The sequence below is a fragment of the Daejeonella sp. genome (assembly GCF_030684675.1).
Lineage (GTDB): Bacteria > Bacteroidota > Bacteroidia > Sphingobacteriales > Sphingobacteriaceae > Daejeonella.
On the sequence record NZ_JAUXXZ010000028.1, the window covers coordinates 1 to 115,343 of the forward strand.

General features: G+C 39.8%; 106 protein-coding genes, 2 tRNA genes and 1 pseudogene (1 of these 109 running past the window's edge). 50 read left to right on the plus strand and 59 right to left on the minus strand.

Translation table 11 applies throughout. The features are described 5' to 3' along the window. Nucleotides 1-657: 657 nt before the first annotated feature. Nucleotides 658-3,372 (minus strand): M14 metallopeptidase family protein, encoded by a 2,715-nt coding sequence (locus tag Q8M41_RS05085; protein WP_305364168.1) that lies wholly within the window; start codon nt 3,370-3,372, stop codon nt 658-660. Nucleotides 3,373-3,700: 328 nt separating this feature from the next. On the opposite strand from Q8M41_RS05085, the gene Q8M41_RS05090 reads away from it, so the two are divergent. Next, a complete protein-coding gene (locus Q8M41_RS05090) occupies nt 3,701-4,465 on the plus strand; it encodes an EcsC family protein (RefSeq protein ID WP_305364169.1) in 765 nt (254 codons plus the stop codon). Here Q8M41_RS05090 and Q8M41_RS05095 read toward each other — a convergent pair. Further along, nucleotides 4,457-5,002, minus strand: a complete 546-nt coding sequence (locus Q8M41_RS05095; protein WP_305364170.1) for a DinB family protein — start codon at nt 5,000-5,002, stop codon at nt 4,457-4,459. The two genes, Q8M41_RS05090 and Q8M41_RS05095, sit on opposite strands and share 9 nt — an antisense overlap. 25 nt (nt 5,003-5,027) lie before the next feature. Beyond that, nucleotides 5,028-6,284: a hypothetical protein gene (locus Q8M41_RS05100; RefSeq protein ID WP_305364171.1), complete on the minus strand. Its 1,257-nt coding sequence runs from the start codon at nt 6,282-6,284 to the stop codon at nt 5,028-5,030. 72 nt (nt 6,285-6,356) lie between these two features. Between Q8M41_RS05100 and Q8M41_RS05105 the strand changes: the two genes are divergently transcribed. The 4 genes from Q8M41_RS05105 to Q8M41_RS05120 all read left to right on the plus strand — a co-directional run bounded on the left by Q8M41_RS05105 (nt 6,357) and on the right by Q8M41_RS05120 (nt 11,464). Next, entirely contained in the window at nt 6,357-8,030 is a 1,674-nt protein-coding gene (locus Q8M41_RS05105) for an amidase (RefSeq protein ID WP_305364172.1), read from the plus strand. Between the two features lie 33 nt (nt 8,031-8,063). Then, nucleotides 8,064-9,461 carry an aldehyde dehydrogenase family protein gene (locus Q8M41_RS05110; RefSeq protein WP_305364173.1) on the plus strand — a complete coding sequence of 466 codons (1,398 nt, stop codon included), beginning with the start codon at nt 8,064-8,066 and terminating at the stop codon, nt 9,459-9,461. Then, nucleotides 9,461-10,276 (plus strand): maleylpyruvate isomerase N-terminal domain-containing protein, encoded by an 816-nt coding sequence (locus tag Q8M41_RS05115; protein WP_305364174.1) that lies wholly within the window; start codon nt 9,461-9,463, stop codon nt 10,274-10,276. The genes Q8M41_RS05110 and Q8M41_RS05115 overlap by 1 nt, the downstream gene beginning before the upstream one ends. A 648-nt stretch (nt 10,277-10,924) precedes the next feature. Further along, nucleotides 10,925-11,464 carry a YfiT family bacillithiol transferase gene (locus tag Q8M41_RS05120; RefSeq protein ID WP_305364175.1) on the plus strand — a complete coding sequence of 180 codons (540 nt, stop codon included), beginning with the start codon at nt 10,925-10,927 and terminating at the stop codon, nt 11,462-11,464. A gap of 50 nt (nt 11,465-11,514) precedes the next feature. Here Q8M41_RS05120 and Q8M41_RS05125 read toward each other — a convergent pair whose 3' ends face one another. Next, nucleotides 11,515-12,195, minus strand: a complete 681-nt coding sequence (locus tag Q8M41_RS05125) for an OmpA family protein (protein ID WP_305364176.1) — start codon at nt 12,193-12,195, stop codon at nt 11,515-11,517. A gap of 91 nt (nt 12,196-12,286) precedes the next feature. Between Q8M41_RS05125 and Q8M41_RS05130 the strand changes: the two genes are divergently transcribed. Both Q8M41_RS05130 and Q8M41_RS05135 read left to right on the plus strand, forming a co-directional pair. Beyond that, nucleotides 12,287-13,114, plus strand: a complete 828-nt coding sequence (locus tag Q8M41_RS05130; RefSeq protein ID WP_305364177.1) for an SDR family NAD(P)-dependent oxidoreductase — start codon at nt 12,287-12,289, stop codon at nt 13,112-13,114. Nucleotides 13,115-13,402: 288 nt separating this feature from the next. After that, the gene (locus Q8M41_RS05135) at nt 13,403-13,645 is read left to right on the plus strand and encodes a hypothetical protein (protein ID WP_305364178.1); all 243 of its coding nucleotides are present in this window, start codon (nt 13,403-13,405) and stop codon (nt 13,643-13,645) included. Between the two features lie 303 nt (nt 13,646-13,948). On the opposite strand, the gene Q8M41_RS05140 is transcribed toward Q8M41_RS05135, so the two are convergent. Together Q8M41_RS05140 and Q8M41_RS05145 are read right to left on the minus strand one after the other, a co-directional pair. After that, the gene (locus Q8M41_RS05140) at nt 13,949-14,269 is read right to left on the minus strand and encodes a hypothetical protein (protein WP_305364179.1); all 321 of its coding nucleotides are present in this window, start codon (nt 14,267-14,269) and stop codon (nt 13,949-13,951) included. A gap of 14 nt (nt 14,270-14,283) precedes the next feature. Next, a complete protein-coding gene (locus tag Q8M41_RS05145) occupies nt 14,284-14,700 on the minus strand; it encodes a hypothetical protein (RefSeq protein WP_305364180.1) in 417 nt (138 codons plus the stop codon). Between the two features lie 116 nt (nt 14,701-14,816). Between Q8M41_RS05145 and Q8M41_RS05150 the strand changes: the two genes are divergently transcribed. After that, nucleotides 14,817-15,230, plus strand: coding sequence for a hypothetical protein (locus Q8M41_RS05150; RefSeq protein WP_305364181.1), 414 nt, complete (start codon nt 14,817-14,819; stop codon nt 15,228-15,230). Between the two features lie 3 nt (nt 15,231-15,233). On the opposite strand, the gene Q8M41_RS05155 is transcribed toward Q8M41_RS05150, so the two are convergent. From Q8M41_RS05155 to Q8M41_RS05175, 5 genes are all read right to left on the minus strand, one after another. Beyond that, on the minus strand, nt 15,234-15,644 hold the full coding sequence (locus tag Q8M41_RS05155; RefSeq protein WP_305364182.1) for a putative toxin-antitoxin system toxin component, PIN family: 411 nt from the start codon (nt 15,642-15,644) through the stop codon (nt 15,234-15,236). Further along, nucleotides 15,637-15,864 (minus strand): hypothetical protein, encoded by a 228-nt coding sequence (locus tag Q8M41_RS05160; RefSeq protein ID WP_305364183.1) that lies wholly within the window; start codon nt 15,862-15,864, stop codon nt 15,637-15,639. Before Q8M41_RS05160 ends, Q8M41_RS05155 begins: the two co-directional genes overlap by 8 nt. 55 nt (nt 15,865-15,919) lie before the next feature. Continuing rightward, the gene (locus tag Q8M41_RS05165; protein ID WP_305364184.1) at nt 15,920-16,093 is read right to left on the minus strand and encodes a hypothetical protein; all 174 of its coding nucleotides are present in this window, start codon (nt 16,091-16,093) and stop codon (nt 15,920-15,922) included. 335 nt (nt 16,094-16,428) lie between these two features. Continuing rightward, nucleotides 16,429-16,911: a hypothetical protein gene (locus Q8M41_RS05170; RefSeq protein WP_305364185.1), complete on the minus strand. Its 483-nt coding sequence runs from the start codon at nt 16,909-16,911 to the stop codon at nt 16,429-16,431. Beyond that, nucleotides 16,904-17,683 (minus strand): hypothetical protein, encoded by a 780-nt coding sequence (locus Q8M41_RS05175; RefSeq protein WP_305364186.1) that lies wholly within the window; start codon nt 17,681-17,683, stop codon nt 16,904-16,906. The genes Q8M41_RS05170 and Q8M41_RS05175 overlap by 8 nt, the downstream gene beginning before the upstream one ends. A gap of 402 nt (nt 17,684-18,085) precedes the next feature. Here Q8M41_RS05175 and Q8M41_RS05180 point away from each other — a divergent pair, with 402 nt between their 5' ends. From Q8M41_RS05180 to Q8M41_RS05190, 3 genes are all read left to right on the plus strand, one after another. Then, nucleotides 18,086-19,309, plus strand: coding sequence for a C40 family peptidase (locus tag Q8M41_RS05180; RefSeq protein ID WP_305364187.1), 1,224 nt, complete (start codon nt 18,086-18,088; stop codon nt 19,307-19,309). Between the two features lie 25 nt (nt 19,310-19,334). After that, nucleotides 19,335-19,595: an RNA-binding protein gene (locus tag Q8M41_RS05185; protein ID WP_305364188.1), complete on the plus strand. Its 261-nt coding sequence runs from the start codon at nt 19,335-19,337 to the stop codon at nt 19,593-19,595. Between the two features lie 280 nt (nt 19,596-19,875). Beyond that, the gene (locus Q8M41_RS05190; RefSeq protein WP_305364189.1) at nt 19,876-20,268 is read left to right on the plus strand and encodes a DUF1573 domain-containing protein; all 393 of its coding nucleotides are present in this window, start codon (nt 19,876-19,878) and stop codon (nt 20,266-20,268) included. A gap of 59 nt (nt 20,269-20,327) precedes the next feature. Here the strand turns inward: Q8M41_RS05190 and Q8M41_RS05195 are convergent, their stop codons facing one another. Genes Q8M41_RS05195 through cphA form a run of 6 tightly spaced genes read right to left on the minus strand, consistent with a single transcriptional unit; the run spans nt 20,328 to nt 28,213 of the window. Further along, entirely contained in the window at nt 20,328-21,236 is a 909-nt protein-coding gene (locus Q8M41_RS05195; protein WP_305364190.1) for an SMP-30/gluconolactonase/LRE family protein, read from the minus strand. Between the two features lie 19 nt (nt 21,237-21,255). Then, on the minus strand, nt 21,256-22,041 hold the full coding sequence (locus tag Q8M41_RS05200; protein ID WP_305364191.1) for an SDR family oxidoreductase: 786 nt from the start codon (nt 22,039-22,041) through the stop codon (nt 21,256-21,258). 27 nt (nt 22,042-22,068) lie between these two features. Further along, complete coding sequence (locus Q8M41_RS05205) at nt 22,069-22,770, minus strand: ABC transporter ATP-binding protein (RefSeq protein ID WP_305364192.1); 702 nt, start codon at nt 22,768-22,770, stop codon at nt 22,069-22,071. Nucleotide 22,771: 1 nt separating this feature from the next. After that, nucleotides 22,772-24,247, minus strand: a complete 1,476-nt coding sequence (locus Q8M41_RS05210) for a DUF5687 family protein (RefSeq protein ID WP_305364193.1) — start codon at nt 24,245-24,247, stop codon at nt 22,772-22,774. A 28-nt stretch (nt 24,248-24,275) separates the two neighbouring features. After that, nucleotides 24,276-25,556 carry a replication-associated recombination protein A gene (locus tag Q8M41_RS05215; protein ID WP_305364194.1) on the minus strand — a complete coding sequence of 427 codons (1,281 nt, stop codon included), beginning with the start codon at nt 25,554-25,556 and terminating at the stop codon, nt 24,276-24,278. Nucleotides 25,557-25,597: 41 nt separating this feature from the next. Then, entirely contained in the window at nt 25,598-28,213 is a 2,616-nt protein-coding gene (gene cphA, locus Q8M41_RS05220) for a cyanophycin synthetase (protein ID WP_305364195.1), read from the minus strand. A 19-nt stretch (nt 28,214-28,232) separates the two neighbouring features. On the opposite strand from cphA, the gene Q8M41_RS05225 reads away from it, so the two are divergent. The 5 genes from Q8M41_RS05225 to Q8M41_RS05245 all read left to right on the plus strand — a co-directional run bounded on the left by Q8M41_RS05225 (nt 28,233) and on the right by Q8M41_RS05245 (nt 33,937). Further along, entirely contained in the window at nt 28,233-28,424 is a 192-nt protein-coding gene (locus tag Q8M41_RS05225) for a hypothetical protein (protein WP_305364196.1), read from the plus strand. A 253-nt stretch (nt 28,425-28,677) separates the two neighbouring features. Next, entirely contained in the window at nt 28,678-29,589 is a 912-nt protein-coding gene (locus Q8M41_RS05230) for a cyanophycinase (RefSeq protein WP_305364197.1), read from the plus strand. After that, complete coding sequence (locus Q8M41_RS05235; protein ID WP_305364198.1) at nt 29,589-30,437, plus strand: isoaspartyl peptidase/L-asparaginase; 849 nt, start codon at nt 29,589-29,591, stop codon at nt 30,435-30,437. The genes Q8M41_RS05230 and Q8M41_RS05235 overlap by 1 nt, the downstream gene beginning before the upstream one ends. A gap of 107 nt (nt 30,438-30,544) precedes the next feature. After that, complete coding sequence (locus Q8M41_RS05240; protein ID WP_305364199.1) at nt 30,545-31,639, plus strand: lipopolysaccharide assembly protein LapB; 1,095 nt, start codon at nt 30,545-30,547, stop codon at nt 31,637-31,639. A 159-nt stretch (nt 31,640-31,798) separates the two neighbouring features. Beyond that, nucleotides 31,799-33,937, plus strand: coding sequence for a carboxy terminal-processing peptidase (locus Q8M41_RS05245; RefSeq protein ID WP_305364200.1), 2,139 nt, complete (start codon nt 31,799-31,801; stop codon nt 33,935-33,937). A 534-nt stretch (nt 33,938-34,471) separates the two neighbouring features. On the opposite strand, the gene Q8M41_RS05250 is transcribed toward Q8M41_RS05245, so the two are convergent. The 15 genes from Q8M41_RS05250 to Q8M41_RS05320 all read right to left on the minus strand — a co-directional run bounded on the left by Q8M41_RS05250 (nt 34,472) and on the right by Q8M41_RS05320 (nt 50,651). After that, nucleotides 34,472-35,404, minus strand: a complete 933-nt coding sequence (locus Q8M41_RS05250) for an SPFH domain-containing protein (protein WP_305364201.1) — start codon at nt 35,402-35,404, stop codon at nt 34,472-34,474. 89 nt (nt 35,405-35,493) lie between these two features. Next, on the minus strand, nt 35,494-36,930 hold the full coding sequence (locus tag Q8M41_RS05255) for an NADH-quinone oxidoreductase subunit N (protein WP_305364202.1): 1,437 nt from the start codon (nt 36,928-36,930) through the stop codon (nt 35,494-35,496). Continuing rightward, the gene (gene nuoM / locus Q8M41_RS05260) at nt 36,917-38,479 is read right to left on the minus strand and encodes an NADH-quinone oxidoreductase subunit M (RefSeq protein ID WP_305364203.1); all 1,563 of its coding nucleotides are present in this window, start codon (nt 38,477-38,479) and stop codon (nt 36,917-36,919) included. Before nuoM ends, Q8M41_RS05255 begins: the two co-directional genes overlap by 14 nt. Beyond that, entirely contained in the window at nt 38,476-40,365 is a 1,890-nt protein-coding gene (nuoL, locus tag Q8M41_RS05265) for an NADH-quinone oxidoreductase subunit L (RefSeq protein ID WP_305364204.1), read from the minus strand. The genes nuoM and nuoL overlap by 4 nt, the downstream gene beginning before the upstream one ends. A 21-nt stretch (nt 40,366-40,386) precedes the next feature. Further along, a complete protein-coding gene (gene nuoK, locus Q8M41_RS05270; protein WP_305364205.1) occupies nt 40,387-40,698 on the minus strand; it encodes an NADH-quinone oxidoreductase subunit NuoK in 312 nt (103 codons plus the stop codon). Beyond that, on the minus strand, nt 40,695-41,228 hold the full coding sequence (gene nuoJ, locus Q8M41_RS05275) for an NADH-quinone oxidoreductase subunit J (RefSeq protein ID WP_305364206.1): 534 nt from the start codon (nt 41,226-41,228) through the stop codon (nt 40,695-40,697). The genes nuoK and nuoJ overlap by 4 nt, the downstream gene beginning before the upstream one ends. A gap of 3 nt (nt 41,229-41,231) precedes the next feature. After that, the gene (nuoI, locus tag Q8M41_RS05280) at nt 41,232-41,747 is read right to left on the minus strand and encodes an NADH-quinone oxidoreductase subunit NuoI (RefSeq protein ID WP_305364207.1); all 516 of its coding nucleotides are present in this window, start codon (nt 41,745-41,747) and stop codon (nt 41,232-41,234) included. Between the two features lie 18 nt (nt 41,748-41,765). Beyond that, nucleotides 41,766-42,722, minus strand: coding sequence for an NADH-quinone oxidoreductase subunit NuoH (gene nuoH / locus Q8M41_RS05285; RefSeq protein ID WP_305364208.1), 957 nt, complete (start codon nt 42,720-42,722; stop codon nt 41,766-41,768). Continuing rightward, entirely contained in the window at nt 42,715-45,429 is a 2,715-nt protein-coding gene (gene nuoG, locus Q8M41_RS05290) for an NADH-quinone oxidoreductase subunit NuoG (RefSeq protein WP_305364209.1), read from the minus strand. Before nuoG ends, nuoH begins: the two co-directional genes overlap by 8 nt. 3 nt (nt 45,430-45,432) lie before the next feature. After that, nucleotides 45,433-46,704 carry an NADH-quinone oxidoreductase subunit NuoF gene (nuoF, locus tag Q8M41_RS05295; protein WP_305364210.1) on the minus strand — a complete coding sequence of 424 codons (1,272 nt, stop codon included), beginning with the start codon at nt 46,702-46,704 and terminating at the stop codon, nt 45,433-45,435. 3 nt (nt 46,705-46,707) lie between these two features. Continuing rightward, entirely contained in the window at nt 46,708-47,172 is a 465-nt protein-coding gene (gene nuoE, locus Q8M41_RS05300) for an NADH-quinone oxidoreductase subunit NuoE (RefSeq protein WP_305364211.1), read from the minus strand. A 43-nt stretch (nt 47,173-47,215) separates the two neighbouring features. Beyond that, a complete protein-coding gene (gene nuoC / locus Q8M41_RS05305; RefSeq protein ID WP_305364212.1) occupies nt 47,216-48,967 on the minus strand; it encodes an NADH-quinone oxidoreductase subunit C/D in 1,752 nt (583 codons plus the stop codon). A gap of 52 nt (nt 48,968-49,019) precedes the next feature. Beyond that, entirely contained in the window at nt 49,020-49,616 is a 597-nt protein-coding gene (gene nuoB, locus Q8M41_RS05310) for an NADH-quinone oxidoreductase subunit NuoB (protein ID WP_370870443.1), read from the minus strand. Nucleotides 49,617-49,697: 81 nt separating this feature from the next. Continuing rightward, complete coding sequence (locus Q8M41_RS05315) at nt 49,698-50,126, minus strand: NADH-quinone oxidoreductase subunit A (protein WP_305364213.1); 429 nt, start codon at nt 50,124-50,126, stop codon at nt 49,698-49,700. A gap of 93 nt (nt 50,127-50,219) precedes the next feature. Next, nucleotides 50,220-50,651, minus strand: coding sequence for a CBS domain-containing protein (locus Q8M41_RS05320; protein WP_305364214.1), 432 nt, complete (start codon nt 50,649-50,651; stop codon nt 50,220-50,222). Between the two features lie 296 nt (nt 50,652-50,947). On the opposite strand from Q8M41_RS05320, the gene Q8M41_RS05325 reads away from it, so the two are divergent. After that, entirely contained in the window at nt 50,948-51,091 is a 144-nt protein-coding gene (locus tag Q8M41_RS05325) for a hypothetical protein (protein WP_305364215.1), read from the plus strand. A 39-nt stretch (nt 51,092-51,130) separates the two neighbouring features. Here the strand turns inward: Q8M41_RS05325 and Q8M41_RS05330 are convergent, their stop codons facing one another. Both Q8M41_RS05330 and Q8M41_RS05335 read right to left on the minus strand, forming a co-directional pair. Then, nucleotides 51,131-51,490, minus strand: coding sequence for an endonuclease/exonuclease/phosphatase family protein (locus Q8M41_RS05330; protein ID WP_305364216.1), 360 nt, complete (start codon nt 51,488-51,490; stop codon nt 51,131-51,133). A gap of 32 nt (nt 51,491-51,522) precedes the next feature. Further along, nucleotides 51,523-51,840, minus strand: a complete 318-nt coding sequence (locus tag Q8M41_RS05335) for a hypothetical protein (protein WP_305364217.1) — start codon at nt 51,838-51,840, stop codon at nt 51,523-51,525. A 163-nt stretch (nt 51,841-52,003) separates the two neighbouring features. Between Q8M41_RS05335 and Q8M41_RS05340 the strand changes: the two genes are divergently transcribed. Then, a complete protein-coding gene (locus Q8M41_RS05340; protein WP_305364218.1) occupies nt 52,004-52,192 on the plus strand; it encodes a hypothetical protein in 189 nt (62 codons plus the stop codon). Between the two features lie 78 nt (nt 52,193-52,270). Here Q8M41_RS05340 and Q8M41_RS05345 read toward each other — a convergent pair whose 3' ends face one another. Then, nucleotides 52,271-52,816, minus strand: coding sequence for a C40 family peptidase (locus Q8M41_RS05345; protein WP_305364275.1), 546 nt, complete (start codon nt 52,814-52,816; stop codon nt 52,271-52,273). Nucleotides 52,817-53,071: 255 nt separating this feature from the next. Between Q8M41_RS05345 and pdhA the strand changes: the two genes are divergently transcribed. Then, entirely contained in the window at nt 53,072-54,067 is a 996-nt protein-coding gene (gene pdhA, locus Q8M41_RS05350) for a pyruvate dehydrogenase (acetyl-transferring) E1 component subunit alpha (RefSeq protein ID WP_305364219.1), read from the plus strand. A 33-nt stretch (nt 54,068-54,100) separates the two neighbouring features. Continuing rightward, a complete protein-coding gene (locus Q8M41_RS05355) occupies nt 54,101-55,810 on the plus strand; it encodes a pyruvate dehydrogenase complex dihydrolipoamide acetyltransferase (RefSeq protein ID WP_305364220.1) in 1,710 nt (569 codons plus the stop codon). Nucleotides 55,811-55,982: 172 nt separating this feature from the next. Here the strand turns inward: Q8M41_RS05355 and Q8M41_RS05360 are convergent, their stop codons facing one another. Next, nucleotides 55,983-56,738 carry a DUF4197 domain-containing protein gene (locus tag Q8M41_RS05360; protein ID WP_305364221.1) on the minus strand — a complete coding sequence of 252 codons (756 nt, stop codon included), beginning with the start codon at nt 56,736-56,738 and terminating at the stop codon, nt 55,983-55,985. Between the two features lie 103 nt (nt 56,739-56,841). After that, entirely contained in the window at nt 56,842-57,573 is a 732-nt protein-coding gene (locus Q8M41_RS05365; protein WP_305364222.1) for a DUF4197 domain-containing protein, read from the minus strand. A gap of 154 nt (nt 57,574-57,727) precedes the next feature. Here Q8M41_RS05365 and Q8M41_RS05370 point away from each other — a divergent pair, with 154 nt between their 5' ends. The 3 genes from Q8M41_RS05370 to Q8M41_RS05380 all read left to right on the plus strand — a co-directional run bounded on the left by Q8M41_RS05370 (nt 57,728) and on the right by Q8M41_RS05380 (nt 60,001). Next, nucleotides 57,728-58,306, plus strand: coding sequence for an RNA polymerase sigma factor (locus Q8M41_RS05370; protein WP_305364223.1), 579 nt, complete (start codon nt 57,728-57,730; stop codon nt 58,304-58,306). Between the two features lie 16 nt (nt 58,307-58,322). Next, nucleotides 58,323-59,198 carry an energy transducer TonB gene (locus tag Q8M41_RS05375; protein ID WP_305364224.1) on the plus strand — a complete coding sequence of 292 codons (876 nt, stop codon included), beginning with the start codon at nt 58,323-58,325 and terminating at the stop codon, nt 59,196-59,198. A gap of 83 nt (nt 59,199-59,281) precedes the next feature. Then, nucleotides 59,282-60,001 (plus strand): DUF6503 family protein, encoded by a 720-nt coding sequence (locus Q8M41_RS05380; protein WP_305364225.1) that lies wholly within the window; start codon nt 59,282-59,284, stop codon nt 59,999-60,001. Between the two features lie 33 nt (nt 60,002-60,034). Here the strand turns inward: Q8M41_RS05380 and Q8M41_RS05385 are convergent, their stop codons facing one another. From Q8M41_RS05385 to Q8M41_RS05410, 6 genes are all read right to left on the minus strand, one after another. Beyond that, nucleotides 60,035-61,090, minus strand: a complete 1,056-nt coding sequence (locus tag Q8M41_RS05385) for an inorganic phosphate transporter (RefSeq protein WP_305364226.1) — start codon at nt 61,088-61,090, stop codon at nt 60,035-60,037. 30 nt (nt 61,091-61,120) lie between these two features. Next, the gene (locus Q8M41_RS05390; protein ID WP_305364227.1) at nt 61,121-61,768 is read right to left on the minus strand and encodes a DUF47 domain-containing protein; all 648 of its coding nucleotides are present in this window, start codon (nt 61,766-61,768) and stop codon (nt 61,121-61,123) included. Between the two features lie 70 nt (nt 61,769-61,838). Then, entirely contained in the window at nt 61,839-62,864 is a 1,026-nt protein-coding gene (locus Q8M41_RS05395) for a cell wall metabolism sensor histidine kinase WalK (protein ID WP_305364228.1), read from the minus strand. Nucleotides 62,865-62,872: 8 nt separating this feature from the next. Next, nucleotides 62,873-63,994 (minus strand): NAD(P)/FAD-dependent oxidoreductase, encoded by a 1,122-nt coding sequence (locus tag Q8M41_RS05400; RefSeq protein ID WP_305364229.1) that lies wholly within the window; start codon nt 63,992-63,994, stop codon nt 62,873-62,875. Nucleotides 63,995-64,008: 14 nt separating this feature from the next. Then, complete coding sequence (locus tag Q8M41_RS05405) at nt 64,009-64,731, minus strand: methyltransferase domain-containing protein (RefSeq protein ID WP_305364230.1); 723 nt, start codon at nt 64,729-64,731, stop codon at nt 64,009-64,011. Further along, nucleotides 64,724-65,845 (minus strand): type III polyketide synthase, encoded by a 1,122-nt coding sequence (locus Q8M41_RS05410; protein ID WP_305364231.1) that lies wholly within the window; start codon nt 65,843-65,845, stop codon nt 64,724-64,726. Before Q8M41_RS05410 ends, Q8M41_RS05405 begins: the two co-directional genes overlap by 8 nt. A gap of 132 nt (nt 65,846-65,977) precedes the next feature. Between Q8M41_RS05410 and Q8M41_RS05415 the strand changes: the two genes are divergently transcribed. Beyond that, on the plus strand, nt 65,978-66,862 hold the full coding sequence (locus Q8M41_RS05415) for a UbiA family prenyltransferase (RefSeq protein WP_305364232.1): 885 nt from the start codon (nt 65,978-65,980) through the stop codon (nt 66,860-66,862). Between the two features lie 78 nt (nt 66,863-66,940). On the opposite strand, the gene Q8M41_RS05420 is transcribed toward Q8M41_RS05415, so the two are convergent. Both Q8M41_RS05420 and Q8M41_RS05425 read right to left on the minus strand, forming a co-directional pair. Next, the gene (locus Q8M41_RS05420) at nt 66,941-67,618 is read right to left on the minus strand and encodes an HD domain-containing protein (protein WP_305364233.1); all 678 of its coding nucleotides are present in this window, start codon (nt 67,616-67,618) and stop codon (nt 66,941-66,943) included. Continuing rightward, the gene (locus Q8M41_RS05425) at nt 67,581-68,756 is read right to left on the minus strand and encodes a class I SAM-dependent RNA methyltransferase (RefSeq protein WP_305364234.1); all 1,176 of its coding nucleotides are present in this window, start codon (nt 68,754-68,756) and stop codon (nt 67,581-67,583) included. The genes Q8M41_RS05420 and Q8M41_RS05425 overlap by 38 nt, the downstream gene beginning before the upstream one ends. A gap of 138 nt (nt 68,757-68,894) precedes the next feature. On the opposite strand from Q8M41_RS05425, the gene Q8M41_RS05430 reads away from it, so the two are divergent. Then, nucleotides 68,895-69,260, plus strand: a complete 366-nt coding sequence (locus Q8M41_RS05430; RefSeq protein ID WP_305364235.1) for a DUF3127 domain-containing protein — start codon at nt 68,895-68,897, stop codon at nt 69,258-69,260. A 78-nt stretch (nt 69,261-69,338) separates the two neighbouring features. On the opposite strand, the gene Q8M41_RS05435 is transcribed toward Q8M41_RS05430, so the two are convergent. Further along, nucleotides 69,339-70,373: a hypothetical protein gene (locus Q8M41_RS05435; protein WP_305364236.1), complete on the minus strand. Its 1,035-nt coding sequence runs from the start codon at nt 70,371-70,373 to the stop codon at nt 69,339-69,341. Nucleotides 70,374-70,585: 212 nt separating this feature from the next. Between Q8M41_RS05435 and Q8M41_RS05440 the strand changes: the two genes are divergently transcribed. Genes Q8M41_RS05440 through Q8M41_RS05450 form a run of 3 tightly spaced genes read left to right on the plus strand, consistent with a single transcriptional unit; the run spans nt 70,586 to nt 75,093 of the window. Continuing rightward, on the plus strand, nt 70,586-72,445 hold the full coding sequence (locus Q8M41_RS05440) for a sensor histidine kinase KdpD (RefSeq protein WP_305364237.1): 1,860 nt from the start codon (nt 70,586-70,588) through the stop codon (nt 72,443-72,445). A 48-nt stretch (nt 72,446-72,493) separates the two neighbouring features. Then, the gene (locus tag Q8M41_RS05445; protein WP_305364238.1) at nt 72,494-73,189 is read left to right on the plus strand and encodes a response regulator transcription factor; all 696 of its coding nucleotides are present in this window, start codon (nt 72,494-72,496) and stop codon (nt 73,187-73,189) included. Between the two features lie 53 nt (nt 73,190-73,242). Continuing rightward, nucleotides 73,243-75,093: a DUF4153 domain-containing protein gene (locus Q8M41_RS05450; RefSeq protein ID WP_305364239.1), complete on the plus strand. Its 1,851-nt coding sequence runs from the start codon at nt 73,243-73,245 to the stop codon at nt 75,091-75,093. A gap of 169 nt (nt 75,094-75,262) precedes the next feature. On the opposite strand, the gene Q8M41_RS05455 is transcribed toward Q8M41_RS05450, so the two are convergent. Next, complete coding sequence (locus tag Q8M41_RS05455) at nt 75,263-76,804, minus strand: aldehyde dehydrogenase family protein (protein WP_305364240.1); 1,542 nt, start codon at nt 76,802-76,804, stop codon at nt 75,263-75,265. Between the two features lie 243 nt (nt 76,805-77,047). Here Q8M41_RS05455 and Q8M41_RS05460 point away from each other — a divergent pair, with 243 nt between their 5' ends. From Q8M41_RS05460 to Q8M41_RS05490, 7 genes are all read left to right on the plus strand, one after another. Next, on the plus strand, nt 77,048-78,451 hold the full coding sequence (locus tag Q8M41_RS05460; protein ID WP_305364241.1) for a lipopolysaccharide assembly protein LapB: 1,404 nt from the start codon (nt 77,048-77,050) through the stop codon (nt 78,449-78,451). A 124-nt stretch (nt 78,452-78,575) separates the two neighbouring features. Then, entirely contained in the window at nt 78,576-79,346 is a 771-nt protein-coding gene (locus Q8M41_RS05465; protein ID WP_305364242.1) for a phosphosulfolactate synthase, read from the plus strand. Nucleotides 79,347-79,395: 49 nt separating this feature from the next. Continuing rightward, nucleotides 79,396-80,175, plus strand: a complete 780-nt coding sequence (locus Q8M41_RS05470) for a shikimate dehydrogenase (protein WP_305364243.1) — start codon at nt 79,396-79,398, stop codon at nt 80,173-80,175. Nucleotides 80,176-80,204: 29 nt separating this feature from the next. Continuing rightward, nucleotides 80,205-80,756 carry a gliding motility lipoprotein GldD gene (gldD, locus tag Q8M41_RS05475; protein ID WP_305364244.1) on the plus strand — a complete coding sequence of 184 codons (552 nt, stop codon included), beginning with the start codon at nt 80,205-80,207 and terminating at the stop codon, nt 80,754-80,756. A 643-nt stretch (nt 80,757-81,399) separates the two neighbouring features. Beyond that, a complete protein-coding gene (locus tag Q8M41_RS05480) occupies nt 81,400-82,701 on the plus strand; it encodes a M20/M25/M40 family metallo-hydrolase (protein WP_305364245.1) in 1,302 nt (433 codons plus the stop codon). A 53-nt stretch (nt 82,702-82,754) separates the two neighbouring features. Continuing rightward, nucleotides 82,755-83,393, plus strand: coding sequence for an MBL fold metallo-hydrolase (locus tag Q8M41_RS05485; RefSeq protein ID WP_305364246.1), 639 nt, complete (start codon nt 82,755-82,757; stop codon nt 83,391-83,393). Between the two features lie 17 nt (nt 83,394-83,410). Then, on the plus strand, nt 83,411-84,640 hold the full coding sequence (locus Q8M41_RS05490; RefSeq protein ID WP_305364247.1) for an FtsX-like permease family protein: 1,230 nt from the start codon (nt 83,411-83,413) through the stop codon (nt 84,638-84,640). A gap of 179 nt (nt 84,641-84,819) precedes the next feature. Here the strand turns inward: Q8M41_RS05490 and rfaD are convergent, their stop codons facing one another. Genes rfaD through mqnB form a run of 3 tightly spaced genes read right to left on the minus strand, consistent with a single transcriptional unit; the run spans nt 84,820 to nt 87,370 of the window. Next, nucleotides 84,820-85,785, minus strand: coding sequence for an ADP-glyceromanno-heptose 6-epimerase (rfaD, locus tag Q8M41_RS05495; protein ID WP_305364248.1), 966 nt, complete (start codon nt 85,783-85,785; stop codon nt 84,820-84,822). A 26-nt stretch (nt 85,786-85,811) separates the two neighbouring features. Further along, the gene (locus Q8M41_RS05500; protein ID WP_305364249.1) at nt 85,812-86,729 is read right to left on the minus strand and encodes a 1,4-dihydroxy-6-naphthoate synthase; all 918 of its coding nucleotides are present in this window, start codon (nt 86,727-86,729) and stop codon (nt 85,812-85,814) included. Further along, the gene (gene mqnB, locus Q8M41_RS05505) at nt 86,726-87,370 is read right to left on the minus strand and encodes a futalosine hydrolase (RefSeq protein ID WP_305364250.1); all 645 of its coding nucleotides are present in this window, start codon (nt 87,368-87,370) and stop codon (nt 86,726-86,728) included. Before mqnB ends, Q8M41_RS05500 begins: the two co-directional genes overlap by 4 nt. A gap of 80 nt (nt 87,371-87,450) precedes the next feature. On the opposite strand from mqnB, the gene Q8M41_RS05510 reads away from it, so the two are divergent. From Q8M41_RS05510 to Q8M41_RS05525, 4 genes are all read left to right on the plus strand, one after another. Next, a complete protein-coding gene (locus Q8M41_RS05510) occupies nt 87,451-87,861 on the plus strand; it encodes a 6-carboxytetrahydropterin synthase (protein ID WP_305364251.1) in 411 nt (136 codons plus the stop codon). Between the two features lie 25 nt (nt 87,862-87,886). Further along, nucleotides 87,887-88,522 carry a GTP cyclohydrolase I FolE gene (gene folE / locus Q8M41_RS05515; protein WP_305364252.1) on the plus strand — a complete coding sequence of 212 codons (636 nt, stop codon included), beginning with the start codon at nt 87,887-87,889 and terminating at the stop codon, nt 88,520-88,522. 61 nt (nt 88,523-88,583) lie between these two features. Further along, nucleotides 88,584-89,465, plus strand: a complete 882-nt coding sequence (fabD, locus tag Q8M41_RS05520; RefSeq protein ID WP_305364253.1) for an ACP S-malonyltransferase — start codon at nt 88,584-88,586, stop codon at nt 89,463-89,465. Between the two features lie 80 nt (nt 89,466-89,545). Beyond that, on the plus strand, nt 89,546-93,271 hold the full coding sequence (locus Q8M41_RS05525; protein ID WP_305364254.1) for an ATP-binding protein: 3,726 nt from the start codon (nt 89,546-89,548) through the stop codon (nt 93,269-93,271). A gap of 45 nt (nt 93,272-93,316) precedes the next feature. Here Q8M41_RS05525 and Q8M41_RS05530 read toward each other — a convergent pair whose 3' ends face one another. After that, a complete protein-coding gene (locus Q8M41_RS05530) occupies nt 93,317-94,231 on the minus strand; it encodes a hypothetical protein (protein ID WP_305364255.1) in 915 nt (304 codons plus the stop codon). A gap of 258 nt (nt 94,232-94,489) precedes the next feature. On the opposite strand from Q8M41_RS05530, the gene Q8M41_RS05535 reads away from it, so the two are divergent. Beyond that, a complete protein-coding gene (locus Q8M41_RS05535) occupies nt 94,490-96,019 on the plus strand; it encodes a glycoside hydrolase family 10 protein (RefSeq protein WP_305364256.1) in 1,530 nt (509 codons plus the stop codon). A 67-nt stretch (nt 96,020-96,086) separates the two neighbouring features. On the opposite strand, the gene Q8M41_RS05540 is transcribed toward Q8M41_RS05535, so the two are convergent. The 4 genes from Q8M41_RS05540 to nagB all read right to left on the minus strand — a co-directional run bounded on the left by Q8M41_RS05540 (nt 96,087) and on the right by nagB (nt 103,725). Next, nucleotides 96,087-98,933: a pitrilysin family protein gene (locus Q8M41_RS05540; RefSeq protein ID WP_305364257.1), complete on the minus strand. Its 2,847-nt coding sequence runs from the start codon at nt 98,931-98,933 to the stop codon at nt 96,087-96,089. Between the two features lie 40 nt (nt 98,934-98,973). Further along, complete coding sequence (locus tag Q8M41_RS05545; protein ID WP_305364258.1) at nt 98,974-100,131, minus strand: acyltransferase family protein; 1,158 nt, start codon at nt 100,129-100,131, stop codon at nt 98,974-98,976. A gap of 128 nt (nt 100,132-100,259) precedes the next feature. Then, nucleotides 100,260-101,789 (minus strand): sulfatase, encoded by a 1,530-nt coding sequence (locus tag Q8M41_RS05550; RefSeq protein ID WP_305364259.1) that lies wholly within the window; start codon nt 101,787-101,789, stop codon nt 100,260-100,262. Nucleotides 101,790-101,808: 19 nt separating this feature from the next. Beyond that, nucleotides 101,809-103,725, minus strand: coding sequence for a glucosamine-6-phosphate deaminase (gene nagB, locus Q8M41_RS05555; protein WP_305364260.1), 1,917 nt, complete (start codon nt 103,723-103,725; stop codon nt 101,809-101,811). Nucleotides 103,726-103,858: 133 nt separating this feature from the next. On the opposite strand from nagB, the gene Q8M41_RS05560 reads away from it, so the two are divergent. After that, a complete protein-coding gene (locus Q8M41_RS05560; protein ID WP_305364261.1) occupies nt 103,859-104,083 on the plus strand; it encodes a hypothetical protein in 225 nt (74 codons plus the stop codon). After that, nucleotides 104,080-104,535, plus strand: coding sequence for an endonuclease/exonuclease/phosphatase family protein (locus tag Q8M41_RS05565; protein ID WP_305364262.1), 456 nt, complete (start codon nt 104,080-104,082; stop codon nt 104,533-104,535). Before Q8M41_RS05560 ends, Q8M41_RS05565 begins: the two co-directional genes overlap by 4 nt. A 154-nt stretch (nt 104,536-104,689) precedes the next feature. On the opposite strand, the gene Q8M41_RS05570 is transcribed toward Q8M41_RS05565, so the two are convergent. Beyond that, nucleotides 104,690-105,304: a porin family protein gene (locus tag Q8M41_RS05570; RefSeq protein WP_305364263.1), complete on the minus strand. Its 615-nt coding sequence runs from the start codon at nt 105,302-105,304 to the stop codon at nt 104,690-104,692. Nucleotides 105,305-105,429: 125 nt separating this feature from the next. On the opposite strand from Q8M41_RS05570, the gene Q8M41_RS05575 reads away from it, so the two are divergent. Both Q8M41_RS05575 and Q8M41_RS05580 read left to right on the plus strand, forming a co-directional pair. Continuing rightward, nucleotides 105,430-105,645 (plus strand): hypothetical protein, encoded by a 216-nt coding sequence (locus tag Q8M41_RS05575; protein ID WP_305364264.1) that lies wholly within the window; start codon nt 105,430-105,432, stop codon nt 105,643-105,645. 87 nt (nt 105,646-105,732) lie between these two features. Next, complete coding sequence (locus Q8M41_RS05580; RefSeq protein WP_305364265.1) at nt 105,733-107,463, plus strand: S41 family peptidase; 1,731 nt, start codon at nt 105,733-105,735, stop codon at nt 107,461-107,463. Between the two features lie 59 nt (nt 107,464-107,522). Here the strand turns inward: Q8M41_RS05580 and Q8M41_RS05585 are convergent, their stop codons facing one another. Continuing rightward, on the minus strand, nt 107,523-109,568 hold the full coding sequence (locus Q8M41_RS05585) for a prolyl oligopeptidase family protein (protein WP_305364276.1): 2,046 nt from the start codon (nt 109,566-109,568) through the stop codon (nt 107,523-107,525). 223 nt (nt 109,569-109,791) lie between these two features. Between Q8M41_RS05585 and Q8M41_RS05590 the strand changes: the two genes are divergently transcribed. The 5 genes and pseudogenes from Q8M41_RS05590 to Q8M41_RS18190 form a co-directional block, all read left to right on the plus strand. Continuing rightward, nucleotides 109,792-110,544, plus strand: coding sequence for a UDP-2,3-diacylglucosamine diphosphatase (locus tag Q8M41_RS05590; protein ID WP_305364266.1), 753 nt, complete (start codon nt 109,792-109,794; stop codon nt 110,542-110,544). A gap of 119 nt (nt 110,545-110,663) precedes the next feature. Next, nucleotides 110,664-111,737 carry a peptide chain release factor 1 gene (prfA, locus tag Q8M41_RS05595; RefSeq protein WP_305364267.1) on the plus strand — a complete coding sequence of 358 codons (1,074 nt, stop codon included), beginning with the start codon at nt 110,664-110,666 and terminating at the stop codon, nt 111,735-111,737. Nucleotides 111,738-111,912: 175 nt separating this feature from the next. Then, a tRNA-Lys gene (locus Q8M41_RS05600) sits at nt 111,913-111,985 on the plus strand. 176 nt (nt 111,986-112,161) lie between these two features. Further along, nucleotides 112,162-112,235: transfer RNA gene (locus Q8M41_RS05605), tRNA-Asp, on the plus strand. Nucleotides 112,236-112,545: 310 nt separating this feature from the next. Further along, nucleotides 112,546-112,671, plus strand: a pseudogene (locus tag Q8M41_RS18190) (Arm DNA-binding domain-containing protein); the annotation flags it as partial. A gap of 53 nt (nt 112,672-112,724) precedes the next feature. On the opposite strand, the gene Q8M41_RS05610 reads toward Q8M41_RS18190, so the two are convergent. Together Q8M41_RS05610 and Q8M41_RS05615 are read right to left on the minus strand one after the other, a co-directional pair. Then, nucleotides 112,725-113,039, minus strand: a complete 315-nt coding sequence (locus Q8M41_RS05610) for a hypothetical protein (protein WP_305364268.1) — start codon at nt 113,037-113,039, stop codon at nt 112,725-112,727. 176 nt (nt 113,040-113,215) lie between these two features. Then, entirely contained in the window at nt 113,216-114,652 is a 1,437-nt protein-coding gene (locus Q8M41_RS05615) for an ATP-binding protein (RefSeq protein ID WP_305364269.1), read from the minus strand. Nucleotides 114,653-114,972: 320 nt separating this feature from the next. Between Q8M41_RS05615 and Q8M41_RS05620 the strand changes: the two genes are divergently transcribed. Beyond that, a protein-coding gene (locus tag Q8M41_RS05620) for a hypothetical protein (protein ID WP_305364270.1) crosses the window boundary here: on the plus strand, nt 114,973-115,343 show its start. The gene runs 2,461 nt beyond the window's last position; the window shows 371 of its 2,832 coding nt (coding positions 1-371); its start codon is at nt 114,973-114,975; its stop codon lies off the right edge, out of view.

Genomic DNA, 115,343 nt, shown 5'->3' on the forward strand with positions numbered 1-115,343 from the left:
AATACCGTCGTATCATGGCAGGATAAAAACAAAATTAAGGTGATGGATCTCAAAAAAGACAAGATCACTGAGGTAGGAAATGGCATTTCTCCACGTGTTTATACTTTGGCTAATGGCAAAGTGATTTGTGTTTGGGAAGATGATAAAGTAGTCAGATATAAATTGATCTAATAGGGGCTTTGAAGTTTAATAAAAAAGAAGTTAGGATTCGCCTCCACCACTCTTACAATACCAGCTCAACGCATTTATCGCTCTTGGGTGCCTTCAAAAATAATTTTTTTCCTTAATAATTTTCTCTATTAAGCCATTATAAACCCTGGATCATTTTTTAAGTAAAGCTTACTCTAGTTTGATATATTGATTCGTTATTGTAGAGAATATTACTACTTCCTGATGGTATTCACATAGACCAAAACTCAAACTACTGAGTGGTTGCCGATAAAACAATAGGCTTATGATATTTTAGATAAGCAGGGCAATGATGAAAAACGCAGGAAAATACTGGAAACCAAGGGAAAGAAGTCAAAAACAAATGAAATCCTTATTAATCTATTAAAAACAAGGATCTTAGTATAAAAAGAAATAGATTTAGTTTCTGCCGATGAAAATACATAAATAATTTAATTCCGGGCTTTTTTGAGATTTTAGCCGGATATGCTATTCAGAATGCCCATATAGCTGATTGAAAAGCAATTTAAAGGTCCCATGGGTTTGAGCCCTGAAGGTAATTTCTGGACCAAAGGCATAGAATTTGCCCTTACCAACCTCCGCCTCGAATGCCGTTACTCCATCGCGTAAATAGGCCTGACCCCATGCCCAACCACTTCGTAATGTTGTTGGATTTGAAAACCATAGAATGGGCTTAATTTTTCCACTGGCAATTGCTTCTGTTGAAATTTTGAACACCGGACTTCTATCAAAATAGATATCCGATTTTTCAGACATGCCCCAGGCAGCTGGAATTTTATTGTCAGTATCTGCATTCAGAATACTTCCAGGAATATAATATTTTTCGGCAGGCAGGCTTCGTTCTATACCGTTTGCACCCAGTTCAACCATTGCATTCCTTACCGGAAGACTCAAGTGATAGGCCAGATTCGTACTGCTTCCAATGCTTACCACTTTGCCGCCCAGTTCTATGAATTTTTTTAATTCAGGAATTGATTTATCGTCACTAATCCTGCCTAATTGTCCCCTAAATTCTGACGGTATTGTCTCAGGATCAGGGCCGGTGTTTAAAGAATTACCCCTTCCTGCTCTTACCGATAGTGCAGGTATTGCCCCGGGGACAAATATGATCACATCGTGTTTTTCATTCAGATTTCCTGCTTCAATATCTTTGGCATAAACCAATGAAGCTTTAAAATTGAATTGCTCCATTAACAAGCGTATCCATCCTGAGGACATTGAGCCGCCATAGGTATCCCAAAGTCCAATCCGTAATTCTGAAAGTCTTATCAGATTTTCAGGAGTTTTTGAACTTTCTCTTATTTCCAATCCAGAATCACTTTTTACTTTGTTCAGTAAATTTCTTGTTTTTGGATTCCCTGGAATATAAAAATCCCCGCGCTCATCCCCTGACTTTATCCTGTAAACTTTTTCTCCGGCCTTTAATACTTCATTTACAGCAATAAATGCATTGTTCGATTCTGCATTAATCAGGTAGGCTTTAGCAGAAGAGAGTGTTCCGGATTGATGTTTTTGAAGTTCGCCATATGGAATTCGTTCAAATGGACCGTTGAAATGATCCTGAAGGCGGTCAAATTGCACATGCATCATATAAGCGAGAGTCCAGCCTGCAGCGTCATAAGGAGCAATGGGAGGCCCTCCCTCGTATTTAAAATCATTGGGATGATCCTGTGGCTCAAACATATCCAGTATATGTGGCCTGAAAGCTTGATCAGTTTTAATAATAAAGGAACCTTTCGGATAGTTTTTTCCTGCCACAATGAAACTATCCGTGGCTTTATGTACCAAAATGCCTGAACGGATCAGTGCATTTACAAATTTTACAGCAGTCTGAAAATCAGCCTGATCTGAGGGAATAATATATCCCCTGGCATCCCGGTTTGCAGGGTTATTCATCACCGTATCAAAGTACTTTTTCGGCAGGATTTGCTGACTAGCAATTTTTGCTCCTGGCTGATCTTTAAGATAAGCCTGGTTGATCGCTTCTACTTTATTTGGGGAAAGCCCCCAGGTATCTTTACTTCCGCGCTCAATGGAATTTTTACCCATCTGGTAAATATTAAACAATAATTCATCACGATAACGAACTGCATAATTCAGAACTGCATAGTTTAACGAAACCGAGTAATCTATAGACTGTCGGAAATGCCATTTCTGAGGGGTGACCGGAAAAGTTGTCCCACCATTTGGAATCAGTCGTTGTGGAACGAGGGATATTTCTGAAGGTGTTGGTCCGCCGATGGTTTCTGTAAGCAATCCGATAATATTATGAAAATAGGTGGTAGTGCGCAGGCCTCCATTATACCAGGTTGAAAATACGGAACCATATTTTTGGGTATAACCTGGTTTATTTTCAACATTAAGTCTTGAATTCATGGCTGCACCAAGCGCATCCAAACTGGTCATCAGGATCGGATCAAAAACATAATTGAAGGGATCGCGATAGGGCGCGCCCGCAACAACAGAGCCCTCAGGGCCTCGCTGATGGTGGTTATACATGATTTGAGGCAACCACTCAACAAATAATTGCCTGCTCATATTCTGGGTTTCCTTCAGATTCATCATGAAGAAGTCGCGGTTATTATCATGACCGGCATATTTCTCATATAATCGCGGCAAATTTTGCAGGGAACGGTTCTCGGGCTTTTCATCACGCATATACCAGTTGCTAACCAGTTCGTGGCCATCGGGATTGGCATGTGTCATTAAAATAATTGTGTTATCAAGTATCCGCATGGTCTCTGCATCTTTTCGGCTTACCAGATTCCATAAGGTTTCGATGAGCTGATGGATACCCAGAGTTTCAGTTGAATGCAATCCTCCATCAATCCAAACAATTGCTTTCCCTTTTTCTGCAAGTATTCGTGCCTGTGATTCAGATAAATCTTCAGCCCTGGCGAGCTTTTGGGATATTTCTCTGTATTGCTCCAGATTTTTTAGGTTTTCGGGGGAAGAAACGATCATCATGGGTTGTATTCTGCCTTCTTCGGTCATACCAATACCCAGGAGTTTCACTCGGTCAGATTGCTCGGAGATCTTTTTGAAATATTCAGCCGTTTGAGTAAAGTTGGCTAATTGATAATCATCCCCGATTGAGAAACCGAAATGTTCTTTTGGGGATATCTGTGCAAATAAATTATTGAGCAGAAAAATACCGGACAGGATTAGAGAAAACTTACGCATAATAATTGGTTTGAAAAAGGCAAGTTAAGAGTAATACGAATACGAACAAATTCAGGTATTCTGAAATTATTATTCGGTATCTTGTGAAAATGGCCCTTTTATCAAATGGGACTAAATTAACGTGAACGCGACATAATATTTAAAAACCGCATAGAAACATAGCATTTTATAGCTGCTAAACTTCATTTTAGACACAGATAGCCTTGAAGCTTCGCTTCAATCTATGTGATTTACAATCTATGTTCCCTGTAAAGCATAATATAAGTCAATCTATGTGGTTAAATATTGATCTTTAGATATTTATATATCGAACTCACGTTAAATTATTATGCTCCCATACGAAGAACAGGCCTATAAAGAACTCGAACTCTGGAAAAAGAAAATCCTCAAAAAGCCCGGTTTATTTGATCTAGCTTCGAAGGGAATTCAGAATCGATTGAACAAACTGATTCCTGAGAAAGTGCACAACGCAATCACGGTAGCTATCGAAAAAATGGTCAAGGCTGTCCTTTTTGGTGCCAAATATGTCACCAAAGAACCCAGAAAGGACAGTTCATTACAGCTGAGAGAGGCTTTTGTCAAAGAGAGAATACAATTTTACAGAAAAACAGCTTCTGCCGAAGGTGCAGTGACCGGAGCAGGTGGCTTTTTGCTTGGCCTGGCAGAATTTCCGATTTTAATCGGGATTAAGATGAAACTGCTTTTTGATATAGCTGCCCTTTATGGATATGATGTCAGGGATTACAGGGAACGACTTTACATCTTGTATATTTTCCAGCTGGCATTTTCAAGTCAGCAGGGTAGGCATAAGGTTTTCCATCAAATTTCAGACTGGGATTCTTACATCGCCTCCCTACCTGAGGATGTCGATCAGTTCGACTGGCGAACTTTTCAGCAGGAATACCGCGATTATATTGACCTGGCAAAAATGGCACAGCTTATCCCCTTGATTGGAGCTGCTGTTGGTGCGATAGTGAATTATAAACTGATTGAAAAATTGGGTGAAACGGCAATTAATTGCTACCGTATGAGGAAGGTTAGTTCCCTTAAAATCATTAATCCCCAAAAAAAGAGCTATTTCCGATTAAAATAGCTTTTCATTCGGTGGTTTGATCCCTTTCAAACGAAGGTATATTGTAGTCTGAGCGCGATGATGTGTTTGATGCTCAAATGCTTTATTCAGCCAGCCAAACTGGTCGGTTTCGTAATTCCCTCTCTTGATCAAACTATCCATTTTTGAGGCATCCATGTTCCTTATCGACTGAATGGCGTAATCATAACATTCCATTACCACTTTGGTAAGTGCAGCTTTGTTCTTCAACTCATCTGCTTTTTCGAGTACTTTTCCCTGGTAAATCGGGTTTGCCCCCGTACCACTGGCAATTAACCCGATGGTTCCCTGCGACATATGCAGCATTTGTTCTGCAAAACTGCGGAGGTCGGGGATGGGTTTAAAATTAATTCCATCTTCAGGCATCGCATCCAGATATTCCCTGGTATAGAGTTTTGCCCTTTCCCAGTCAACAATCATGTTCGCTTTAACTACTTCATTGTTCAGTCCCTGTGCAACAATGGAATTACTCAACATTACTAAACCACAAATTGTCAATATTGATCTCAATTTTTTCATTATTTCCACAATTAAATTAATAAAATCAGCGCATTAAATTTCCTGCAGGGTCTACTCTGACATTAAAAGGCTGAAGATAGCGGTCAGCAAGAATCCCAAATTCTTTTCTGCTGATATTCCGCTTCAGATCAAATTTACTATTGAATTTGAAACTCACTTTCCAGCCTTCTTCTATTTCTTTTTTCAATTCTTCGCCCCTTGTAGCTGTGAACATAAACAGGCTGATGGCATCCCCGATTGTTAAGGTATCTGCTTTATTATCAGCAAACCAGATCTGACTTCTTGTATAAAATTCTTTCATCGGTGCCCTTAATTCTTCGGCAGTTAGGGTTCCGGCCGTATCAAATTTAATTTTATTAATATTTCCGTCTTTCACCATAATCGATTTCATCAATCCGCTGAGTCCCAATTGCTGAAAGGCTTTAAAATTAGGGTCTTTCAGGTCAATATCAGAATAGGGTATCAGTACGGCATCAAATGCGAGTAATTCACCTTGTACTACCCTGATATTGACTGTTTTAGTAGTCGTTTTAAAAAATGCACAATAAGCTGCAATCGTTCCTGCAGCCTGCCCCAGCCCCATTCTTTCGGTTTTAACTTGTCCGATCTGTTTAGGGACGACAATAAAATTTTCAAAACCTGCAGGAATTAATGCCCCTGGGGGGATTGAAACTATTGATCGTTCATTATTTGGCGGTTCCAAATACCCTGTTGCCAGTCCGCTTCTGATTAATTTATTATCAAATGGATTTTCACTTTTTACAGGTAGCATCAGTGCCTTCTTTAAATCTATACTGAGTAGAGACGCTAAAGAAAGCTTATCAGTTGCATCCACAATTACATCTGTCTTGATTTTCTGGCCACCTTTAAGCCGCACCTCCCAGCCTTTTCCATCTTTTTTTATCTCATCTACAACATTATTGTGGTTTAGGCTAAGGTTCTTGACCGTATCTGCGATATTTTTTATCAGATCACTAGCTTTATTTAAGGTAATTTTTGAGGCAATAATCGAATCTGTTACTTTACTTTTTTTCCGCTCTTTTAAAAAATAATGATTTCTGATATTCCATAAATTCTGTAGGTCCTCTTCGGCAAAAACAGGATTTACACTTAATGATTGGGTCAGATAAATTGTTTTAGCACCTGAACGCGCAGATTGAATGGCTGCAGATACACCTGCAGGCGTGTTTCCAACCACCAGAACTCCGGTTTTTAATGTTTGAGCCTGCAGACAAAGGCCAAACAGGTCAAGGATTAAGAATAAAGAAATATGTTTAATCATAATTTTAAATATCAAAGGGCTTAATTTACTGTTTCTTTCATTAAATTTATTCAGATCCATTAATCAGCAAATATGAAACTTCATTTACATAGAAATAGTATCATTACAATTCTTTGCATCCTAAGTTTTACACTAGGAGGCTTTATTACTCAAAAATTTGAGGAAGAAAAAATAACCGTCAGTCTGATCAAACAGGCGCAGAAAATCATAGGTTTAGACTTCAGTGATGCTGAAGCGGATACCATGCTTCAGGATCTGGAAAGAAGGCGGAAAGGTTATGCAGCTCTGCGAAAGCTGAATATTTCTAATTCCATTGCACCTGCTTTAAACTTTAATCCCCTTCCAGCAGGGTATCGTTTCCCTGATCAGGCCAATTATTTTAAGGTTTCTGCCCAGCAGAACATTAAACTTCCTGCTGACAGGGAAAAACTGTCATTTTTTACCATTACTCAACTCGCCGGATTGATACAAAGCAAACAGATTACATCAGTAGAATTAACGCGCTTTTTCATCAATCGGGTTAAGAAATATGATCCGGTTTTGCTTTATGCGGTTAGCATAACCGAGGAGCGCGCCATGAAGCAGGCCAGAAAGGCTGATGCAGAGATAGCGGCCGGAAAATACAGGGGAATGCTGCATGGAATACCATTTGGCGTGAAGGATCTTTTGGCAACTAAAGATTACAAAACGACCTGGGGTTCAGTTGCCTATAAGGATCAGAAAATTGATATGGATGCAACGGTTGTTACACGTCTCGAGAATGCGGGGGCGGTTTTAATTGCTAAAATGACACTAGGTGAACTAGCGATGGGTGATGTTTGGTTTGGTGGAAAGACAAAAAATCCGTGGGATATAAAGCGCGGATCAAGCGGTTCTTCTGCAGGTTCTGCCTCAGCTGTTGCTGCAGGCTGCCTGCCATTTGCTATTGGATCTGAAACATTGGGTTCTATTGTTTCGCCATCCACAGAATGTGGTACCACAGGACTTCGCCCTAGTTTTGGTCGTGTGAGCAAACACGGAGCCATGGCTTTGAGCTGGAGTATGGACAAATTAGGGCCAATCACCCGAAGTGTTGAAGATTGTGCGATTGTATTTAATGCAATTCAGGGTGTGGACGGTAAGGATCTTAGTGCAATTGCAGCACCTTTTAATTATACCTCTCAAGTGGGGACAAGCCTTAAGGGCACACGTATCGGTTATATCAGGTCTGAATTCAAGCTTAAGTATTCGAATTCATCCAATGATAGCATTACACTTGTTAAGTTGAAGGAATTAGGTGCTGAACTGATTCCCTTCGAGCTTCCTGCATTACCTTACGGCGATATGCTCATTGTGTTATCAGCTGAATCGGGTGCTGCTTTTCAGGAACTCAGCCTTTCAAACCGCGATGATCTGCTGGTGAGACAGGATAAAAATGCCTGGCCAAGTGGATTTCGTTCTGCGCATTTTATACCTGCTGTAGAATATATTCAGGCAAACCGGGCAAGAGCTTTACTGATTGAGCAGTTGAACCAGAAAATGAAGGATATTGACCTGTTTGTTGCACCTTCTTTTGGGATGAATTTACGTGCGACTAATTTGAGCGGTCATCCTTGTGTAGTTTTACCAAATGGGTTTAGAAACGGTCTTCCGGGTAGTATTACCTTTACCGGACAGCTTTTTGGTGAAGGGAAATTATTAAAGGTAGCCCAGGCTTATCAAAAAGCCACGGTATTTAACCAGAATCATCCCTCATTAAAATTTTAGAAATCCCGGAATTTCTGTAAGGACAAAGTCTATATGCAAAAAAGTATCAAAGAAATTTTTGAGCTGCAAAAGGTTCATAGCATTCTTCTGCGCAGTACGGGTGTGGCAGAGCGTAAGGATAAGCTGAGGAAGCTCAAGTCTCTGATTCAGGAAAATGAAGGGCTTATATTTGAAGCACTTCAAAAGGATCTTCGAAAATCTGAGTTTGAGGCGGCATTGACTGAGGTATATTTTGTTTATGCTGAAATAGATTTTGCGATAAAAAATCTGTCCACATGGATCAGTCCTCGCAGGGTTTCAGCGGGCTTGAGCAGCTTTTTCACTAAGAACAGAATATTTTATGAGCCAAAGGGTGTTTCTTTAATCATTTCCCCATGGAATTACCCCTTTCAATTGCTGATTGCACCGCTAGTTTCGGCAATTGCAGCAGGTAATTGTGCTATACTTAAACCTTCTGAATTAAGTCCTGCAACTACTTCAGTTCTGTTAAAATTGATAAATGATAATTTTGATTCAAGGGAAATAGCTTGTTTTGAAGGCGGTGTTGAGGTATCAGAAGCTTTACTGGAATTGCCTTTCGATCATATTTTCTTTACAGGAAGTCCGAAGATTGGTAAGGTAATCATGGCCGCCGCAGCCCGGCACCTGAGTTCTGTAACCCTTGAACTTGGGGGTAAATCGCCTGCAATCGTTACTGAGGATGCCGATCTTCAAAAGGCAGCAGAAAAAATTGTATGGGGTAAGTTTATGAATTCAGGGCAGACTTGTATAGCGCCTGATTATGTTTTGATTCATTCAAGTAAGGAGCAAGAGTTTCTCCGCTTAGCTGCATTAAAGATTGAGAACTTGTTCTACAACAATAAAATGCTGGATAAAAGTAGCTATGGTAAGATCATTAGCGCGAGCCATTATCAGCGATTGAAAGCTATTCGCGATAAAGCTGTAGAAGATGGGGCTATGATCATAAAAGGGGGTTCTGATAGCGATGAAGATCAAACGATTGAACCAGTTTTGTTAAGCAAGGTTTCTGTATCCTCTGCCATCATGCAGGAAGAAATATTCGGCCCCCTGCTTCCTGTTATAACTTATGAATCGGTAAACAAGGCCATAGATTTTGTTAACCAGATGCCAAAACCGCTTGCATTATATATTTTTTCGGGTTCAGATGATGTAATCAGAGATACAATAAGACAGACCTCAGCCGGCGGTACTTGTGTGAACGATGTGGTAATACATATTTCAAACCCTAACCTTCCCTTTGGTGGGATTGGAAACAGCGGTTCAGGCAGTTGTCATGGATTCTTTGGATTCAAAGCTTTTTCGCACGAGCGTGCAGTGATGTTTCAATCTAAAATAGATTTCAGTAAAATTGCATATCCTCCATATCCCGAGAAGAAAAATCTATTGAAATGGCTTAAAAAAATTATGTGATGATTGATGTATTGCATCTGTTTCCTGTACTTAATTCATCCCTCATTGAGGTATTGACTGGACTTGAGCGGAGACAATGGAATAATGATACATTGTGCAAGCAATGGAAGGTAAGAGATATCGCCGCTCATTTACTGGATGGTGCCCTAAGACGTTTATCCATTGGCAGGGATGCTTACCAAACCGAACCTCCTGAAATTAAGTCTTATCAGGATCTTCTAAACTATCTGAATGCTCTGAATGCCGATTGGGTGAATGCTTACAAAAGAGTTAGTCCTGAAATCATCTTGGAACAATTGAAGCTGGCTCAAGTACAGATGCTTCAATATCTTGAAAGTCTTGATCCTGATGCAAAAGCCATTTTTTCGGTTTCATGGGCGGGTGAAGATGTTTCAACGAACCGCTTTGACATCGCCCGCGAGTACACCGAAAGATGGCATCATCAGCAGCAAATCAGGCAGGCAGTAGGGGCGAAATCTATCATGGACAGAGAATTGTACAATCCCTTTCTTCAGATATGTATGCAGGCCTTGCCTTATCATTACAGAAGTTTTGAATCACCCGATGGGACCTTGATCAGAGTGGAGGTAGTAGGAGATGCAGGTGGAGTATGGGCGATTGTTCGTAAAGGATCGAAATGGGAATTCAGCAATGAGCCCGGAGAAATCGCATCCCAAATATATATTGATCAGAATATTGCCTGGATGCTGTTCTCAAAAGGAATAGAAATTAATCAGGCTAAACAATATTGGCAGGTAATTGGTGATCAGGAGCTGGGCATGCATGCTCTGGCCATGCCTGCATTTATGGTTTAAAGTCATTGCCGTCAGGTGATACTGAGTAATATTCAGTATATCTCGATTTAGGCTTTTCAAATTGACATTTTAGCTGATTTCAAAATTAGATATCCCACTTAACTTTGCCTCCCTCCATTGCCGGGGGGCGAATTGTTATTCACCTGTTTTTATTGTTTTTTAAAGGTGTTCATGCTTTCGCCGCTGAAGGGCGGCTCAGGTTTGAAGGCCAAAAGGAACAAAAGCCTTCTTCAATCCCAAGGTGCCTCTGGCCACAAGGCCCATTCACATTCATAAAACAAGTCTCGCTAGTCTTGCGGGTTGTGCAATAAGAATGCATTCCGGATATGATCCCAAAATCTGATGCTCGGAAACGCTATATGAAGGAATCTGCTTCTTTTTTTTGATTTTACTGGCACAGGTCCCGGTTTTGAACCGGGAGAATCGTTCTTCGGTTCATCCAATTTGATATGAACGGTATTTGGGATAGTGCGTTGGCTGATAACCGTTCATAAATTACAACAAATACCGGGAAGCCGCGGCTCTTTTGCTTAATTCCCAGCTGCAGGGGAATTAAGTGCCCTTCCGCCGCAAAGGCGGTCTAATTTGATTATTAATCATAAATTTTATTTTTACAGGATTTTATTGTTTAAATATCAAACAATTATTATGAGCAATGATTTAGAAAAACTAAGATTTCCGATTGGGAAATATAAAATTGAGCCTTTTCAGGAGCAGGACTATGCGATGTTGATTGATCAGTTAGAGGCATTGCCAGTGATGGTCAGGGCAGCGGTTGCGGGCTTAACAGATGAACAGTTGGATACTCCATACCGTGAAGGAGGCTGGACATTGAGGCAGGTGGTTCACCATCTGCCGGATAGTCATTTAAATGCTTATATGCGTTTCAAACTGGCATTAACAGAGGATAATCCGGTTATAAAACCCTATGAGGAGGGTTTGTGGGCCGAATGTACAGAAGCAAAATATGGGGCTTTGAATGATTCCCTTGATTTGCTCGATAGTTTGCACAGAAGGTGGGTGGCGTTTTTGAGGACCCTAAAGCCTGAGGACTTTCTTCGAAAATATTATCATCCGGCACAGGATAAGAATTATGTTTTAAGTTCTGTTTTGAGTATGTATGTATGGCATGGAAAACACCATCTTGCCCACATTACTGAGACAAAAAAAGCAAATGGCTGGAAATAAAAAACCCTCATCAGTCGTGACTGATGAGGGTTTTTTATTTTTTATTTTAATTATTGAGCGCTTGTCTTAGCTTCCTGCTTCATTGTCTCGTTTGCAACGATTACAATTTCAACACGACGATTCTGAGCTTTGCCGGTTTCAGATGTGTTATCAGCAATTGGCTCACTTTCTCCTCTACCTTCAGTTGTTAAACGGTTGGAACTGATACCCTGACTTAAAGCATATGCTTTAACTGATTCAGCACGGCGTTCTGATAAACGTCTGTTATATTCATCTGAACCACTTGCATCGGTATGTCCAACAACCAGAATTGTTGTTTCCGGATTGTTTTTCAATGAGGTTGCAAGGTTTTCGATGTTTGTACGAGCAGCAGTTTTAAGTGAATACTGATTCACATCAAACAAAATACCTGAATCAAATTTTACGATGATACCTTCACCTTCACGAATTACTTCAGCATTAGGAACCGTATTTTTGATTTCTTCTGCCTGGCGATCCATTTTACGGCCAATTATAGCACCTGCAGTACCACCAATTGCTCCGCCAAGTATTGCTCCAACCGCAGTGTTACCTGCTTTTTTACCAATAATTGCTCCAAGTGTACCACCTGCAGCTGCACCAATGACGGCGCCTTTTTGTGTTTTGGTAGCAGTAGCACAACTTTGAAATAACATTGCAGAAGCGGCAATTGCTAATCCAAGTGTTGCTATTTTAATCTTTGTATTTTTCATGATTACTTTTTTTAGTTTCTTTCAAGATGTATTCAAACCAAGTGCCAAAAATGGATTTAGTTTTTAAGCTGTACTTTTACATTAAATATACATGAAAAATAAGAAAGCAATAAATTTATTGGGATGTGGTTGGCTGGGCTATCCTTTAGCTCTGGACTTAATTTCACATGGATTTATTATAAAAGGAAGCACAACAAGTCCGGAAAAAATACCAATGTTAAAAGCTTCAGGAATTGACCCAATTTTAGTACAGTTTGATCAATCTCATCCTGACCCTGACCTGACGGAACTTTTAGATGCTGATATTCTGATCGTTTCTGTCCCTCCCGGAAGAAGAACTGCTGAAGGACCGGAGAATTATAAAAGAATGGGGGAGATTCTGACTGCTCAGATACCGAAAAGCAACATCTCCAAACTAATCTTTATCAGTTCAACATCGGTTTACTCTGACGGCAATAGTGTATTAACAGAAAGTTCTGAAATCTCGCCTGAAACTGTATCAGGGAAGGTAATTGCAGAAATTGAAAAAAGTTTGTTATCGCTTCCAATACAAGTTATAGTATTAAGGCTCGCCGGATTATTTGGGCCCGGGAGATCCCCGGGAAGATTTTTTGCCGGAAAAATCAATATCCCCAATGGATTTGCACCTGTTAATATGATTCATCAGGAAGAGGTCATTGCCCTAATTAATGCTCTTATTGATTCGGATACTGCTAAAGGGATTTACATCGGATCTACTCCATCGCATCCTACAAAAGAAGAATTTTATAAACTGGCAGCCAGACTTGACATGCTGGCAGAACCGGATTTTATTTCTGAGAAGCTAAACTGGAAAATTGTAGAGAGTGAAAGGGTAGAAAAGGAATTGGGTTTTTCATACAAATTCCCTAACCTGATGGACAGGCTTATTCAATCCTGAGGATTATTTATGCTGATGATTGGCTTTTGAACAGGGCTATTAATGCCATTAGAACTCATTCGCATTAAAAATCTATTTTTTTAATGCGAATGAGTTTTCGGCCTTATGCTTTAATGCCATATATTCTTTTGACATTAAAAAATTTAATTTTTAATGTCAATTACCTGAAGCAAAAAGGCCTTCTGGACTACCCGATTCTTTTTTAAGCAAATTCATTTCGATCATAAAGATGACTATTACTCCGGTCTTGCGGGCATTACCCAGCGGGGAAGCTGGAAAACCTGGTTGATGTATATGCTAAAAGCGGTGGAGGCCGATACGGATATTCAGCGCCCGGACCAGCTGGTCAACGCCATTTTTACCCAGCCGTTCACTAAAGTCAGGCATCTGGTGGACAGCCGGACCTATGCCGAGAACACTGCCCGGCGATACCTGGAACGACTGACCGGGATGGGCATACTGGAAAGGCGCGAAGTCAGCAAAGGCTTTTATTACCTGAACCTCGAATTATATCGGATCCTCTCGGCATAACAATTAATCATCTTGAAAGACCATTTCGCCGAAATCTTCGGGAATCCCGAAATGCGGTCACCCGGCAGGAGTCCGCGATGATCTGCTGTTTACTTGTGGTCGGTGTTATAACCGTACCTCAGCAAAAGTTGCGGTATGGAACACCAACCGCGGGGAAATTAACGAAACCCTTTCGTTATGCCAATACGCAAAAGAAAGGCAGGTTGGAAGATTGTATTTCTTTACAGGACGAAAAGGTAAGACAACGGGAGACCCCAGAGCAAATAAAGGAAAAGCATGCCTTTTATATAAAGAGGAAGGATATTATAATGGCAACTCTAATTCTTTTGTTACTACATTTAAAAAGTAATCAGCATATCTATTGAAATATGTAACATATTCTCCCTCTGGTGATTTAAATTCATTAACTATACTATCTATTGTTATAGAAACCCGATTGTTATCATCTATATGAAGCATAAATAAAGCTTTATACTCTTTTTGGTTATCAAGATCAATGATGTCAACCCTCCCTCCATCTTCTCCCTCAAAATTAAATGTATAGATAACATCTATTGCAAGTGCCCTTCGTGGCTTTTCTAGACTGAGACGATATAACGAATATAATTGATTATCATTTATCATAAAGCAGGTATACGCTACAATTTTTCAAATACTCCATAAAAGTTATTTTCATCAGTTTTAATGGTTATTTGATACGTGAATCTTTTATCGTACCATTTATTGTCTCCCACTTTTTTATAATCTTTCCCAATTAGCTGAATAAATTTAGGTAAATATGCCAATGCCGCCCCAGTTGTGAACTCAATACATTTATCGTTAAGGAAAATATATGCCTTATTGACCAAATCAGTATTCATATATAGAAGTGATACAACGCCATTTTTTTTATCCCCTCTTTCTATTAGAGTTTCAACTGGACTTCTCTTGGACAGATTATTTACAATTTCGTTCTCGCTTAATCCAAACGGTGGCTGGGTAATATCAAAAGATTGACAATACGCCTTAATTTGCATAGTAATAAGCAAAAGCACCATACTTAATAGGGTCTTCATAACGAGGTAATTTAGAATAGCATCATGGTTCGGTACAATACTTTATTAAAGTAAATCTATGAAAATTGAGTAAGTACTCAAAAGCAAATATGTTGTAGATTCAAAAGAAAAAGCAAATGAGCATAGATAACTCAATAAAGAAACTGTATGATCTCACGGTAAACAAGAGTGAAAAGTATTTTTCGTGGCTCAGACAATTATTATTAATGGCTTCAAGTTTGTTGGGTATTTTAATATCCCTTCACTTAAAGCCATCAGAAGATAATTATACCCATGCTTTATTTTCAATCACACTTCTATTACTTGGACTTGGTATCCTTTCCGGTTCAATCGCCTTATATGCTGATGTTTACGTCTCGAAGCGTATGGCTCGTCTAATGAGAGAGTCACTACAAAAGCAGGTGCTCCAAAATTCAGAAGCCTTTGAACCTTTCGTTGTAACCACACCGAAAATTTTCTCTGTCTGCTTTTGCTGCCTAAGTGGCAAAATGACTGATTTTGTGCAATGCACCACAGGGCGAGGCAATTGACGATTAGAACTGTTTTAAAAAATCAGGTGCTTTTAAAATGGGAATACCTCTGAAAGGATGCAAGGCTAATAGGTCCTCATCACCGGAGATGATACAAGAGGCATTCGCTGCAACGGCAAGTTCAAGGATCATGTTATCTTTGGGATCACGGCAGTCGGAAATCCTGATATTCGGCTCGAAGAGAAGGCTGTTCTGTCCGATCTTATCAACAATCTCCAGTCGTTCAATGTCATTTAGGAAATATTTGTCAAATTTTTTCCTGAAGATCACTAACGTTAATTCTTCCAGGGTTTGTGAAGACATGGCAATTTTTCCTGATAAAATGGCTTTATCTATCGCCGTACCATTTATTGACTTTTTAATAAGAGAGGCACTAATCAGGGTATTTGTATCAAAGACAAACGTCTTATTCATCTTTAAGAATGTCATTCAAAGCCTCTTGTGTCAGGCCTCGTGTTTCCATTTTATCCCTCAATTCATTGAGATAGGAAACAAAATCAATATCAGCGTCTTTAGTAAGCGTTTCATTGATTGCTGCGCCTAATTTGGCACTCAAAGTTTTACGCTTTTGCGAAGAAGCCAGCTTCCATGCTTTAGCTGTACGGTCATCCACTTCCAATACAATTCTTTCCATGACTTAATCTTATATATTCAAAAATACGAAATAAACAGAAAACATGGCAACGATATTATCGCCACTCATTCCTGCTTTTTAACTGGTATTCCAATCCGTTTACTCCAAAATCCACTTTGCCGGCGTATTTTTTCAGATCAGTGGGTTTGTATTTTTTATTAAGTTTAGCCAGTTGTTCATCCAGCCGGACACGATCAATGGGCTTATTTATTTCAATTGCTTTCGCCATATACGAATATACATAACGTAAATCTTATGTGATTAATATCCTATGTTTCGCCATGAGCTTCGGATGCTTGCGCCAAAGGTTCAGCGATGGAGCACGGGTGTGGCTGACTTTCTGCCAGTCTCAAAGCTTGCAAGCACGGAATATTTATTTCACCACCCACGCAAATTTAGCCACGCCGATAATGAGTAAAGCATATACAGAGCGGGCAGAGGTGTTTTATTTTCATTGGATTGCCCGGCCTTGACACATTAACCGGCTATCCGCTTTTTGCTGCTTAAGTGGTAAAATGGCTGATTGTGTTCAATGAAGGAAGAGCTGCCGATACCCCGATTAAATCATAAATCCAAAATTCCGAAAGTCACTGAATGAGGCTGATTAATGTCAATAATTGTAAAGTGAGGATTAGTATTCTTTTTTAAAACGCTGTATGCTTTTTGACTTTCAGAATCTGAAGTAACGAAATGTTCTATTGAAGCTTCTGTATCTGCTTGAGCAAATAGTTTAGAATCATTTGGGATTAATACTCGCTCATTGAAATTGACTTTCCCTGCACGTCTTTCGTTGTAAAGAATTTTTGCAAATTCGCCAGTTCTCTTTGAATGACTTAAGTTAAATGGAAGGATCTTGAGATTTCTTAAGGGCAACTGATCAATCGTACCTCCAACACAATATTCAGCGACACTAATAGTGGAGATAATTAGGGAATATTCCTTTTCAAGAAAATATCGAAAATATCCATCAGCGTTTTTAAACAGGGGATCATTCTCATTCAAGAATCGAAGAAAAAAGCTGGTGTCAAGTAAAACGGCTTTAGGCATCGTATCCCCCTCTAATCTCATGCAGCCATTCGTCAGGGTTAACTGTTCCCAGCCACTTCATTGCCTTTTTACGCAGATTCTTTAAATAATCAGTGTCATACTTTGGATTATAATCGAATAGTTCGATAAACTTCACACTGCCTTTATCAATCTCGCCGGTTTCAGAATGCTGTTTGCCTATAGCACGAACCCCAAAGGATTTATATAATATATTGTCTTCAAACCCTTCCAGAACCTTTTGGGGTGTTTGTACGAAAATTGTTCCATATTCATCAGTCAACAAATGAATATTAGCTTTGTCTTTACCGCCTGCATTAGTAATCTTACCGTAAAAGTAAAACTCAGCATCTGCCCAAAATGCTTCCGAGCTAAAATATCGGGTGGTTTTATCAATGATTAGTTCGGTAGACTGACTCAATGATGTACTTATCGAAATAACATAATCCTTTTTAATAGCATTGTCCTGGAATAATTCAATCGCTTTAGCGGTATTTATATCCAGAAAATCTATGCTTTTTGTAGATTCAACTTGCCCAAGTACAGCATTCAAGCCTATAATTGCCTGTATACTGGTTTTAAAAATATGTCTTACTGAACCCTCTTCGAGTTGATAACTTATTACCGGCCTATCTTTCTTTTCATTGGGAAACAGAAGGTCTTCTGAGCGCTCCAATATCGAAATCAGTTCTCTCACATCATAGATGTCAGGTTTGAGTTCAAGGTTACCCTTAGTACCTATAATACGAATTTCTAAATGACCTATCTTTTCCACAATAACAAATTTACAAATTTAAGAGTAATAAATTCTATTGCCCATTACAAAGGCATTCAAAATACTTTTGTTACTTGAATAGCGATATGTTTTAAAAAATTCCTTTTGAATCCTCATGGGTTTTCTTGATTTTATCATTACTGAATATTCGTTAATAATAATTGATCAATTAACCCAAAATAAAATGAGACTCATTATGTCAGCCGTTTCACAAAACTATCTGTTAAACCCAAGAAATCAAAGATTAATGGCAGGATAGCCTGTTGTCCACGGTATAAAAAATCGCCTTTCCCGATTTTTTATACATCTTTCATATTCTTTACTTAAATTTATACGTTAACCAGTTAAAAGGGAATGCAGGAGATTTGATTCCCCCTCCGCATTTCCCGTTCGTTGAATTATATGAAGAAGTTTTTTTCTTTTCTTGGTCTTATTTTATTTGTTAGTACCTATACTGAGGCAGCTCAGCCTGATTCTTCTGTAATTAAGCGGGTAAATGAATTGTCAGGCATCGTGCAAAAGAAGTACGCACCTGATAGAAGAGTAGAATTTTATCAGCTCAAACAACAAACCGAGGCTCCCTTAGTCTATAAACTCGAGGTTAGCAGACAGGAAGCTGCAACTGAATTAAAGACTTTACTGAGTTCCGAAAATCTGTTTGTTCAGATTAATGAAGAAGTTCTTCCATCAAGAGATCTTGGTGAGAAGGTTTACGGCATTGCAAATTTATCAGTCATAAATACAAGGTATGGACCTGATCATGCTGCAGAAATGGCCACTCAGGCGGGTTTGGGAACTCCACTAAAAGTCTTAAAAAAGGAAAGAGGGCACTATTTTGTGCGCACACCCGACAATTATCTTTCCTGGACGGAGTCTGCCGGGGTAAGCCTGATGACTAAATCAGAATTTGAGAATTGGCAAACAGCAGAAAAAGTTATTTATACTGATTTGTATGGGCAGGCCTATTCTGAGGCATCCGAGGCATCTCTGCCGGTTTCCGATCTTGTTGCAGGCAATATCATGCAGTTAATTACTGAGTCGAATGGTTTTTATAAAATTTCGTTTCCGGATAAAAGGATAGCTTATATTTCCGTTAAAAAGGCCCGGTCATTTGATCAGTGGAAGGACCTTCCTGATCCAGCTGCTGATCAGATTCTGAGAACCGCCCGTAATTTTTTGGGTATTCCGTATCTATGGGGTGGTACTTCAGTAAAAGGCATGGATTGCAGCGGTTTTACAAAAACAAGTTATTTCCTGAATGGTATAGTAATTCCAAGGGATGCCTCACAACAGGCATTGGTTGGCGAGAAATTAGATATCCACGAAGGTGACTCTGTGAATATTGCAAAATCGTTAAAAACCCTGAAGGCGGGTGATCTATTATTTTTCGCTGCCAATAAAAAAACAAGACGTGTTACGCATACGGCTATTTATATTGGCAATGGTGAATTTATTCAGGCTGCCGGATTGGTGCGAATTAACAGCATGATCAAAGGCGCTAAAAATTATGACGACTTTCAATCAAGAACGATGGTGGGTGCCCGCCGGATGCTTACAGCAATTGGTGAACCTGAAGTTACACGTGTAAATAAACATCCTTTTTATCAGAGGATAATTAACCAATAATTATAAACTAATCAATCAAAAGCATATGAATATTTTCGTTGGAGGACTTCCTTTTAAAGTAGATGAAAGAGAGCTAAGAGAAATTTTTGAAAAGTACGGTGAACTTACTTCCGTAAAACTGATCATTGATAAACAAAGCGGCCGGAGTAAAGGCTTTGGTTTTGTTGAGATGGCAGATGATGAAGCAGGTCAGCAGGCTATTGATGCCCTTGATGGTACCGAATTATACGGTCGTACCATAGGTGTCAGGGTCTCTGAAGATAAAAAACCGGACAAAAGGTATTGATGCATTAAAAGGCTGATAGTCTTTAATGGGCTGATATTATTATTGTGGAACGGAAATTGTTATTGTTAAGACAGGTTTGCATTTTTAATGCTCAAAATTGTCTGATGTTGCTGTTTATGAACACTGGATCATATTTCAGGTAACATTTGAATAACAATTACCAATTTTTCAAATACAAACCGGGTAATTTATTATTTTTGATTAGCAGGCTTCGGATTTCTTAAAATGATCAGGGCTCTGTTTGATTGACAAACAATTATAAAAAAACTGTTTAACCATTATGAAAAAATTAATCATTCTTTGCAGTGTTGTATTTTTATTTGCAGCCGTAACAGCATTTAATGTTGTCGAAAAAGCTGAATTTAAATTCGAAAAAGAAACGCATGATTTTGGCAAAATCCCACAGGGTAAGCCGGTAAGTGTTGAATTCAAATTTACAAATACAGGTGATGAGCCTTTAATTATAAGTAATATTGAAAGTGTTTGTGGCTGTACAGTACCTAAATATACCAATACACCGGTATTGAAAGGTCAATCAGGAACAATTACTGTTACTTATAATGCAGCAGCACTTGCTCCATTCAGTAAAGGCTTGACTATCAGGTCGAATGCCAAGACTCCAATAAAAGTGATTTACATTAAAGGTGAGGTTGTTGCTGCTTCCGCAGAGTAATTTCAATTTTTAGAAAAAAAGACCTGTGAATAGATTTTCGCAGGTCTTTTTTTGTGATCTTAAATTCCTCTTACGTTCATTTTCATGGTATAAACTGCTTTACTGGCAGTAATGAACAAAATATCCCTGTTTTTACCTCCAAAGCAAACATTTGCGGTTGATGCAGGAATTGCAATATGCTCAATTTTTTTACCGTCAGGATTGAAAACAGTCACACCACCCCTGCCGGTCAGATAGAGATTTCCCCGATTATCCAAAGTCATTCCGTCTGAACCCATATCGGCAAACAGACGACGGTTATATAATTCCCCTTTCTTACCAATATCATATTTATAGGTTTTTTTATCACCTATATCAGCAACAAACAGGTTTTTCCCATCTGCTGATCCAATTATTCCGTTAGGTCTTACAAAATTACTGTCAACGACAAAAGCTGCCTTCGATCCTTTAGGAAAGTAGTACACACTTTGATTACTCAGATCAGGCTTTTTTCTTTCCCAATAAGGGCGTTGGTAATAAGGGTCAGTAAAAAAAATCCCACCTTTGGCATCAATCCAGAGATCATTTGGACCATTAAATTTTTTACCTTCAAAATTATCAAGTAATACTTTTACTTTTTTATCGGGACTGATTTGCCAGATTTCATTTTTTTCATCTGCTGCAGTGATCAGATTCCCCTTTTTATCGAAATACATACCATCGGAATGCCCTGTTTTATCCATAAAAAGGCTAAGCTCACCTTCTGTACTGTATTTCCAGATCTTACCCTCAACGATATCGGTAAAGAAAACATCCCCGTTTTTATTAACAGCCGGCCCCTCAGTAAATTTGAACTGATCTGAGATTAGTACAGGTTTTGCATTCTCTGCAATGATACCTGACTTCTCATCTTGGGGATTTTTAAAGGTTGAAGCGCTTAAATTCCAGATTGTAAGCGGAAAAAGCACGATTAGGATTAAGATTCTCATTTTGCTTATAATTTATGGTCTACAATGAAGGTGTTTTGCCACCATCTACTGGTAAATTGATACCATTGATATAGGATGCAGCCGGACTTGCTAAAAATGCAATGGCTGCCGCCACTTCATGCGAATCGGCTATCCGGCCGGCAGGTATGGTACTGATCATATCCTTCATTACCGCCTCCTTACTTTTGTTATCGCGTTCGGCAATTGATGAGATGAGGGATTCCAGTCTGCCGGTCATCGTAAAACCGGGTAAAATATTATTCACTGTTACACCAAATGGTCCGAGCTCTAATGCCAGTGTTTTGGCCCAGTTTGCTACTGCTCCCCGAACAGTATTGGATACTCCCAGCCCTTTTAAAGGTGTTTTAACTGAAGTTGAAATAATATTAATAATACGTCCGAAATTATTCTTCCGCATTCCTGGCGAAACAGCCTGTACCAGGATCTGATTACAGATAAGATGCATATTAAAGGCATTAATAAATTCATCAGTACCGGCATCAATGGCTTGCCCGCCGGCCGGACCACCGGTATTATTGATTAATATATCAATTTGATTATTGATTACATACTCATTGATGATAAGCTTCAATTGATTTTGGTCACTGAAATCTGCAACGAGGTAATGGTGCTTTTGATTCTGATTTATTGATAAACCCTGGAGAACTTCTTTAAGTTTATCTTCATTTCGGGACAGGAGTGTGATGTCAGCACCCAATAAGGCAAGTTCATTGGCACTGGATCTGCCAATTCCCTGGGTGCTTCCGCAGACCAGTGCTCTTTTTCCGGTCAAATCTAAATTCATATAGGATAAATGGCTTTCTAAATATGCTTACGATAATACAGAAAAATATTGTTCAAGTTCCTGGAGGGTATTTGAATTGGTGGCAATATCTTTGATAATCTTCCCTTTTTCCATTAATAAAATGCGTTCACACACTTCCGTAACATGGTTCAGGTCGTGACTGGAGATTATTGTTGTAATATGCTTCTCCCTGCTGATATCTTTAACCATATTCTTCAAACGGATCTGGGTACTTGGATCGATGTTGGCAAATGGTTCGTCGAGCATCAGTATTTGCGGGTTCTGAATCATACAGGCAGCAACCCCAACTTTGGTCTGATTGCCTTTAGAAAGGTCGCGGATATATTTGCCTTTTTTTAAAATCTCTCCATTAAAAAATTCTGAAAAAGCAGGGAGTTCCGAGTCAACCTGAACTTTGCTTTTATTATGCAGTCCACCAATAAAGTGAAAATATTCTTCAGGTGTCAGATAATCAATCAAAAAACCCTCATCCAGATAAGAGGCAGTATAATCTTTCCAGGCTTCGCTTTCTGCGACATTTTTTTCATCTGAGAGCACTTCACCTGAATCCGGCCTGATCAGATCCAGCATCATACGGAAGAGGGTGGTTTTACCTGCACCATTATTTCCTACCAACCCGACTGTTTCTCCTCTTTTAATGATTAATTCAGGAATATTGACAACCGTTACTCCGTTATATTTCTTTTTTAAATTACTTATCCCGATCATATTATTTATTTCTAAAACCTTCTGCTATTAAATATCTTTTTTCCTGAAATCTCTTTACAAGTTTGTTCAGCCAGAACTCCCGGCTAATCATAAATATGAGGCCTATTACTGCTATCAAAGCCAGACCTGCTTCCGGATAACCTAATAGATTAAGCGGGTAATAAATCACAAAAGGAGCCAGTAAAAGAGGGATACTAAGTATCCATTGAGATGCTCCAACACCCTCCCAGTTAAAGGTTGCCCCCTTGCTCAAGTCAATTCTGCGATAGTTTTGGTTAGCAAAGTAAAGCACCAGTAATGTATTTACTCCCAGATTCCATATGAACATAATGAAATGCACGATCAGAACTTTCCATCCGAAGTATACATAGGGAATAGTCAATAAAAAACAGATGGATGAGAAGAAAGTGAACAAGAGGAATTTTGATCTGAAAAAATCCATGGCACTGACTTTGCTTACCAAAATCCCATCGAAATGAGCACTTTGCCAGCTGAACATAAACTGCCCATAATTGATAATGAAAATACCGGTCATAAACATCCCGCAAAAGACTATACCAGAATATCCCGAAAATGTAGGGTTAGTATAAAAAATCAATCCGTAAAACATAAACATCAGACTCATTGTGATAACCGAGCGGGGTCGTTTGTTTCTAAGTATTAGTTTTAACTCATTGGCTACCAGATCCCCGGCCTTTCCAAACCGGTTCAGATAAGGTATTTCAGTACTTGATTTATGTGAAGTATCTGCTGTATGTAGTTCCTCCAGATAAAGGTTTGACTTGAGATAGCGGTAATTAAGTATATAAACTACCAGTGCGAGTAATAGAAAGATGAGACAATAAAGTGGATTTTTGAGTATGAAATTGAATAATCCGGCAGATAATGCTGAGATCGAAAAAAGTTTAAAGTAGAAATCAAGTGACACGAAAAGGATCAAAGTGCCGAAGAAGATCAGCATCCACATAGCATTCAGATTCACCTTTCTTTTAATCCAGAGACTAAAAAAGTGATTTGAAAGTGTGAGCCCGATTATGGATACCAGTAAACTCCAGAATTGAGCAAGCCCATGTTCAGGTAAAACTACTTTAATGAGCAGTGGCAATGACAATAAAATTGGGGTCAGGTTAAAGGTAGTCCAGAGAGAAGTTAGTGAAAGATAATTTATAAGCTGATTTTTCTTAATTCTGAGATGCAAATAGGGTTTTACACTTAGGGTTGGCAATTCCTGCATTTGAAAACGAAGGAGAAGATCCATTAAAAAATAGTACAGAATATAGCTATTGAATGAGTAAAGGATATCCTGACCCGGGTTGGTCTTCTTCAGTATCCGGTCAAGGAAAAAAGCAACGACAAGTACATTAAGCAGGAGATACAAAATGAGAATTGCCATCACCACTCTCATGACGACGCTTTTCCCGGTATTTTTTGACCTCCAGAATGCTTTTGACTGATGAATTAGAAAGGTTAAAGTCATATTTGAAATTAAATAAAATAATACAAACCTAATATTTATACTTATCCTTCCACAGGAATCTTAGACGTTCCCGAAGTTTTTCTTCAGCCGCATTTTTACCCGGATCATATAGCAGCGTACCGCTGAGATTTTCGGGAAGATATTCCTGGGCAGAAAAGTTGTCCTTATAGGCATGTGAATATTCGTATTCTTTGCCATAACCTATATTTTTCATGAGTTTGGTTGGTGCATTTCGTAAGTGCAGTGGCACCGACTGGTCGCCGCTTCTCGCCACAAGTTCCTGAGCTTTACTAATTGCCTCATAGCTGGCATTACTTTTTGGAGAAGAGGCCAGATAAGTAACGGTTTGTGAGAGAATGATCCTTGACTCGGGCCAGCCGATTACATTAACGGCCTGAAAACAATTATTGGCCAGTAGCAGCGCATTTGGATTCGCATTTCCGATATCTTCAGATGCCAGTATGAGCAAACGACGGGCAATAAATGAAGGATCCTCACCTCCGGCGATCATACGTGCCAGCCAGTAAACGGCTGCATTTGGATCGCTTCCGCGGATGGATTTAATGAAAGCAGATATAATATCATAATGTTGCTCTCCGGCTTTATCATAAATAGCCATATTTTGCTGGACATGTTTTAGTACCAGCTCATTGGTGATGTTCACATCCTGCTGATTCACAGCATTAACTACGAGTTCCAGTACATTCAGGAGCTTCCGTGCATCGCCACCAGAAAGGCGGAGGAGGGCTTCATGTTCTTTGATACTGATCTTTCTATCTTTCAGATAGCTGTCTTCTTTGATTGCTTTATTCAATAATTCTACCAGATCCTCTTCCGAAAGGTTTTGCAGAATATAAACCTGGCTTCTGGATAAAAGCGCTGAAATGACCTCAAATGACGGGTTTTCAGTCGTCGCACCAATTAAAGTAACAAGGCCCCGTTCCACTGCACCGAGCAATGAATCCTGCTGGGATTTTGAAAAACGGTGAATCTCGTCAATGAAAAGTATGGGCAGATTTTCATTTTCATCCTTTAAACGGGACGCCTGTTCAATTACATCCCGAATATCTTTTACCCCCGAATTTATTGCACTCAGACTAAAAAATGGACGATTTAATTGTTTAGAAATAATTAAGGCCAAAGTAGTCTTCCCTACACCCGGCGGCCCCCAAAGAATCAGTGAAGGTAGCATACCACTTTCGATGGCGAGGCGTAAAATCGCACCCTTTCCAACCAAATGCTTTTGCCCGACATAATCATCGAGTGTTGTCGGGCGCATTCTTTCTGCCAGAGGAGGTATTGTTGCCATCAATTCAAAATATTAGTTCAATCTGATCATTTCAGATAGGTTTATAGACCCATCTCTTCGTCCTGAAAGTTCTGAACCAAACCGACTGCATCGGTTATCGAATCGCCTATTATCGTAATGAAAGACCCTGATTGTATATTCTTCACTGCATAATCAAAGGCTTCTTTACTTTTATTAATGATCTGTATATCAATCTCAGGCTTCACTTCTTTCAGGCCGTCTACCAGTAATGAAATCATTTCTTCTCTGCTTCGGCCTCTAAGGTACTTCTCCTGACAGATGATCACGTCGTCGAACATTTGGGCTGAAATCCGTCCAATTTCCTTAAGATCCTCATCCCGCCTGTCGCCGGTACCTGAAATAATTCCTGTGCTACGTTTAATATCCAGAGTAGAGAGAAAATCCTTGATACCTCTCAATCCGTCAGGATTATGGGCAAAGTCAACCATTATTTTACAATCCTTCAATTCGAAAATATTCATCCGGCCAGGTGTCTGTGCTACAGATGGAATAAATGTTTCAAGAGATAGACGGATATCTTCAATTTTAAAACCCCACACGAATGTCGCAAGACTTGCTGCCAGTACATTCTGTGTCATGAAACTTACAGTGCCATTAAAAGTAATGGGTACATGCGTCACCTTCTCTATTCTTATTTTCCAGTCGCCTTTTTTGATTGTAATAAAGCCGTTTTCATAAATTGCAGCTACCCCGCCCTTTTGGCAATGATCTTTTATAACCGGATTTTTTTCATCCAGTGAAAAATAAGCCACATTGCAGCGAACATCTTTCGCTATTTTAACACAATGTTTGTTGTCTGCATTTAAAATAGCCCAGCCATCATTTTTTACTGAGTTTAAAACAACCGCTTTAACGCGTGCAAGGTCATCAAGTGTATGAATATCTGAAATCCCCAGATGATCTTCCTGAATATTGGTGATAACGGCAATGTCGCAATGTCCAAAACCAAGACCCGATCTTAAAATTCCTCCCCTGGCGGTTTCCAGCACAGCAAATTCAACTGTTGGATCTTTCAGCACAAATTCAGCGCTAATCGGGCCTGTTGTATCCCCCTTTAGTAACATGGAATTCTGAATATATACCCCGTCGGAGGTAGTAAAACCAACTCTGTACCCATTATTTTTTACAATATGTGCGATAAGCCGGGTAGTTGTGGTTTTACCATTTGTACCAGTAACAGCAATGATTGGTATGCGAGCTGACTTGCCCGGAGGATAAAGCATATCTATTACCGGAGCAGCAACATTTCTAGGAAGGCCTTCACTTGGAGCAAGGTGCATTCGGAAGCCCGGAGCAGCATTTACCTCAAGTACAACTCCTCCATTTTCAGTGAGGAGCTCAGTTAAATTATTGGCCATAATATCAATTCCGCAAATATCCAGGCCAATAACCCGGGCTATTCGTTCGCACATAAATACATTTTGCGGATGTACCATGTCTGTAACATCAATGGAAGTACCTCCTGTACTCAGATTTGCCGTAGATTTTAAGTACACAATCTCAGATTTTTTTGGGATTGTATCTAATGTATAACCTTTTTTATCCAGCAGGTCGAGGGTGTCGCGGTCAATGCCGATCTCAGTAAGAACATTTTCATGTCCATAGCCACGACGTGGATCGGTGTTTTCAATATCTATTAATTTATTTACCGTATTTACACCATCGCCTACAATATGTGCCGGAACTCGTTGAGCAGCCGCCACCATACGATTATCTATCACTAAAACCCTGAAATCATGGCCTGTAATAAATCGTTCAACGATTACCCGGTATGAATATTTCTGTGCATAAGCAAAGGCTGCAACAGCCTCTTCTCTGGTTTTTACATTTATAGTTGCTCCTTTTCCATGATTTCCATTCAAAGGTTTAAACACCAGTGGAAATCCGATTTTATCGAGGGCAATTTCCAGATCCTCATCTGTAGATATGGTTAAACCCTTGGCAACGGGAATAGCCTGTTCCTGTAAAATACGCTTGGTTTCATCTTTGTTGCCGGCCAGGTCAACTGCGATACTGCTGGTTTTATCGGTCATTGTAGCCCTGAATCGAACCTGATTTACACCGTATCCTAACTGGACAAGGGAACTTTTATTAAGACGAATAAAAGGGATTTTTCTTGCTACAGCCTCCTCAACAATTGAAGCAGTACTTGGACCAAAACGCTCACGTTCCCGCATTTTTTTCATTGTCATGACATCATTTTCGATATCATAATCTTCGCCGGCAATTAATTTCTCCGCAATGCTGACAGATGCTTCGGCAGCATAGACACCTACAGTTTCTTCAATATAGCTGAACACTACATTATATATTCCCGGAGTTTTTGTCTCGCGTGTACGCCCAAAGCCGGTTTCCATTCCTGCTAATGATTGCAGTTCAAGGGCTATATGCTCGATAACATGACCCAGCCAGGTACCCTCATCTACCCGCTCAAAAAATCCTCCTTCATACCCTGGTGAACAGCGGTGATTATATAAACTCGGCATCAGTTTTTCAATTCTTTCCCTGAATCCATCAATTTTATTGGTCGGTCTCTGCTCCAGGTCCTCAAGATCAAGACGCATCTGGATCAATTTTTTACGATTTGTAGACCAAATATTCGGTCCCTTCAAAACCTGTATGCCCAATATTTTCATAAATTATTTTTAGTTTTTAATGGTTAGGTATTACCCTTCAAGAACAATCCTTCGGGGTGCATTCGCTAAATTTATGCCAAATGCATTTGGCATATTCATACAGGTCTTTTTAGATGTTTATCAATCTAATGATTATCTGTATGAAACAGATTTACAAATTTATATTATCAGGCAAAAGCCAGTATTAAATCCTGCAATCGGAATTGTTTAATTGGTTAAAATATGATTGCATTTTAATTGGGATTCTTGTTAGGGTTTAACGCGAATTAAACCATTAACAAGATATAAAGTTTTGCTAAATTATTAAATTTTAAGCCGATAAATTCATGCGGAATGTTTGATTATTGATATTTTTTTTGGCAATATCTTATCTCATATGTTGAAAAGTTTAGTAAGTAATGTCTAAACTTATAATGCTGGTAATATATATTTGATTTTGAAGTAACAAAATCTTAATATCTACTATGGTTCCAAAGGGCAAACTTCTTATAATTGGCGGTGCGGTTGATCTGGGAAGTTCACTAAATTATAATGAAAACATCAGCCACCCGCATTATGTAAAATTCTTTGAACTGGGGATTCTCAAGCGGATTATCAGGGAATCAGCTAAAGCTGAAAATTCTGTTGTAGAAGTAATTACTACGGCATCGAAAATACCCGAAATAGTGGGTGAGGAGTATATTAATTCATTCAAACAGCTTCAGGTTAATAATGTCAATGTAATGGATATCCGATCCAGGACTGATGCCATGATCCCTGAATATCTGGAACGCATTGCAAAAGCAGATGTGGTGATGTTTACCGGTGGATACCAACTGCGTTTGAGCTCCATATTTGGAGGTACTCCTTTTCTGCACTTGTTGAAAAAGCGTTATCATGAGGATAATTTTCTGATTGCCGGCACATCTGCCGGAGCAGCTGCGGCATCTACCAATATGATCTATCGCGGTAGCAGCAGTGAGGCATTGATCAAAGGGGAAGTCCAGATTACCGCCGGATTAGGTTTTATTGACTCGGTAATCGTTGATACTCATTTTGTACAACGCGGCAGGATAGGCCGTTTATTTTATGCTGTAGCCAGTAATCCGGGGATGCTGGGTATCGGGCTCGGTGAGGATGCCGGATTATTAATCACTGAAGGAAATTGTTTGGAAGCAATTGGCTCAGGTCTGACAATTTTAGTTGATGGCCGTTTTATTAGTGAGACGAGTATTTATGAAGTGGAGATAGGTTCGCCGGTTTCGATTGGTGGCTTGAAGGTACATGTGATGTCTATATTTGATAAATATGATCTTGAAAAGCATGAACTAACCATTCAAAAAACAATAAAGGTGGAAGAAGGGGTATTTTTGAAAGTTAAAAATGAGGATAATTAATGAATCATAAATTAATTATTCACGGTGGATTTTTTAGCGAATCCCGTACAAATTCTGAAATTAAACTAGCCAAACAACAAGCCCTTTCTGATATTGTAAAGGAGTCGTACGACTATTTAAATTCCCATTCTGCATTGGAAACCTCAGTTTTTGCGGTTTCACTTCTCGAAGATTGTGAGCTTTTTAATGCGGGTATCGGTTCGCAGATCCAGAGTGATGGAAAGATCAGACTTAGTGCAGGTTTAATGGATGGAAGCAGTGGGAAATTTTCGGGAGTAATAAATATTGCGGATGTCAGGAATCCGATACTAATTGCAGAAAAGTTAATGTCAGTTGATGACCGGGTTCTAAGTGGTAGTGGTGCGCTTGATTTTGCCAGATCCAATGGCTTTGGATATTTTAGTACTGAAACTCAGCAACGCAGGGAAGAATATGAAAGAAAACTAAATGCATCCCTTGGTCTTGGAACCGTCGGATGTGTGGCTTTAGATAGCAAGGGGAATATTGCAGCTGCCACTTCAACAGGAGGTAAGGGCTTTGAGATTCCTGGCCGGGTTAGTGACTCTGCCACTGCAGCAGGGAATTTTGCCAATCCATTTGCAGGCATATCTTGTACAGGTGTCGGTGAAGATATTGTAAGTGCTGGCCTTGCGGTTAAAATAGTAACGCGGGTTAGTGATGGTATGAGTCTCGAAGCCGCTTCGCAAAAATCATTTCAGGAACTTAAACTTAGCGATGGTTTTGCCGGAATAATTGGTATTTCGGCAAATGGAGAACTATACCATTGCGATTCACACCCCTATATGGTATGGGCGGCTTATGATGGCGGTCTATCGGTTTTTTCCTGATAGCATGTAATTTTAAAAATCTTTGTACGTTTGAGATTGATAACCAATATATTATGTCCGGGGATTGGGAGTTTTATTCTTTCAAAACCATAAGCAGGCAATTTTAAATGAGTCTCAGGTCAATTTTATTATCATTGCTCTTATTGAGTATTTCTGTAAACAGGGGTATCGCAGGATTTGTTGGATGGGATGAAGGGATTAGTGCCTTACCTTACTGGAGCATTGTTTCCAAAGTTTCAAAGTCTGATTCCCTGAATCGGGAGCTTACAAAACAAGGATCCTCTTCTGGCATCCAGGCTATAAAAGAACACCTCAATACACTTCAGTTCCGTGAGCAGTTAAAGGCATCCGATAATATCTCCTATGTATTTCCCACATCAGCAGGGGTTTATAATGGAAGCCTGAAATCAGATTCCCTGAGTGCGTACGATCAGCTTCTTTTTCTTTCCAGAAATCTGGGGGATCGGAATGCCGAGGCAGGAGTACTGAATTCTTATGCGGTGAGTCATGCCTTAAATGGAAGGATGGATGATGCGGTTAGATTATTAAATGAAGCAATAGTTTTGAATCTGGAAATCAAAAATAATGTTGCTGTCAGAAATAATTATTTAACATTACAGCGAATAAACAGATACAGAGGAAATCTAAGCGAGGCCTTAAAGTACAATGAGGTTATATTATTGATTGACCTGAATGCAAAAAATAACAGATTTCTTGCAGAAACCTATATGGATCATGCTGAGATCCTTACAAGTCAGAAAAATTTTACTGAAGCCGAATCGCTCGTGCTTAGAAAGGCTTTGCCCTTGTATTATTATGGTTTGAAAGATAAGATTGGCACAATCCGCTGTTATGATCAGCTTGCTGATACCTATCATCAGCAGAAAAAATTTACACAAGCGAAATGGTTTTATATTCAATCAAATATGTTGGCCAGAAAGATAAATGACCCTTTAGAAATTGTAAACTCACTTATTAACCTTGCACATGTCAAAATGTCAATAGGTGATTATCAGCTAGCACTAATGGATTATAAGGAGGCAGAGCAATTGTCGGTAAAAAACAGGTATACCAATAAGTTGATAGAATTAAAAAGCGACCTGGCTGATGTTTATAGCAAACTCGGAAACTCTGGTGCTGCAAGTTCTGCTTTTTCGGAGTTTAAAGTCATGAAAGAGACATTTTTGAGAACAATCCAATAATGAGAAAAGTGTATTTTATTGGCTGATTCCATTTTTTAAGTATATTATGATCCGATAATATAAAATACATAAACATGTTACATGAATTAACCCTCTTTTCGGGGTTTTCCGTAATTATATTTAATTTTTGGTACCAAATTAGATACCGTATATTCTGAAATGAAGTTAAAATCAGTTAAAGAGATGTTAAAGAGATTATGTCTGGCCTTATTTATTGTATCAGCTTTAGCCTGTCAGGCCGACCCGAGGATTAGTATAATTGTTTCAGATAGTGATCTGAAACCTGAGCTTCAACAATCTGTTGTGGCAAAGTCGCTGGTAGAGCTCCTGGAAAATTTTCACTATCAGAAAGTAGTAGTGGATGATACTTTTTCGTCAATTGTTTTTGATGAGTATATAAAAGCACTGGATAACGGGAAAAGCTATTTTCTGCAAAGCGATATTGCTGATTTTGAAAAATATCGTTTGACTATGGATGATGATCTGCGTTCCGGTGATCTGAGTGTACCTTTTTACATCTTTAATGTTTATCAGAAAAGATACAATGATCGTGTGGCCTTTGCCCTAAAGGAAATTGATAAGAAGTTCGATTTTACAAGTAATGAAAGTTATACCTACGACCGTGAGAAGCTTCCATGGCTTAAATCTGAAGCGGAATCAAATAACCTCTGGTCGAAGCGTGTTAAATATGAGATGCTCAACCTGAAGGTTACCGGTACTGATGAATCAAAAATTAAGGAGACATTGAAAAAACGGTATGAGAATCTGGTTTCTCAATCTACAAAGTTTAATAACCAGGATGTCTTCGGGATCTTCATGAACGCCTTTACCGGAACGGTCGATCCGCATACCAATTATTTTGTACCGAACAGGGCACAGGAATTCAATGAAGATCTTGCCCGGACTTTCGAGGGTATAGGTGCAAGATTACAGCTTGAAAATGAGGTGGTTAAGATTGCCGAAATTATTCCCGGCGGACCAGCTTTTAAAGCTAAAACACTTGAAGTGAATGATCGTATTGTGGCGGTTGCCCAGGGTAAGGATGGCGAATTTGTAGATGTGATCGGCTGGCGTCTGGATGTTACAGTAACGAAAATTAAAGGTCCTAAGGGAACAATTGTCCGTTTGAAAGTGATCCCGGCAGGTCAGGAGTTATCAGCTACTCCTAAAATAGTTGAACTGGTTCGTGATAAGGTTGTGCTTGAAGATCAGTCGGCAAAGAGAACTATAAAAACCGTGACACAAGATGGTAAATCTTATAAAATCGGTATTATCCAGATTCCGGCTTTCTATGCTGATTTTAAAGCTATGCAGGCAAGGGATCCTAATTATAAAAGCACTACCCGCGATGTGAAGCTTCTGCTTGATACCTTAAAGCGGGAAAATGTGGATGCCGTAGTGATTGACCTGAGAAGCAATGGAGGTGGATCTCTTCCCGAAGCTATTAGTCTCAGTGGTTTATTTATAAAATCAGGACCTATAGTACAGGTGCGCGACAGAAGAAATAATGTTGAAATTGAAGAAGACGAAGATCCTGGTATAGCCTGGACAGGTCCATTAGGGGTTTTACAGGATCGGTTCAGTGCTTCGGCATCTGAAATCTTTGCAGGCGCCATTCAGGATTATGGACGTGGAATTATCATTGGTAATCAATCTTATGGTAAAGGAACTGTTCAGCAGGGAATAGATATGGGAAGGGTTATTGGTACTGCTGATAAATTAATGCTTAAAGCTGCGCAGACTGCCGGTAATAAGTCAGGAGCAGCTGTTGGAGTAGGTGCCAATGCACCTGAATTCGGGCAGATCAATTTAACCATGGCGAAGTTCTATAGGGTTAATGGCAGTACAACCCAACATAAGGGCGTAGTTCCTGATATCGAATTTCCAACAGTATTCCCTAAAGATAAGTATGGCGAAAGTTCTGAGCCGCGGGCACTTCCATGGGATACCATCGCTCCAAGTAAGTATTCACTAGTTACCAACCTTGACGATGTGAAGCGCAAATTACTCGTCCTGCATAATGAACGTATGAAAACATCTCTGGGTTATCAGAATCTGCAGCAGGATATAGCAGAATTTGCTAAACGTGAGGCTGAAACTACAATAACCCTGAACGAAGTACAGCTGAAGAAAGAACGCGATGATCAGGAAGCAAAGGTTTTGTTAAGAGAGAACCAGCGTCGTGCTGCCAAAGGACTTCCGCCCCTGAAAAAGGGTGAAGCCAGACCTAAAGATGATGTTGATTTTATTCGCGATGAAGGTCTGCAGATAATGGCAGATTACATTAAGATTAAATAAGGAAGCCCCGGTTATCATGCCTGGGTAAATATTTAGTTTAACGTAAGTTCGATATAAAATGATTCTGGGGTAAATTTAGATTGACGGATTTTCTATTGTTTTAGAAAGCAGGGTCTGTTTCTCTTCGGTCCTTCTTACCCGTGTTCTGCCCTAGTTTTTTGCAGCAGATTTAATGGATATCATGAAATTCGGTATTGCAAAAAATCTAGAGCTGCCACGGGTTTATTTGAAATGGCAAATGGTCCTTTTACCGGGCTGCCCTTCCCGATGAAAAATAGATCCGGGTAAAATAAACCTTGCCGAAGGAGGTATCTTCCGGCTATTGGTAATCTGAAATAGAATGAGATTTCTTGCCGGAAATACTCCGGAAGAAAGGGCTGAACTAACCTATAACACACAGGTATTGCTTTCAAAAATCAATTATTGCGGCTCCAGAGCCTTATGGGATCAATTATAACCGTATTTTTTACCCTTCCTTATACCGAACTCAGTGGATAATAGAAGATTAATTGAATCCAATCTTTAGTATTACCCTTAAGATTTCTTTTTATTCTCGGTTTCCATAATGTTTATACTCATCATCTGTTCCATTGTACGCTTCATACCATCGGAAGAGCCGTCAAGGAATATCACATTACCTTGTCCGTTTTCAGCAAAATGTTTAATGGCCTCTGTCCACATCGTAAACAGGATCACAGATGTATCAAGATCAGCAGTCTGCATCTCCTTTGCAGCATGGGTCATACCTTTTGCTACTTCTTCCCTGAATAAAGCTATTCCCTGACCTCTTAGTTGTGCCGCCTCACGTTCTGCATTTGCTGCGATCTTAATCGCATTACCATCGGCTTCCGCTGCTTTCGTTTTAGTGATCAATAAGGCCTGGCCTTCATTTTCAGCGGCAGCTTTCAGATTATTTGAGGCAACAACACGGCTCATCGATGTAAGAATGACTTCATCAAACGTGATATCATTGATCTGAAGATCCTGCAGATGATAGCCCCAGCTTTCAAGGACGGCATCGATCTGGTCCTTAACGTGATCTACAATATCTTTACGGAGACTTAAAACTTCGGATTGTTTTTTACTGGCAACAAAAGACCGGATCGTTCCTTCGATGGTACGGATGAGCGCCTGCATAAAATTCTGCTCATTAATGAATTTAAAAGCTACATTCTTAATGGTCTCTTCATCCGGATTGTTAACCGAGTAAAGCACCATGGATTTAAAATATACGTTTGCCTGGTCTACCGTGACGGCTTGAAATTCCAGCTCTACAGAACGGTTTTGAATTGATACCCTGGAATGGATAACCTCAATTAAAGGGATTTTGAGGCTTAGTCCGGGGGTTAGCAGCCTGCGGTATTTTCCGAATATAGTGATGACTCCGATGGTGCCCTGCCTTACAGTTACAAAAGAACTGAAGAGAATAACTACGGCAATAAAAAGAATAATATAAGTTGAATACATGGATCTGTTTTTTTATGGAAGATAAGCATTAATCCGGTATTGCGAAAAAAATTAAAAGCTACGAATAATCATATACCAGGAGCTTTTACTCACCTGATCAAATGTTCAATGAGCCGCATTATTCCCGCAGGAAAAACTCCAATTCCGATAGTAAGTAAAGTCAATATAAATAATGTGATAAGGCTTGTCGCATAAAAAATAGGATTGGGGTTTACATCTTTTGCTACTTTGATTTTATTTCCCGAAAACATAACTGTAATGATGCGGAGATAATAGTATAATCCAAAAACACTAGTGATGACCAGTATAAGCGCAATCAGCCAAAAACCAGATTGTAAAGCCGCTAAAAGAATATAGAATTTCCCAATAAATCCAGCCGTCAGGGGAATCCCTGCCAGGGAAATCAAAGAGACGCTGAAGATAAAAGCGAGTAAGGGGTTTTGCCAGAATAAGGCTTTATAAGTGTCTATATCCTCAGCATCGCCAACTTTATTTGATAATAAAGTAATAACACCGAAAGCTGTTAACGTGCAGATAAAATAGGCTAGCAGATAAAAGCTGACTGCATACAAACTCAACGTGTTGCCCGGAATAAAAGCGACCAGCAAATATCCCAAATGTGCGATGGAAGAGTAGGCGAGAATGCGCTTTACATTTTTCTGTTGTAGTGCAAGGAGATTTCCGACAATTAAAGTGGCTATTGTAATGAATGTTACAGTCCATAAAACCTGGTTATACCTGAACGCATCTATTTCGTTGAAAAATCGCAAAAGCACTGCAAATACCCCTGCTTTAGAAGCGGTAGCAATGAATGCTGTTATAGGCACAGGAGCTCCCTGGTAAACATCGGCAGCCCACATATGAAAGGGAACTACAGCGAGTTTAAAACCAACCCCTACAAGCATCATTCCCAAGCCAGTGATAAATAGTGTGGATGGGATTTGAATTGTGTCCAGGTTTTTTGCTATTTGTGTGAATTCCATACTGCCTGTCTCGAGGTAAATGAGAGCCATCCCAAATAAAAGAAAGGCGGAGGAAAATGCTGCGAGAACCAAATATTTTATTCCGGCCTCAATACTTTTATTCCGGCCTCTCAAATAAGCCATCAAGGCATATAATCCCACAGTAAGAATTTCAAGACCCAGAAATAGCGACACAAAATGTTTACTTACAGCCATGACGCAGGCCCCGAGTGTGCACAGGAAAAGCAGCACGTAATATTCCTTAGGACTCTCTTCTTTTTCTTCAAAATAAATATAGGAAAGGATATTGACCACGATACTTGAAAAAATGATCAGGCCCATTATAAACGCTGAAAATCCATCAACGATTAGCAGAGGTTCTAAAGAATAAGGAAAAACTTTTTGAATATAAAAAATAGAAAGAAAGGCGATTAGAAATAAAAAGGAGCTGCTCCGTTGAATTATACGGTGACTAAGCCTGATTGCTATCAAAAGCATGATCAATACCGAAGAGCCGGCAAGTACTAATAATGGAAGTAGTGCAAAAAAATCATTTCCTGACATATGTCCCTTTTTTCTGTTTGGATATCACCTGTGGTTTTATAATATTCCTGTCTAGATAAGCCTGCGCTATACCCTGATCATGGAAGATCTTCTCTATGAATATGACCGTCGGTTTCACCGTATTAATTACTGGTTGCGGAAATACCCCGAGCCATAGAATTGAAATTATAAGTGATGCCAGGATAGTAGTTTCTCTCCAAACCAGGTCCTGAACAGGCGTGTCTTTTTGATAGGATCCAAGAAATACCTTCTGTAGTATCCGTAAAGAGTAGATAGCAGAAAATATAAGTCCAAGTGCAGCACAGATGGTCAGCCATGGATTAGCTTCGAAAGCTCCCAATAATATCAGGAATTCAGCGATGAAATTCCCAAGTCCAGGGAGGCCCAATGATGCCATGGCAAAAATCATCCCCATCGCGCCCATTTGCGGCATATGTTTCCAAAGTCCGCCCATTTGATCAATATCCCTTGTGTGAAGCCGCTCTTTAAGCATGCCAGCCATGATAAACAAGGCTCCGGTGCTGATGCCATGGGTTAACAGCTGCATAACTACCCCCTGCAAAGCCAGTTCATTAAGGGCGAAAATTCCCAGCATTACGAAGCCCATATGGCTTACACTGGTATAAGCTACCAATCGCTTCAGGTCTGTCTGAGAAAAGGCCAGTATTGCTCCGTATATTATTCCAACAACTCCTAAAAGCATAGCTATCGGAGCAAATTGCTCTGAAGCGGATGGAAAAAGGGGCAGAACAAAACGCAGAATGCCGTATGCCCCGGTCTTAAGCAGCAGCCCTGCAAGGATTAAGCTTCCGGCTGTCGGAGCTTCGGCATGTGCATCAGGAAGCCAGGAATGAAATGGAACGATGGGCAGTTTTACAACAAAGGCGATTAAGAATCCCAGCATGAGCCAGTATTGTATGTTTTCAGGAATAGAAGTCCCCAATAAGTCCAGGTAATTGAATGTGTAAATGCCAGTATTATTGGCATGAATAAAATACAATCCGAGGATAGAAAGTAACATGAGGAGTCCGCTGGCCTGAGTAAAAATAAAGAACTTGTAAGCCGCATATACTCTGTTTTCACTTCCCCAGATCCCGATCAGGAAATACATGGGAATTAACATAACTTCCCAAAAGAAATAGAATAGAAAAAGATCAAGAGCCATAAATACACCACAAATTCCGGCCAAGATCCATAACAGGTTAAAATAATAAAACCCTTCTCTCTCCTTAACTTCTGTCCAGGAGCATACGACTGCTAACAGCCCTATAAAGAAGGTTAAGACCAGTAATAACAGGCTAAGTCCGTCAATAGCTAAATGGAAAGTGATCCCGAAATTTGGGATCCAGTCAGACCGATATTGTATTAGCCATTTATGGGGAAATTGTGTTATAGGATATTGGTCTATCCAGATGTAAATAACCGCTAAAAAGCCTGCCAGCACTGTAAAAAGAGATATCCATCTTGGGAGGCCTCTGTTCCCCTGCCCTAAAAGCAGGGCCGCTATACCTCCACCCATTAAAATTCCGATGAGCCAAACGAGTATCATGTTACTATTTGTATGGTTAAAATTATAATCGCGCCCAATAAAAGCCCCATAGCGTACCACCTTAATGATCCGGATTGGGTGTATGATAATAGTCTGTATAGTTTTATTGATATAAAACTAATACCTGAGTAGATTTGATCAACAATATCATTTTTATTGATATTCGATAGATAAGTCAGAGGTTTTACGAAAAGTATATCATAAAGCCGGTCGAATCCCCAGCCTAAAAACCAAAATTGGTAAAGTGCAGTAGCCAGGGATGATTGTTTCAGCCTGAGGATTAGTGCTGGGTTTTTAGAATAGAGTTGGTAGGAAATATAAATTCCCCCGAAGGTAGCGAGTGAAGCCATTAATTGAAAGATCCATTCCGGCCAGGTCTCATTACCCATTGTTACTTCTGGTAAAACAGGATGTAGAAAATCTGAGAACAAAGTAAAGTGGCCAAAATTATGCGGTAGTTCAATAAAGCCGGCCACAACTGAAAAGAAAGCTAATACCAGGAGAGGTGTGGTCATTAAGGAGCCAGGCATGTGTCCTATTTCTGTTTTAGACGAACCCCAAAATGTTACAATTACCATCCGGCAGGTATATGCAGCAGTTATAAATGCGCCAAGTAATGCAATTGCCCAAAAAATCATATTGCCTTTTTCTGCAGACCAGGCATACCAGAGAATAGGATCTTTACTATAAAACCCTGCGCTTATTAATGGCAGGGCGGCCAGGGAAGCCGAGCCAATGAGGAAGGTCCAGAAAATGACTGGCATCTTATTTTTAAGCCCACCCATTTTAAACATATTATGTTCATGATGTAGAGTTTCTATAATTGCTCCGGCCGCAAGAAAGAGCAGAGCCTTAAAAAACGCATGGATCATAAAATGAAATATAGCCGCTGTCCATGCTCCCAAGCCTAAGGCAAGAAACATATATCCGATTTGGCTGATGGTAGAATAAGCTAAAACCCGCTTAATATCATATTGAGTGCATGCACTGAATCCGGCAATAAGTAAGGTTGCTGCACCGATAATAGCGACCGTCATTTGGGCAATTGGAGCAAGCTCAAAAATTACATTCATCCTGGCGATCAGATAAACGCCTGCCGTAACCATAGTTGCAGCATGGATCAGCGCGCTTACTGGCGAGGGGCCGGCCATGGCATCTGGCAGCCAGTTTTGCAGTGGTAACTGGGCAGACTTGCCAATACCGCCCGCAAGAAGTAAGAGAGCTATTATGGTAATTGTTGTGTCACCCTGCTGAAACAGTTGAGGAGCTTTTAGTAGTATATCAGAAATCTGCAAGGAAGCGAACCAGGAAAAAATCATAAACAAAGCAATCGCCATGGCTGTATCACCAATACGCGTCATAATAAATGCTTTGCGGGCGGCATACCCGTTTTGTGGATTTTCATACCAAAAACCGATCAGTAAATAACTGCAAAGTCCAACGCCTTCCCAACCCAGGTAAAGCAGCAATAGGTTATCTGCAAGAACTAACACCAGCATTGAAAAAACAAACAGGTTCATAGATGCAAAGAACCGTGAATAGTCTTTATCACCTTTCATAAATCCGGCAGAATAAACATGGATAAGCGCCCCGATAAAAGTGATCACAAAAACAAAAACAAGGGAGAGCGGATCCAGAAGAAAAGTGATTTCCGGTTTAAAATTTCCGATTTCAATCCAGGTATAAAGCGTTTGAGAAATAAACCCTGCAGCGGGAGGATCATTTAAAAAGTTTAATCCAATAAGGATAGTGATAAGGGCCGAAAGGCTAACACTCCCGACACCTATCAACGCTATAGAAGTTTTAGATAAACTTTTTCCCGCAAGGGAAAGTATCAAAAACCCAAGCAGTGGAAGTACAGGGATAAGCCATAACAGGTTATTCATATTATTCTTTTTAAAGAATTACTATCCATTCATCTCTTTTAAGCGATCGATATCCATTGATTTATGCTGGTGATATATCTGTAGGATTAAAGCTAAACCAATTGAAACTTCGGCAGCGGCCATAGCCAAAATGAAAATGAACATTATCTGCCCATCAGGCTGTGCCCATTTGGCTCCGGCGATAATAAAAGCAAGCCCTGCGGAATTCAGCATAATCTCCACTGAAAGTAGCATGAAAATGATATTCTTCCGGATAATAACACCGGCTATACCCAAAACAAAGAGTAAAGCTGCAAGTAGCATGACCGTTTCCGGAGGAATAGTTGTATTCATAGATCGTCAGTTTCTTTTAAAAAACGATGTAAGTTGCTTTTTTTATGCTGGCCAATATGAGCAGCGCCCACCACTCCTGCCATCAATAACATGGCTGCAAGTTCTACTGCCAGGATATAGGGCTTAAATAGGGATACAGCCACCATTTTTGAATCAACTGTCTGAATGGCAGAGTTAGTTTCGGGAACTGAGGTATAGATCAGGTAAAATAATTCAGCAAAAACGATCAATGATAAAAATGCCGGTCCAACCCATATTCTTGGTTTTAACCATTCTTTCTCCTGTTTTGCTGTTTCTTTACCCAGATTGAGCAGCATAATTACAAATATGAAAAGTACCATAATGGCTCCGGCATAAATAATAATTTCAAGTAATGCCGCAAACGGAGCTCCCAGTAAATAAAATATCACGGATAAGGACAGCAATGAAACAATTAAATACAGTAATGCATGTACCGGATTATGCCGGGTAATAACCATTAGGGTGGCAAATACGCTTACTGCTGCAGTTATGTAAAAGATAGTATCCATTTTTCAGGGTAATAAACTATGTATGTCTACCGGGGCTTCTTCATTATCTCCTTCACCTTTTCCTTTTATGCCAGCTGACAAGCCGGCGACCTTATAGTAATTATAGCCTGGATATTTCCCTTCACTGTCAATCAGTAAATCTTCCTTTTCATAAACCAGGTTTTGCCGGGTGTATTCTGCCATTTCAAAATCCGGAATAAGCTGAATAGCGTAGGTAGGACATGCCTCTTCACAGTAACCGCAAAAGATGCACCTTGAGAAATTGATACGAAAAAATTCAGGATAACGCCTCCCGTTCTCATCTTCGGCGGATTGAAGAGAAATGCAATCTACGGGACAGGCCGCAGCACATAAATAGCATCCAACGCAGCGTTCGCCCATATCCGGATCGCGCGTTAAAACAATCCGGCCCCGCCAGCGGGGATGTAATTTTATCTTTTCTTCAGGATATTGAATAGTTTCGCGTTTTCTGAAAATGTGCAGAAAGGTCAGGGCCATAGTTCTTAAGTTACTTATCATATCTTTTATTTTATGGTTTCATTTTATCCATAATGCTACAGCTCCGGTAATCAATAAATTCAGTAAAGCCAGCGGCAATAATATTTTCCATCCGTATTCCATCAATTGGTCGTAACGCGGTCTGGGTAATGATGCGCGCAGTAAGATGAAAAGTAAGATGAAGACAAAAGTTTTCAGGATGAACCAAACAATCGGGGGAAGGAAGTCTGGTCCCAACCACCCTCCGAAAAATAAGGTTACAACCATTGATGAAACCAGCATGATACCTAAATATTCGCCTATAAAAAACATCCCGAATTTCATTCCCGAATATTCTGAATGAAAGCCGGCAACCAGTTCACTTTCTGCCTCAGGAATATCAAATGGGAGCCTGTGCGTTTCAGCTATTCCGGCGATCAGAAAAATAACAAAGGCTACTGGCTGAGTAACAATGAACCAGTAATTTTCCTGTGCCATCACTATATCTGTTAATCTGAAAGATCCTGAAAGCATCACTACACCCATTAATGAGAGACCCATAAAAACTTCGTAACTGATCATTTGAGAGGCACCCCTTAAAGCCCCTAATAGAGAATATTTATTATTTGAGGCCCAGCCTCCCAGCACAATACTGTAAACCCCCAATGAAGACATTGCAAGAAAAAACAGTAAACCTACGTTCATATCAGAAACTAAAATTCCCGGAGCAAACGGAACGATGACAAAGCTCATAAGAACAGTTGCTGCTATGATTGTGGGAGCAACTACAAAAATTTTTTTATCAGCAAATGGAGGGATCCAGTCTTCTTTAAAAAACAGCTTAATGGTATCGGCTGCAACGATAAGCAAGCCGAAAGGCCCCGCCCGGTTGGGTCCGTACCGGTCCTGCCAAAGAGCCAGCATTCTGCGTTCAAGCCAGATAAGCCAGGCAGCGATAGTAGTCAGTGTAAAGAGCATAATGGCAATCAGCAGAACATATCCAAGGGTTTCATTCATCTTTTTCTTTTATTAGAATTCCTTTAGCCGGAAGATTTAATCCGTACAAGGCCGGAATGTTAAAGGGTATCCCCGCTATTCCTTTGGCCAGCTCTTCTTTAATTTTAGCTTTTAAATTAAAAACCCTGTCATTCAGTTTGAGCTGAAGGACATCGTCTTCCCGGATATTTAATCTATCTGCATCTTGCCTTGCAATGGCGATATAGGGTTGCGGCGATCTTTCTTTTACCCCGGACGAATAGATACTGAGTTCTTCTGAACCAAAAATATGAGGCAGTGGAATAATGAGCCATTCATTTTCATTCGCATGGAATGCTTCAGGAACATCATTTAAAATAAGTCTTTCACTAGATTCAATTCCGGTGAACAGGCGTATCCCCGGATCTCCACCATGCAGCGGACCACCCACTTCTACCTGATATTTATTGATCGACTGAACCGAATTCCAACCCGGCGACCAAAAAAACGGGATCAGTGGGGACGGTGGAATTCCTCTATACCCTTCCATAGTAAATGATAAGGGCGTATCCGGATCTTCCGGCGGTTTAGGTTCGCTTACATTCAGATTGGCAAGCATGGCTGTCCGGCCGCTGTAACGATGCGGCTCCCTGGGAATTTTCTGGCCTTTGATCCGGAAATCACCAGGAGGCGCTGCCATTTCGGCACCCTTGAACTGCGGCATTTCCGTGATCAGTTCCCCTAATAAATTTTCGTTTTCAGGCTCAGACAGCTCTTCAATAGTACGACCATCTTTTATTTGTTTAAACTCATCCAGCCATCGCCAGCTTTCGCGGATATTTTCATTAGCCGGCATAAATACCTGAAAAAAGCGTTGGGCTCTGCCTTCATTGTTAACCATTGTTCCGTCGGCTTCCGCAAATGTTCCGCATGGTATTAAAACAGTCGCTTTTTGGCTGCTTGCATGGTGAAGATGATCTATAACGATGACGTTTTTAAAGGATGAAATAAAACTACTTGCCTCAGAAGGCCCCCAGCTTCTTTCCAGGTCATTTTCTAATATAATAAGGGTTTCAGGCTGGTGGATTTTTCCGGCATTTAATACATCCTGGTAAGAACCGGCTTGCATCATTGCCAAACCGATAGAATTACATTCAGGAACTACATAAATTAATGAAGCTCTTTGAGAATCCGTTTTTAAAGCAAAGGCGATATTGGCCGCGGCTTTAATAATGGATTCATTTCCTAATCCTGTACCTGAAATAATGAGAGGCCGGATGGCATTTTTTAAAATCCCGGCTAAAACTTTGGCATACTCAGCAACGCCATCATCTAAATTTTTAACGGCTGGGTATTCAGGATTTAATAGATTAGCGATGGCATATCCTAAACGGGCAATCTCATCAGGGTTTAAATATTGCGTGTGGGATGCAATTTCATCTAATTTGGTATTTACAGGATACAGACTCAGTAATTCTCCATTTTCTTCCTGTATATATTCACGCAACGCTGAATCATGCCATGAAGGTAAATTAATGTTTTTGGCTTCATCCATGGCTGTTTTCACAACTGCCTGCCGTACAGCCAAAGCAAGCCGGGGAGCTGAATTTGTTAAATCCTCTCCCAATATTAAAACTACATCAGCCTGTTCAGATTCTTTAATAGAAGGGATATGCACATGGCCGGAATTAATTATTTGAAGCACAGTTTCCATCAGTTTAACTTGCTTTTTAGCAACTCCCTGGTAAAAATTGCTTTTTCCAACCAGTTTTCTCAATGCATAGTTCGATTCTAATGAGGCACGGGGAGAACCAATTCCGATAATCTCCCCGGATAATATATTTTTGAGATGGACAAACAATTCGGGTTTATTTACCGCCTCAGGAAATCTCGCCCTGATTACTGGTTGTTGAATACGGTTTATGCTATTTACAAATTCATAACCAAATCTTCCCCTGTCGCAAATGAAGTATCCGTTTACTTCGCTGTTAAACCGGCTGGTAATTTGCCGCAATTCCCCATACCGTTCTCCGGCAATAATATTACAGCCCAGGCTGCAATGCTGGCAAATGGATGGAGCCATGGTCATATCCCATTTTCGGGTATAATGTTCTTTCAATGTTTTATCCGTAAAGACCCCGGTTGGGCAAACTTCGGCAAGGTTTCCGCTGAACTCATTCTCTAAGATCCCGTCTTTTGCCCTTCCAAAATAAACATGATCGTGAGCTGAAAATACATCCAGATCTTTCCCACCGGCATAGTCTTTATAAAACCTGACGCAGCGATAGCACTGTATGCACCGGTTCATCTCATGATTGATAAAAGGACCGAGATATTGATTAGTATAGGTGCGTTTTTTATAATGGAAGCGCCGGTAGGTATGACCTGTCATGACGGTCATATCCTGTAAATGGCATGATCCGCCTTCATCACATACCGCGCAATCATGTGGATGATTGGTCATCAGCCATTCTATGACCTGGGAACGGAAAGCTTTTGCGACCGGGTCATCAATAGATAAGTGCAGGTTATCCCTGATGGATTCCATGCATGACATAGCCAGCCGGCCGGTATGGTCATTGTCGTCTTTAAAAAGTTTAACAGCACACTGGCGGCAGGCCCCTACCGAACCCATCGCCGGATGCCAGCAAAAATAAGGTAGGTTAAAACCCAGCGTAAGGCAAGCCTCGAGCAAATTTTTGCCCTCCTTAACTTCGTATGGCTTGTTATCAATATAAATGATTGCCATTTGCTACCTCCATGGACAAATTTTAAGTTCTATATGTTTTTCAAAATCCTCTCTAAAATATTTTAATCCGCTTTGCAGGGGCTCCATCGCACCGGGCGCTAATGCGCAGAATGTATTGCCAGGCCCCAGGAATTCGGTATGCATCTGAAGCAGATCCAGGTCCTCTTTACTTCCCTGTCCATTTTCTATTGATAATAAGATCTTTTCTGTCCAGGGAAGACCCTCGCGGCAGGGAGTACACCAACCACAGGATTCCTGTGCAAAGAAATGTTCCAGGTTATGTATAAAACCAACAGGGCAGGTACGATCATCCAAAACAACCATGGTACCTGTCCCCAGGCGGCTTCCGGCTGCAGCTACTGATTTAAAATCCATTTTAACGTCCAGATGTTCTTCCACCAGGAAATCAGTGGAAGCTCCGCCAGGCAAAACACCTTTGAATTTATAGCCCGTTTTCATGCCTCCGGCATGTTCTTCTATCAGTTCACGTATGCTGGTACCCATCGGCAATTCCCATATTCCGGGTTTATTTACGTGGCCGCTGAGTCCATAAAGTTTGGTACCGCTGTCTTCCCCTTTACTGAGTGATTTAAACCAGTCGGGCCCGTAATTGATTATATGAGGGATATTGCAAAGTGTTTCTACATTATTTACAATGGTGGGTTTGCCAAATAATCCGCTTATCTGTGGAAATGGTGGTTTTGCCCTTGGAGTAGCCCTTTTTCCCTCAAGGGCGTTTAACAAAGCTGTTTCTTCTCCGCACATATACCGCCCTGCTCCGGTATGTAAATGCATTTCCAGGTTAAATCCTGTACCCAGGATATTTTTGCCCAGATAACCGGCTTCATAAGCTTCATCAATGGCGCGCCGGATAATCCTTGCTGCTTTTTTATAAGCCCACCTGAGGAATATATAGGAGATATTTGCCTGTATGGCAAATGCGGAGACAATCATGCCTTCAATTAGCTGATGGGGATCCCCTTCTAAAAGTAGACGGTCTTTGAACGTTCCCGGCTCCATCTCATCGGCATTGGCCACCAGGTACTTAACTTGCCCGGGTATATTCATCGGAACAAAACTCCATTTCATGCCGGTATTAAAACCGGCTCCTCCCCGCCCTTTCAGATCGGAATCCTGTACAGTTTTTGAAACGTCCTGCGGGCTCAGGGTTTTTAACGTAGTGTGCACAGAACGATATCCCCCGGCAGCTATATAATCTTTAAGATTTAGCGGAAGTCTTTGTGAACTAATATTTTGCGTTAAAGGGCGTTCCATAATTTATTTATAATCCTCTAATATTTCATCCAGTTTTTCTATTGTTAGATTGCGGTATAGATTATTGTTTATCATCAGGGCAGGAGCACAATCGCAGGTGCCCAGACATGGATTTGGTAATAAGGTAAATCTTCCGTCAGAAGTTGTTTCCCCGAATTGTATGTTGAGGGTATTTCTAAGACGATCATAAATTTTTTCGTATCCCATTACATAGCAACTTATACTGTCGCATACCAGAATGATATTACGTCCTACCGGCTTCCTGAAAATCAGGTTGTAAAAAGTAGCAACACTGTCAAGTTCTTCGGCGCTCATATTCATATAGGCGGCAATTTCGATCAGGCTTTCGTCGGAGATCCATCCCCGGTTGTTCTGAACAATTTTCAGTGCTTCAATACAAGCCGCATTTCGGCGGGGTACCAACGCAATTTCATGATCTATCTCTTTTATTTCATCTTCAGAAAGCATAATTTAGTAGTTAGTCACTTTGGTTCTTGATTCTTGGTTCTTCTCATCTGTCAATATCAGCCAGTACATAATCCATACCCCCTAAAATTGAAAGCAGATCAGCAACCGTATACCCTTTGCTGATGTAGGGCAACATTTGCATATGCGGAAATGAAGGCGTTCTGATCCTCACCCGGTATGCCGATGTGTTACCATCGCTGGTTAAATAATAGCTATTTGCTCCTTTTGTAGCCTCAATACAGCTCATTGCTTCACCAGGGGGAATTACGGGCCCCCAGCTTACATTCAGAAAATGTGTGATCAGGGTTTCTATATCCTGCATCGTATTCTTTTTCAAGGGGGGAGTGGTAAGCGGATGGTCAGATTTGTAATTACCTTCCGGCATATTTTTAAGACATTGATCTATAATTTTAAGACTTTGCCGCATTTCTTCTACACGCACTACAGCCCTGTCGAAACAATCACCATTTTGTGCTGTAGGGATCTCAAAATCAAAGTTTTCATAACCAGAATAAGGTTGTTTTTTTCTGAAATCCCAGTCCATCCCGCAGGCCCGTAATCCCGGACCGGTAACCCCCCATTCAATGGCCTCCTCCACGCTGTAGATCCCAATTCCGACAGTGCGTGCTTTAAAAATGCTGTTACGCATTACCATGTTGTGATATTCTGTAAGCTGCTTAGGGAAATAAGCTACAAAATCAGCCACGAGCGTATCCCATCCTTTTGGAAGATCCTGGGCTACACCGCCAATACGGAACCAGTTAGGGTGCATACGGCCTCCGCAAATTGCTTCTACAATATCAAATATTTTTTCCCGGTCGGTAAACATGTAAAAGACAGGAGAGAGCTGGCCGAGATCCTGGGCAAAAGTTCCGTACCAGACCAGGTGACTGGCAATCCTGAAAAATTCACAAAGCATTATCCGGATCACTTTTACCCTTTCCGGGACATTTATACCTGCAAGTTTTTCAACCGCCAGTAAGTAGGCCAGATTATTCATCACTCCACCCAGATAATCAACCCTGTCTGTATAAGGGATGTAAGTATGCCATGACTGGCGCTCGCCCATTTTTTCTGCACCCCTGTGATGGAATCCAATGTCCGGAATGGCGTCAACAATATCTTCTCCGTCCAGTTGTAATATAATTCTCAAAACTCCATGTGTACCCGGATGCTGCGGGCCGAGGTTTAAAAACATAAAATCGGCGTCCTCACTACGTCTTTTTAAACCCCAGTCTTCAGGTTTAAACTGCAACGCTTCCTGTTCCCGATCTTCCTTTTCATCCCACAACCTGAAAGGGCCCATTTCAGTGGCACGGGCAGGATGTTCTTTTCTTAATGGATGGCCCTCCCAGGTTAAAGGCATGAGAATTCTTCTGAGGTTCGGGTGGCCGTGGAATTTTATCCCAAACATGTCGTACACTTCCCGTTCGTACCAATTAGCGTTACTCCATAGGGAGCTGATCGAAGGCAGGGAAGGATATTCACCCTGAAGGGCAACTTTTATTCGGAGGAACTTATTTCTTTCAAATGACAGTAAGTGGTAAACAATGGTAAAGTCGTGAGCATTTACAGAACCTGTTGTTTTCGCATGGGTTCTTTCATCAATAGCGCAGAGATCATATAATAATTTATAAGCTGGTTTTGCCGTGTTCTTTAAGTGGCTGAGAATTAAAATTAAATTTTCCGGTGAAATCCATAAAGTTTCCATCTCATCAACCGTAAATTGTTGAGTGAAAACTGTTTCTCCGAAAACGGAGTCCAGATTGTCTGTTAAGCTTGACTCTATGTTCATTGCTTGTGATATTCTATTTTCTCAACCGGCCTCTGGCCGGATTTTAAAACGCTTATATTTGATCCGGAGTCCGGAAATTGGTCATATTTTTCCGTTCCTCTCTTTTTTCTTCTTTCATGGATATCTTTTCCGGCATTATAATCCCCTGATCTCCAATGGCCCAGCTTAAAGGCCTTCGCTCTTTTCCTACAGATGCCGCAAGCAGCATTAATCCCTGCATAAAAGCATCCGGCCGGGGAGGGCATCCGGGTACATAAACATCTACTGGCAGGAATTTATCTACACCCTGTACTACACTGTAAATGTCATACATGCCACCTGAATTAGCACAGGACCCCATGGAGATGACCCATTTTGGTTCCATCATTTGCTCGTGAAGACGTTTAATAATGGGGGCCATTTTTACAAAAACAGTTCCGGCAATAACCATTACATCTGCCTCCCTGGGCGTTCCGCGAATGACTTCAGCTCCGAAACGGGCAACATCGTATTTACTGGTGAGGCTGGTGGCCATTTCAACAAAACAACAGGAAAGCCCGAAGTGAAAAGGCCACATAGAATTTTTCCGGCCCCAGGCTAGCAGATCCTGTACAGTTGTCAGCATGATACTTTGTTGAACAGATTCTTCAAAAGAGCCTGTTCCCTCTATACTGTTTACGGGTTCCCCGGGATTGCTAAGCCACCATTTCATAAGGTGAGATTTGAGAAAATAATACCTGTTAATTTCATATTATTTATTTTTTTCGTTTAGTTTTCTGTAAGCTTTCAGTATTTTTTTTCCATCGGGCCCAAAATCGAGGGCTCCTATGCTCCATTCATAAATCAGAACCGCAATCAGGAGACCTATAAAAACACAAATGCCGAGATAACCCGGCCAACCTAGTTCATTAAATGCTAAAGCCCATAATATAATGAAAACTACTTCGATGTCAAAAATCACAAACATCATCGCTACAAGATAAAACTGGGCTGAAAATTGCAAGCGGGCCGTACCTGTTTCTAAAATTCCGGATTCATAGGGCTGAGCTGTTGCCCTCGCGTTATGGCGTTGGCCCAGGAAGTAAGAAAATGATATAATTAAAGCTAATAAGGCTAGTACAAAACCCGCATACGCCAGAAATGGCCAAAATGGGGTTTGAGAATTGTTCGGAACGAGCATAGGCGTCTTATTTTGAAAGCAAATTCCAGTCTAACAACAGTTTTAATTTTAACTTGTTACCGGGAATTTTACAGTAGCCTTTAGTCCGGTAGATTATTCGCCGGTAATGTAATGCTCCAGGTTTTCAATAATAAATTTTTGCTCATCGATGATGTATCTAACAACGTCACCAATAGAAATGATGCCCACCAACTCTTCTCCAGCTAATACAGGTAAATGTCTGATATATTTATTGGTCATTAACAGCATACAATCTTCGATCGTATTATCAGGGCTGACTTTTTGGGGATGTTCAGTCATAATTTCCCTGATAAGTGTTTCTTTAGATGCCTTTCCTTTGAGAATTACTTTTCGGGCGTAATCTCTTTCCGTAAAAAGGCCGACAAATTTGTTCTGGTTCATAACCAAAAGCGCCCCAACATTTTTCTCCAGCATTAACTCAAGCGCTTCATACACTGTGCTGTCGGGGCAGACAGAGATAATAGAACCGGCTTTGGATTGTAAAATGTTCCTGACTCGTCCCATAATAATACTTTTTAGTGTTTTACAGGTTAGCTTAATTGAATTTAGGTTTTTTTTATTGATAAAAACAAGAAAAAGGTGTAAAAATTTTTCTTCCCTCCTTAATTTAAAAAATAGAAGTTTATTAATTCAAAAGAAATCTGCCCCCTATACTGTTTTTTGTAAGATATATGGGACTTCTATAGTTTTTGATTATTTTTAATAATGTCAGCTAATTTCAGATCAGCCTGATCGGCCTGAGGTTCTTCCTGTATGGTGGTAGCCTGTGGTGAATACTGGAGTTTTACAAACATTGGAAAATGATCGGATCCACAGTTTGGCATCCGATTGATATGCATCAGACTGAAATCATTGGAGCAAAATATATGATCGAGCGGGAATCGCATGAACCGGTGCTTCGCATGGAAGGTATTAAAAAAACCTCTGCCCTTTCTTGGATCTAAAAGCCCGCTCGTTTTGCAAAATAAATCGGTTGAATAACTCTAGGCTACATCATTCAGGTCACCGGCAACAATAATTGGGATTTTACTTTTTTTGACTTCTTTGGCAACAAGCAGAGTTTCTTTATCACGTTCGATGGAACGCGGGTTTTCTGCAGGCACCGGAGGTGTAGGATGTAGGCCGTGAAAACGAATCAGGGCGCCGGAAGGAAGTTTGATGGATGCATGAACTGAGGGAATATCTTTTTCAACCAGATATTTTACTTCTGCACCCACGAGCTCAAATCTGGAGAATAATAACATCCCATAAGTATTTTCAAGGGGTACCAGTAGCTGATTGGGGTAACTTTCGCTCAGGGGGTTCATCCTATCTGCCCACCATTGATCGGTCTCTACAAGCATGATCACGTCTGGGTCTTTAGAAGTTATGCATTTTAAATACTCCGCAGCATTTTTATATTATACTGGTATACATTTCCTATAAACAGGCCAAGCTGTTGTTCAGGGCTTTCAGTCTTTAATCTTAATAATTCCTTTTTCCCTAAAACTGTAAAAGGATAAACCTGAAAGACCAGATAGGATAAATTCAGACTTAAGGCGGCGGCAAAAATTTTATCATGAATAGTGACCAGTTCATAAAATAGGAGAAAACCAGCGAAGAGAACCCCATTTAAAACGAGCTTCTGAATTCTGGGATATTCAAAAACACGAAATACCCAGTAATCATGTCGGACCAGTGGAATTAGTGACATGAGTATGATGAGATAGCCAATCCCGATAATTATATATTTCCAAAATCCGGTTTTAAGGCAAACTTAATAATTTAAGGCATATCTCTGGTTTAAACACCGACATTTTCTTATTAAGCAATAAGCCATGGCAGGTAAATTGTAATACTACCTTAAACGATAAGATATGAACTTAAAAAGAATTTTTGGGACAATATTAACTGTATTGGGAATAGTTGGCCTGATCTACGCTGCTATTGGCTTTATACAAAGCTCAGAGGGATACAAATCACTAATTGTATTTGCTGTATTGGGGATAGTGTTTTTTATTACCGGGATTGGATTGGTAAGAAGTACCACAGATCAGGCCAAATAAAAAAAAACCGTACTAAAAAAAGTACGGTTTTTTTACAAAACCTAAGGGATGACTTGATTCATCCGCTGAGTAAATTTTTTAATCTCTTAAGGATGCGAGCAGTCTGCCGCCTTTGTAATAATATTTTCTCCAGTAAGCTTCATCAAGATCGCTGATCATAACACCCTTGCTGGTTGAGGCATGTGCAAACTTATTATTACCCATATAAACACCCATATGAGTAATGGAGCGGCTTCCGATCTTGAAAAATACCAGATCACCCTCTTTTAACTCTGATTTGCTGATCGGGTTAACCATACTGAATATGTTCCTGGAATTATTGCCAATTAAAGTACTGAATACCTTGTTATATAGCTCAAATGCAAAACCTGAACAATCAATTCCTTTTTTCGTACCACCGCCTAATCTGTAAGGTGTACCGATCCAGTCGTATACAAACTGATAAAGTTTAAGGTTTGAAGTAGCAGAAAGGGCTACACCCATAATTTGTGAGAAGTATTCGGAAGCAAGATTATCAGGATCTGCGATTTTCTCTAATGGTTTCTGATCTTTATCATTAGTTTGTGCCTGAACCGACACAAAAGAAATCACAAGTAGCAAAGCTAAAATTACTTTTTTCCCCATCATTATTGATCTTTCGTTTATAAATAAACAGTGTTAAGATGAACATCTGTTTACAGATTATATTCTAAGAATGTTACAAAAATATAAAAAAATTGTATAACAGCAAGTCATGAATTGTAATTCAAGGATTTATTTTTGGCAAAGTACGGGATGAAAACGTGTAAACAAAACAAATGGTATTCTTTTTTTAGGAAGATATGGTTAGATTTGTCCTCCCTTGTAAAGGATTAATTTGTTTAACAGAAACGATTACGAATGAGTTCAATAGAAATTACGAAAGACACTTATCTTCAATGGTATGAGTCAATGCTACTGATGCGCAAGTTTGAAGAGAAAGCCGGTCAGCTTTACGGGCAGCAAAAAATAAGAGGATTTTGCCATTTGTATATAGGTCAGGAAGCGGTGATGGCAGGTACGATGTCAGTTATCCGTCCCGAAGATTCGCTTATTACTGCCTATCGTGATCATGCACATGCACTTGCAAAGGGCATGAGTGCTAATGAGGTTATGGCTGAATTGTATGGTAAGGCTACCGGATGTTCCAAGGGAAAGGGAGGTTCAATGCACATGTTCAGTAAGGAAAAGAAATTTTTCGGAGGTCATGGTATCGTTGGAGGTCAGATTCCTCTTGGTGCCGGCATTGCCTTTGCGGAACAATATAATGGAACCGATAATGTTTGTATCTGTTATATGGGTGATGGTGCAGTTCGTCAGGGAGCACTGAATGAAACCTTTAATATGGCTATGCTTTGGAAGCTACCTGTAATCTTTGTTTGCGAGAATAACGGTTATGCTATGGGGACTTCAGTTTCAAGAACAACAAATATGGTTGATATCTATAAAATCGGTTTAGGTTTTGATATGCCATGCGCACCTGTTGACGGTATGGATCCGGTTGCGGTTCATAATGCATTGGACGAGGCTGTTCAGAGAGCCCGGCGCGGTGATGGCCCTACATTTTTAGAGGCAAGAACCTACCGTTATAAAGGACATTCTATGTCTGACCCTGCAAAATACCGTACGAAGGAAGAAGTTGAGGGCTATAAAGCCAAAGACCCTATTGAAGTTGTAAGGGCAACTATTGAAGAGAAAAAATATGCTGATGAAGTCTGGTTTGATTCAATAAATGAGAAAATTAAAGCCATTGTAGACGAATCAGTTAAATTTTCTGAAGAATCACCATGGCCGGATCCTTCTGAACTCTACACAGATGTTTATATTCAATCTGATTATCCATACATCCGCGACTAAATTTAAATTCTAATATTCTAATCTGGAAATAAAATGGCTGAAGTAGTGAAAATGCCTAAGATGAGCGATACGATGACGGAGGGAGTTATCGCTAAATGGCATAAAAAAGTTGGTGATAAAGTTAGTTCAGGGGATTTGATTGCCGAAGTTGAAACAGACAAAGCAACCATGGACTTTGAGTCTTTCCAGGATGGAACCTTACTATATATTGGCGCCAAAGAAGGTGAAGCAGCAGCAGTTGATTCTGTAATAGCTATTCTTGGTACCGAAGGTGAAGATTATCAAGCGCTTTTAAGTGATTCAGGAAGTCAGAAAGAGGTTTCTGAACCTACTAAAGCGACTGAAGAAACCGTAAAAGCACCTGAAGAAGCGGAAAAGGCGAGTATACCTGTTATAGTGGATGCAGAACCTAAATCTTCGGATAGCAGTGATGCAGATGCTGAAGCATTGGGTGCAACCATTATCCGGATGCCTTTATTGAGCGATACCATGACTGAAGGCGTTATCGCTGAATGGCATAAAAAAGTGGGTGATAAAGTAAAAAGTGATGATGCTTTAGCAGATGTTGAAACTGATAAAGCCACGATGGAAGTGATCGGTTATGCCGATGGTGTTCTTTTATATGTTGGAGTAGAAAAGGGACAGGCAGCTAAAGTAAATGATATCATTGCGATTGTTGGTAAAGAGGGTACAGATGTATCGGCATTGTTAAAATCAGGTTCAAAACCAGCTGTAGCAGAATTAAAAGCTGAATCACAGCCTGATAAAGCAAAGCCGGCAGTTGAATCAAATACAGAAGCTGAAACACAGCATGTTGAAAGTGATTCAACATCACGTTTAAAAGCATCCCCTTTGGCGCGTAAGATTGCTAAGGATAAGGGAATTGATATTTCTCAGGTGAAAGGTAGTGCTGAAGGTGGCAGGATCGTGAAAAAGGATATAGAAAGCTTTAACCCTACAGTACAGGCTCAGACTGCAAAAGAAAGTCCAGATCCCGCAGCATCATCAGCTGCACCGGCCGCAGAAACTAAACCTGCAGCTATTCCTCAATTTATCGGTGAGGAGAAATATACTGAGAAACCGGTATCTCAAATGCGTAAAGTTATTGCGAAGCGTCTTTCTGAAAGTCTGTTCACTTCGCCGCATTTCTACCTGACCATGTCAATTGACATGGATAGCGCAATGCAGGCCCGTACCAAGATCAATGAATTTGCATCTGTAAAAATATCGTTCAATGATATGGTACTAAAGGCAGTTGCAGTTGCTTTAAAACAACATCCAAATGTTAATTCATCCTGGTTAGGGGATAAGATCCGTTATAATGAGCATGTAAATATTGGAGTCGCCGTAGCCGTTGAAGATGGTTTACTCGTGCCGGTAGTTCGTTTTGCAGATGGAAAATCGCTTTCACATATTTCCGCTGAAGTGAAGGACTTTGCCCAGCGTGCAAAGTCTAAGAAATTACAGCCTTCAGATTGGGAAGGATCAACTTTTACCATTTCTAATCTGGGAATGTTCGGTATAGATGAGTTTACTGCAATCATTAACCCACCCGATGCATGCATACTTGCAGTAGGTGGAATCCAGCAGGTTCCTGTAGTTAAAAACGGAGCAGTTGTTCCAGGCAATGTCATGAAGGTTACTTTAAGTTGTGACCACCGTGTTGTTGATGGAGCTACAGGTGCAGCATTCCTTCAGACATTAAAGGCATTGCTTGAAGAGCCTGTTAGATTGCTGGTGTAATTCCGTTCCGGATCAAGTCCGGAATGACACTAGGTCAGGTCCGAAATGACAACAAATCGTAATCTTATTTGTGGGTTAAGTACAGAAGGACAAACAATCCCTAAGATTGGGAGAACATTTGTCATTCCGGCTGAAGCCTTAGTCATTCCGGCTGAAGCCGGAATCAACGGAATCAACGAAAGCTAACACCATTATTGTTTCTATCCGCAAAGCCAAACACCTTTTTTAGCAAAGGACTACTTCTGAGACCAGAATTTTCACGAATTTTTAATTCTTCCTGAGCTATTTCAAGAAATAATCCCTCCATTGCTTTTTGTGTTGCATAAGCAGCAAGATCGGTATTTACTTTACCGGCGAGTGGTATTTGATTGTAAGCAGTACTTAGATCAGTCCAGTATTTGGTTGCCTGAGTTTTATCCAATGAACTCTGAATAACAGGATTAAATTTGGCTTCCAGAGCTTTGCTGGTTACACGCTGAAAATAGGTAGTTGCAGCATTTTTCTGATCGCTCAGCAAAATATTTGAAGCATCCTGAACACTCATTTCCTTTATTGCAGAGATAAAAATTGGCTTAGCTTCATTGGCCGCAAGTTCTGCTGCCCTGTTCAGGCTTAGAATAAAGTCATCACAAGCTTTGTTCATGCCTATTCCACGGAGTGCTTTCTCAACTTTTCTCGCTTCAGGCGGAAAAAGTAGTTTGATTGCAGAATTTCCTATAAATCCATTCTGAAGGGACAGTCGGTCCGTACCTGCAGAAACCCCAATTTCAAGGGCTTCTTTTATTGCATCTCCAATTTCTATCTGACTCGGACTACCAGGTTTAATGACATTAGCTGCTTCCTTTAAAACCTGAGGTATTTTGAACTGAGCAAATGAAGTAGCAGAGCTTACTATAAAAACACAAGAGATAAAGATTTTTAATTTCATCTGTTTAATTTACCACAATTAACGGTTCAGCTGGTATTAAATTATTGCCATCTGCCCCATTTTAATGATATACGTTATATCCCGAATATGAAGTTCTGCTTGTTTAACTCCTATTCCGGTCTGCATAAGCAAATACTTTCTGCAACAGAGGGCTTGTTCTTGCGGATAGCTTTGAGCGTATTTTCAATTCTTCCTGTGCGATTTCAAAAAAGATCCCTGCAATTGCTTTTTGTGTGACATAAGCACTAAGATCTGGATTTACTTTTCCGACAAGTGGAATGCTGTTATAAGCAGTAATAGCGTCAGTCCAGTATCTGGTAGCGCCTACTTTGCTTAAACTGTTCTGTATAATGGGTTGAAATTTCTGTTGCAGTTGGTCAGCAGTTACCCGTTGAAAATATAATGTAGCTGCATCCTGTTGTCCGCTTAATAAAATATTGGAGGCGTCGCTAAAGGTCATCCCTTTTATGGCTGAAATAAATATAGGTTTAGCTTCAATTGCAGCAGCTTCGGCAGCTCTGTTTACACTTAATATGACATTATCAGCCAGTTTATTTAAGCCCACACTCCGGAGGGTACGCTCAACCTTTTGTGCTTCTTCCGGGAAAAGGATTTTTATAGCCGCATTGGCAAAAAACCCATCCGTTTGGGATAATCTTTCTGATCCTGCGGATGTTCCCAGTTCCAAAGCCTGTTTTAGTCCCAGTGAAATCTCGGTGGCACTCGGGTTTCCAAGTCCTGTTTGAGTAAGGATCTGACCTGCCTGATTTAAAGTATCGCATGACGATAGCACGAATACACCCGTTGAAAAAGCAAATAGTTTTAAAAATCTCATAAATTTGATTATTGCAATTGAGTATAGACAAAGGAGCAAAGACGAATTCGTAACAAATTATAACAGGGTGCCTTGTTCCTTTTTATAAGTTAGCAAAACCCCTGCCAAATTCACAAATATTAATTATACTTGATCAGCTTAAAGACCGGTAACCTTGAGATTTAATAAGAATTCATCCGGCAATACTGCCATCAGGGAGCTTGAACTACTTGCTGAGTATCGCAGCACAGGAGATCTTGAATTGCTCGGTAAGCTTTATGAGCAGTATATGCCTCTGGTTTTCGGTTTATGTCTTAAATACTTTCGGGATGAAGAACAAAGCAAAGATGCCGTGATGCAGATCTTTGAGGAATTAGTGAAAAAACTGAGGGTTCACGAAATAACAAATTTCAAGGCCTGGCTTTATACCCTAAGCAGAAACCATTGCCTTATGGTACTCCGTTCATCATCAAAGCACGAAATGTTAAGTATTGATGAAAATTTTATGGAAAATGAAGCTTTTGTGCATCTTAACCTTGAGGATGATACCGAAGAAAAGCTATCCATAATGGCAAAATGTATTGAAGATCTGCCATCAGAACAGAAAGTAAGCATTAATCTGTTTTACATGGAGCAAAAATGTTATAAAGAAGTTGCAGATCAGACTGGCTTTGAACTGAATAAAGTTAAAAGCTATATACAGAACGGTAAACGAAATTTGAAAATTTGTATAGAGAAGAACAGTGAGCACTAATTATCCCGGTAGTTTGATGATCAGAGCTTACCTTGAGGGGAAGCTGGATCATGAAGAAATGCACAGGCTCGAAAAACAAGCCCTGACTGACCCTTTCCTCTGGGAGGCATTGGAAGGATATACTCATACCTCAAATCCTGGTACAGATCTGAGTATTTTGCAGAGACAATTGCATGAGCGAATTGTTCATTTGCAGGAAAATAAAAAGGTATTTGACTTTACCTGGCAGCGCTTAAGCGTGGCTGCATCAGCATCTGTATTATTTATTACTGCCGGAATCCTGTTCTGGATGAATATTAACCGCTCAGGAACCGTTACAGAAAAGCAGGTACAGGTTGCCCTCATCGATCGTGATTCGCTTAAAAATGAGATTCAGGGTTACCCGGGCCGTCCGGTTATCAGGGAGAAAGAATATCCTGTTTCATCAGATGAGACCAGCATTGCAGCCTACCAAACACCTTCAGGAGCAAATAACGAGTCCGAAGTGAATGAGTCTTCACCCTCAGCAAAGAGTGAGATTGCTTCTGGTGGTACGAGCATTCAGGCCAATAAACTCCGTGTTCAGGAACAGGGATCTGCCAGCAGGTCTCTAGCTTCATCCGAAGGTATCAATGCTTCCGAACAGGCAGTTCAACCTGTTCCGGGATGGGATATCTATCGAAAATACATAGAGGATAATATACGTAAGCCTTTAAATGACCCGAAAGTCAGCGGCTCGGTACTTTTATCCTTTGAACTTGACGAGAAGGGAAAACCGTTTAATTTCCATATTCTGAAAGGATTAACAGAGGCCTGTGATAAAGAAGCTATTCGTCTGATCAAGGATGGACCCTCCTGGAAAACCCGGGTTGGCAGTAAGATTAATACTGGCAGGATTGAAATCCGGTTTTGACCTCAAAGATCATAAAGAATCGATTACGCCTTAATTGTATAAATTTTATTTTAATCCCGTTTTGCTAAATATAATTCAAACAAATGAACAGATTAAGTTACCTGATTTTAGTGCTATTTATCTTTTCAGGCTGTAATGAGCCCGATGCACGGAAAATTGTAGATAAAAGTATTGCCTTTTATAATATGGATAAGCTGACTAATGCGACTCTGGAATTTAAATTCAGGGCAGCAAGTTTTAAAGTTATGCAGAATGGTGGCCAGTTTAAATATGAACGTTTTTTTAGTGATTCTACAGGCAATGTTCATGATGTATTAAGGAATGAAGGCTTCAAACGCATAGTAGATGGTAAAGAGCTAAAGCTTGATCAGAAAGAATCAGACAAATACCGGCAGTCGCTTAATGCAGTTGTTTATTTTTTATACTTACCGCTGAAATTGAACGATGCCTCTGTAGTAAAAAAATATATGGGCGAAAGTCAGATCAAGGGTAAAACCTTTCATAAGATTGAGATTTCATTCGAAAAGTCAAAAGAAGCAGGTGATCATAGTGATGTATTTTATTATTGGTTCGATACCGAAGATTACAGCATGGATCATTTTGCTTATAGTTCAGGAGGTAATCGTTTCAGAGAGGTACTCAGAACCCAGAAAGCAGGTGGTGTAATTTTTCAGGATTACGTTAATTACCAGATGCCACTTGATGACTCAGTAACCACAGTTGATAAGTATGATAGCTTATATGAAGCAGGCAGACTAAGAGTCTTATCTCAGATCGAGTTGAAGGATATTATCCTTAAATAGCCCCGGTGCTTTAAGTAGATTAACACTAAGCAATTAAAGAAACAAACTGAGCAGAAAGTAAAGTGTTGCTGCCAATAATGCAGATACCGGTATAGTCAGTATCCAGGCCCATAAAAGGCTGATAGTAACTCCCCAGCGTACCGCCGATACACGTTTACTTAATCCAACTCCTATAATTGCACCGGTAATGGTATGTGTTGTTGAAACCGGTATTTTAAAGTGTTCGGTCATGAACAAGGTAATGGCTCCTGCAGTTTCTGCGGCAACACCTTCTAAAGGAGTAACTTTAGTAATCTTGGTACCCATGGTTTTTACAATCTTCCATCCACCGCTCATAGTACCGGCCGCTATTGCAGTGTAACAAGCTATAGGGATCCATTCTGGAATATGATTGATCTTTACCTTACCATCAATAACTGTGTAACCTACATGGAGCCAAGCTGACATGGTATCAACACTGAGGTTAGCATCTTTTAGATACACAATGATTGCTGCTGCGATAATACCCATTACTTTCTGGGCATCATTACCTCCGTGACCGAGACTGAATAAAGCTGAAGATACTAGCTGGAGTTTTTTGAACCACCATTCAGCCTTTGAGGGGTTTGCGTATCGACAGATATTGATAATGATCACAGTAATAAAATACGCCATGATCATACCAATAATTGGAGCAAGAACAATAAAAGAGGCAACTTTGCCGATGACACCAAGGTTAACTACATTTAGACCACCATGAGCAACTGCAGCACCTGCAAATCCACCAATCAGGGTATGTGATGAACTTGAAGGAATTCCAAACCACCAGGTTAATAAATTCCAGCAGATTGCTGCCAAAACACCGGCAAGAATAACCACCAGGTTTATATTCATCGTATCGGCGGTCTTTGCTACCGTATCAGCCACATTTAAATGGAATATCCAGTAAGCAAGGAAATTGAAAAAGGCCGCCCAAACCACTGCCTGAAAAGGGGTTAGAACTTTCGTAGAAACAACGGTTGCAATAGAATTCGCTGCATCATGAAAGCCATTGATATAATCGAATACCAATGCTAAAACAATGATTACAATTAATAGTGTAAAACCCATATAGCTGGTGTAATATCTTTAATGATGTAATTAAGCGTTTTTCACCAGAATAGATTCCAGCACATTCGCTGCATCTTCACACATATCAGTAGCGGTCTCAAGTCCGGAGAGTACTTCCTTGTATTTAATAAGGTTTACCGCATCTTTTTCATTGTCGAAAAGCTCACCAACTGCTTTGTCAAAGACATAATCAGCCTGATTTTCAATACTGTTTATACGAACGCAGCAATCTGCGATCAATCGGATATTTTTCAGATCCCGTAATTCATGAATAGCTTTGTGAAGATCCTGACATGCCTGTAAGATCAGACTGGCGAGGTCTTTAATTGGGGGAGTAATAATGGTAACATTATAAAGATCCATACGACTGGCAGAGCCATGAATATAATCGGCAATATCATCGATTGCACTCGCAAGTCTGTGAATATCTTCGCGGTCGAATGGAGTAATGAAATTCTTACTTAGTTCCAGGTGGATTTGATGGGTAATCTCATCTCCTGTATGCTCAAGATCTTCGATGTCTTTGAATAATTTCTTACGAAGTATAAGATCTTCAGTGTTAACTGCTTCTACAAGCTTTTCGCCTAACTGGATTAGGTTTGCACTATCTTTTTCGAAAAGAGGAAAAAACTTCTTGTCTTTTGGAATAAAGTACTGGAAAATACTGTTCAGTGACATCGGATTGGATTTTAAGATTGAGCAAAGCTACAAACACAATGTTAAGTTAATGTTAACAAACAAATCCGATTTATTTGTCCCTCTGGAGGGTGAATCCAAACGTTGAGCCTATATTTTCGGTACTTCTTACAGTGATGGTTTGCTGGTGTGCTTCAATAATATGTTTCACAATTGCCAGGCCTAAACCAGAGCCTCCAATTTGTCGGGATCGGCTTTTATCAGTACGGTAGAATCGTTCAAATAATCTTGGAAGATATTTTTCTTCAATTCCGATACCATCATCAGTGATTTCCACCAAAATCTGGTCATGAAGTTCAAAGGTTTTGATTGAAGTATTTCCACCGCTCTTACCATATTTAAAGGAATTATCAATCAGGTTTACCAAAACCTGTCTGATTTTTTCCCTGTCTGCATATACCCAGGTCGGGCTATGATATTTTTCTTTAAAATGCAGCGTGATATTGTATTTTTTTGCTTTTAATTCCAGAGAATCAATTACTTCATGTATCAGATCGGTTAAATTAAACCGATCGTAATTCACAGGTATTTCCCCGCTTTCCAGTTTTGAAATAGCATCCAGATCTTTAATGAAAAATGCGAGGCGGTCGACATTCCTGGAGGCTTTTTCCAGAAATTGCTTTGACATTTCAGGATCATCAATATCCCCTTCCTGTAAAGCTTCAATATAGCCCTGAATTGCAAAAAGCGGGGTTTTCAATTCGTGGGAAATATTAGATAAGAATTCCCTTCTGAATTTTTCCTGATCTTTTAACTGATCGATCTCTGATTTTTTATCCCTTGCCCATTCCTTAACTTCAAGTTCAACATCATTGATTGGATCGGCACTTACATATTCTCCCAAAGCATCTTTTAGATCTTTCCCCAGTTTTAGGTTATGAATCAACTTATAGATTAACTTGATCTTACTGTAAACAAATCTTTCGATCAGATAGTAGAAAACCAGATAGCTGGTTACCAATGAAACGGAAAAGGTAATGAAGAAATCGAGGAGATTTTGCTGAAAGTAAAAGTTGATTATCGATAAAGATAAAGCAACCGCCAAAGCATTGATAAAGACGAGAACCCACAATTTCATGATGCAAGTTAATATATTAAGCGTTCGCCATGTGTTTTTTTAACCAAAAATTGTGTCAATGCAGGAAGTTTTGCAAGAGTTGATACAGTCAGGTCAGAAATAAAGGTATTTCCAAATAACTTCTGAATCAGCTGGCCACTTTTAAGTCTGAGGGCAAATTGTTTCCCCCATTGAAGCTTATATTCATCTTCAAGCGCGATTCTGTCCAGATTCGAGCCCTTTTTTGCGAAACGCATGATACTATCTGCAAGAATTTTTGCCGAGTGAATTGCGATTGCCATTCCATTCCCGCATAGCGGAGTAATCATTCCGGCTGAATCACCGCAAAAGAGTAAATGATTTTCAGTTAAATTTTTCTTTTCAAAAGAAATTTCATTAATCACTTCAGGGCTTTCGAATAAAAACTCTGAGTCTTTAAACAGCCTTCGCAAATGTGGGTTTTTGAACAGAACTGCTTCTTCCATCTCCGGAATGCCCGAATATTTTTTAAGGTTTGCTGTCTCTGAGAGGTAACATAGACAGAATTTATCATCTTCAATCTTACTTACCCCGCAATAACCACCCTGAAAATTATCAAGACGAACCAGGTTTCCGGGCAGATCAGTTTTGATATGGTATTTTACACCCAGATATGGACTCCGTCTGTAAAAAAAACTGCGATTCAATTTTTGATCAAGGTTAGATCGTTTGCCATAGGCTGCAATGGCAATAGTTGTCTCATAAACAGTGTTTCCCGGAGTTGTGATCTTGAATTTACCTTCGTTAAACGATATATTATCTACCTTTTCGAAAATGAATTCCACGCCAAGTCTTTTTGCTTGTTCGTACATTAAATGGTCAAGCTTGTAACGGCTTAAGCCAAATCCGCCCATTGGCAAATCTGCCTGCAAAATTTTACCTGAAACAGATGTGATTGCTAAACGGTTTATCCGGGAGTAACCGGATTCAGAGATCCCGATATTTAATGATTCCAAAAATGGGAAGACCTCATTGGAAATATATTCGCCGCAAACTCTGTGGAACGGATATTTTTTCTTCTCAAAAACGCTTACCTGATATCCATTCTGTTGAAGAAGAATAGCACTGGTCAATCCTGCGAGTCCGCCTCCGATTATCAGTATATCACTCATGCTCAGTTTTCAAATCAGATACCTCTTCTCTCCTTATTTTTTTCTGTTTCAATGCATATTTGCCATCTGAATGCCCACATCCATTTGATCGAAAAAATTTTAAATTCTCCTTTTTTCAATAGCTTCTCAAGCTCCTCCCGTTTGAAGCTGCGGAGTACAGAAAGTTTGGAATCGTGTTTAACCATTTCAGATTTTGAAAAAACTGAGGTTAAAACGCCGATGGAATGGTAGGCAAACCAATGTCGGTGCAGATCATTGATCACCACATATTCAGCAGCACAATCAGCCATTTTTTGAATCATTCTGATCCAGTTTTCATCAGCAAAGTGATGTGTAAACAGACTTGATATTACAATATCAAATTGATTACTAATAAGTTGTTCACCCATTACGTCGGCTAGAATATAGGAGATCTCCGGAAAATCTCCGGATTTTACCCTTGCATATTCGATGGCTGATTCAGTAGCATCAACTCCAACTAATTGGATTTTAAGATTTCGTTTGCGTGCCCATTTGGCAATTACCCTCAATGAATCTCCGCCACCGCAACCCCAATCACTGATGATCATCCCATCCTTTATGCCTATCTTTTGGAAAGCATCGAAAAACACATTATACCCACCCAGAAACTTGTTTACTACTTCAAGCTCATCCATGATGGGGTCGATAATCTCATGTCCCAATGAGAAATCGTCCATCATTTCTTCTTCCGAACTTCTGCGACTAAAGTCAGGCATTTCCACTTCTTTTTAAGATCATAGATTCGACTGTTAAGCCAGGTCCGAAAGCAAAGCCAAGAATGTTTTCACCACCAATCCCCTCCGGATCGTCCATCAGCTTTTTGAGAACAAATAGTATTGTGGCAGACGACATATTTCCATAATCCCTTAATGTATCATAGGCAAAGCGATTTGCCATAGAAGAAAATCCAAGTGCATTCTCAGCCGCCTCAAGGATTTTTCTTCCTCCGGGATGTACTGCAAAACAACTGATATCTTTGAATTGCAGGCCTGCTTTCCTCAGTAGTTTATTGGAAATGGATTGAATATGTTTTAAAATCAGTTTAGATACCTTCGAAGTCAGTTTCATTTCAAACCCCGCATCCCCAACATACCAGCCCATTTCGTTTCTGGCCTCATTCAAAAATTCAGAATAAAATGTATCAAGCAAAAGATGCTTATTTCGAGTCTTTGTTTCATCACTGTTTTCTACAATAACCGCAGCGGCACCATCCGAAAAAAGCGAATTAGCAACCCAGTTATCCAGAGTGTTTTCCTTTTGAAAGTGAAGTGTGCAGAGTTCAACTGAAACAATCAGGATTTTTGCAGAGGGATCGGCGCGACAGATATAATCAGCAACTTTAAGGGCATTTAAGCTGCCGTAACAACCCATAAAATTAATACAGGTTCGTTCTATATTTCGGTTGAGACCTAGTTTTTCAACCAGCTCTATATCAATTCCGGGGGCGTGCATGCCTGTGCAACTGACAGTTATCAGGTGAGTAATCGAAGGAGTAAGAATCTCAGTATGATTGGTTATACAATCATTAACAGCTTCTGCTGCAAGATCTGCTGCAGTATCCTGATATAAATTTAGTCGTTCGCGGGTTCCGGGAAAAGGCTCAAAATCAGCAGTCTTCCCAAAGAAAGTATTGTTATTACATTCTTTTTCCCCGAAATCGGGTATTACCGAGTAGCGATGTTCAATTCCTGAATGATCATAAATTCCTTTTAGCCGGGAAGCATTGGTATCATTGAGTTTGAATGCCTTGAGCATGAAATGATAAATATCACTCTGTGGAATTCGGTATTTTGGGTTTGCGGTACCAATCGCGCTAATGCAACTGCTCATATCAGTAAATTACTAAATATTTATGTTTTTGGTTTTAATTACAATATATAAGCCAGAATTGATCCTATATTTTTTATTCAAACCATATATAGCTTTGAGGACTGATTGGAGTATAAAATGTTAATTTAGTAAATGAATCTTTTAAGAAGTTTCTTTCCGACTGTATCCACTTTATTGCATTTACGCTTATTGTTTTCTGTCTTCCTGCTGCCAGTGTTTCTCTTTGCGCTATCTCAGGTACCAAAAATCAATTGGCAGGATGCAATTTTAACTTTTGTTATCTGGCATCTGCTGGTATATCCTGCCAGTAACGGTTACAATAGTTATTTTGATAAAGACGAAGGGAGTATTGCACTTATAGAAAATCCACCGCCTGTTGATAAGAGTCTGTACTATTTTCCCCTCTTACTTGATATAATTGCCTTATTATTAACAGTTTATGTTAACTGGATCTTATTTTTTGCAGTCCTTATTTATGGGGTATTTTCTAAAATGTATAGTCATCCTTCAATCAGGTTGAAGAAATATCCTGTTATAAGTTTCATGATTGTATTTATTTTTCAGGGAGCCTTTGTTTACTGGAGCACTTATGCTTCAATTTCGGGTGTTGATGTATTATTTGGATGGAATTTGAATTTTACGCTTGCCGGACTCATTTGTTCCTGTCTGATTGGTGCAACTTATCCGCTTACTCAGGTGTATCAGCATGAAGAGGATTCGAAAAGGGGAGATAAGACCCTCAGCCTCATTTTAGGTATCCGGGGTTCTTTTTACTTTTCAGCCTGCCTTTTCCTGCTTTCCGGAATTCTCCTTTTCATTTATTGGGACAGATTGGAATTACTTGGGAATTTCTGGTTGTTTTTGATTGTCTCTGCCCCGGTATTTGTATTATTTCTCAGGTGGTTTGCCAAAGTTTACCGGGATCCGGTGAATGCAAATTTTAAGAACATGTCGAGAATGACCCTCTTAAGCGGTATAATGATGCTGATTTATTTTGGCTTGCTGAATATTATCTAACAATAATAACAGGAAGTAGAATTTAAGCCATAACAATTATTTCCTGTTGCCGATTTCCAGTTCCCTATTTTCCATTCCCTACTTCCCCTTCCATTCCCTATAAAATTGCTCCAGATACTGTTCCATAAACAAATGCCTTTCTGCTGCAATCTTCCTTCCGGATTCAGTATTCATTTTATCTTTTAACAGTAGCAGTTTTTCGTAAAAATGATTGATAGTTGGGGCGGCAGAATTTTTATATTCTTCCTTGCTCATATTAAGAGCTGGAGGAACCTCGGGGTTATATAATTCACGGTTTTTGAAGCCTCCGTAAGTGAATGCTCTCGCAATTCCAATGGCACCAATTGCATCGAGACGGTCGGCATCCTGTACAATTTCGAGTTCCTTTGAGTGGAATTCTACCTTTCCAAGACTTGCTTTGAATGACATATTGCGGATGATCTGCTGAACATGCAGGATCAAATTTTCAGGCAGTTGTTGTGAAGAAAGAAAATCCTCTGCTTTTTTTGGGCCGATTTCCTCGTCACCATCATGAAATTTGCTGTCAGCAATATCATGTAGTAATGCAGCCAATTCAACGGTGAGTTGCTCGGCTGACTCTGTTTTTATGATTTGAAGTGCATTATTCCATACCCTCTGAATATGCCACCAATCGTGTCCGCTTTCGGCGCCTTCTAAAGTATGCTTAACAAACTTTACTGTTTCAGCGATAAGCTGATCATGGTTCAGTTTTAGGGTCTCTTTTGCTGCCTTCATATAATTCGTATTCCAATAGCCTGCAATCGAGTTTGCCATTGTAAAATTCGATTCTTCTTGACGCCCGCAGGCCGATTTTTTTTGCAAGATCAGGGTTTCCGGTGAAAATATATCCTCTGTAACCCTTACACTTCTGCTTCATATAATCACCAATCCGTTTGTAGGTAGCTTCAAGTTTAGTATGAACTCCAAGACGCTCACCATATTCGGGGTTAAAAATAACTATCCCCGCAGCTTCGGGTACTTCGGTGTCCGCAAAATCACAAACTGAAAAATCAATCAGATGATCAACACCGGCAGTTTTTGCATTTTTTATTGAAATATCAATCGCATCTTCCGAATGATCAGTGGCTACAATTCTGAAATCAATCTCTTTTTTTGCCTTCTCCTTGAGTTTGCGTCTTTCTTCGAAGAAAACCTGTTCATCGTAACCAATGATATGCATGAAACCATAGTTCATGCGAAACATTCCCGGCGTTTTATCAGTTGCAAGCAAGGCTGCTTCAATCGCCAGAGTTCCTGATCCACACATTGGGACAACAAATGGACTTTTTCTATCCCATCCTGTAGCTATGATGGTTCCTGCAGCAAGTGCTTCCAGCATTGGCGCTTTACCGGGAATTTTGCGGTATCCATGTTTAGCCAATGTTTCGCCAGAGGTATCTATAAATATCTCAGCGTCATTTTCCTTCCAATAGAGGTGAATAACTGCTTTGTTTGTCTCGGGTCCGGTATTTGGCCTGATTTCTTTTTTCTCCTTTATGCGGTCAACAATTGCATCCTTCACTTTCAGATTTGCGAAAAGCGGAGTGGTGATCGTTTCATTATCGACAGTTGAACTTACTGAGAAATAGCCTGTAAAGTCAATCAGCTCTTCCCATGATATTTCCAGTAATTCCTTATAAAGTCTTGCAGGGTTCTCAGCTGTAAATGCTTTAATGGAATATAAAACCTGACTTGCGCAACGCAAATTCAGATTCAGAGGGATACAATCATTGATGGTTCCTTCCAGCTCCAAACCGGTACTGAATGCTCTCTTGATCTCATAACCCAATGCTTCTACCTCTTGCTTAAGATAAGGAGCCAGGCGATTGTTGCAGGTTATGATGATCTTGCTTATTGTGTGGAAAACTTGCATAATAAATTGCGAAGTTAGCAATTAAAAACTGCCTTAATTTTATACTTTTACAAATCGTATCCGCTGGCAGGTTTTTGCAAAACGAGTCGGTTAATTTTGTACGATCTAAAACCAGAATACATCAATAATTTTAATAACATGGACATAAAAGGTAAAGTACATGAGATCTCACCGGTAATTACCGTGAGCGAGAAATTCAAAAAACGTGAGTTAATACTTGAATACGCAGAAAATCCTACTTATCCGGAATTTGTGAAGTTTGAGGCAGTTCAGGATAAAGTGAATCTGTTCGATAATATTAAGGTGGGCGATCAGGTGGAATTGTTTTTTAACCTTCGCGGACGTGCATGGACAGATAAAATGGGCAAAACATCTTATTTTAATACCCTTGCTGTATGGAGAATAAATCCTCTGGGTTCTGGTAGCTCTGCTCAGGCTGCTCCTGAATATGCGGCTCCGGTTGACATCAGTTCAGCTCCCGACGATGATGATCTTCCTTTCTGATCATTAGTCTGAAACACCATAAAATCATAAGCCCCGTCCGGTAATCCGGAGCGGGGCTTTTTGATTCTCAACAAATTATTATTCTTTAACCAATCGTTTTATAAACCAAACTTTATTTTGCTCTATAGTAATATAATATACCCCATTTTCTGCTAATGGTATCTGTTTCATATAAGATCCATTAAAATTGCTAAGTTCATCCGAAAATAATGGCTTCAGATCAGTGTTCAGAATCTTCAGCTTTATCGGCCCCTTGCTCTCTAAATTGAAGGAGATTCCAATCTTACCATTTGAAAAATTCGGAAATAAAGTCAGGTCTTTAACATCCAGTTGATTTTCCGTATTTTCAAGACCGGTGATAGTTTTCAACTGAGTTTTTTCTGCATCGCTAAGGCGGATATTCATCCTGCTGGTTATACCATTTTTGTCTGTGGAATTAAAATTAAATGAAGAAGAATTATTCCTGTTCCTCATGCCCGGAAATTCACTTCTTTCAAATTCAAAAGCCATGGGTGGAGCAGGATGCATTGGTGCCCTTGGCATTCGAGGCATTCGAGGCATAACAGGTGCTCCCGGGGCCATACCCCCGTGCATTGTGATGATACGTTTTCTGAGATTACTGTCCAATCCATCCATCTGGAACCTGAATTCTTTCATAATGGTATCCGTATTAAAGTTAAATGACATGCTACTGTCTCCATTAAACTTGAAAACATCAAACCCGCCCGGTATTCTATCTTTCAAATCAAATCGAAACTCTTTCAAATCGCCATCTTCCCAATACAAAACATGCGGGGCATCTCCTTTTCGGCTAATGATGATCTCTTTATCTATTCCATCTTTAGGCTTAATAATTACTCTTTTTTCAAGAGACCCGCCTTTGCCTTTAATACGACCTTCCATATCCTTGAACTCTTTCCTTAAGCGCATTCGTTCTTCCTGATCTGCCTCGCTTAATTTTTTTCCATTAATTATCGTGTCGCCGTTCTTAATAATAATGCTTTGATTGATTTTTTTTTCTACCTGTGCCTTAGCTGAAGTGCCTGAACTTACAACGATTAGGGTAATAAATCCCATCAGCATAAGGTGTGGATTGAGAATGAACCTTTTCATATGTTTTGGTTTTAGTTTATTATTTAAATGCTGGGTTTATTGAACCGCTTGTCAGGATTGAATCATTGATCAATAAGAACAACAATTAGGGCCTAATCATCTGGCTTGCAGAACCAAAAGTAAATGGCTTATGAATGGGATTTTGTTAATGCTTTGTTAAAATATGTTAAAACTATATTGACAAAGAGAGTGTTGCGTATTTTTGTTTCAGGATGAAGAGTAAAAGCATCAGTTTAATAATTGGATTAATGACCATCGCCTTGCTGGGGGTGATGGGAATGCAATGGTATTTTTTCAGGCAGTCCTACCAACTTCAATCGCGCTTGTTTGACCAGTCAGTGCATGAAGCTTTGAATAATGTAGTTGAACGCCTGGCTAAAAGAGATGCCAATAATTTTCTTGAGAAAAAGGCCGAGTTTATCAGTCTTCCCGAACCACCAATCATCGAAAGGGCACCGGTTTTTGTAGCAGCACCTGAAAAGCCTGTCAGGATTAAACGTAGAAGGCCAAGAATGTCGGATGAAAATTATATGCTGGTTCAGCAAAGAAAAGCTGATAGTATATTCATGATCAGGGACAGTCTGCTAAGGGCAAGATATCCAAATATGGTTTCTTTTAATGATGCGGTTACAGCTTCTGAGCTAAAGGATCTTGAATATAACTTTCGGGTTGATGTCTATCAGGTTGAGGACGCCTTTGGTCAGATCCATGAACAAACCCGAAGGACAATTTCGAGAGCCCCCAAAGCTTATCCGCAAATAAACGCGGCAATATCCGGATCCGCTCCGGGATTATTACCCGATTCTGTAACTCAGTATATCGTTTTCGATCCAATTGAGGGGGCGTTTCTACGTACTATACCGCGCCCAAGATTAAGGAACATACCGCGCCCACCAGATGTTAATGAAGCCGAACAGGACAATAGAGTACAGAAAGTGAAGCAATATTTTGCTGAAGAGAATCAAAAGAAGGCAGATGTATTTAAAGATCTTTATCAGGAGTACCGGGAGGTTGATGTTCCACTGAACAAACGTGTTCATCCGCAGACACTTGATTCCATGCTCAGAGCAGAATTACGTAATCTCTCAATTCTGAGCAATTATGAGTACAAGGTCACTTCTGCAGAGCGGGACTCACTTATTTTTACAAGGGCTTCTAATCAAACGAAGTTCCTGCCCTATAATAGCTATGAAACCCCACTCTTTCCAAAGGATATGATCAGGGATTCAGGAATGTTAACCATTACATTCCCTGATAAAAATTCCATCATTCTTTCTAATATGACAGCCATGATGGGTTTATCGGGTGGCTTATTGCTCATACTGATCTTCAGCTTCGGATATACCATTCATTCTATTCTGATGCAAAAGAAGATATCAGAAATGAAAACTGATTTTATCAATAATATGACCCATGAGTTTAAAACTCCGGTAGCTACCATCATGATCGCGAGTGAGGCTCTGAAAGATCCTGAACTGACAATAGATAAGAGTCGCATTGAACGTTTGGCGAATATCATTTACGATGAAAATGTTCGTCTGGGAAGTCACATTGAACGGGTGCTTAACATTGCAAAAATTGAAAAAGGTGATCTGAAACTTGAACACAGGGATGTGGACATGAACGACCTTCTTTCAGCGATAGTCGACAGCATGTCACTTCAGCTTCAGAAGAGGAATGCTAGCATTGAGCTAGATCTAAAAGCAGGATATTCTACAGTAACCGGAGATGAACTTCACCTGTCAAATGTGATTTTTAACCTGCTTGATAACGCTAATAAATATAGTCCTGAGAATCCTCAAATAAAGATCAGTACCTTCATCTCAGGTAAAAACCTCATTATTAAGGTTGCTGATAAGGGAATTGGGATGAGTAAAGATCAGCTATCAAAGATATTTGACCAGTTTTACCGGATACCAACCGGCAATTTGCATGATGTTAAAGGTTTTGGTTTAGGGTTAAGCTATGTAAATAATATTGTTAAACGTCTGAATGGAACGATCAGAGTGAAGAGTGAAAAGGATGTTGGATCAGAATTTGAGATAAGTCTCCCTTTAAAACCTGTGGCATAAACAGCAGGTTAATGAAAATAATATTTTCCCTTTTTTGGAATCCCTGATATGAAAAAAATATTACTAGCCGAAGATGATCCGAATCTGGGTATGCTTTTACAGGATTATTTGCAATTAAAAGGAAAATTTGAAGTTGTACTCTGTCAGGATGGCGACGAAGCTCTTAAAGCGTTCAATAACGACCATTTTGATATGTGTATCTTCGATGTGATGATGCCCAAAAAGGATGGTTTTACACTGGGTAAAGACATTCGCCGTATTAACCCACATATTCCAATCATTTTTGCAACAGCCAAGACCATGATCGAGGATAAAGCTGAAGCATATAATTTAGGTGGAGATGATTATATCACAAAACCATTCCGTATTGAAGAATTGCTTTTAAGGATCAACGCTTTGTTTAAACGGGTCTCAGATTCTGATAAGACTGAAGCCTCAGATCAGCAATCAAAATTTGACATCGGCAATTATAAATTTGACTATACCGCACAACTGATCACAAATGCTGAATCCCAGCAAAAGTTATCAACTAAGGAAGCAGAATTACTCAGGCTTTTATGTCTCAAAAAAAATGAGGTTCTAACCCGTGAAGAGGCATTAATCTCAATATGGCATGATGATAACTACTTCAATGGCAGGAGTATGGATGTTTTCCTAAGCAAACTCCGGAAATACCTGAAAGAAGATCCGAAAGTGGAGATTATCAATGTGCACGGAAAGGGGTATAAGTTATTGGTTAGCTGATTTTTAAGCGACAATAATTTAAGCTTTTAGTATCTTTAGGTAAATTACCGTTCATGAAATTCCCTTCCCTGCAGACTTTTGTCCATTCCATAAGGAGTGTTTTGTTGCGGTTCCCGCTCGAAATTGGATTTGCTCTGCTGGGTACCGTGGCGGCGACGGTTTTCATAGAGATCAGTGACCTCAAAATGGCAGCAGAAAGCCTTTGTGTGAGGCTTCTCCTGATAGCTAATCTGGGTCTTGTTTTGTCAATTTCACTCAGTCTTTTATCAGAAAGCAATTTTTATTCAGTCCTGAAAAAGAACCTGTTCAGGCTTATAATGTTACTCCTTAATGTTGGTTTATTCTTTTTGATCGACCCATTAAAGCGTGAAACGGATTTTTTCAGATTTATTTTGCTGGCACTGGCCTTTCATCTTTCAGTTTCCTTTGCTGCTTATTTCGGAAAGGGCCATATCAATGCCTTCTGGCAATTCAACAGGATTATTTTTCTTCGCTTTTTAATCGGGGGAATTTATAGTGCAGCACTGTTTCTTGGGCTTGCGGCTGCCATTGGATCAATGAATTTCCTGTTTAATTTCAAGTTTGAGTGGGATACCTTTGCCATACTATGGGTCTGGATAGCTGGTATCTTTCAAACCGTGTTTTTCCTGTCGGGAGTTCCTGCAAATTTAAATGAACTTGAAGAGGATAAAACCTATCCCGGCGGACTTAAAATATTTACACAGTTCGTTCTCATTCCATTGGCTACGGTATACGCAATTATACTGCTTGCTTATGAAGCTAAGATCCTGATCGAATGGGAGCTTCCCAAAGGTCTCGTTTCAAATCTGATACTTGGATATGCAGTTTTTGGGATTTTATCACTGCTCCTCATATATCCTGTCAGAGATCAGGATGAAAATAAATGGTTGAAAACATTCAGTCGCAGTTTTTATTATGTACTAATCCCATTGATACTATTGCTTGTATGGGCAGTTTTGGCCAGAGTTATTGACTATGGAATTACTGAGGAACGTTATTTTCTGATCATTCTGGCGGCCTGGCTTGCTTTTATAAACGCCTATTTCCTGCTTTCAAAAAGTCAGAATATCATGATTATCCCTTTCAGTTTGTGTCTGGTTACGGTATTATCTGTATATGGCCCGCAGGGGGCATTTTCTACATCAAGGAGATCGCAGATCAATGAACTGAAGCAATTGTTCGAAAAGCAAGGATCACTTGAGGGAGATAAGATCATTGCATTAAAACTTAAGCCGGGCAAAGAAGATATGACCCGGATGATTAATATTGTAGATTATCTTGTAAATATGCATGGCCTGGAAAGTTTTAGCCCGATTCTAAAGCGGGATCCGGGGATAGTTGCTGATTCATTGCTTTCTGTTAATGAGAAGAAGAAATATGATTCCCGTACCAGTAACTGGGAGATAAAAAGCAGGCAGAAACTTTGGTTATACACCTATCTGAACCTTCAGCCGGATGATGCCAGGGGTTCTAAACTGAATCTTGGGATGAACATGGCCGAAGCCTTTAATGCGGACCTTCTCCCATTGAATGAAGCAGATTATATGCTTCCCCTGAGTATTTCTGCTGATACTTTGTCAAACATAATAAATGCAAAAAAATTGCTCATTACCAGTGTGGTAAATCAGAATAAATTGAAAGTGCATTATGGGTCTGAAGAAAAATATATCATCCTGGATACCTTAATCAATCAATTGGATATGGAATTGAAGAGGCAGAAATTGGCCAATAAACAAGCCTTGCAGGTCTCCAGACAATTGCTTTCACAGAATCTTGAATTTGATGGCCTGAAGCTGCAAATAGTATGGAATCAGATAAATTTCAATGATAATAAAGACTTACTTTCAGCAAATGGCTATGTTTTGTTAAGTGTTAAAGATTGATAATTACTAGATTAACTTGAACTTGACATAATATTTAAAAACCGCATAGAAACATAGCATTTTAAAGTTGCCAACCTACATTTTAGACACAGATAGTCTTGAAGCTTCGCTTCAATCTATGTGGTTAAATATTAATCTTTAGATATTTTAATATCTAACTTACGTTAGATTATAGATCAAACTTAATTCCCTGTGCAAGCGGTAATTTATCCGAATAATTGATCGTGTTGGTTTGACGACGCATATAGGCCTTCCATGCATCCGATCCTGATTCCCTGCCGCCACCAGTTTCTTTTTCGCCTCCAAAAGCCCCTCCGATTTCAGCACCTGAAGTACCGATATTCACATTGGCTATGCCGCAATCTGATCCCGAACAGGAAAGAAACTGCTCTGCCTCGCGCAGATTTAGGGTCATGATTGCTGATGAAAGCCCTTGCGGAACAGCATTTTGCATTGCGATTGCCTCGTTGAGGGTTTTATATTTCATCAGGTAGAGAACTGGGGCAAAGGTTTCGTGCTGGACGATCTCAAATTCATTTTTTGCCTCTGCAATACAAGGTTTTACATAGCATCCTGATTCATACCCTTCCCCTTCAAGAACACCACCTTCTACTACAAAATTGCCTCCTTCAGCCTTACATTTTTCAATAGAGTTGAGATAGGCCCTAACGGCGTCTTTATCGATCAAGGGACCAACGTGCATATTTTCATCGAGGGGATTCCCTATTTTCAATTGCCTGTAAGCATTCACCAGCTTATCCCTGAAAGTATCATAAACACTTTCGTGAATGATCAGCCTGCGGGTTGAAGTACAACGTTGTCCGGCGGTTCCAACTGCGCCGAATACGGCACCTACCAACGACATTTCAAGATCTGCGTCTTTAGAAATAATGATGGCATTGTTTCCTCCAAGTTCCAGTAAACTCCTGCCAAGACGTGCACCAACCGCTGCTCCAACAGCCTTTCCCATACGGGTTGAACCCGTTGCTGAGACCAGGCCTATCCGTTTATCATGACTCAATAGTTCTCCTATGCTGCGGTCACCAACTAAAAGGCATGATACTCCCTCAGGAACATCATTCGCCTCAAATATTTTTTGTAAAATATGCTGGCATGCAATAGCTGTCAACGGAGTTTTTTCTGAAGGTTTCCAGATACAAACATCGCCACAGACCAGAGCGATTGTCATATTCCATGCCCAAACGGCAACAGGAAAATTGAAGGCTGATATAATTCCAACAATACCAATCGGGTGCCATTGCTCATACATCCGGTGGGCCGGTCGTTCTGAGTGCATGGTCAGTCCGTATAACTGACGCGATAAACCTATGCTAAAATCGCAGATATCGATCATTTCCTGTACCTCGCCATAACCCTCCTGTAAACTTTTACCCATTTCATAGCTTACAAGCTTACCCAGATCAGTCTTATGCTGCCTTAGTGCTTCGCCAAATTGTCTGATCACTTCACCCCTCCTGGGAGCAGGCCAGGTTCGCCATGTCCTGAATGCATCCCCAGCTTTCAGAACCGTGTTTTCATAATCGAAATTATTTGAGAATCTTACCGAGGCAATCTCCTTCCCATCTACCGGTGAAAAAATTGCATGCACATTTTGCTGCGCATTACTGTTCCAAACTTTACCTGTACTGCTTGCTTCATTGATTGCCTGGATTCCAAGGGCTTGTAAAACCGGTAAAATATCTATTTGCATAAAATTTCGTATTTTTGTAAAGTTAAGCAATTCTCCCAAGGGCTTTTGAAAGCTTCATGATAAAAACATATCCGAAAAGCTGCGTCTTTATTTATTTATTTTTCAGCTAATTAGCCTCTGACTTGTCAGGATGTTGAAAAATAAAAGCAAAACACTTAGCGATTTGCCTTAATTTAAAATAAATATGGCTCATTGTTTATACATAATGAGCCGGGAGAACGTTCTTAATCGTATTATTTTAGGATGGAAGAAGATTTTGAGTTTGATTTTTCCGAAGATCCCAGATTTTCGGTAGAAAGATATGAAGAGATGATCCGTAATCAGGATCAGTATTTTTTTGATGCTCAGGCATTTGAAAATATAATTGAATACTATATCGAGAAAAACGATCCGATTAAGGCGTTACAGGTTACTGAATATGCCATTAATCAGCATCCATTCGCAGCAGTATTTTCAATCAAGCAGGCCCAGCTTTACGTGGCAACCAATCAGTTTGATCTTGCATTTGAATCGCTTTGCAGAGCCGAAACCCTGGAACCTTCAGAAGCTGATATTTATACAATCAGAGGGAACGTATATGAGGGAATGGAACGGCATCAGGATGCGCTCGATAACTATGAAAAGGCATTGACCCTTGCTGAAAGCACGGATGAGATATTGCTTCACATTGCTTATGTCTATCAAAGTATGGGCGATTATGAGAACTCAGTAAGCTACCTTAAGCAATGTCTTCAACAGAATATGGAGAATCAGGATGCGCTATATGAATTGGCATTCTGTTATGATGTTCTGGATAAGCAGGAAGAAAGCATTAAGTTTTATGAGCAATACATTGATAATGAGCCTTATTCTTATGCTGCCTGGTACAATCTGGGAAATGCATTTAATAAGATGGATCTTTTTGAAAAGTCGATTGATGCTTATGATTATGCCATTCTGATCAAAGATAATTTTGCCTCTGCCTACTTCAATAAGGGTAATGCGCTGGTTCATCTCGACCGGTATGCTGAGGCTATTGAAGTTTACAAGCAAACATTTGAATACGAACCGCCTAGTGGCGATACTTATTGTGCCATCGGTGAATGTTATGAGAAACTCGAACGGATGGACGAGGCACGCTCATATTATAAAAAATCAGTAAAACTGGACCCCACACAATCTGACGCCTGGTTTGGTATTGGTGTGACTCTTGATTTTGAGGAAAGGTATTTTGAATCACTCTATTTTTATAAGAAAGCGCTGGATCTGGATGATAAAAATGCAGATTACTGGTTCGCTATTGCCGATGCCCAATATAAACTAAAGCAGTTGCCAGAATCAGAAAAGGCTTATGAAAAGGTTCTGGAATTAAATCCTGTGGATATCGAGGCCTGGCTGGATTATTCTTCAATTTTATTTGAGCAGGATAAACTGGATTCGGCTATCGAGATTATCTCAGAAGGAATTAAAAATAACCCCGACTCAGCTGAATTATATTACAGAATGGTGGCTTATCTATTTGCGGCTCATCAGTTCAGTGAAGCGCTTATTTACCTCGAGACTGCATTGAATTCAGATCCGGAAAAACATCATATTTTATTTGAGTACCTTCCTCAACTGCATGAAAATAAGGTTATTGTGGACATTATTAACCGTTATACCCGTTAGAAAAGGAAAAAAATATTAGCCTTTAGGTTTTGATTTTTTTTTGGAGATTTGCACCTGAGTGAATAGCCTGAATTTAAAGATGGAAACATATTGTAGGGCATTCTATAATCAATTATAATAACAGATGAATTATACTCTAAAGAATATCCCTGAGCGTACACAAAAACCGCGTCAGAATGGTCTGACTATGGTTATGGATAAGGGACTAAGTGTACGTCAGATCGAAGATTTCCTGGAAGTTGCAGGACCACATACTGATATTGTAAAATTGGGCTGGGCTACATCTTATGTAACACCCAATCTCGAAAATAAATTAAAAATATACAGGGATGCTAATATTCCGGTTTACTTTGGCGGGACTCTCTTTGAGGCATTTATAATAAGAAATCAATTTGATGATTATCGCCGGGTGCTTGATAAATACGATATGAAGTTTGCCGAAGTATCCGATGGATCAATTACCATACCTCACGAAGAAAAGTGTGAGTACATCCGTAAACTTAGCGAACAGGTAACAGTTATTTCGGAAGTTGGCTCAAAAGATGCAGCAAAAATCTTTGCTCCTTATAAGTGGATCAGTTTGATGAAGGCTGAAATTGAAGCTGGATCCTGGAAAGTTATCGCGGAGGCCCGTGAGAGTGGAAATGTTGGTCTATATCGTGATTCAGGTGAAGTAAGACAGGGTCTGGTGGATGAAATTTTAACTCAGATTCCCGCAGAAACAATCATCTGGGAAGCGCCACAAAAGGCTCAGCAGGTTTGGTTCATTAAATTAATAGGTAGCAATATCAATCTTGGAAATATTGCACCTGCAGATGTTATTCCGGTTGAAACATTGCGTCTGGGATTGAGAAGTGATACCTTCGATCATTTTCTAAATATGGAAGAAAAATAGGTTCAGGTAATTTTATACGTGATAAAGCCAGCTATCAATTTAATTTAGCATGAAAAAATACGGTCTGATAGGTTATCCGCTGACACATTCTTTCTCAAAAAAATATTTTACCGAAAAATTTTTGAATGAGGGGCTTGACAGCTATCAGTATGAACTGTATCCCCTTCCAAATTTGAGCGATCTTCCTGATCTGATAAAGAGTATTCCCGACTTGTGCGGATTAAATGTGACTGTGCCCCATAAAATTGGGGTTATGTATTATCTGGATAGGATTGATCCGGCAGCAAAAGAGATTGATGCTGTAAACTGTATAAAAATTGTAAATCATCAGCCGGTTGAGGCATTTTTCAGTGGGGAGCTTTCTTCGATGAATGTCAGGCTTGAGGGCTACAATACAGATGCATATGCTTTTGAGGAATCGTTGAAACCATTAATAAAAAAGCATCACCAAAAGGCTCTGGTTCTTGGAACGGGGGGAGCCTCGAGGGCAGTTGCTTATGTGCTCGAAAAGCTAGGAATTTCTTATCGATTGGTTTCAAGAAGAAACATCCGGAAGCAGTTAAGTTATAAGAAATTGACAGCAGATATTATGAATGAACATCTGCTGATTATAAATACAACTCCCCTTGGAACCGCTCCAAATATTGAAGAATGTCCGGATATACCTTACGAATTACTGAGTAGTAAACACCTGCTTTATGATCTGGTTTATAATCCTGCAGAAACGGAATTTCTTAAACGGGGAAAAGCCAAAGGTACTGCAATAAAGAATGGTATGGAAATGCTCCATATGCAGGCAGAAAAATCCTGGGAAATATGGAATAGCTGATGAAAATACGCTTTCCATATCCTTTTCTCATGATCGCATTCCTTTTTATATCCTGTGGCAATGAATATTCTCCAAAACCACGGGCCTATTTCAGAATTGAATTTCCTGAAAAAAAATACCAGACTTATTCAGGGGACTGCCCGTATACCTTTGATTTTCCTGAATACGCACAAGTTCAGCCGGATAGCAGCAGGGATTCGAAACCATGCTGGCTAAATGTTAGTTACCCGAAATTTAATGGAAGGCTCCATTTAAGTTATCAGCCTATCTCCTCTGCTGCCGAATTCAATCAGCTTACCGAGGATGCCAGGACATTTGCATTTAAACACACTGTAAAGGCTACCGCAATAGATGAGGGAATTATCTCTTATCCCAAAGAAAAGGTTTATGGGATTTATTATTCCATTGAAGGAAATACGGCATCATCTGTTCAGTTTTTTCTGACAGATAGTACAAAAAACTATCTTCGGGGAGCCCTTTATTTCAATGAACAGCCAAGGCTCGATTCAATACAGCCGGTTTTGGATTTTGTTAAAAAGGATATAGACCAGATGATTAAAACTTTTAAATGGAGAAACTGAACAGCTGATATTTTAGAAAATAAGTTAACCTGAGATCAATATAAAATCTTGCATGACTATTTAGGTTGAATATTTTCTTTTGTTTTAGAAAGCAAGGTCTGTGATTCTTCGGTTCCAGCAGTCCCGTGTTCTGCTGTAGTTTTTGCCTATAAATTCCTTTGTAATATAAAAATCTGCCCGGGCAAAAATCTACAGCTGCCACCCAGGTTTATTTCAAAAGGCAAATGGTCCTTTTGCCGGGTTGCCCGTTCCGATGAAAAATAACCCGGGGTAAAATAAACCTTGCCGAAGGAGGTATCTTCCGGCTATTCGTAATTTGAACAGAACGGGATTTCTTGCCGGAAATACTCCGGAGGAAAGGGCTAAACCAGCCTATAACACACAAGCATTGGTTTCCAAAAATCAATTTAAGGACTCCAGATTCTCATCAGACCAATTATAACCGTATTTTTTACCCTTATTATATCGACTCAGGTTAAGATAGCTTTTAGCAATGCCAATATCCCTTTCAACACTTTACCCTGTAACCTACTGCTATCATGGCATCATTATTATTTCTGTACAAAATACATCCAAAGGATGTGAAAGATTCAATCCAACAATTATCTTAGCTGTTTGGCTTTTACCAACTAATTGAAAATTCATGAAAGCGTTTTATTTGTTCCTCCTGCTTATCATAGCACACAGTGCCTCAGCTCAGCTAAGTCCTGATGAAAAGAATATTATTGATTATTTAAAAGCCCATCAAGGGGAAGCTGAAGAATTATTGATTGAATCAGTCAATATAAACAGTGGAACACTTAATGTAGATGGAGTCAGAAAAGTTGGTGTGGTTTACCGCAGAGAGCTTGATAAGCTTGATTTTACTACTGAGTGGGTTGATTTGCCTGATTCATTACGTCGTGCAGGCCATCTGGTAGCCAGCCGTAAAGGCAGCCAGGGTAAACGTCTTTTTCTCATTGGCCATTTGGATACAGTTTTTGAGTTGGATATGGAATTCAGTCCCTATCAGAAACTGAACGATTCTACTGCAACCGGACAGGGGGTGAATGATATGAAGGGTGGTAACGTGGTTATGATATCTGCGTTAAAAGCATTGCATGAACTCGGCTTATTAAAAAATACACAGATCATCGCCTATTTTACCGGTGATGAAGAAAGCTCTGGTTCTCCGCATGAGGTTGCAAGAAAGGATTTCATTGAGCGCGCAAAAGCAAGCGATATTGCATTGGGATTTGAAGGGGCACAAGGCTTAAATACTGTTGCAGTAGCCAGAAGAGGTATTGGTGGCTGGACATTGAATGTGACTGCTAAAACAGGACACTCTGCCGGAATATTCAGCGAAAATGCTGGATACGGAGCTATTTATGAAGCTGCCCGTATCATTAATGAGTTCAGAACTCAACTTAAGGATGAGAAATATCTGACCTTCAATCCGGGTTTGATCAGCGGTGGTTCAGAGATCCGTCTTGATCCCGCAAATGCCAGGATGGAAGCTATTGGTAAAACCAATATAATCTCGCCAAGCACTTTTGTGGCAGGAGATCTTCGTTTCATTTCTGAAGTTCAGCGGGATAGGGCAAGAGAAAGGATGAAAGCTATTGTATCTCAAAATCTTAACGGAACTTCTGCCAGCATTTCATTTACTGATGGCTTGCCTGCAATGGAACCTACTGAAGGAAACTATAATCTTGTTAAATATCTCAACCGGATTACTCAGGATATGGGTATCGGCGCTACAAAAGCCGGAGATTCCGGTGCACGTGGAGCAGGTGATATTTCAGATATTGCAAAATATGTAGATAGCCTTGATGGTATGGGTGCTTCCGGAAGCGGTGCGCATAAACCCGGCGAATTAATCAATCTGAAGGAGTTTCCGCTGCTTATACAGCGGGCTGCACTGATGATTTACAGATTAAGCCGTCAGAACCCGGCACTCAATTAATCCCCATTGGGTCTTTCCACATTAAACGGCTGGAATTTGGTACTTTTGCAATTATGATCCAGATTAAATCCTTTGCTTTTAACCCCTATCAGGAAAATACCTATATCCTTCATGATGATACACTGGAATGCGTGATCATTGATCCGGGCATGTATACAGGTGAAGAACAGAATGCATTTCTAAAATATATTGCTGATAATAATCTGAAACCGGTTTTATTGCTGAATACCCATTGCCATATCGATCATGTACTTGGGAATAAGTTCATTTATGATACTTATGGCCTGTTCCCCCAGTTTCATAAAGGCGAGGAAATGGTATTGAATTCTATCGTTTCTTATGCTCCCCAAATGGGAATTCGCTATGAAGTATCTCCTTTACCTCAGGTCTATCTGCCTGAAAGTGGAACAGTAAAATTTGGTGAAACTGAGCTTGGACTGATTTTTTCACCCGGTCATTCACCTGCCCATCTCTGTTTTTTTAATAAGGAAGAAAATTTTTTAATTGGGGGTGATGTTTTGTTCTACCGTAGTATTGGGCGTACGGATCTGCCCGGCGGGAACTATGATTTGCTGATTAGTAATATACGTGAAAAGCTATTCAGCCTGCCTGATGAAACCAGGGTTTACCCCGGACATGGGCCTGCGACAAGTATAGGTTTTGAAAAACAGTTCAATCCTTTTTTAAGCTGACCTGAAGGATAAAAAGGGTGAACACATCTTACTATATAGCTAAAAGGTATTTGTTTTCGAAGAAGTCGGTCAATGCGATAAACTTCATTTCAGGGATCTCAATGCTTGGTGTATTTGTAGGAAGTGCAGCATTGATCATCATCCTTTCGGTTTTCAATGGATTTGAAAATATTGTACTTTCCATGTACAATACCTTTAGCCCCGAACTAAGAATAGAGCCTGCTGAAGGGAAAACATTTGATCCTTCAGAAAGCCGTTTTATAAACCTGAAAAATGACAAACGCTTCCTTAACTATACCGAAGTTTTAGAAGAAAAGGCATTAGTGAGGTATGGTGATAGCCAGTCGATTGCTCTGATAAAGGGAGTTAGCGTAGGCTTTATGAAAAACAGAACCGGTCTCGATTCGGTTATCTCCAGCGGCAGTTTTTCGCTCCATCATATTGGGAGGGACATGGCTGTAATCGGTTCGGGCCTTCAAAATTCTTTATCGGTAAATCTCAATAACGAGTTTCAAACGCTTGATATTTATTCCCCAAAGAAAGGGGCCTCGAATTCCATTAATCCAATTGATGAGTTTAATGTTCGTTCTATTTACCCCTCCGGAGTTTTCACGGTACAGCAGGAGTTTGATAATATGGTCATTGTGCCCATTCAGTTTGCCCGTACTCTGCTTGATGAGGAGAAATTAATCTCCTTTATTGAGATCAATACGGTGCCGGGTACAGATGTAGATGAACTTCATGATGAAATAAAGAACCTGCTGGGAAAGGATTTTATCGTCAAAAATCGAAGTCAGCAGAATGAATTGCTCTACAAAATCCTTAATTCCGAAAAATGGGCTATTTTTCTGATACTCACCTTTGTGCTGATCATTGCCATCTTCAATATTATCGGCTCATTAACTATGCTGGTAATAGATAAACGAAAGGACATTGCAATCCTGAGCAGCCTAGGTGCAAGCAGGCAATTAATCAGGGGAATCTTCTTTATTGAAGGCATGATGATATCAATGCTGGGATGTATTATTGGAATGGCCGCCGGATTGGTTTTTATTCTTTTACAACAGAAATTTGGCTTTATTGCAATGGCCGGTACTAACCTGATCATTGATCATTATCCAGTAGGGATCAAATTATCTGACTTTGTTCTCGTCTTTGCTACGGTATTGATCGTTTCAGTCATCGCCTCGGGTATTTCTTCACGTTTAAGTGTGAAAAATACAGTGGATCTGAGGGAGGATCTATAAATAGCTGTTTGGTATCCTTGCTGTCCGTTGAGTTCAGCGCAGCGTCTCTACGGATGGAAAATAAAAAAGAGTCTTTCGACTCGCCGCGCTGAAGAATTATATTTTGTTGGAGTCAAAGACTCCAATCTATTCACAAATCCTTAGATACGCTACGCTTCTACGTACAGTTACGGGAGGACTTATAAATAGCTGTTTGGTACCAGATAATTTTTCACATAATCCTCAACACCTGCTTCCAGACTATAGAAATCGAGGCTATAACCAATTGACCTTAATTTTTCCATGCTTGCCTCAGTAAAATACTGATACTTTTCACGGATATCCTCAGGTGTGGGAACAAATGAGATGGAGACTGGTGTATCCATTGCATGGAAGGTTTGTGTTGCAAGGTCAAGGAATGTCCTTGCTTTACCTGTACCCAGGTTATAAATACCCGAATCTTTACGGTGATGCATCAGGAAATATAAAACATTGACTACATCTTTGATGTAAACAAAATCACGCATCTGTTCGCCGTCTTTAAATTCGGGATTATGGGACTTGAATAATTTCATAGCCCCTGTTTTTTTGATCTGATTGAAAGTATGGAAGATCACGGAGGCCATGCGTCCTTTATGATATTCATTCGGCCCATACACATTGAAAAACTTCAGTCCTGCCCAGAAATAGGGTTTCTTTTCCTGCTCTAAGACCCAGATATCGAAGTCATTCTTGGAATCACCATATGGATTCAGGGGCTTCAGCATTGGAATCTTTGATTCATCATCTTCATAACCTTGCTCCCCTAATCCGTAGGTCGCAGCTGAAGATGCATAAACGAGCGGAAGGCCAAATTCGGTGCAGATATTCCAGATGGTTTTAGTATAATCGAGGTTAAGACGGTTCAATAATTCCCTGTCCATTTCCGTGGTATCGGTACGTGCGCCAATATGGAACACAAACTGTACATGTAAATGGTTTTCGCGCAGCCATTCCGAAAAAGCTTCCCTTTCTACTTGTTTGGAATAGCGTTTACCCTCGAAATTTTTATTCTTGTTCTCATTGGAAAAATCATCCACCAGCACCAGGTCATAAAAACCTTCATCGTTTAATTTTTGAACCAAACAACTTCCGATAAATCCAGCTGCGCCTGTAATAATGATCATGCTAAATGATTATTTCTTTTGTACAATTATAAGAATAAGTTTTGTTTCGTTTCCGGGATGATACCGACTTTATGTGCCTCCTCAAAGAACGTTTGAACGGCTTTTCTTCCCGGTTCACCCAGATCAATGGAAAATTTGTTGACGTATAAATCAATGTGTTTTTTAATGACTTCTGTACTCATTTCCTGCGAAAGTGAGCAGATAAAATCCATTCCGGATTCAGGATGATCAAACGCATACTCGACACTTCGTCGAATGATACGGTTCACTTTTTGTTTTATTTCTTCCGGAAGATCCCTTTTGATCATAATACCCCCTAATGGAATAGGACCTTGGGTCAGATTTTCCCAAAACTCACCCAGATCGATGATCTTTTTCAAGCCTTTCTCCTGATAAGTGAAACGATTTTCATGGATGATTACACCCATATCGATCTGATGGTTCAATAAGGCGGATTCAATTTCAAAAAATTTCATCTCAATTTTATTTTTCGCCTCCGGGAAGGCCAGGCTTAACAGAAAATTAGCTGTGGTATATTTTCCGGGAATGCCAATTCTGAGGTCTGAGGTCTGAGGTCTGAGGTCTGAGGTCTGAGGTCTGAAGTCTGAGGTCTGAGGTCTGAAGTCTGAGGACTGAGATCTGAGATTTTGCAAATTATCAGTTGAAATATAGTCTTCATTTTCGCAAATGAGTAATGGGCCAACCCCGAAACCAAGTGCGCTTCCTGCATGGAGTAACACATAATTTTCAGTCAGGTAAGCATAGGCATGATAGCTCAATTTGGTAATGTCGAGGTCTGTCCTGAAAGCTTTTTGATTGAGAGTTTCAACATCATCATATACCACATCAAAGTTAAGTCCTTCGGTGTCGATCTTCTGATGGATCATAGCATCAAAAATGAAGGTATCGTTGGGACAGGGTGAAAATCCGAGGCTCAGTTTCATGAGTTGAAAAGTTGAATAAGGGTATCGTTCAGATTTTTTATTGCGAGTTCGACTTGCCAGTTCGCCCGGTTGCGCCGTTCAACAACATTTGAAATCGCCCGGATCTGTATCCCTGGCTTGCCGGCTTGTTCACAGGCATAGAAAAATGCAGCACCCTCCATTGTTTCTATCTGAGGATGAAATCTTTCGACAAATTCAGCGATTGACTTTTCATCGCCATGAACCTTATTTACGGTTACTGCTTTGACTTTTTTGAGTTGATCATAGCCCGGGAATCCGGATACAGAACCAGCAGAAAACAGGCTCTTACCCAAGCCAATAGTATCGGCATTCAGAAAATCACTGCCGTCTTCAGCTCCGAATTCTGCAAGAATATCTTCTGATACCCTGCACAGATCACCCGGCTGAATTGCCGGATCGAAACTACCGGCAATACCTGCATTAATAGCCAGATCGAATATTTTTTCAGTACAATAACTTCCCATAGAAAAGGCTGTAGCGACCATTCCAACACCGCTGATCAGAACACTCACTTGATGTGCTCCGATTCTCTTTTCCAGGATAAGGAGATTATGGAATCCATGATGAAGCAGAAATGGATTAATCTCGGCCTGAGTGGCGGCTACAAGAAGTATATTCATTAAGCGAAGTTACGCAATTAGCTTTATTTGTCCTTGAGGCATTTTTAGTTTGATTATATTTGCATTTTAATTTATTGAAAATGATATATATTACTCGCAGAGAGCGGTTTAATGCAGCACATAAGCTATACAGGCAAGAATGGAGTGATGAACAAAATCTGGAAATATTCGGAAAGTGTTCTAATCCAAACTGGCATGGGCATAATTACGAATTGTATGTAACTGTAAAGGGAGAGATTAACCCTGAGACAGGATTTGTTATTGACTTAAAGGAACTAAAGAAGATCATTACGGTTTACGTGACCAATGAACTTGATCATAGAAATATCAACCTGGATGTAGATTTCATGAAGGGTAAAATGGCTTCAACGGAGGTGCTTGCAGTTACAATTTTTGAGGTTCTTAAACCCCATGTCGAAAACCAGGGAGCTATTTTGCATTCGATAAAATTATATGAAACAGAAAATAACTTTGTAGAGTATTTCGGTTAATATTGAAGGAATTGAAACCAATAGTATGAGTATAAAAAGTAATAATACAGAGATTGCTAAGATTGATGGCTATGTCAAGATTGATAGTTACGATCAGGAAAAAATCGAGCGTATCGCATCTCATTATAAGGCAATATTAGCTGATCTGGGCGAGAATCCATCCCGTGAAGGATTGCTGCAGACACCGGTCCGTGTAGCAAAGGCTCTTCAGTTTCTTACTCATGGCTACGATGCAAAGCCCGAAGAAATTCTACGTAGTGCAATGTTTAAGGAAGATTATAGCCAAATGGTGGTGGTTAAGGATATTGAAGTATTTTCAATGTGCGAACACCATATGCTGCCCTTCTTCGGAAAGGCACATATTGCCTATATTCCCAATGGTCATATTGTGGGCCTTAGTAAAATCCCGAGGGTTGTAGATGCATTTGCACGTCGTTTACAGGTTCAGGAGCGATTAACCAATGAAATACGTGATTGTATTCAGGAAACTCTGAATCCTGTAGGTGTAGCAGTTGTGATAGAATGTAAACATCTTTGCATGTCGATGAGAGGTATACAAAAGCAGAATTCGGTTACCACTACCTCTGCATTTACAGGTGCATTTGTAAATGAAACTACGCGCTCAGAATTTTTAAGGCTTATTACCGCTAGTTTGAGTTAAATAAATTTATTAAAAAGAAAAATTTTTAACATTTTATCGCCTGAATGGGCTTTTATAAAATATGAAATCATATATTTTTCCGGGACAGGGTGCCCAGTTTTCAGGGATGGGTAAGGATCTTTACAATCATTCTGAAGCAGCCAGAAATCTATTCGAAAGTGCAAATGAAATACTTGGATTCAGGATTACCGATATTATGTTTGAGGGTACTGATGAAGATTTGAAGCAAACTAATGTAACTCAGCCAGCCATATTTCTTCATTCTGTGATTCTTGCTAAGGAACTGAAAAGTGAATTCCAGCCCGACATGGTTGCAGGTCATTCTTTGGGTGAATTTTCAGCCCTGGTTTCTGCAAAAGCCCTGTCATTTGAAGATGGTTTGCGATTGGTCAGTGCCCGTGCCAATGCTATGCAAAAAGCTTGTGAGGTTAGACCTTCTACGATGGCAGCTATCCTGGGGCTGGATGATTTTACAGTAGAGGATATTTGTTCACGGATCAGTGATGTTGTCGTACCTGCCAACTATAATTGCCCCGGTCAACTGGTTATTTCCGGATCAATTGAGGGAGTTGACAAGGCTTGCGAATTATTAATACAGGCTGGGGCAAAAAGAGCATTAAAACTGAATGTGGGGGGAGCATTTCATTCCCCTTTAATGGAGCTGGCACGTGTTGAACTGCAATCTGCAATTGAGAATACTGAAATTAATGAACCCCTTTGCCCGATTTATCAGAACATTGACGCAAAACCATACACCGATGTAGCCAATATTAAACATAATCTGATTTCACAGTTAACCGGTGCTGTACGCTGGACACAGACAATTGAAAAAATGCTCCATGATGGAGCAACTTCATTTACTGAAGTGGGTCCGGGTAGTGTATTACAGGGTCTTGTAAGGAAAGTTGATCGCAGTATACCAACATTTAGTGCAGATTTATAAAAATAATCATTTGAATTTCACTAAAGGGGTCTGATTTTTGTTCACTAAGTTTATTAAGCTTTTTACCTAATTCATCACCCTTGAGCGGGAATTTAAAAATTCGGCTTCTTCTGCTTTTGCTGGCCATTGGCTTTGCATGCACGGCTTTAACGATAAATTATACTATTCAGGACGAAGAAGTACTTAGCCTTGAAGCCAGGAAAGTCGAACGACGTCTTCACAGAAAGGAGAAATTAGTTGATCAGTTGTTAAATAATGTAGCTGTCCGCGATTCATTAAAAAACATCAATAGTAATGGAGAATGGGCTCAATTTATCATTTCTGAGTTCAGTGAAAAGGAAGACATCTATATCCAGACCTTTGAAAAGGGAAAACTAAGTTTTTGGAGTGGGATACGGATCGTATTAGAAACAGATAGCCTGCTTCGGGAGGGCAACACATTTATTCATTGGAAGAATGGATATTATGAAGCAGTCAAAAAATCCTGGGGAGATTTTTCTGTAATCTGTTACATTCCTTTCATGTCTGATTACCCCTACCAGAATGAATACCTGAGGAATAATTTTTCAACAGACCTTTTATCCTCAAACACTTTGGATATAGCCAGTTTGAATGACAATGATGTGTTTAATATCCGCAATCTGGGCGGTAAATATTTATTTTCTGTAAAACTCAGAACACCGGCCTCCAATTCATTTTACAACTATCTTGAGTTATGGATGTGGGTTATGGCCATCACTTTTGCCCTGATCTTTTTGACCAACCTTTGTATTTCTATCGCAAATAAAGGCAATGTTGGCTTTGCTGTTCTTTTATTGTTCAGTTCGGTTCTGGCTTTCAGACTCATTGATCTCCAAAACAGATGGTTAAGCACATATTTTGATATTGAACTTTTCGACCCTAAGTATTACGCCTCCAGTTATTTCTTTCCTTCTATAGGAGAATTTTTTCTGAATATCCTGTCTTTTACATGGGTATTTGTATTTATTTACTCTTACCGGAATAAAATTCTAGGTTCGGTTTCTATACTCAGCAAGCCTATCAGCTATATTTTGTTGTTTGCAACGGGTCTGTTTGTTTGTATCAGTGCCTTTGTTATTGATGATCTTTTTAATGGACTGGTAACTAATTCGAATATCAACTTTGATGTAAGCAATGTTCTGAATTCTACCTGGTTGAGCTGGTTTGGATTCCTGATCTTCTGTTTTGCAATTCTGAATCTATATCTGATCATATCATTTTCTTTAGCCTTAATATCCAGATTGAGCATCAATAAGATGGAGCGCTTCCTCATTTTTGCAGGAGCCTTGTTTTTGGCTATTTTATATCATATACTTTTTACTGAGTTTACCGTATACTTTTTGTTATTCGCTTTGATACTCTTTCTGGCCGGTCGGGCCTATTTTAAATCAGAAGGGAAAATGAATGCCGGAAATTTGGTTGTCTGTATATTGATCTGTGCACTCATTGGTTCATTGAAACTATCTAAATATCAGTTTATTAAAGAACAGGAAAGCCGGAAGATTCTGGCAGGTAAACTGGAATCATCAGTAGATCCCAATGCAATTCTTTTGTTTTATAATCTGGAGAGGGAAATCATCAGCGATAAATTTATTATCGATTATTTTAATGATCCTTTGTCAAGTCACAGTGCATTAAATAACAGACTTGTCAAATTGTATATGGCCGGTTATTTATCCAGGTATGATTTTGAGAGTTTTGAGTACAATGAAAAGGACGAATTTTTTCATGGTGATAGGGGAATCCCGCTGTCTAATTTCAAAAATCTTGTTCTAAAGGGCTCGGTCAAAGTCACAGAATATTTTTATCAAAGAAACAATACGTTTGGCTTTAAACAATACTTTGCAATACTGCCAATAATTGACGACAATAATAGGATCGGAACTCTGGTTTTACAACTCAATTCTAAACGCCTGAATGAAGTTGGAGTATTTCCCGAGCTTCTCATTGATGGAAAAATAAAGGAGGATCTTCAGCTCAACGATTATTCATTCGCTTATTATAGTGACGGCCGTTTACTAAACCAGCATGGGAATTATGTTTATAATCTGGTAAATAATGAATTCAGAGGAAAAAACAGAGAATTTGTTTATGTCAATAATTCTGAGAATGGCCGGCAATATAATCATCTGGTCTTTCAGCCAAATCCCAGGAAGCTTGTAATTGTCAGTCGGGAAATAAACAGTCTCTTTACTCAGCTCGCTTCGGTTTCGTTCATTTTTTTAATCTTGTTATTGTTTGCAGGTTTAATATATGTTCTACAATTAACCTGGAACAGTTTGCAAAATTATAATATCAGCTTCCGGAATTTCAGATGGAGGCTGCTGATCTCATCCAACAGGATGTTGTATAAAACAAGGATACAGGTATCCATGGTTGCTGCAGTAGTGATAACACTTTTGATAACTGGTATAATCACTTTTTTCAATATTAGTCAGCAATACAGAGATCAGCAGGAATATACTGTTTTGGATAAAGTAGCCAAGATCTCATCGGGTATTAATAAGCAAATTGTGGATATGGGGATGCCAACTCCAGATGAGCAAGCGGAAGTTGCATTCAATAGTTTAGCCGATCTGAATGGTGTAGATCTGAATTTGTTTGATATCAACGGTAAGCTATTGCATTCTACTCAGCCTAAGATTTATGAGAATGGCTTAATTGCTTCTCAGATGAATGCGTTGGCTTATTTATATCTCAATAGATTACAGAAATCTGAATTTATAAACAGAGAGCGAATTGGAAATCTGTCATTTATTTCTGCATATGTACCCCTGCGGAACAGTAAAAGTGAGGTAATTGCTTATTTAGGACTTCCATATTTTTCGAATGAAAAGGATTATCAGGACAGGATAGGCATTTTTCTGAATGCGCTGATCAATGTGTATGCCCTGGTATTTGTGGCTATAGGTTTTTTTGCTGTTTTTGTTGCAAGTCGTATCACCAGTCCGCTGACATTGATACAAAAACTTCTACGTGATACAAAAATTGGGACTAAGAATGAACATATCAATTGGAAGCAGAATGATGAGATAGGAAATCTGATCAGTGAATATAATACGATGATATATGCACTTGAAGAAAGTGCAAAAAAGCTTGCCCGTTCAGAGCGTGAATCGGCCTGGCGTGAAATGGCTCAGCAGGTTGCACATGAGATCAAGAATCCACTAACTCCTCTAAAACTTGGGGTTCAGCTTCTGGAGAAATCCTGGAAAGAAAAGGATCCAAAATTTGAGGCTAAATTTGAACGTTTCACGAAATCATTTATGGAGCAGATAGAAAGTCTCTCGCATATAGCCTCTGAGTTCTCTAATTTCGCTAAAATGCCCGAAACCAGATTAGAACAGATAAATCTGAATGAGAAAATAAGGCAATCCATTATACTTTACAGGCAGTCTGAACATACAACTATTAATTTTGAAAGCAACTCAGGGAGCGATATTATTATCAATGCTGACAGGGATCAAATATTAAGATGTTTTAATAATTTAATTAAGAATGCTATCGAGGCAAGGTCTGGTGAGAGACATTGTATTATTGATATTCTGTTGTACTGTAAGCCAGGTTCTGTATGTGTTGAAATAAAAGATAATGGAACCGGTATGTCTGAAGAACTTAAAAGAAAGATTTTTACTCCTAATTTTACAACAAAAACATCCGGTACCGGACTTGGACTTGCATTTGTGAAGCAGGCTATAGAAAATATTGGTGGGAACATCACATTTGAAACTGCACCGGATCTTGGTACTACATTTTATATAGTAATACCAGTGCTTGAAACCTAGAATTAGAACATATTAACTGAAACAGATGATTAGTGGACAGCCTGTTTATCTGAGACTCACTGATCCTTTTCCCATGGTATATCCATCGGCGTAGAGGATTATTGTGTAGGCACCTTTCTGATATGTTCTGCCATCAGACCAATCTATGGTATAGTTCCTTCCGTCATTTGCAAATTCAACAGCGGTTTTATAAGAATATTGTAATTCTTCATCATCAGAAATAAACATTCCACCATTATTGGCAATCACCAGATTACCGCTGGGGTCGATCACCCTCATAAAAATAGTATGCATACCTTTTTCAGCTAATGGGTTATTTACAAGTGAAAAGTTTACCCTAAGCTTATCGGTTGTACTTGCACGGGTAACCATACTCTCTTTACCATTATTCCGAATGTTAAATGCGGATATTGAAACATTTCCTGATTTAATTGCAGCCGCAACCTGAACTTTGGTATATAACTCTTCATTCTGCTTTTCAAGTTCGTTGGCTTTGGTGCTTACTGAGTCGACTGCCGACAAGAGCTCATTTCGTTCACTAGTCAGGTCCTGATTTTGTTTTTTCAGTTCATCAATTTCTGTTGAGTATTTGGAAACAAAATATCGGAGTTGTTTTATCTCTTCCTGCGCCTTTGCAAGTTGACCCTGTGTGAGCTGACCTTGTTTGAGGGCATTTCTTAACTCATCAATCTTCTCTCTTGCTATTTCCTGTTCTTTCAGCATTTCCTCTGAAAGCTTCAGATTATTGCTTGTCGCATTATCCAGCTCAGCTTCAATTTTATCAATTTCAGTCTGCATTCTGGTTTTTTCATCACTTACCGTAACGATACGGTCATTAGCTTTCTTGTCCTTAAAAAATAAATAGGTATTGGTTCCTAGTAAGGCAAGAATTACAGCAACCAAAAAATAAATCTTATTTGAGTCCTTTCGTATTGGCTGCTCCTGTTCCGGGTTTTCCATGTTCAATTATCTGGTTAACGAAAATTAAATGTCTATTTAAAATCAATGCGATAAAACCTCATTTGTGACAAATATATTGTTTAAGAATTGGGTTTTAATAATTTTTGACTTGTGTATATGCCATTTTCAGCCGTTTAAGGCACCTTAAAGACTGAAATTACACAATTTTTGGTATTGTTTATCCATATTGTTGCCCAAAATACAATAATGCAATTAATTAGATTAATTATCTTTACCCGCTAAACGTTCTTCTTTTACATGGCAAAAAAAATAATTTTCTTCCTCGCATTCTTTGTCGCTGTTCCTGTTTATTTAAGATCTCAAATTAAATCTAATCCCAAACGGGAATTCAGGGGGGTTTGGGTAGCTACAGTTGCCAATATCGATTGGCCATCCAAGCCAGGATTAAGTTCTGATATACAAAAGGCTGAACTGATCCGCATATTTGATGATCATCAGAAAAGTGGGATAAATGCGATCATGTTACAGATTAGGCCTGCTACTGACGCATTTTATGGTAGAGGCCGCGAATTATGGAGTCGTTTTTTGACCGGAACTCAGGGCAGAGCCCCCGTTCCAAATTATGATCCCCTTGACTTTGCAATTGAAGAGGCGCATAAACGGGGTATGGAACTTCATGCCTGGTTCAATCCATACCGTGCAACACATAATCTTATTGATGCACATACCGCAGCCAACCATATATCCAAACAGAAACCTGAATGGTTCTTTACTTACGGTGGAAAGAAGCTTTTTAATCCCGGATTGCCCGAAGTTCGTCAATATATTGTGAGTGTAATTATGGATGTAGTTCGTAATTATGACATTGACGGTGTGCATTTCGACGATTATTTTTATCCTTATCCGGAGGCTCAGCCGCTCAGGGACAGCGAAACATATTATAAATATGGAAGCGCATTCAAAAATATTGATGATTGGCGTAGGAATAATGTTGATACGCTTATACATACCTTATCTGACAGCATTCACAGGGCAAAAAAGCATATTAAGTTTGGTGTTAGCCCTTTTGGTATCTGGCGAAACAAGTCACAGGATCCGGAAGGCTCTGAAAGTAATGGATTTGACGGTTATGGTAAACTCTATGCCAATGCCCGGAAATGGGTACAATTGGGCTGGCTTGATTATATAAATCCACAGATATATTTCCCTTTTGGTTATCAGGTGGCTCCTTATGATAAGTTGCTCGATTGGTGGAGCAATAATACCTTCGGAAAGCATTTATATGTGGGTCAGGGTGTTTACAGGGCATTAGAAAACCGGCCGGGATGGAGTGACAGATCGCAAATACCGAAACAGATCCGGTATTTGAGAAATAATAAGAATACTCAGGGGAGTGTCTTTTTTAGCTCCAAATCGGTTACCAATAATATGGCAGGAGTTAAAGATTCTCTTCGCAGAGATTTTTACCGTTATCCTGCCCTTCAGCCAACAATGGCCTGGCTGGATGATGTTAAACCCAATGCTCCCACAGTGCTTGTAGCCAAACCTGTTGCAAAGGGTGTTGAATTAAACTGGCAAGCACCTACTGTGGCCAGTGATGGTGATAAAGCTTTTGGATATGTAATTTACAGGGTTAACCGGGGCGAACGAATGGATACTGAACAGACCCACCATATTTTGAAGATCTCGTTTAAAGCATCAGAAACAACATTTACAGATACTTTAGTTAATGCTAACCGTCTTTATACCTATGTTGTTACTGCGATCGACAGGCTTAAGAATGAAAGTCAGGCTTCAAATGCAGTTACTGCAGGCTCAAGATTCTGAGTTTTATTCTTGTTGCATAAAAAAAGCCGTTCATAAGCATGAACGACCTTTTTAAATAATGATTTTTCTATTTTTCAGGAAGCAACACCATTCTGATGAAATTATCAGGGTTCAGACGATATTGGACTGTTGCTTTCAGGGCTTCAGGATTTAACTCCTTTAACGATTCAAGGTAGCTTAAAACCTGTTTAGGCTCATCCTCATTCTGAAGCTGGCTGGTCAGATATCCCAACCAGAAACCATTATCCTTAAGTTGTGTTTCTGTGGTACGGGTTTCTTCGGCAATGAATTTTTCAATATCACCAGCAAGGGCACCATTTACTCTGATCTTATTTATTTCATCCAGGGTTGAGCTGATCAGTTTTTCTACATTTTCTGGGGCACAACCGAAAGAGATATTGAAGGTGTAGCGTCCTTTTGGAAACTTGGTATACGAGGCACGTGCCCCAACACCATATACACCGCCTTCATCTTCTCGCAGGCGTTCGATCAGTTTAATTGTCAGAACCTCAGCCAGTGCGTTTAATTGATTGTTATGTTTTTCACTCCAGGTATAGTCACCACTGAAAATAAGACGAACACTTGCTTTTGGCTCCTGACCTTTGTAGATTTTTTTGTCAATTTTACCTGCCGGAATCTTAATTCCAAGATCTTTTGCAGTTTCTTTACGATTGCTGGAAGGTAATGAGCCAAGATACTGTTCGAGCAGAGGTTTGAGTTCTGAAGGATTAAAACTTCCTACAAAAACGAATGTAAAATCACTTGCATCAGCAAAACGATCTTTATAAATCTCAAATGTACGATCCAGGTTTACCTGATTGATTTTCTCAACAGATGGACCTGTTCTGCGGACATTGTAATTTCCAAGAATAGCAGCTACAGAATCTGCAAATACACTGTTCGGGTCATTGCCTCTGTTTGCAAGTCCGCCTTTTTGCTGCGCAATCAGACCTTTAAAGGTTTCAGCATCCTTACGTGGTTGGGTGAAATAGAGGTAGGTTAGCTGTAATGCGGTTTCAATATCTTTAGGACTTGTTGAACCGGATATTCCTTCAAACCTCTCCATAATATACGGTGACACCGAAACTTTTTTTCCACTCAATAATTTTGGAAGCTGAACAGAATTAAATTCACCCAATCCACCATTTCTTATGATCGCAGTGGCATATAGAGCTGATTGAAAATCAGCATCGCTATATAAAGAAGATCCGCCTGCGCTGAATGCAGAAAAACTGATCTCATCATTCTTGAAATCGGTTGGTTTCAGAACCACTTTTACACCATTACTTAATTTGAATTCAGTTACCCCGATTTCAGGAATTTTAGATTCAGAAATGACCTTACCTCCACTTAATTTAGCAGAAAGCAGGGGCTTATCTGAAACCTGATCAACATAAGCACTGATATTACTTTGTTTGGTACCGCTTATCCAGCTTTCAACTTTGGCTTCATCAGGCAAATTATCTTTATCCTTTTCAGGACCCATGATAATCACATCGCGGTTAACATCGGTGATATATTTTTTGGCCAGGCTATTTACATCAGTCAGGCTAATTCCAGCCGTCATAGTATTAGCCATTTTGTATTCGTATTCAATACCAGGGCTGGCTTCCTGCTCCAGAAAATGGCGCAGATATTCGTTTACAAGGCTTTCCGAAGGTGTTTTATCCTTTTCCTTGAAGGCCGACTCCATATTGGTCAGGTACGATTGCTTGGCACGGTCCAATTCGGTCTGAGTGAATCCGAATCGCTGAACCCGCTCAGTTTCAGTCAAAATGGCTTTAAATCCTCTTTCCATTTCTCCAGGTTTCGCTACAACGAATACATTATACATGTCGAGCCCGGCTAAAAAGCCGCTTATATTGGCTCCTGCCTGTAAAAAAGGAGGATCTGCCTGTTTACTCATATCGGCAAAGCGGGTCCCGATCATTGAATTAAAGAGAGATCTTAAAATACTATTTCTGTAATCTGTTGCGGTGATCAGCTTCGACTCTGGATGCTTGATCATTATCTGCGCAACACTGACAGGGAATTCCTTATCAGTTACTGCGATGAATTGATTTTTATTTAATAAGGAGATTGAATATTTGGTTCGCTGGCGTGGCTTAGCGGGATTTTTAAGATCAGAAAATTTTGCTTTAATGGTTTGTTCCATCGCATCAACATCAATGTCTCCAACAACAATTAATGCCTGAAGATCAGGACGGTACCAATCTTTGTAGAACTGTTTAATTGTTTCAGTTGAGAAATTTTTCAATACTTCTTCAGTACCGATTGGAAGACGGTCGGAATAGCGTGAATTATTAAAAAGCATTGGAAGATATTTATCCTGCATACGTTGTTGAGCGCCTTTTCCTAAACGCTTTTCTTCCAATACAACTCCGCGTTCCTTATCAATTTCAGCAGGATCTAAAGTTGCATCCTGAGCCCAGTCGCGCATGATCTGAATACCATTTTTAAGTACTTCCGGATCATCTGATGGAATTGGAAGCTGATACACAGTTTCATCAAAACTGGTGTAAGCATTCAAATCAGCACCAAAGCGAACTCCTGCTTTTTGAAGGTAGTTAACCAGATCATTTTTCGGAAAGTTTTTTGTTCCGTTAAAGCCCATGTGTTCCATAAAATGCGCCAGTCCCCGCTGGTCATCATTTTCCATGATTGAGCCTATTTTGTTCGCCAGGTATAGTTGAACACGATTTTTGGGCTCAATGTTTTTCCGGATGTAATAGGTAAAACCATTGGGAAGTTTACCGGTCCTAACTGCAGGATCTAATGGAATAACACCAGAAGAACTTTGTTTTGTGGTAGCAGTCGATTTGCTTTTTACAACTGTTTGAGCATTTGATACTCCCGCAGCAGCAAACATTACCGCCACCGAAAGGGTAAGTACTGATTTATTTAGAAATTTCATTTTTATTATGGTTTATAATTGGACTGCAAATTAAGAAAAACTACACCTTGATAATAATTTTTTTGTTGTACATCCACCAAAGGATGCCAAGCCAGATCAAAATAAAGGTTACTGCACCTGTAAGGGATGCATTAATTGGTGAAAAGTAAGGACTGAAAAAGGTTTGATACATCCATTCGCGAGAGTTTACTGTACTTCCATCAGGCATATTAACCTTAATCATGGTGAGAATTCTCGGGATAAGTCCGGAAAGGAAAAACACAGTTATTGCATTTACGCCGTAAACAACAAATGGTTTTGTCCCTTTTTTATAGCCCTGAACATCAATCAGCCAGTAACATAATGCAAGTCCAATAGTAGCAAGTCCGCCGGCATAAAGAACAAAGGAACTTGTCCAAAGTGCTTTATTTATTGGGAAGCAAAGATCCCAGATCAAACCAAGAATAACAGCTAATATTCCAATTGAAAATATCCAGGAAATTTTCACACTTTCTTCCCTGTCTTTACGCTTGAGCCAGGCACCTATCAGCACACCGAAAAGCCCTGTTCCTATCGCTGGAAGGGTACTCAGAATTCCCTCCGGATCCCAGGTTTTTGCTGAGCGCCATAAATGCGCTTCTGTAAGAATGCTTCTGTCGAGCCAGGCACCCAGATTGGTTTCTTTTTCAAGGTTAGCATATCCCACTCCAGGAACAGGGATCAGGGTCATTATTGCCCAATAGGCGATAAGGATACCAATCAATAATCTAAGCTGGGTTTTTGGGTTGGTTTTTATAAAAATTACAGCTGTAATGAAGAACACAACAGCAATACGTTGCAGAACTCCCGGGATCCGAACCGTTTGGAATGCCTCCATCGGTTCAGTAAATACTTTGGGGAAAAGGTTTAGAAACAGGCCAAGTCCGAATAATATCAGCGCCCTTTTTAAGGCCGTCATTATAAGTTTCGAATGGCTCATATATCCCTTTTTACTGCCAAGTGCATAACTGATGGAAACTCCAACAATGAACAAAAAGAAAGGAAAGATAAGGTCTGTTGGGGTGCAACCATGCCATTCAGCATGTTTCAAAGGGGCATATATATGAGTCCAGCTACCCGGGTTATTGACCAGAATCATTGCTGCTACAGTCAGGCCTCTGAAAACATCAAGAGATAATAGTCTGACCGGAGATTGTTGAAGAATAGAAGGTTGAGACATCAGGATTTTAATAAATGAATATTAAATCTGCATTTTTTTATTTTAATAAAGAAGGGTTTACGTGATTTAATATTCAGCCTGAACAGACATTTTCTAATCAGGCTAACTTAATGCATTGAAACCGGTCTTTATAGTTTCTGAGACAGAACTTTTAAAGCTGTTTCATCCTTGTTTTCTAAACTCAGTTGTTTAAGTTGCTCTTTCAGATCTTCTGTAATTGTATGATATTTTTTCAGGCCATAAAGATTTTTCATTTCATTTGGATCTTTTTGAAGGTCATAGAGCTCCCAGAAATCTTTATGTTCATAAAAACGGATTAGTTTGTAGCGGTTGGTACGAATTCCGAAATGCTTTAAAACACTGTGTTCGCCGGGGAATTCATAGAAATGATAATAAGCTGATTTTCTGATGCTAGCATTTGCATTTCTGAACAGCGGCATCATAGATTTACCCTGAATTTCTTTTGGAATAGCCAGACCTGCAGCTTCTAAAAACGTAGGGGCGAAGTCAACATTAGATACAATCTGATTGGATATGGTACCCGGCTTTATTATACCGGGGTATCTGATTATTAAAGGTGTACGCATCGACTCTTCATACATAAAGCGTTTGTCGAACCAGCCATGCTCACCCATGTAGAATCCCTGATCAGAGGTATAGACCACAATAGTATTTTTTGCCAGATCGTTCTTATCAAGATAGGAGAGGATCTTACCAATGTTGCGGTCGAGGGAGAGTGTGGTGCTGTAATAATCCCGCATATACCGCTGATATTTCCACTCCGTTAATTCATTTCCTGTTAGTTTTCTGTTCTGTAAGTCCTTGTCTATTTTATAATAATAGGCATTCCATTTTAATCGCTGATCAGGATTCATTCGGGCAAGAAAAGAAGCTGCCAATGCATCCGGTTCACTTCTCATTTTGAGATCATATCCCAGTTTCATGGTCTTTTCAATCGACATATCCTGCATTCCGGCGGCAATCCGGTTTGAATACTGATCATAAAAATTCTTTGGAAGAGGAAAATTGACTTTATCAAATTTACCCAGATCCTGAATATCAGGCATCCATGTGCGGTGAGGGGCTTTTTCGCCAACCACCACGAAAAAGGGTTTTGAAGGATCGCGTTTATCAAGAAAGTCTATGGTCAGGTCTGTTATTACATCTGTAGCATATCCTTCCTTTCGGGTGGTATCGCCCCGCATGTTAATCAGATCAGGATTATAGTACAGCCCTTGTCCCGGCAGAATATTCCAGTAAGTAAATCCCTGAGGATAAGAAACCAGGTGCCACTTTCCAATCCAGGCTGTTTGAAATCCGGATTGTTTAAGTCGGGCAGGAAACACATCCTGAGCAGCATCAAATGTATCACGGTTATCCCGCATTCCATTCATGTGACTGTACTTACCGGTGAGTAAAACGGCCCTGCTTGGTCCGCAGATTGAATTTACAACAAATGCTTTTTTAAAAAGCGCCCCCTCTTTTGCTAAACGGTCGATATTGGGAGTTGCTCCATACTTCGATCCATACGCTCCAATAGTGGAAATAGCATGATCATCTGTCAGAATGATGATTATATTGGGCTTTGAAGATTGCTGGGCATATGCAGTCAATGCGACCAGCATATTGAAAAGAACAACTGAGATCGTTTTCCTCATGATATCTGATCAGAATGGGTTAGAATTTCCACCTGACAAAGGCTTCCATTGCTTCGTATTCGGCCAATCCCAGCTTATCGTATGCTTTAGCGGTTTCACGGGTTCGGTCTTCGGCACGGACCCAGAATTCCCTTGCATCATCTCCCGGAAAGACTGGTCTGTCTTTTTGAGACTGATGTTTGAAAATTGCGAAACGTTTACGTTCAACCTCCTGTGGTGAAAGCGGAACAGCCATTTGAATTTCGTGAGTATCAAACTCATGCCATGCACCTCTGTATAGCCATAGCCAGCAATCTTTGATCCATGCCTTATCTTTCAAACGCTCAAGAGCCTGAATAAGAATGTCAAAACATACTTTATGGGTACCATGCGGATCAGCAAAATCACCCGCAGCAAAGATCTGATGAGGTTTGATTTTTTCGAGCAGATCCATGGTTACTTTGATGTCATCCTCAGAAACAGGATTCTTATGTGTTTTACCCCTGTCATAAAAAGGTAATGACATAAAGTGAATCTGTTCGTCGCTAAGTCCGGCAAAGCGTGCACCGCTGATCGCTTCTCCTTTACGAATCAGTCCCTTTAATATCTGAATTTCAGACGTATCAGCCTGATTGGGCTGTTTTGACTCCAAAAAATTCCGCATGGAGTGATATAGATCATCCAGTTTTTGGGTATCTAAACTAATTGATTTACTGAAATCGCGCGCAAATTCAACAAAACGGAGTGCGTCATCATCCCAAACTGCAGTATTACCAGAAGTCTGGTATGCAACATTTACATCATGGCCCTGATCTACCAGGCGGATAAATGTTCCGCCCATAGAAATTACATCATCATCCGGATGCGGAGAGAATATGATTACCCGCTTTTTATCCGGAACAGCACGCTCTGGTCTTTGTGAGTCGTCAGCATTGCCTTTTCCACCCGGCCAGCCAGTAATTGTGTGCTGAAGTTTATTGAAAATATGAATATTGATATTATAAACAGGGCCCTTTTCGGTTGCAAGCTGAGCCATACCATGACTGTTATAATCTTCTTCAGTAAGCTTTAATATCGGTTTTCCAAGGGTATTGGCAAGCCAAATCACTGCTTTTTTGACCATTTGCTCATCCCAAATGCAATCTTTTACAAGCCATGGGGTATTGAATCGGGTTAAGTCTGAAGCCGCATCCTGATCCAATATGAATTCAACATTTTCTGAAAGCTGAAGATAGGTTGCCGGAACTTCAGAAGAGATCTCACCTTCAACTGCCTTTTTAATGATTGATGCCTTTTTAAGGCTCCATGCCATCAGAATGATTTCTCTTGCCTTGAAAATTGTACCGATACCCATGGTTATCGCTTTAGTCGGCACATTCTCTTTTCCTCCAAAATCACGTGAAGCATCACGGCGGGTAAGATCATCGAGCGTTACAAGCCTGGTACCTGAATTTGGTGCAGAACCTGGTTCGTTAAAACCAATGTGTCCGGTACGGCCTATACCAAGTATCTGAAGGTCAAGTCCTCCAAGGGAGGTAATTTTCTTTTCATATTCCAGGCAGAATCCATGGATTGTTTCGATAGCTAAGGTTCCATCAGGGATATGAACATTAGCCATATTAATATCAATATGGTTGAACAGATTTTCCTTCATGAAAGTCACATAGCTTTGCGGCGACGTGGGTTTCATAGGAAAATATTCGTCAAGATTAAAGGTGATGACATTTTTAAAGCTGAGACCTTCTTCTTTGTGGATCCTTACAAGTTCTTTGTAAACGCCAACTGGTGTTGCACCGGTCGCAAGTCCAAGAATTGCGCTCTCGCCATTTTTTTGTTTTCTGATGATCAGATCAGAGATCCGGCGTGCAACCTTCTTAGCGGCGGTTTCTTCATTTGGATAAACGGTAACGGGAAGTTTTTCGAAGCGGGTTTCTTCAAGTAAATTTAATCTTGCCATGAGAGGATCAGACTTTTTTAGGTGAGACGCAAATATAATTACAAATTCATTATGCAGGGGAACTTCTCAAAATATATTGGCAGGCAAATTTTATTGGCAGGTATTTATCCGCTTTTTTATATCATTACAGAAGATGAAAAGGTTTTTAATTCTGGCTATTTTTGGCTTTTTGGGTAGTTCCTCAGTCCTGGCTCAAAAGATGAATGTTATGTCTTATAATATTCATATCGGACAAAATAGTGCTAATCATGATCAACTAATGGGAATTGCCCAATATATCCAAGATTCAAAAATCGATATTATTGGTTTGCAGGATTTGATAGTGTTTGTAATCGTTCAGGAAAGGCTGATCAGATGAAATTTCTTGCTGAGCAGACTGGCATGTATTACGCTTATGCCCGACACTTTGCATTTGATGGTGGTTCCTATGGATTAGGGGTATTATCGCATTATCCACTTATGGATATTAAAGATTTGCGTATCAATTTAAGCAGTACCAGGAAACCGGAAACCAGATCACTCCTGACAGTAGATTTCATAAAGGGCAGGACTAAATTCACTTTTGCAACTGTGCACATGGATTACCGCGATTCAAAATCCCGCCAGGTTCAGGCCGAAGAAATTGTAAAAATATTTTCAGAGAGTAAAAACCCAATTATTTTAACGGGAGATTTTAACGCAAAGCCCGGAACAAAGGAGCTTAAAACATTGGAGATCATTTTTACTGGTGCGACTGAGCTATCTGGCCCCAATACCCTGCAACAAAACCAAAAAACAAGATTGATTTCATTCTTGTTAGAAAGGGTCTGATAGCAGTAATTAAAAAACAGGACACAGGTTACATGCTTTATTCGGATCATCTGCCGGTATTGTCTGTTTTTAAGGTCAGAAAATAGCCCGGGAACTAATTCTTCTGTATGGTTTTCTATACAATACAATAATTGCAAGAAAGTATTAAATTTTGTTAAAGTAGTTTGATCCCCAAACTCAGGTGGAATAAATTTTGCTTCTGGCTATATTTTTCACTCTGACTGACATTGCTTAGTCCGGCTTCATAACGTAGGTCAAGTGTCAGATTACCCAGGTCAACACCTGTTCCGGCTTGGAGTCCGAGGGTCTGTTTCTTGTAATTTCCAAAATCACTTACACCCTGATATGCTGTAGCGAAAGTGGTGTTTTCATCAATAATGAATGATACTACCGGGCCGGCCATAAAACGAAGATTCAGTTTATTGGGGCCAATTTTAGTTCCAAGTAAAAGAGGGAGATCGAGGGTAGTAAATTTTACCTTACCCTTCGCTGTGATATCGGTTCCACCATTGTCTTCTATCCTGATGAATTCATTTCCCTTACTGCCCAAATATAACTCCGGCTGAAAATAAATTCCTGCAGCACCAATTCTTGAAAATATTCCTGCCTGATAACCCATAATACTGTTTTCATCAGTAAGGTCATTCTTTGTTTTTAGTGAAGAGTAATTTACGCCACCCTTAATTCCAAAAGCAAATGATGGCAATTGTGCCATTGCCGTCATACCTGATATGAACAAAAGGAATGCAGCTAGTATGATTTTTTTCATAATATTAAATTTGTGGTACAAGCTTATAACGTCAATATTTATTCCAAATTATTTAGCTTATATCATTTAAGCGAATTAGCTTGAAATTTGTCACTATAAACTTTAATTTTGTACAAATTTAAACCATGGCAGAGATTAGCATAAGTAATTCAGATTGGGATCGTTTGAAGTTAAAGGTAAAACGAAAATATAATAATCTTAGCGAAGAGGATCTGGCATACCAGCAGGGTCAGGAAGAAGAGCTAATCACCAGACTGATGAGCAGATTAAAGCGTGATCGTGAGTATATTGTGTTTACGCTTAAAAAGGGGATGTTACATCTCGATACAAACCGTTTATAAGCAGATTCCTCCTTATTTTCTGTAAATCCATTTCCCCTAAATAAAAAAGGAAGGATTTTTGTATCTTTAATTATCATAATTATAAGTATGAAGAATCCTGTCAATTCTGGGTCCGCAAGATCAAAATTCAAGAAAGCATTATTACCCGGCGTAGTAATCATTTCAATTTTTTCATTTTCTTTCGTTGAAGATCTTTTTCAGGTGTCCAAGAACCTGGACATATTTGCTGCCATTTATAAACAATTGAGCATCAATTATGTAGATGATGTCAACTCTTCGGAGATGATGAAGAATGGCATCGATGCCATGCTTGAAGAACTGGATCCTTACACTGAATATATACCAGAATCAGACATTGAAGACTATAAACTAAAATATGTCAGTACGCAGTATGGGGGGATTGGAGCTACCATTTCGAACAGGGATGGAAAGGTTATAGTAGCAGAGCCATATGCAGGTTTCCCGGCACAAAAGGCAGATATCCGTGCCGGAGATGAATTTCTTGAGATAAATGGTGTTTCTTTGAAAGGGAAGACCAACGAACAGGTAAGTTCTATGCTTAAGGGTTCAAAGGGCACCCCTGTTAAGCTTCGTATTCAACGTCCGGGAATGCCAAAGTCAATGGAACTGAACCTTACCCGCGAAGAGATCAGACAAAATAATGTACCCTATTATGGCATGCTTGCAAATAATGTCGGTTATATCAAACTGGATAAATTTCTTGAAAATTCAGCTCAGGAGGTAAAAGATGCCTTAGCAGAACTCAAAAAGCACAATATCAACGGCTTGGTACTGGATCTTCGTTTCAATGGTGGTGGCATTCTTCAGGAAGCGGTTAAAATAGTGAATCTCTTTGTTGATAAAGGGGTTACAGTAGTGATTCAAAAAGGACGGAATCGTGAAAAGTCAATCACTTATAACACATTCAGTACACCACTTGAGCCTAATCTGCCCCTTGTTGTTCTGATCAATAATCGTTCAGCATCGGCATCAGAGATTGTTGCCGGATCGTTGCAGGATCTCGACCGGGCGGTTGTTATCGGGCAGCGTAGTTTTGGGAAGGGCCTGGTACAACAAACATTTAACCTGCCATACAACAGCCTTGTAAAAGTTACCGTTGCCAAATATTATACCCCATCAGGCCGGTGTATTCAGGCTCTTGATTATACTCACCGCGATACAGATGGTATGGTTGTGAAGGTAGCCGATTCGCTCATCACCGAGTATAAAACCAAATCAGGAAGATCGGTGTATGATGGTAGCGGAATTTTTCCTGATGTTTTTGTAAAGCCAATGAGGTATAGCCTGATAACCCAGACTCTGGCCTCAAGGTATCACATCTTTGATTACGCAACGCAATACCGTAACCTGAAAACAAGTATTAGTGATGCCAAAAACTTCAGGCTTAGTGATGCTGAATACAACGATTTTATAGCTTTTCTTTCAAAACGGGACTATAATTATGATACCAGGGTTGAAAAGCTATTGAATGAATTGCGTGATGAGGCTGAGAAAGAGAATAAAATCGGAGATCTGAAGCCGGAATTCGACGCACTTAAAGCGAAAGTATCACACAGTAAGAAAAATGATTTGGTATTGTTCAAAGATGAAATCAGAAAGGTTCTTGAAAGCGAAATAGTATCAAGATATTATTTTGAAAAAGGCAGGCTTGAACAAAATTTCAAATATGATAATGAGCTGAATGAGGCTCAGAAGGTTTTATCTGATAAATCAGTTCTGGCTTCTATCCTAAATGGCGAAGGAACCTATAAATCTATTGGAAAGCCGGGAGAGGATTACTCTGCTAACCTAAAGTAGTTATCTGTTACTTGTTATCAGTTACCGGTTGCTGATATCAGACAACCGATAACAGACAACTATTCTATGAAAGTCAGTCCCATATTATAGAGCATAAATGCCCATTTATCAGCCTGTTCTTCAATAATTTTTGTAGTAGGTTTACCGGCTCCGTGGCCAGCATTAGTTTCGATCCTGATTAGTGCAGGACTCTCTCCTTTGTGATATTCCTGTAATCTTGCTGCGAATTTAAATGAATGGGCAGGAACAACACGATCATCATGATCTGCTGTTGTGATCAATGTTGCAGGGTATGAGATTCCGGGTTTCAATGCATGATAAGGGGAGTATTTCAAAATATACTCAAACATTTCTTTCGAATCTTCTGCTGTTCCGTAATCATATGCCCATCCTGCCCCGGCAGTAAATTTATTATACCGTAGCATATCAAGTACTCCAACAGCCGGCAGGGCGACTTTAAAAAGTTCAGGACGCTGACTCATAACAGCTCCCACAAGGAGTCCGCCATTCGATCCGCCTGATACTGCCAGAAAATCTTTTGAGGTATATTTATTACTGATCAGGTATTCTGCTGCCGCTATGAAATCATCAAACACATTTTGTTTGTTCATTTTTGTACCGGCTATGTGCCATTTCTCACCATATTCCCCTCCTCCCCGAAGGTTAGGTACAGCATAGATTCCACCTTGTTCAAGCAATATGATGTTAGAAGTGCTGAATGCCGGTGTCAGGCTGACACTGAATCCTCCATAGCCGTATAGTATGGTTGGATTCTTTCCATTTAGTTCAATTCCCTTTTTATGAGTGATAATCATGGGGATTTTAGTTCCATCCTTTGAGGTATAGAAAACTTGTTTTGATATGAAATTTGATGGGTCAAATTTCACTCCTGATTTCTTGTATTCAATAGATTGCCCGTTTGCAATAATGTATTTGAAGATCGTTGGCGGGTAGATGTAAGATGTGAACGTATAATATAGCTCTTTCTCGGATTTTTTAGCATAAAAGCCGCTTGCTGAACCAACACCAGGGAGAGTAACTGTGCGTTCCAGATTTCCATCCATGTCATATTGCATAACCAGTGAAGTTGCATCTTTCAGGTAGTTGGCGAAGATTTTTCCTCCTGCTGTGCTGATACTAAGTACGTTATCGGTTTCAGGTATCAGATCCTTCCAGTTTTCAGGACCCGGATTGGATACATCAACTATGACTACTTTGTAGTTTGGTGCATTCAGATTAGTGAAAATATACAGCTTGCTGCCCTGATTGTCAATAATACTATGATCGCCCTTAAAATTGTTTACAACATTAATGATCGGGCTTCCGGGTTTTGAAAGATCCTGAAAATATAATTCATTTCCCGTGGTTGATTCAGCAGCAGTAATAACCAGAAAGCGCTCATCTTCAGTCACACCAGCACCAATATATCTTCGTGGGCTTTGTTCACCTCCAAAGACTAGTCTGTCCTCTTTTTGCGAACTTCCAATTCGATGAAAGTATAATTTATGAAACTGCGTTAAACCTGAAAGCTGACTTCCTTCTATAGGTTTGTCATAACTGCTGTAATAGAATCCTTCATTCCCTTTCCAGGCAAGACCTGAAAATTTAACATCAATCAGGGTATCTCCAATAATTGTATGGTCATTAGTGTTGAGAATAATTACTTTTCTCCAGTCTGAGCCCCCTTCAGAAATCTGGTAGGCTGCCATACTCCCATCTTTAGTGAATTCTATCCCGGCGAGCGACGTAGTAGCATCTTTGGAGAATGTATTTGGATCCAGAAATACTTCAGGCTTGGTCTTATCCTTTTGTCTGTAAAGCACATACTGGTTCTGTAGTCCATCGTTTTTGTAGAAATAAGTATAGTCACCTTCCTTAAAAGGGGCGGTATACTTTTCATAATTCCAGAGTGTTTCAAGGCGGGTTTTAATGGCCGACCTGAATGGAATCCGGTTCAGATAATTCTGAGTTACCTTATTTTCTGCTTCTACCCAGGCTTTGGTTTCTGCCGAACGATCGTCTTCAAGCCATCGGTAAGGGTCATTTATAGTGTTGCCAAAATAGGTATCTGCAATATCGATTTTATTAGTTTTAGGATAGGCCATTTTATTGGTATTGGGGCTTGTATGCTGTGCAATTCCGAAAAGGGGGTCAATCAGCAGTGCGGCTGCCATGACAAAATGTTGAACAGGCTTCATGATAATTGGTTTTTATGAATTCAAAAATACGAGAAGCTGAGTAATATATGGTCAATTACCCGTCAATTGTTTTCTCAAGAAGGAATGCAAGCAGGATTTCAGAGAATAAAAATTATGTACTTTTGAAATCATGTCAGCCAGCAAAATATATTTCGCCTCCGACTTTCATTTTGGGGTTCCCGATCATTCTTTAAGCCGTGAACGTGAAGATCTTGTCGTTAGCTGGCTCGAAGAGATCCGGACAGATGCCGCTGAGATCTATCTTATCGGTGATATATTTGATTTCTGGTTTGAGTATGCAACAGTGATTCCAAAAGGCTTTATCCGCTTTCAGGGAAAGCTTGCTGAACTCGCTGATTCAGGGATAAAGATTACCTTGTTTAAGGGCAATCATGATATGTGGATGTTCGATTATTTTGTAAAAGAACTGGGGGTTCAGATCATTTCTGATGAGCTTGTTCTTGAGCGAAACGGGAAGAAGTTTTATTTGCATCATGGCGACGGACTTGGTCCGGGGGATGCTAAATACAAAATCCTCAAAAAGATTTTCAGAAGTGGGTTTTGCCAATGGCTTTTTGCGCGCATTCACCCAAATCTTGGGGTTGGAATTGCGGGAAAATGGTCAATGCATAGTCGCTTGCAAAATAATCAGAAAGAGGAGTTTACCGATCTTGATAAAGAATGGCTTGTTTCTTATTCCAAAGATTTATTGCTTAAGGAACATTATGATTTTCTGATATTTGGGCACAGGCATTTACCACTTGATGTTCAATTGGGGGATAGCCGTTATATCAACCTGGGTGAATGGATGAACTTTAATTCTTATGCCGTTTTTGATGGTGAGAATCTGGAGCTTCGCTACTTTAAAAAATATGAAGACTAGTATCAGTAAAGCAATTCCCTTATTATCCTTCTGCTAAATTTCCAAAAAAGCCGTATTTTTGTAGCCTTATTGAAAAAAGCTTTTTAATTGGGCTTTCAATAGGTTTTTCAAAGAACAGGATGTTACAAAAACTAGAATATATAAAGGAGCGCTGGCAGGAAGTTGAGCGTGAGCTGAGCAATCCGGCAACGATGGGCGACATGAAGCGCTTTGCCCAGCTTAATAAGGAATATAAAGATCTGACTAAGATCGTTGATGAGTATAAGATTTACAGCAATGTGATCAGCAATATCGAGTCGAATAAAGAACTTCTTTCGAACGAGAAGGATGATGAATTGCGTGAAATGGCTAAAATGGAGCTGGATGAGCTGATTCCTCAACAGGAGCAACTGGAAGAAAAGATTCGTGTGATGCTCATACCTAAAGACCCTGAAGACAGTAAGAATGCAATTGTTGAGATTCGTGGAGGGACAGGTGGTGATGAGGCTGCTCTTTTCGCTGGCGACCTATACCGTATGTACACCCGTTATTGTGAGCGCAAGGGTTGGCGTATGGAGGTTGTAGATGTAACAGAGGGAACTGCAGGTGGTTATAAGGAAGTTGTTTTCAATGTTACTGGTGAAGATGCCTATGGACAGCTGAAATATGAATCGGGTGTTCATCGTGTGCAGCGTGTGCCTGATACCGAAACAGCAGGTCGTGTACATACTTCGGCTGCCTCGGTGGTAGTTTTGCCAGAAGCGGATGAGTTTGATGTGCAAATCAGCATGAATGATGTACGTAAGGATTTATTCTGTTCTTCCGGTCCGGGTGGGCAATCAGTAAATACGACTTATTCTGCAGTTCGTTTAACGCATATTCCTACCGGGATTGTAGCACAATGTCAGGATCAGAAGTCACAGTTAAAGAACTTTGATAAGGCATTTGCTGTTCTCAGGAGCAGGGTATATGAGCTTGAGCATGCAAAGATGCTGGAAGAGACCTCTAAGAAACGTAAAACAATGGTTTCTACCGGAGACCGTTCGGCTAAGATTCGTACCTATAATTATCCTCAGGGAAGGGTAACGGAGCATCGGATTGGCTTAACAATTTATAATCTTCCAAATGTGATGAATGGGGATGTTCAGGAAATAATCGATCAGTTACAGCTTGCAGAGAACGCTGAAAAGATGAAAGAGGGCTCAGTTGCCTGATGGTTTTCTGATGAAAGCAGGCTTTAAATCAACTGATTTTTATTGTTATTAATTGAATATTAGCAGTTTAGCCACAGATTGAAAATTAAGCTTTTTATTATTTGCACTATATAGGTTATTGCCGTATATTTGCCTCACTTTTAAGAAAAACGGTTTCCGCAGATCTAAAAAGGATGATTCCGTAGCTCAGCTGGTAGAGCATTACACTTTTAATGTAGTGGTCCTGGGTTCGAATCCCAGCGGGATCACATAGTAACGTGCGAAGCACGAGTAAATCAATTTCTCTGGGATGAGAAGTTTACCCTGGTGAAAATCAGGGAATCCCAGCGGGATCACAAAGTTACGTGCGCAGCACGAAAAAAATTGTATCTTTCCTGTGCTGACAGGAAATAGCTCTGAAAGCAAGGTATAATAAAGATAAAACGGACCGGTAGTTCAGCTGGTTAGAATGCCGCCCTGTCACGGCGGAGGTCGCGGGTTCGAGTCCCGTCCGGTCCGCTTTTTTAATGTTAAATGACACAAAAACCCTCAAATGATATGATTTGAGGGTTTTTTGTTTTCAGAGCATACCAAAACATTCATCTTTTCGCATAAAAAAGGTGAGTAATTCGGGAGTTCTTTTAGTCTAAAACCGAACTCCCGAATTAGCATGTAAGTAATTGATTTACAACCTGTTCAATGCTTGAACATCTTGATTTCAGGTGATTAAATAATCAAATTTGTTTCATTATTAATCATCATCATTATGAGAACTACGCTCAATTTGCTTTTCTCTCCAAGAAAACCAAAGAATTACCAATCAGGCGACATGCCAATTTACTTACGGATCACTGTAGATGGCCAACGCGTCGAAGTTGCGGTAAGCCGAAAATGTGATCCCAGTCGCTGGGATATCAGAATGGGACGAGCCACGGGCAACAAGGCCGATGCAAAAACCTTAAATGCTTTTCTGGATGGAATGCAGACTAAGATCCATGAGATCCACCGTCAAATTTTAGCTTTTACATCTGACGGATGGCTTGATTTAAAAGGGTCTTTTACCCGTAGCTGCTCTATACGATCGGAAACGATTTCCTGCACATGCTTGAAAAAGCTTTGTTCGTGTCCCTGTGGGTTGTTAGAGAGATAGTAATTTAGATGGTGCTGATAAAAAGCTTCAAACCGGCTTTCATCCAGCTTTATTAAACGATAAAGAAGGTGGTTATCTTCAAGCAGTTTGGACCAGAATAAGGGTCTGCCGATATCTAATGACTGAGGCGAAAAGTCAAATCGCTGGCGGTGTTTGAAATAGGTTGTCTTCATGGGCTGACATAATAATACTAAACTAAGGTTCACGATGATTGTTTGAATTTCCGCTTCCGACAATGAATCGTGGTTTAAAACTTATTGGCAGAAAACTCAAATTCCGGTAAATGTCCCTTTGCTACCTAAAGCTAAAAAGCTAATCAGACAGTATGAAGGGCTTTTATAGCCGTTTTTTACTGGTCAAACAACAGGCCCATTGTTGCCTCCTTTTGTACGAGCCCTGGATAGTTCTGACTATTCTTTACGCCAAAGGTGGTGATCATAGTTAAGAACAAGGCTTTTTTGGTTTTGGTCTGTTGTTGGAAGATCTTGAGTTTGCTTTCCAGTTCCTTGGCATAAGCTTTGGTGATCTCAAAATCATTTGCCGAAAACTTCATTTCGCAGATGTTTATACAGGAATCATTCCTGTCGATCAGCAGGTCGATCTGAGCGCCTTTGTCTGTCTTATCTTTTGGCTGATGTCTCCAGACCGAAACTTCGGCATAGACGTCACTGATGCCGATAGCTTTTTTGATCTGTGAGATGTGTTTCATGCAGACACTTTCAAACGCATTTCCACTCCAACTCGTCCAGGAATTTCCGGAAATGAAACGAAGCCAGGTTCCCACTCCGGTGGCTTTGCTCCCCTCCATAAATTTGAGATAGAACAACGAATATTCGTCGGTAAGTTTATACAGCGCATCTTTTTTGCTCTTGTTCAATGGGATGTAGGAGCTGATAAATCCCGATTCGGTAAGCTCTTCCAGTAACTGTGTTGTATGCCCTCCTGAACTGAGTTTGCATGTAGCAATGAGTTCTGTTCTTGTGAGGCCTTTCCCTTTTTTTGCCAGCGCCCGGACAATATCGATGTGGCTCTGTGCACTATCAAACAAAGAGTGGTACAGGTTTTTAAACTCATCCTGCAACAGACCCTCTTTGGTAAAGCAAAGTTTGTCTATGGCCTGTGTAGCGCTTTCTCCCGGTTCTACTTCTTTGAGATATTGCGGTATCCCTCCCATTACCATGTAAAGCTGCAGTACCTGGTATTTGTCAAGCTTGACTTTCCGGTGTTTCAGATATGCATCGGTTTCCCCCACGGTGAAGGGTAATAGACGGATTCTACGGGTCACCCTGTTGTGCAGCCCTCCACGATTGTTGAGGACCTTTTTAATCATCCAGGCCGCCGCAGAACCACAAATGACCACCACCAATTTCTTCTGTTTGGATGCCCAGCTGTTCCAGAAATTCTCAAAAGCGGAAAGGAACCCCGACCGTGGCGTGTCTATCCATGGAAATTCGTCGAAGAAGATGATCGTCCGTTCTTTTGATACGATAGGGTTCAGGTATTGCTTTAACAACTCAAAGGCTTTCAGCCAGCTTCCCGGCCGCGCTATAGGAAGTCCCCCGGCTGCAAACGTAAGCGCTAATGTGAAGCTTTCTAGTTGTTGTTCTAATGTAGCATGATGCATCCCCGAAAATTCAAACACCGGCATTTTACTAAACCCGTTTCTGATCAGGTAGGTTTTGCCAACCCTTCTGCGGCCGTAAACTGCTACTAGTTCTGCTTCACTGGATTTTTCTATTTTCTCCAGTGCCACTTTCTCTTCCAGCCTTCCTATAACTGTTTCCATACAAACATTTTAAAACAAAAATAATGAAACAATTTGAGATTTGGCGTGATATGACATTTTATATCACGCCAAATCTTTTGTTTTAGGTGTACTTTTGGCGTGATAGATGTTTTTATAATGCGCCAAATCTTATATTCAAGAACCTTGCTGTTCAGGCTTGGTCATGGTATTAGGATTTAAAAGTTCAATAACAATCTACAGCAGGTGGTTAAGTTCTTAGCAGGAAATATTTTACCCCGATACTGTTGGGTATCAATGCTTGACTCAACATTAAACTTTTTGTTTAAATTGTTCCCGCCTATTAACTGAATCCGTACTTAATGAAATACCTTGAGTGGAATAATTGTATTGCCGACTATTTCTTTACACCTGAAAAATCAGGGGATGATATTTGTTTATATATAACCAAAAAGGACGTTATATTAATAGGAAAAGGGAAGACTGAACTTCGAGTTAATGATGAAGAAATCTGGAGTGACTTTATAGCGGCTATTAAATCAGGTATGCCTGGCTCATCAAATTTACCAACACTTATTGATAAGGCGACCTATACATATGAGTTTTGGAAAAAGCCCAGACCTAAATTTATTGATGGCATCGCAGTAACTTCCCCTTTCTACATTGGATACTTAATCTTTTTTATAATTCCCCTCACTGAAGAGATCTTTGAACTTCACGCAAGAAATTACTA

Excerpts from the sequence above, each read along its gene's own strand:
- Q8M41_RS05330 (WP_305364216.1), bottom strand. The coding sequence starts at position 51,490 with ATGCTTGTAGAGACCGATCAATGGTGGGCAGATAGGATGAACCCCCTG.
- nuoH (WP_305364208.1), bottom strand. The coding sequence starts at position 42,722 with ATGAATGAAACCCTTGGATATGTTCTGCTGATTGCCATTATGCTCTTT.
- Q8M41_RS05115 (WP_305364174.1), top strand. The coding sequence starts at position 9,461 with ATGATTGATGTATTGCATCTGTTTCCTGTACTTAATTCATCCCTCATT.
- fabD (WP_305364253.1), top strand. The coding sequence starts at position 88,584 with ATGAAATCATATATTTTTCCGGGACAGGGTGCCCAGTTTTCAGGGATG.
- Q8M41_RS05110 (WP_305364173.1), top strand. The coding sequence starts at position 8,064 with ATGCAAAAAAGTATCAAAGAAATTTTTGAGCTGCAAAAGGTTCATAGC.
- gldD (WP_305364244.1), top strand. The coding sequence starts at position 80,205 with ATGATCGCATTCCTTTTTATATCCTGTGGCAATGAATATTCTCCAAAA.
- Q8M41_RS05465 (WP_305364242.1), top strand. The coding sequence starts at position 78,576 with ATGAATTATACTCTAAAGAATATCCCTGAGCGTACACAAAAACCGCGT.
- Q8M41_RS05225 (WP_305364196.1), top strand. The coding sequence starts at position 28,233 with ATGGTTAGGTATTACCCTTCAAGAACAATCCTTCGGGGTGCATTCGCT.
- Q8M41_RS05185 (WP_305364188.1), top strand. The coding sequence starts at position 19,335 with ATGAATATTTTCGTTGGAGGACTTCCTTTTAAAGTAGATGAAAGAGAG.
- Q8M41_RS05170 (WP_305364185.1), bottom strand. The coding sequence starts at position 16,911 with ATGCCTAAAGCCGTTTTACTTGACACCAGCTTTTTTCTTCGATTCTTG.
- Q8M41_RS05085 (WP_305364168.1), bottom strand. The coding sequence starts at position 3,372 with ATGCGTAAGTTTTCTCTAATCCTGTCCGGTATTTTTCTGCTCAATAAT.
- Q8M41_RS05210 (WP_305364193.1), bottom strand. The coding sequence starts at position 24,247 with ATGACTTTAACCTTTCTAATTCATCAGTCAAAAGCATTCTGGAGGTCA.
- Q8M41_RS05615 (WP_305364269.1), bottom strand. The coding sequence starts at position 114,652 with ATGGAAACAGTTATAGGAAGGCTGGAAGAGAAAGTGGCACTGGAGAAA.
- pdhA (WP_305364219.1), top strand. The coding sequence starts at position 53,072 with ATGAGTTCAATAGAAATTACGAAAGACACTTATCTTCAATGGTATGAG.
- Q8M41_RS05240 (WP_305364199.1), top strand. The coding sequence starts at position 30,545 with ATGAGTCTCAGGTCAATTTTATTATCATTGCTCTTATTGAGTATTTCT.
- Q8M41_RS05335 (WP_305364217.1), bottom strand. The coding sequence starts at position 51,840 with ATGTCACTAATTCCACTGGTCCGACATGATTACTGGGTATTTCGTGTT.
- Q8M41_RS05345 (WP_305364275.1), bottom strand. The coding sequence starts at position 52,816 with ATGGGGAAAAAAGTAATTTTAGCTTTGCTACTTGTGATTTCTTTTGTG.
- Q8M41_RS05440 (WP_305364237.1), top strand. The coding sequence starts at position 70,586 with ATGAAGAGTAAAAGCATCAGTTTAATAATTGGATTAATGACCATCGCC.
- Q8M41_RS05530 (WP_305364255.1), bottom strand. The coding sequence starts at position 94,231 with ATGGAAAACCCGGAACAGGAGCAGCCAATACGAAAGGACTCAAATAAG.
- Q8M41_RS05380 (WP_305364225.1), top strand. The coding sequence starts at position 59,282 with ATGAACAGATTAAGTTACCTGATTTTAGTGCTATTTATCTTTTCAGGC.
- Q8M41_RS05470 (WP_305364243.1), top strand. The coding sequence starts at position 79,396 with ATGAAAAAATACGGTCTGATAGGTTATCCGCTGACACATTCTTTCTCA.
- Q8M41_RS05390 (WP_305364227.1), bottom strand. The coding sequence starts at position 61,768 with ATGTCACTGAACAGTATTTTCCAGTACTTTATTCCAAAAGACAAGAAG.
- Q8M41_RS05565 (WP_305364262.1), top strand. The coding sequence starts at position 104,080 with ATGAAATTTCTTGCTGAGCAGACTGGCATGTATTACGCTTATGCCCGA.
- Q8M41_RS05135 (WP_305364178.1), top strand. The coding sequence starts at position 13,403 with ATGTATATGCTAAAAGCGGTGGAGGCCGATACGGATATTCAGCGCCCG.
- nuoE (WP_305364211.1), bottom strand. The coding sequence starts at position 47,172 with ATGCTTTCTGAAGATGAAATAAAAGAGATAGATCATGAAATTGCGTTG.
- Q8M41_RS05155 (WP_305364182.1), bottom strand. The coding sequence starts at position 15,644 with ATGAATAAGACGTTTGTCTTTGATACAAATACCCTGATTAGTGCCTCT.
- Q8M41_RS05235 (WP_305364198.1), top strand. The coding sequence starts at position 29,589 with ATGAATCATAAATTAATTATTCACGGTGGATTTTTTAGCGAATCCCGT.
- Q8M41_RS05445 (WP_305364238.1), top strand. The coding sequence starts at position 72,494 with ATGAAAAAAATATTACTAGCCGAAGATGATCCGAATCTGGGTATGCTT.
- Q8M41_RS05535 (WP_305364256.1), top strand. The coding sequence starts at position 94,490 with ATGGCAAAAAAAATAATTTTCTTCCTCGCATTCTTTGTCGCTGTTCCT.
- Q8M41_RS05180 (WP_305364187.1), top strand. The coding sequence starts at position 18,086 with ATGAAGAAGTTTTTTTCTTTTCTTGGTCTTATTTTATTTGTTAGTACC.
- nuoF (WP_305364210.1), bottom strand. The coding sequence starts at position 46,704 with ATGGAACGCCCTTTAACGCAAAATATTAGTTCACAAAGACTTCCGCTA.
- rfaD (WP_305364248.1), bottom strand. The coding sequence starts at position 85,785 with ATGATCATTATTACAGGCGCAGCTGGATTTATCGGAAGTTGTTTGGTT.
- nuoG (WP_305364209.1), bottom strand. The coding sequence starts at position 45,429 with ATGGCAATCATTTATATTGATAACAAGCCATACGAAGTTAAGGAGGGC.
- Q8M41_RS05245 (WP_305364200.1), top strand. The coding sequence starts at position 31,799 with ATGAAGTTAAAATCAGTTAAAGAGATGTTAAAGAGATTATGTCTGGCC.
- prfA (WP_305364267.1), top strand. The coding sequence starts at position 110,664 with ATGTTACAAAAACTAGAATATATAAAGGAGCGCTGGCAGGAAGTTGAG.
- Q8M41_RS05120 (WP_305364175.1), top strand. The coding sequence starts at position 10,925 with ATGAGCAATGATTTAGAAAAACTAAGATTTCCGATTGGGAAATATAAA.
- Q8M41_RS05130 (WP_305364177.1), top strand. The coding sequence starts at position 12,287 with ATGAAAAATAAGAAAGCAATAAATTTATTGGGATGTGGTTGGCTGGGC.
- Q8M41_RS05430 (WP_305364235.1), top strand. The coding sequence starts at position 68,895 with ATGGACATAAAAGGTAAAGTACATGAGATCTCACCGGTAATTACCGTG.
- Q8M41_RS05320 (WP_305364214.1), bottom strand. The coding sequence starts at position 50,651 with ATGGGACGAGTCAGGAACATTTTACAATCCAAAGCCGGTTCTATTATC.
- Q8M41_RS05400 (WP_305364229.1), bottom strand. The coding sequence starts at position 63,994 with ATGAGTGATATACTGATAATCGGAGGCGGACTCGCAGGATTGACCAGT.
- nagB (WP_305364260.1), bottom strand. The coding sequence starts at position 103,725 with ATGGCAAGATTAAATTTACTTGAAGAAACCCGCTTCGAAAAACTTCCC.
- Q8M41_RS05590 (WP_305364266.1), top strand. The coding sequence starts at position 109,792 with ATGTCAGCCAGCAAAATATATTTCGCCTCCGACTTTCATTTTGGGGTT.
- Q8M41_RS05580 (WP_305364265.1), top strand. The coding sequence starts at position 105,733 with ATGAAGAATCCTGTCAATTCTGGGTCCGCAAGATCAAAATTCAAGAAA.
- nuoL (WP_305364204.1), bottom strand. The coding sequence starts at position 40,365 with ATGAATAACCTGTTATGGCTTATCCCTGTACTTCCACTGCTTGGGTTT.
- Q8M41_RS05140 (WP_305364179.1), bottom strand. The coding sequence starts at position 14,269 with ATGATAAATGATAATCAATTATATTCGTTATATCGTCTCAGTCTAGAA.
- Q8M41_RS05325 (WP_305364215.1), top strand. The coding sequence starts at position 50,948 with ATGATCGGATCCACAGTTTGGCATCCGATTGATATGCATCAGACTGAA.
- Q8M41_RS05435 (WP_305364236.1), bottom strand. The coding sequence starts at position 70,373 with ATGAAAAGGTTCATTCTCAATCCACACCTTATGCTGATGGGATTTATT.
- Q8M41_RS05090 (WP_305364169.1), top strand. The coding sequence starts at position 3,701 with ATGCTCCCATACGAAGAACAGGCCTATAAAGAACTCGAACTCTGGAAA.
- Q8M41_RS05405 (WP_305364230.1), bottom strand. The coding sequence starts at position 64,731 with ATGCCTGACTTTAGTCGCAGAAGTTCGGAAGAAGAAATGATGGACGAT.
- Q8M41_RS05105 (WP_305364172.1), top strand. The coding sequence starts at position 6,357 with ATGAAACTTCATTTACATAGAAATAGTATCATTACAATTCTTTGCATC.
- Q8M41_RS05420 (WP_305364233.1), bottom strand. The coding sequence starts at position 67,618 with ATGAAGGCAGCAAAAGAGACCCTAAAACTGAACCATGATCAGCTTATC.
- Q8M41_RS05385 (WP_305364226.1), bottom strand. The coding sequence starts at position 61,090 with ATGGGTTTTACACTATTAATTGTAATCATTGTTTTAGCATTGGTATTC.
- Q8M41_RS05485 (WP_305364246.1), top strand. The coding sequence starts at position 82,755 with ATGATCCAGATTAAATCCTTTGCTTTTAACCCCTATCAGGAAAATACC.
- Q8M41_RS05410 (WP_305364231.1), bottom strand. The coding sequence starts at position 65,845 with ATGAGCAGTTGCATTAGCGCGATTGGTACCGCAAACCCAAAATACCGA.
- Q8M41_RS05560 (WP_305364261.1), top strand. The coding sequence starts at position 103,859 with ATGAAAAGGTTTTTAATTCTGGCTATTTTTGGCTTTTTGGGTAGTTCC.
- Q8M41_RS05355 (WP_305364220.1), top strand. The coding sequence starts at position 54,101 with ATGGCTGAAGTAGTGAAAATGCCTAAGATGAGCGATACGATGACGGAG.
- Q8M41_RS05365 (WP_305364222.1), bottom strand. The coding sequence starts at position 57,573 with ATGAGATTTTTAAAACTATTTGCTTTTTCAACGGGTGTATTCGTGCTA.
- Q8M41_RS05190 (WP_305364189.1), top strand. The coding sequence starts at position 19,876 with ATGAAAAAATTAATCATTCTTTGCAGTGTTGTATTTTTATTTGCAGCC.
- Q8M41_RS05360 (WP_305364221.1), bottom strand. The coding sequence starts at position 56,738 with ATGAAATTAAAAATCTTTATCTCTTGTGTTTTTATAGTAAGCTCTGCT.
- Q8M41_RS05425 (WP_305364234.1), bottom strand. The coding sequence starts at position 68,756 with ATGCAAGTTTTCCACACAATAAGCAAGATCATCATAACCTGCAACAAT.
- Q8M41_RS05550 (WP_305364259.1), bottom strand. The coding sequence starts at position 101,789 with ATGAGGAAAACGATCTCAGTTGTTCTTTTCAATATGCTGGTCGCATTG.
- nuoM (WP_305364203.1), bottom strand. The coding sequence starts at position 38,479 with ATGATACTCGTTTGGCTCATCGGAATTTTAATGGGTGGAGGTATAGCG.
- Q8M41_RS05230 (WP_305364197.1), top strand. The coding sequence starts at position 28,678 with ATGGTTCCAAAGGGCAAACTTCTTATAATTGGCGGTGCGGTTGATCTG.
- Q8M41_RS05215 (WP_305364194.1), bottom strand. The coding sequence starts at position 25,556 with ATGGCAACAATACCTCCTCTGGCAGAAAGAATGCGCCCGACAACACTC.
- Q8M41_RS05585 (WP_305364276.1), bottom strand. The coding sequence starts at position 109,568 with ATGGCCTATCCTAAAACTAATAAAATCGATATTGCAGATACCTATTTT.
- Q8M41_RS05460 (WP_305364241.1), top strand. The coding sequence starts at position 77,048 with ATGGAAGAAGATTTTGAGTTTGATTTTTCCGAAGATCCCAGATTTTCG.
- Q8M41_RS05510 (WP_305364251.1), top strand. The coding sequence starts at position 87,451 with ATGATATATATTACTCGCAGAGAGCGGTTTAATGCAGCACATAAGCTA.
- nuoK (WP_305364205.1), bottom strand. The coding sequence starts at position 40,698 with ATGAATACAACTATTCCTCCGGAAACGGTCATGCTACTTGCAGCTTTA.
- nuoJ (WP_305364206.1), bottom strand. The coding sequence starts at position 41,228 with ATGGATACTATCTTTTACATAACTGCAGCAGTAAGCGTATTTGCCACC.
- Q8M41_RS05455 (WP_305364240.1), bottom strand. The coding sequence starts at position 76,804 with ATGCAAATAGATATTTTACCGGTTTTACAAGCCCTTGGAATCCAGGCA.
- Q8M41_RS05165 (WP_305364184.1), bottom strand. The coding sequence starts at position 16,093 with ATGGCGAAAGCAATTGAAATAAATAAGCCCATTGATCGTGTCCGGCTG.
- Q8M41_RS05545 (WP_305364258.1), bottom strand. The coding sequence starts at position 100,131 with ATGTCTCAACCTTCTATTCTTCAACAATCTCCGGTCAGACTATTATCT.
- folE (WP_305364252.1), top strand. The coding sequence starts at position 87,887 with ATGAGTATAAAAAGTAATAATACAGAGATTGCTAAGATTGATGGCTAT.
- nuoI (WP_305364207.1), bottom strand. The coding sequence starts at position 41,747 with ATGATAAGTAACTTAAGAACTATGGCCCTGACCTTTCTGCACATTTTC.
- mqnB (WP_305364250.1), bottom strand. The coding sequence starts at position 87,370 with ATGAATATACTTCTTGTAGCCGCCACTCAGGCCGAGATTAATCCATTT.
- Q8M41_RS05095 (WP_305364170.1), bottom strand. The coding sequence starts at position 5,002 with ATGAAAAAATTGAGATCAATATTGACAATTTGTGGTTTAGTAATGTTG.
- Q8M41_RS05145 (WP_305364180.1), bottom strand. The coding sequence starts at position 14,700 with ATGAAGACCCTATTAAGTATGGTGCTTTTGCTTATTACTATGCAAATT.
- Q8M41_RS05415 (WP_305364232.1), top strand. The coding sequence starts at position 65,978 with ATGAATCTTTTAAGAAGTTTCTTTCCGACTGTATCCACTTTATTGCAT.
- Q8M41_RS05315 (WP_305364213.1), bottom strand. The coding sequence starts at position 50,126 with ATGCTCGTTCCGAACAATTCTCAAACCCCATTTTGGCCATTTCTGGCG.
- Q8M41_RS05195 (WP_305364190.1), bottom strand. The coding sequence starts at position 21,236 with ATGAGAATCTTAATCCTAATCGTGCTTTTTCCGCTTACAATCTGGAAT.
- Q8M41_RS05255 (WP_305364202.1), bottom strand. The coding sequence starts at position 36,930 with ATGTCAGGAAATGATTTTTTTGCACTACTTCCATTATTAGTACTTGCC.
- Q8M41_RS05100 (WP_305364171.1), bottom strand. The coding sequence starts at position 6,284 with ATGATTAAACATATTTCTTTATTCTTAATCCTTGACCTGTTTGGCCTT.
- Q8M41_RS05375 (WP_305364224.1), top strand. The coding sequence starts at position 58,323 with ATGATCAGAGCTTACCTTGAGGGGAAGCTGGATCATGAAGAAATGCAC.
- Q8M41_RS05150 (WP_305364181.1), top strand. The coding sequence starts at position 14,817 with ATGAGCATAGATAACTCAATAAAGAAACTGTATGATCTCACGGTAAAC.
- Q8M41_RS05160 (WP_305364183.1), bottom strand. The coding sequence starts at position 15,864 with ATGGAAAGAATTGTATTGGAAGTGGATGACCGTACAGCTAAAGCATGG.
- nuoC (WP_305364212.1), bottom strand. The coding sequence starts at position 48,967 with ATGAACATAGAGTCAAGCTTAACAGACAATCTGGACTCCGTTTTCGGA.
- Q8M41_RS05395 (WP_305364228.1), bottom strand. The coding sequence starts at position 62,864 with ATGAAATTGTGGGTTCTCGTCTTTATCAATGCTTTGGCGGTTGCTTTA.
- cphA (WP_305364195.1), bottom strand. The coding sequence starts at position 28,213 with ATGAAAATATTGGGCATACAGGTTTTGAAGGGACCGAATATTTGGTCT.
- Q8M41_RS05125 (WP_305364176.1), bottom strand. The coding sequence starts at position 12,195 with ATGAAAAATACAAAGATTAAAATAGCAACACTTGGATTAGCAATTGCC.
- Q8M41_RS05575 (WP_305364264.1), top strand. The coding sequence starts at position 105,430 with ATGGCAGAGATTAGCATAAGTAATTCAGATTGGGATCGTTTGAAGTTA.
- Q8M41_RS05200 (WP_305364191.1), bottom strand. The coding sequence starts at position 22,041 with ATGAATTTAGATTTGACCGGAAAAAGAGCACTGGTCTGCGGAAGCACC.
- Q8M41_RS05250 (WP_305364201.1), bottom strand. The coding sequence starts at position 35,404 with ATGTATTCAACTTATATTATTCTTTTTATTGCCGTAGTTATTCTCTTC.
- Q8M41_RS05340 (WP_305364218.1), top strand. The coding sequence starts at position 52,004 with ATGAACTTAAAAAGAATTTTTGGGACAATATTAACTGTATTGGGAATA.
- Q8M41_RS05610 (WP_305364268.1), bottom strand. The coding sequence starts at position 113,039 with ATGAAGACAACCTATTTCAAACACCGCCAGCGATTTGACTTTTCGCCT.
- Q8M41_RS05480 (WP_305364245.1), top strand. The coding sequence starts at position 81,400 with ATGAAAGCGTTTTATTTGTTCCTCCTGCTTATCATAGCACACAGTGCC.
- Q8M41_RS05450 (WP_305364239.1), top strand. The coding sequence starts at position 73,243 with ATGAAATTCCCTTCCCTGCAGACTTTTGTCCATTCCATAAGGAGTGTT.
- Q8M41_RS05500 (WP_305364249.1), bottom strand. The coding sequence starts at position 86,729 with ATGAAACTGAGCCTCGGATTTTCACCCTGTCCCAACGATACCTTCATT.
- Q8M41_RS05540 (WP_305364257.1), bottom strand. The coding sequence starts at position 98,933 with ATGAAATTTCTAAATAAATCAGTACTTACCCTTTCGGTGGCGGTAATG.
- Q8M41_RS05205 (WP_305364192.1), bottom strand. The coding sequence starts at position 22,770 with ATGATCGGGATAAGTAATTTAAAAAAGAAATATAACGGAGTAACGGTT.
- Q8M41_RS05570 (WP_305364263.1), bottom strand. The coding sequence starts at position 105,304 with ATGAAAAAAATCATACTAGCTGCATTCCTTTTGTTCATATCAGGTATG.